At 56.3% G+C, this 113,882-nt stretch carries 108 protein-coding genes, 1 tRNA gene and 1 riboswitch (1 of these 110 running past the window's edge); of the genes, 71 read left to right on the forward strand and 38 right to left on the reverse strand.

Translation table 11 applies throughout. The features are described 5' to 3' along the window. The first annotated feature begins 173 nt into the window (after window positions 1–173). Genes OS190_RS06675 through OS190_RS06685 form a run of 3 tightly spaced genes read left to right on the forward strand, consistent with a single transcriptional unit; the run spans window position 174 to window position 3,758 of the window. Window positions 174–1,670 carry a di-heme oxidoreductase family protein gene (locus tag OS190_RS06675; RefSeq protein ID WP_267158315.1) on the forward strand — a complete coding sequence of 499 codons (1,497 nt, stop codon included), beginning with the start codon at window positions 174–176 and terminating at the stop codon, window positions 1,668–1,670. Continuing rightward, window positions 1,667–2,683 (forward strand): imelysin family protein, encoded by a 1,017-nt coding sequence (locus tag OS190_RS06680; RefSeq protein WP_267157883.1) that lies wholly within the window; start codon window positions 1,667–1,669, stop codon window positions 2,681–2,683. The genes OS190_RS06675 and OS190_RS06680 overlap by 4 nt, the downstream gene beginning before the upstream one ends. A gap of 1 nt (window position 2,684) precedes the next feature. After that, window positions 2,685–3,758 carry a DUF1513 domain-containing protein gene (locus tag OS190_RS06685; RefSeq protein ID WP_267157884.1) on the forward strand — a complete coding sequence of 358 codons (1,074 nt, stop codon included), beginning with the start codon at window positions 2,685–2,687 and terminating at the stop codon, window positions 3,756–3,758. A 107-nt stretch (window positions 3,759–3,865) separates the two neighbouring features. On the opposite strand, the gene OS190_RS06690 is transcribed toward OS190_RS06685, so the two are convergent. Further along, the gene (locus OS190_RS06690; RefSeq protein WP_267157885.1) at window positions 3,866–4,792 is read right to left on the reverse strand and encodes a LysR family transcriptional regulator; all 927 of its coding nucleotides are present in this window, start codon (window positions 4,790–4,792) and stop codon (window positions 3,866–3,868) included. 99 nt (window positions 4,793–4,891) lie between these two features. Here OS190_RS06690 and OS190_RS06695 point away from each other — a divergent pair, with 99 nt between their 5' ends. From OS190_RS06695 to OS190_RS06715, 5 genes are all read left to right on the forward strand, one after another. Then, window positions 4,892–6,076 (forward strand): CaiB/BaiF CoA transferase family protein, encoded by a 1,185-nt coding sequence (locus OS190_RS06695; protein ID WP_267157886.1) that lies wholly within the window; start codon window positions 4,892–4,894, stop codon window positions 6,074–6,076. Further along, the gene (locus tag OS190_RS06700) at window positions 6,073–6,996 is read left to right on the forward strand and encodes a hydroxymethylglutaryl-CoA lyase-like TIM-barrel protein (RefSeq protein WP_267157887.1); all 924 of its coding nucleotides are present in this window, start codon (window positions 6,073–6,075) and stop codon (window positions 6,994–6,996) included. Before OS190_RS06695 ends, OS190_RS06700 begins: the two co-directional genes overlap by 4 nt. A gap of 67 nt (window positions 6,997–7,063) precedes the next feature. Then, on the forward strand, window positions 7,064–8,050 hold the full coding sequence (gene dctP, locus OS190_RS06705; RefSeq protein WP_267157888.1) for a TRAP transporter substrate-binding protein DctP: 987 nt from the start codon (window positions 7,064–7,066) through the stop codon (window positions 8,048–8,050). Next, window positions 8,047–8,583 carry a TRAP transporter small permease subunit gene (locus OS190_RS06710; protein WP_267157889.1) on the forward strand — a complete coding sequence of 179 codons (537 nt, stop codon included), beginning with the start codon at window positions 8,047–8,049 and terminating at the stop codon, window positions 8,581–8,583. The genes dctP and OS190_RS06710 overlap by 4 nt, the downstream gene beginning before the upstream one ends. Beyond that, the gene (locus OS190_RS06715; RefSeq protein WP_267157890.1) at window positions 8,580–9,866 is read left to right on the forward strand and encodes a TRAP transporter large permease; all 1,287 of its coding nucleotides are present in this window, start codon (window positions 8,580–8,582) and stop codon (window positions 9,864–9,866) included. Before OS190_RS06710 ends, OS190_RS06715 begins: the two co-directional genes overlap by 4 nt. A gap of 110 nt (window positions 9,867–9,976) precedes the next feature. On the opposite strand, the gene OS190_RS06720 is transcribed toward OS190_RS06715, so the two are convergent. Then, window positions 9,977–10,393, reverse strand: coding sequence for a hypothetical protein (locus OS190_RS06720; protein ID WP_267157891.1), 417 nt, complete (start codon window positions 10,391–10,393; stop codon window positions 9,977–9,979). Continuing rightward, a complete protein-coding gene (locus OS190_RS06725; protein WP_267157892.1) occupies window positions 10,390–10,614 on the reverse strand; it encodes a hypothetical protein in 225 nt (74 codons plus the stop codon). Before OS190_RS06725 ends, OS190_RS06720 begins: the two co-directional genes overlap by 4 nt. Window positions 10,615–10,705: 91 nt before the next feature. On the opposite strand from OS190_RS06725, the gene OS190_RS06730 reads away from it, so the two are divergent. Next, the gene (locus OS190_RS06730) at window positions 10,706–11,053 is read left to right on the forward strand and encodes a hypothetical protein (protein ID WP_267157893.1); all 348 of its coding nucleotides are present in this window, start codon (window positions 10,706–10,708) and stop codon (window positions 11,051–11,053) included. A gap of 279 nt (window positions 11,054–11,332) precedes the next feature. Next, complete coding sequence (locus OS190_RS06735; RefSeq protein WP_267157894.1) at window positions 11,333–11,494, forward strand: DUF1328 domain-containing protein; 162 nt, start codon at window positions 11,333–11,335, stop codon at window positions 11,492–11,494. 129 nt (window positions 11,495–11,623) lie between these two features. Here the strand turns inward: OS190_RS06735 and OS190_RS06740 are convergent, their stop codons facing one another. Further along, on the reverse strand, window positions 11,624–12,433 hold the full coding sequence (locus tag OS190_RS06740) for a response regulator (protein ID WP_267157895.1): 810 nt from the start codon (window positions 12,431–12,433) through the stop codon (window positions 11,624–11,626). Between the two features lie 98 nt (window positions 12,434–12,531). On the opposite strand from OS190_RS06740, the gene OS190_RS06745 reads away from it, so the two are divergent. From OS190_RS06745 to OS190_RS06760, 4 genes are all read left to right on the forward strand, one after another. Beyond that, window positions 12,532–12,696 (forward strand): NepR family anti-sigma factor, encoded by a 165-nt coding sequence (locus OS190_RS06745; RefSeq protein WP_267157896.1) that lies wholly within the window; start codon window positions 12,532–12,534, stop codon window positions 12,694–12,696. Further along, the gene (locus tag OS190_RS06750) at window positions 12,693–13,250 is read left to right on the forward strand and encodes an RNA polymerase sigma factor (RefSeq protein ID WP_267157897.1); all 558 of its coding nucleotides are present in this window, start codon (window positions 12,693–12,695) and stop codon (window positions 13,248–13,250) included. Before OS190_RS06745 ends, OS190_RS06750 begins: the two co-directional genes overlap by 4 nt. Then, window positions 13,247–14,950, forward strand: coding sequence for a sensor histidine kinase (locus tag OS190_RS06755; protein WP_267157898.1), 1,704 nt, complete (start codon window positions 13,247–13,249; stop codon window positions 14,948–14,950). Before OS190_RS06750 ends, OS190_RS06755 begins: the two co-directional genes overlap by 4 nt. 314 nt (window positions 14,951–15,264) lie before the next feature. Beyond that, window positions 15,265–15,618, forward strand: coding sequence for a PRC-barrel domain-containing protein (locus OS190_RS06760; protein ID WP_267157899.1), 354 nt, complete (start codon window positions 15,265–15,267; stop codon window positions 15,616–15,618). A gap of 376 nt (window positions 15,619–15,994) precedes the next feature. Here the strand turns inward: OS190_RS06760 and OS190_RS06765 are convergent, their stop codons facing one another. From OS190_RS06765 to OS190_RS06810, 10 genes are all read right to left on the reverse strand, one after another. Further along, window positions 15,995–16,192: a CsbD family protein gene (locus OS190_RS06765; protein WP_267157900.1), complete on the reverse strand. Its 198-nt coding sequence runs from the start codon at window positions 16,190–16,192 to the stop codon at window positions 15,995–15,997. Between the two features lie 81 nt (window positions 16,193–16,273). After that, window positions 16,274–16,459 carry a PLDc N-terminal domain-containing protein gene (locus tag OS190_RS06770; protein ID WP_267157901.1) on the reverse strand — a complete coding sequence of 62 codons (186 nt, stop codon included), beginning with the start codon at window positions 16,457–16,459 and terminating at the stop codon, window positions 16,274–16,276. 108 nt (window positions 16,460–16,567) lie between these two features. Continuing rightward, window positions 16,568–17,041: a DNA starvation/stationary phase protection protein Dps gene (gene dps / locus OS190_RS06775; protein ID WP_267157902.1), complete on the reverse strand. Its 474-nt coding sequence runs from the start codon at window positions 17,039–17,041 to the stop codon at window positions 16,568–16,570. A gap of 164 nt (window positions 17,042–17,205) precedes the next feature. Beyond that, window positions 17,206–18,060, reverse strand: a complete 855-nt coding sequence (locus tag OS190_RS06780; protein ID WP_267157903.1) for a PRC-barrel domain-containing protein — start codon at window positions 18,058–18,060, stop codon at window positions 17,206–17,208. Between the two features lie 434 nt (window positions 18,061–18,494). Beyond that, a tRNA-Glu gene (locus tag OS190_RS06785) sits at window positions 18,495–18,569 on the reverse strand. Window positions 18,570–18,646: 77 nt separating this feature from the next. Next, entirely contained in the window at window positions 18,647–20,389 is a 1,743-nt protein-coding gene (recJ, locus tag OS190_RS06790) for a single-stranded-DNA-specific exonuclease RecJ (protein ID WP_267157904.1), read from the reverse strand. A 60-nt stretch (window positions 20,390–20,449) separates the two neighbouring features. After that, window positions 20,450–21,418 carry a class II fructose-bisphosphatase gene (gene glpX / locus OS190_RS06795; protein ID WP_267157905.1) on the reverse strand — a complete coding sequence of 323 codons (969 nt, stop codon included), beginning with the start codon at window positions 21,416–21,418 and terminating at the stop codon, window positions 20,450–20,452. An 82-nt stretch (window positions 21,419–21,500) separates the two neighbouring features. Then, window positions 21,501–21,932 carry a YqaA family protein gene (locus OS190_RS06800; RefSeq protein WP_267157906.1) on the reverse strand — a complete coding sequence of 144 codons (432 nt, stop codon included), beginning with the start codon at window positions 21,930–21,932 and terminating at the stop codon, window positions 21,501–21,503. A gap of 24 nt (window positions 21,933–21,956) precedes the next feature. Further along, a complete protein-coding gene (locus OS190_RS06805) occupies window positions 21,957–23,243 on the reverse strand; it encodes a homoserine dehydrogenase (protein WP_267157907.1) in 1,287 nt (428 codons plus the stop codon). Between the two features lie 75 nt (window positions 23,244–23,318). Next, the gene (locus tag OS190_RS06810; protein WP_267157908.1) at window positions 23,319–23,609 is read right to left on the reverse strand and encodes a hypothetical protein; all 291 of its coding nucleotides are present in this window, start codon (window positions 23,607–23,609) and stop codon (window positions 23,319–23,321) included. A 76-nt stretch (window positions 23,610–23,685) separates the two neighbouring features. Here OS190_RS06810 and OS190_RS06815 point away from each other — a divergent pair, with 76 nt between their 5' ends. Continuing rightward, complete coding sequence (locus OS190_RS06815; RefSeq protein ID WP_267157909.1) at window positions 23,686–24,270, forward strand: TetR/AcrR family transcriptional regulator; 585 nt, start codon at window positions 23,686–23,688, stop codon at window positions 24,268–24,270. 28 nt (window positions 24,271–24,298) lie between these two features. Here OS190_RS06815 and OS190_RS06820 read toward each other — a convergent pair whose 3' ends face one another. Next, window positions 24,299–25,054: a hypothetical protein gene (locus tag OS190_RS06820; RefSeq protein WP_267157910.1), complete on the reverse strand. Its 756-nt coding sequence runs from the start codon at window positions 25,052–25,054 to the stop codon at window positions 24,299–24,301. Window positions 25,055–25,351: 297 nt separating this feature from the next. On the opposite strand from OS190_RS06820, the gene OS190_RS06825 reads away from it, so the two are divergent. Continuing rightward, complete coding sequence (locus OS190_RS06825) at window positions 25,352–26,302, forward strand: NAD(P)-dependent oxidoreductase (RefSeq protein WP_267157911.1); 951 nt, start codon at window positions 25,352–25,354, stop codon at window positions 26,300–26,302. A gap of 241 nt (window positions 26,303–26,543) precedes the next feature. Here the strand turns inward: OS190_RS06825 and OS190_RS06830 are convergent, their stop codons facing one another. After that, entirely contained in the window at window positions 26,544–27,917 is a 1,374-nt protein-coding gene (locus tag OS190_RS06830) for an L-serine ammonia-lyase (protein ID WP_267157912.1), read from the reverse strand. 221 nt (window positions 27,918–28,138) lie between these two features. On the opposite strand from OS190_RS06830, the gene rpiA reads away from it, so the two are divergent. From rpiA to OS190_RS06860, 6 genes are all read left to right on the forward strand, one after another. Further along, the gene (gene rpiA / locus OS190_RS06835) at window positions 28,139–28,927 is read left to right on the forward strand and encodes a ribose-5-phosphate isomerase RpiA (protein ID WP_267157913.1); all 789 of its coding nucleotides are present in this window, start codon (window positions 28,139–28,141) and stop codon (window positions 28,925–28,927) included. Between the two features lie 10 nt (window positions 28,928–28,937). Continuing rightward, the gene (gene gor, locus OS190_RS06840) at window positions 28,938–30,302 is read left to right on the forward strand and encodes a glutathione-disulfide reductase (RefSeq protein WP_267157914.1); all 1,365 of its coding nucleotides are present in this window, start codon (window positions 28,938–28,940) and stop codon (window positions 30,300–30,302) included. A gap of 87 nt (window positions 30,303–30,389) precedes the next feature. Further along, on the forward strand, window positions 30,390–31,607 hold the full coding sequence (gene hflK, locus OS190_RS06845) for an FtsH protease activity modulator HflK (protein WP_267157915.1): 1,218 nt from the start codon (window positions 30,390–30,392) through the stop codon (window positions 31,605–31,607). Then, window positions 31,607–32,506, forward strand: a complete 900-nt coding sequence (gene hflC / locus OS190_RS06850; RefSeq protein ID WP_267157916.1) for a protease modulator HflC — start codon at window positions 31,607–31,609, stop codon at window positions 32,504–32,506. Before hflK ends, hflC begins: the two co-directional genes overlap by 1 nt. Further along, a complete protein-coding gene (locus OS190_RS06855) occupies window positions 32,503–32,697 on the forward strand; it encodes a DUF2065 domain-containing protein (protein ID WP_267157917.1) in 195 nt (64 codons plus the stop codon). Before hflC ends, OS190_RS06855 begins: the two co-directional genes overlap by 4 nt. Window positions 32,698–32,994: 297 nt before the next feature. Further along, a complete protein-coding gene (locus OS190_RS06860) occupies window positions 32,995–34,476 on the forward strand; it encodes a DegQ family serine endoprotease (protein ID WP_416237385.1) in 1,482 nt (493 codons plus the stop codon). Between the two features lie 51 nt (window positions 34,477–34,527). On the opposite strand, the gene OS190_RS06865 is transcribed toward OS190_RS06860, so the two are convergent. After that, window positions 34,528–35,091, reverse strand: a complete 564-nt coding sequence (locus OS190_RS06865; protein WP_267157918.1) for a peptidoglycan-binding domain-containing protein — start codon at window positions 35,089–35,091, stop codon at window positions 34,528–34,530. 162 nt (window positions 35,092–35,253) lie between these two features. Between OS190_RS06865 and OS190_RS06870 the strand changes: the two genes are divergently transcribed. Continuing rightward, entirely contained in the window at window positions 35,254–35,577 is a 324-nt protein-coding gene (locus OS190_RS06870) for a 2Fe-2S iron-sulfur cluster-binding protein (RefSeq protein ID WP_267157919.1), read from the forward strand. Further along, window positions 35,577–36,326 carry an FG-GAP repeat domain-containing protein gene (locus OS190_RS06875; RefSeq protein ID WP_267157920.1) on the forward strand — a complete coding sequence of 250 codons (750 nt, stop codon included), beginning with the start codon at window positions 35,577–35,579 and terminating at the stop codon, window positions 36,324–36,326. Before OS190_RS06870 ends, OS190_RS06875 begins: the two co-directional genes overlap by 1 nt. A 163-nt stretch (window positions 36,327–36,489) precedes the next feature. Here the strand turns inward: OS190_RS06875 and purD are convergent, their stop codons facing one another. Continuing rightward, entirely contained in the window at window positions 36,490–37,755 is a 1,266-nt protein-coding gene (gene purD / locus OS190_RS06880) for a phosphoribosylamine--glycine ligase (RefSeq protein WP_267157921.1), read from the reverse strand. A gap of 71 nt (window positions 37,756–37,826) precedes the next feature. On the opposite strand from purD, the gene xseA reads away from it, so the two are divergent. Further along, entirely contained in the window at window positions 37,827–39,386 is a 1,560-nt protein-coding gene (xseA, locus tag OS190_RS06885) for an exodeoxyribonuclease VII large subunit (protein WP_267157922.1), read from the forward strand. A 91-nt stretch (window positions 39,387–39,477) separates the two neighbouring features. Here xseA and OS190_RS06890 read toward each other — a convergent pair whose 3' ends face one another. Together OS190_RS06890 and OS190_RS06895 are read right to left on the reverse strand one after the other, a co-directional pair. Continuing rightward, a complete protein-coding gene (locus tag OS190_RS06890; protein WP_267157923.1) occupies window positions 39,478–39,870 on the reverse strand; it encodes a hypothetical protein in 393 nt (130 codons plus the stop codon). 39 nt (window positions 39,871–39,909) lie between these two features. Beyond that, a complete protein-coding gene (locus OS190_RS06895) occupies window positions 39,910–40,920 on the reverse strand; it encodes an alkane 1-monooxygenase (RefSeq protein WP_267157924.1) in 1,011 nt (336 codons plus the stop codon). A 181-nt stretch (window positions 40,921–41,101) separates the two neighbouring features. Here OS190_RS06895 and OS190_RS06900 point away from each other — a divergent pair, with 181 nt between their 5' ends. Next, window positions 41,102–42,814 carry an NAD(P)H-dependent oxidoreductase subunit E gene (locus OS190_RS06900; protein ID WP_267157925.1) on the forward strand — a complete coding sequence of 571 codons (1,713 nt, stop codon included), beginning with the start codon at window positions 41,102–41,104 and terminating at the stop codon, window positions 42,812–42,814. A 61-nt stretch (window positions 42,815–42,875) separates the two neighbouring features. Here the strand turns inward: OS190_RS06900 and OS190_RS06905 are convergent, their stop codons facing one another. Then, window positions 42,876–43,796: a lytic transglycosylase domain-containing protein gene (locus OS190_RS06905; RefSeq protein ID WP_267157926.1), complete on the reverse strand. Its 921-nt coding sequence runs from the start codon at window positions 43,794–43,796 to the stop codon at window positions 42,876–42,878. An 82-nt stretch (window positions 43,797–43,878) separates the two neighbouring features. On the opposite strand from OS190_RS06905, the gene ftsY reads away from it, so the two are divergent. From ftsY to OS190_RS06925, 4 genes are read left to right on the forward strand one after another with little or no spacing between them, the layout of a single operon-like run. Further along, window positions 43,879–45,465 carry a signal recognition particle-docking protein FtsY gene (gene ftsY, locus OS190_RS06910; RefSeq protein ID WP_267157927.1) on the forward strand — a complete coding sequence of 529 codons (1,587 nt, stop codon included), beginning with the start codon at window positions 43,879–43,881 and terminating at the stop codon, window positions 45,463–45,465. Continuing rightward, entirely contained in the window at window positions 45,462–45,785 is a 324-nt protein-coding gene (locus OS190_RS06915; protein WP_267157928.1) for a hypothetical protein, read from the forward strand. The genes ftsY and OS190_RS06915 overlap by 4 nt, the downstream gene beginning before the upstream one ends. A gap of 15 nt (window positions 45,786–45,800) precedes the next feature. Further along, window positions 45,801–46,703 (forward strand): EamA family transporter, encoded by a 903-nt coding sequence (locus OS190_RS06920; RefSeq protein WP_267157929.1) that lies wholly within the window; start codon window positions 45,801–45,803, stop codon window positions 46,701–46,703. Window positions 46,704–46,712: 9 nt separating this feature from the next. Continuing rightward, window positions 46,713–47,318, forward strand: a complete 606-nt coding sequence (locus OS190_RS06925) for an inner membrane-spanning protein YciB (RefSeq protein WP_267157930.1) — start codon at window positions 46,713–46,715, stop codon at window positions 47,316–47,318. 60 nt (window positions 47,319–47,378) lie between these two features. Here the strand turns inward: OS190_RS06925 and OS190_RS06930 are convergent, their stop codons facing one another. Beyond that, a complete protein-coding gene (locus OS190_RS06930; RefSeq protein ID WP_267157931.1) occupies window positions 47,379–48,080 on the reverse strand; it encodes a glutathione S-transferase N-terminal domain-containing protein in 702 nt (233 codons plus the stop codon). Window positions 48,081–48,159: 79 nt separating this feature from the next. Further along, window positions 48,160–48,236, forward strand: a riboswitch (SAM riboswitch). A 67-nt stretch (window positions 48,237–48,303) separates the two neighbouring features. Between OS190_RS06930 and metZ the strand changes: the two genes are divergently transcribed. The 5 genes from metZ (at window position 48,304) to OS190_RS06955 (ending at window position 54,387) form a co-directional block, all read left to right on the forward strand. Next, a complete protein-coding gene (gene metZ, locus OS190_RS06935; RefSeq protein WP_267157932.1) occupies window positions 48,304–49,482 on the forward strand; it encodes an O-succinylhomoserine sulfhydrylase in 1,179 nt (392 codons plus the stop codon). A 115-nt stretch (window positions 49,483–49,597) separates the two neighbouring features. Further along, window positions 49,598–50,692 (forward strand): GTP cyclohydrolase FolE2, encoded by a 1,095-nt coding sequence (folE2, locus tag OS190_RS06940; RefSeq protein WP_267157933.1) that lies wholly within the window; start codon window positions 49,598–49,600, stop codon window positions 50,690–50,692. 172 nt (window positions 50,693–50,864) lie between these two features. After that, a complete protein-coding gene (locus tag OS190_RS06945) occupies window positions 50,865–51,116 on the forward strand; it encodes a hypothetical protein (protein WP_267157934.1) in 252 nt (83 codons plus the stop codon). 230 nt (window positions 51,117–51,346) lie between these two features. Next, on the forward strand, window positions 51,347–52,795 hold the full coding sequence (locus OS190_RS06950) for a TrkH family potassium uptake protein (protein WP_267157935.1): 1,449 nt from the start codon (window positions 51,347–51,349) through the stop codon (window positions 52,793–52,795). A gap of 41 nt (window positions 52,796–52,836) precedes the next feature. After that, window positions 52,837–54,387, forward strand: a complete 1,551-nt coding sequence (locus tag OS190_RS06955; protein ID WP_416237386.1) for a thiamine pyrophosphate-binding protein — start codon at window positions 52,837–52,839, stop codon at window positions 54,385–54,387. 132 nt (window positions 54,388–54,519) lie between these two features. On the opposite strand, the gene OS190_RS06960 is transcribed toward OS190_RS06955, so the two are convergent. After that, on the reverse strand, window positions 54,520–56,310 hold the full coding sequence (locus OS190_RS06960; RefSeq protein WP_267157937.1) for a serine protease: 1,791 nt from the start codon (window positions 56,308–56,310) through the stop codon (window positions 54,520–54,522). 168 nt (window positions 56,311–56,478) lie between these two features. Here OS190_RS06960 and OS190_RS06965 point away from each other — a divergent pair, with 168 nt between their 5' ends. From OS190_RS06965 to glmM, 9 genes are all read left to right on the forward strand, one after another. Continuing rightward, complete coding sequence (locus OS190_RS06965) at window positions 56,479–57,417, forward strand: glycine--tRNA ligase subunit alpha (protein WP_267157938.1); 939 nt, start codon at window positions 56,479–56,481, stop codon at window positions 57,415–57,417. Window positions 57,418–57,484: 67 nt separating this feature from the next. After that, complete coding sequence (locus tag OS190_RS06970; protein WP_267157939.1) at window positions 57,485–57,772, forward strand: hypothetical protein; 288 nt, start codon at window positions 57,485–57,487, stop codon at window positions 57,770–57,772. After that, window positions 57,769–58,284: a DUF6446 family protein gene (locus OS190_RS06975; RefSeq protein ID WP_267157940.1), complete on the forward strand. Its 516-nt coding sequence runs from the start codon at window positions 57,769–57,771 to the stop codon at window positions 58,282–58,284. The genes OS190_RS06970 and OS190_RS06975 overlap by 4 nt, the downstream gene beginning before the upstream one ends. Window positions 58,285–58,333: 49 nt before the next feature. Then, window positions 58,334–60,631: a glycine--tRNA ligase subunit beta gene (glyS, locus tag OS190_RS06980; protein WP_267157941.1), complete on the forward strand. Its 2,298-nt coding sequence runs from the start codon at window positions 58,334–58,336 to the stop codon at window positions 60,629–60,631. 39 nt (window positions 60,632–60,670) lie between these two features. Continuing rightward, window positions 60,671–63,238: a putative PEP-binding protein gene (locus tag OS190_RS06985; RefSeq protein WP_267157942.1), complete on the forward strand. Its 2,568-nt coding sequence runs from the start codon at window positions 60,671–60,673 to the stop codon at window positions 63,236–63,238. A 129-nt stretch (window positions 63,239–63,367) separates the two neighbouring features. After that, on the forward strand, window positions 63,368–64,009 hold the full coding sequence (locus OS190_RS06990) for a cell wall hydrolase (protein ID WP_267157943.1): 642 nt from the start codon (window positions 63,368–63,370) through the stop codon (window positions 64,007–64,009). A 110-nt stretch (window positions 64,010–64,119) separates the two neighbouring features. Continuing rightward, a complete protein-coding gene (locus OS190_RS06995; RefSeq protein ID WP_267157944.1) occupies window positions 64,120–65,046 on the forward strand; it encodes a dihydroneopterin aldolase in 927 nt (308 codons plus the stop codon). Beyond that, window positions 65,043–66,068, forward strand: a complete 1,026-nt coding sequence (gene folP / locus OS190_RS07000; protein ID WP_267157945.1) for a dihydropteroate synthase — start codon at window positions 65,043–65,045, stop codon at window positions 66,066–66,068. The genes OS190_RS06995 and folP overlap by 4 nt, the downstream gene beginning before the upstream one ends. Next, on the forward strand, window positions 66,065–67,408 hold the full coding sequence (glmM, locus tag OS190_RS07005) for a phosphoglucosamine mutase (RefSeq protein WP_267157946.1): 1,344 nt from the start codon (window positions 66,065–66,067) through the stop codon (window positions 67,406–67,408). The genes folP and glmM overlap by 4 nt, the downstream gene beginning before the upstream one ends. 154 nt (window positions 67,409–67,562) lie before the next feature. Here glmM and OS190_RS07010 read toward each other — a convergent pair whose 3' ends face one another. Together OS190_RS07010 and ilvC are read right to left on the reverse strand one after the other, a co-directional pair. After that, window positions 67,563–68,501, reverse strand: coding sequence for a DMT family transporter (locus OS190_RS07010; protein WP_267157947.1), 939 nt, complete (start codon window positions 68,499–68,501; stop codon window positions 67,563–67,565). A gap of 123 nt (window positions 68,502–68,624) precedes the next feature. Further along, a complete protein-coding gene (gene ilvC / locus OS190_RS07015; RefSeq protein ID WP_267157948.1) occupies window positions 68,625–69,647 on the reverse strand; it encodes a ketol-acid reductoisomerase in 1,023 nt (340 codons plus the stop codon). A 134-nt stretch (window positions 69,648–69,781) separates the two neighbouring features. On the opposite strand from ilvC, the gene OS190_RS07020 reads away from it, so the two are divergent. The 3 genes from OS190_RS07020 to OS190_RS07030 all read left to right on the forward strand — a co-directional run bounded on the left by OS190_RS07020 (window position 69,782) and on the right by OS190_RS07030 (window position 72,011). After that, on the forward strand, window positions 69,782–70,237 hold the full coding sequence (locus tag OS190_RS07020; RefSeq protein WP_267157949.1) for an Lrp/AsnC family transcriptional regulator: 456 nt from the start codon (window positions 69,782–69,784) through the stop codon (window positions 70,235–70,237). Beyond that, window positions 70,234–70,689, forward strand: coding sequence for an Lrp/AsnC family transcriptional regulator (locus tag OS190_RS07025; RefSeq protein ID WP_267157950.1), 456 nt, complete (start codon window positions 70,234–70,236; stop codon window positions 70,687–70,689). The genes OS190_RS07020 and OS190_RS07025 overlap by 4 nt, the downstream gene beginning before the upstream one ends. A gap of 197 nt (window positions 70,690–70,886) precedes the next feature. Further along, entirely contained in the window at window positions 70,887–72,011 is a 1,125-nt protein-coding gene (locus OS190_RS07030; protein ID WP_267157951.1) for an aminotransferase class V-fold PLP-dependent enzyme, read from the forward strand. 127 nt (window positions 72,012–72,138) lie between these two features. Here the strand turns inward: OS190_RS07030 and OS190_RS07035 are convergent, their stop codons facing one another. Together OS190_RS07035 and OS190_RS07040 are read right to left on the reverse strand one after the other, a co-directional pair. Beyond that, on the reverse strand, window positions 72,139–73,335 hold the full coding sequence (locus OS190_RS07035; protein ID WP_267157952.1) for a UbiH/UbiF family hydroxylase: 1,197 nt from the start codon (window positions 73,333–73,335) through the stop codon (window positions 72,139–72,141). Between the two features lie 9 nt (window positions 73,336–73,344). After that, window positions 73,345–73,992, reverse strand: coding sequence for a pyrimidine 5'-nucleotidase (locus tag OS190_RS07040; protein WP_267157953.1), 648 nt, complete (start codon window positions 73,990–73,992; stop codon window positions 73,345–73,347). 110 nt (window positions 73,993–74,102) lie between these two features. Between OS190_RS07040 and OS190_RS07045 the strand changes: the two genes are divergently transcribed. After that, a complete protein-coding gene (locus tag OS190_RS07045; protein WP_267157954.1) occupies window positions 74,103–74,756 on the forward strand; it encodes a GntR family transcriptional regulator in 654 nt (217 codons plus the stop codon). Between the two features lie 73 nt (window positions 74,757–74,829). Here OS190_RS07045 and OS190_RS07050 read toward each other — a convergent pair whose 3' ends face one another. Both OS190_RS07050 and carA read right to left on the reverse strand, forming a co-directional pair. Beyond that, window positions 74,830–76,872, reverse strand: a complete 2,043-nt coding sequence (locus tag OS190_RS07050) for a glycosyltransferase (protein ID WP_267157955.1) — start codon at window positions 76,870–76,872, stop codon at window positions 74,830–74,832. Between the two features lie 83 nt (window positions 76,873–76,955). Next, the gene (gene carA / locus OS190_RS07055; RefSeq protein ID WP_267157956.1) at window positions 76,956–78,131 is read right to left on the reverse strand and encodes a glutamine-hydrolyzing carbamoyl-phosphate synthase small subunit; all 1,176 of its coding nucleotides are present in this window, start codon (window positions 78,129–78,131) and stop codon (window positions 76,956–76,958) included. A 194-nt stretch (window positions 78,132–78,325) separates the two neighbouring features. Here carA and OS190_RS07060 point away from each other — a divergent pair, with 194 nt between their 5' ends. Further along, entirely contained in the window at window positions 78,326–78,784 is a 459-nt protein-coding gene (locus tag OS190_RS07060; RefSeq protein ID WP_267158317.1) for a GatB/YqeY domain-containing protein, read from the forward strand. A 219-nt stretch (window positions 78,785–79,003) separates the two neighbouring features. On the opposite strand, the gene OS190_RS07065 is transcribed toward OS190_RS07060, so the two are convergent. Further along, window positions 79,004–79,486: a DUF2244 domain-containing protein gene (locus tag OS190_RS07065; protein ID WP_267157957.1), complete on the reverse strand. Its 483-nt coding sequence runs from the start codon at window positions 79,484–79,486 to the stop codon at window positions 79,004–79,006. 230 nt (window positions 79,487–79,716) lie between these two features. Here OS190_RS07065 and OS190_RS07070 point away from each other — a divergent pair, with 230 nt between their 5' ends. Beyond that, window positions 79,717–80,805, forward strand: coding sequence for a hypothetical protein (locus tag OS190_RS07070; protein WP_267157958.1), 1,089 nt, complete (start codon window positions 79,717–79,719; stop codon window positions 80,803–80,805). 71 nt (window positions 80,806–80,876) lie between these two features. Here OS190_RS07070 and OS190_RS07075 read toward each other — a convergent pair whose 3' ends face one another. Further along, window positions 80,877–84,317, reverse strand: a complete 3,441-nt coding sequence (locus OS190_RS07075; RefSeq protein WP_267157959.1) for a pyruvate carboxylase — start codon at window positions 84,315–84,317, stop codon at window positions 80,877–80,879. A 102-nt stretch (window positions 84,318–84,419) separates the two neighbouring features. Then, a complete protein-coding gene (locus OS190_RS07080) occupies window positions 84,420–85,559 on the reverse strand; it encodes an alpha-hydroxy acid oxidase (RefSeq protein ID WP_267158318.1) in 1,140 nt (379 codons plus the stop codon). 174 nt (window positions 85,560–85,733) lie between these two features. On the opposite strand from OS190_RS07080, the gene OS190_RS07085 reads away from it, so the two are divergent. Then, entirely contained in the window at window positions 85,734–88,154 is a 2,421-nt protein-coding gene (locus OS190_RS07085) for an ATP-dependent helicase (RefSeq protein WP_267157960.1), read from the forward strand. A gap of 519 nt (window positions 88,155–88,673) precedes the next feature. Here the strand turns inward: OS190_RS07085 and OS190_RS07090 are convergent. Continuing rightward, window positions 88,674–88,895: a DUF1127 domain-containing protein gene (locus tag OS190_RS07090; protein ID WP_267157961.1), complete on the reverse strand. Its 222-nt coding sequence runs from the start codon at window positions 88,893–88,895 to the stop codon at window positions 88,674–88,676. Window positions 88,896–88,904: 9 nt separating this feature from the next. Then, window positions 88,905–89,399: a hypothetical protein gene (locus OS190_RS07095; protein WP_267157962.1), complete on the reverse strand. Its 495-nt coding sequence runs from the start codon at window positions 89,397–89,399 to the stop codon at window positions 88,905–88,907. An 11-nt stretch (window positions 89,400–89,410) separates the two neighbouring features. Here OS190_RS07095 and OS190_RS07100 point away from each other — a divergent pair, with 11 nt between their 5' ends. Continuing rightward, a complete protein-coding gene (locus tag OS190_RS07100) occupies window positions 89,411–90,484 on the forward strand; it encodes an Mrp/NBP35 family ATP-binding protein (RefSeq protein ID WP_267158319.1) in 1,074 nt (357 codons plus the stop codon). A 15-nt stretch (window positions 90,485–90,499) separates the two neighbouring features. Here the strand turns inward: OS190_RS07100 and OS190_RS07105 are convergent, their stop codons facing one another. After that, entirely contained in the window at window positions 90,500–91,285 is a 786-nt protein-coding gene (locus tag OS190_RS07105) for a hypothetical protein (protein ID WP_267157963.1), read from the reverse strand. A gap of 767 nt (window positions 91,286–92,052) precedes the next feature. On the opposite strand from OS190_RS07105, the gene mraZ reads away from it, so the two are divergent. The 7 genes from mraZ to mraY are packed head-to-tail and all read left to right on the forward strand — an operon-like array spanning window position 92,053 to window position 99,745. Then, window positions 92,053–92,556, forward strand: a complete 504-nt coding sequence (gene mraZ, locus OS190_RS07110) for a division/cell wall cluster transcriptional repressor MraZ (RefSeq protein WP_267157964.1) — start codon at window positions 92,053–92,055, stop codon at window positions 92,554–92,556. A 5-nt stretch (window positions 92,557–92,561) separates the two neighbouring features. Continuing rightward, window positions 92,562–93,554, forward strand: a complete 993-nt coding sequence (gene rsmH / locus OS190_RS07115; RefSeq protein ID WP_267157965.1) for a 16S rRNA (cytosine(1402)-N(4))-methyltransferase RsmH — start codon at window positions 92,562–92,564, stop codon at window positions 93,552–93,554. Window positions 93,555–93,556: 2 nt separating this feature from the next. Then, window positions 93,557–93,910: a cell division protein FtsL gene (gene ftsL / locus OS190_RS07120; protein ID WP_267157966.1), complete on the forward strand. Its 354-nt coding sequence runs from the start codon at window positions 93,557–93,559 to the stop codon at window positions 93,908–93,910. Next, window positions 93,907–95,697, forward strand: coding sequence for a peptidoglycan D,D-transpeptidase FtsI family protein (locus OS190_RS07125; RefSeq protein WP_267157967.1), 1,791 nt, complete (start codon window positions 93,907–93,909; stop codon window positions 95,695–95,697). Before ftsL ends, OS190_RS07125 begins: the two co-directional genes overlap by 4 nt. Window positions 95,698–95,714: 17 nt before the next feature. Further along, window positions 95,715–97,196 (forward strand): UDP-N-acetylmuramoyl-L-alanyl-D-glutamate--2,6-diaminopimelate ligase, encoded by a 1,482-nt coding sequence (locus OS190_RS07130; RefSeq protein WP_267157968.1) that lies wholly within the window; start codon window positions 95,715–95,717, stop codon window positions 97,194–97,196. After that, window positions 97,193–98,620: a UDP-N-acetylmuramoyl-tripeptide--D-alanyl-D-alanine ligase gene (locus tag OS190_RS07135; protein ID WP_267157969.1), complete on the forward strand. Its 1,428-nt coding sequence runs from the start codon at window positions 97,193–97,195 to the stop codon at window positions 98,618–98,620. The genes OS190_RS07130 and OS190_RS07135 overlap by 4 nt, the downstream gene beginning before the upstream one ends. 42 nt (window positions 98,621–98,662) lie before the next feature. Next, the gene (gene mraY, locus OS190_RS07140) at window positions 98,663–99,745 is read left to right on the forward strand and encodes a phospho-N-acetylmuramoyl-pentapeptide-transferase (RefSeq protein WP_267157970.1); all 1,083 of its coding nucleotides are present in this window, start codon (window positions 98,663–98,665) and stop codon (window positions 99,743–99,745) included. Window positions 99,746–99,842: 97 nt separating this feature from the next. Here the strand turns inward: mraY and OS190_RS07145 are convergent, their stop codons facing one another. Then, entirely contained in the window at window positions 99,843–100,754 is a 912-nt protein-coding gene (locus OS190_RS07145; protein ID WP_267158320.1) for a glutaminase, read from the reverse strand. A gap of 73 nt (window positions 100,755–100,827) precedes the next feature. Here OS190_RS07145 and murD point away from each other — a divergent pair, with 73 nt between their 5' ends. Then, a complete protein-coding gene (murD, locus tag OS190_RS07150) occupies window positions 100,828–102,228 on the forward strand; it encodes a UDP-N-acetylmuramoyl-L-alanine--D-glutamate ligase (RefSeq protein ID WP_267157971.1) in 1,401 nt (466 codons plus the stop codon). On the opposite strand, the gene OS190_RS07155 is transcribed toward murD, so the two are convergent. Continuing rightward, on the reverse strand, window positions 102,215–103,393 hold the full coding sequence (locus tag OS190_RS07155) for a BaiN/RdsA family NAD(P)/FAD-dependent oxidoreductase (RefSeq protein WP_267157972.1): 1,179 nt from the start codon (window positions 103,391–103,393) through the stop codon (window positions 102,215–102,217). The genes murD and OS190_RS07155 overlap by 14 nt on opposite strands. A 176-nt stretch (window positions 103,394–103,569) precedes the next feature. On the opposite strand from OS190_RS07155, the gene ftsW reads away from it, so the two are divergent. From ftsW to ftsA, 10 genes are all read left to right on the forward strand, one after another. Beyond that, window positions 103,570–104,739: a putative lipid II flippase FtsW gene (ftsW, locus tag OS190_RS07160; protein ID WP_267157973.1), complete on the forward strand. Its 1,170-nt coding sequence runs from the start codon at window positions 103,570–103,572 to the stop codon at window positions 104,737–104,739. Next, window positions 104,736–105,836 (forward strand): UDP-N-acetylglucosamine--N-acetylmuramyl-(pentapeptide) pyrophosphoryl-undecaprenol N-acetylglucosamine transferase, encoded by a 1,101-nt coding sequence (locus OS190_RS07165; protein WP_267157974.1) that lies wholly within the window; start codon window positions 104,736–104,738, stop codon window positions 105,834–105,836. The genes ftsW and OS190_RS07165 overlap by 4 nt, the downstream gene beginning before the upstream one ends. After that, window positions 105,833–107,254 (forward strand): UDP-N-acetylmuramate--L-alanine ligase, encoded by a 1,422-nt coding sequence (gene murC, locus OS190_RS07170; RefSeq protein WP_267157975.1) that lies wholly within the window; start codon window positions 105,833–105,835, stop codon window positions 107,252–107,254. Before OS190_RS07165 ends, murC begins: the two co-directional genes overlap by 4 nt. Window positions 107,255–107,323: 69 nt before the next feature. Next, a complete protein-coding gene (locus OS190_RS07175; RefSeq protein ID WP_267157976.1) occupies window positions 107,324–107,575 on the forward strand; it encodes a DUF2484 family protein in 252 nt (83 codons plus the stop codon). After that, window positions 107,572–107,838, forward strand: coding sequence for a DUF2484 family protein (locus tag OS190_RS07180; RefSeq protein WP_267157977.1), 267 nt, complete (start codon window positions 107,572–107,574; stop codon window positions 107,836–107,838). The genes OS190_RS07175 and OS190_RS07180 overlap by 4 nt, the downstream gene beginning before the upstream one ends. After that, window positions 107,835–108,125, forward strand: coding sequence for a hypothetical protein (locus OS190_RS07185; RefSeq protein WP_267157978.1), 291 nt, complete (start codon window positions 107,835–107,837; stop codon window positions 108,123–108,125). Before OS190_RS07180 ends, OS190_RS07185 begins: the two co-directional genes overlap by 4 nt. Window positions 108,126–108,238: 113 nt before the next feature. Then, on the forward strand, window positions 108,239–109,210 hold the full coding sequence (murB, locus tag OS190_RS07190) for a UDP-N-acetylmuramate dehydrogenase (RefSeq protein WP_267157979.1): 972 nt from the start codon (window positions 108,239–108,241) through the stop codon (window positions 109,208–109,210). Between the two features lie 108 nt (window positions 109,211–109,318). Then, window positions 109,319–110,200, forward strand: coding sequence for a D-alanine--D-alanine ligase (locus OS190_RS07195; protein ID WP_267158321.1), 882 nt, complete (start codon window positions 109,319–109,321; stop codon window positions 110,198–110,200). Next, window positions 110,188–111,057: a cell division protein FtsQ/DivIB gene (locus OS190_RS07200; protein WP_267157980.1), complete on the forward strand. Its 870-nt coding sequence runs from the start codon at window positions 110,188–110,190 to the stop codon at window positions 111,055–111,057. The genes OS190_RS07195 and OS190_RS07200 overlap by 13 nt, the downstream gene beginning before the upstream one ends. Before the next feature lie 38 nt (window positions 111,058–111,095). After that, on the forward strand, window positions 111,096–112,430 hold the full coding sequence (gene ftsA, locus OS190_RS07205) for a cell division protein FtsA (RefSeq protein WP_267158322.1): 1,335 nt from the start codon (window positions 111,096–111,098) through the stop codon (window positions 112,428–112,430). Window positions 112,431–112,492: 62 nt separating this feature from the next. Here the strand turns inward: ftsA and OS190_RS07210 are convergent, their stop codons facing one another. Beyond that, window positions 112,493–112,933 carry an Rv1443c family protein gene (locus OS190_RS07210; protein WP_267157981.1) on the reverse strand — a complete coding sequence of 147 codons (441 nt, stop codon included), beginning with the start codon at window positions 112,931–112,933 and terminating at the stop codon, window positions 112,493–112,495. Window positions 112,934–113,355: 422 nt separating this feature from the next. On the opposite strand from OS190_RS07210, the gene ftsZ reads away from it, so the two are divergent. Then, window positions 113,356–113,882: the 5' portion of a cell division protein FtsZ gene (ftsZ, locus tag OS190_RS07215; RefSeq protein ID WP_267157982.1), read on the forward strand. It continues 1,123 nt past the right edge of the window; the window shows 527 of its 1,650 coding nt (coding positions 1–527); the start codon lies at window positions 113,356–113,358; the stop codon falls past the right edge of the window.

A 113,882-nucleotide genomic window follows, 5' to 3' on the forward strand; every position in this document is an offset into this window, starting at 1 on the left:
TTGCGACCGGATCTGTATTGATGGCAATTGGGGGTTCTGGCTGACACAGCAGTTCGTTAAACGGAATTGAAGCTACCGATCAGATCAGCAGCAATATCGGGGAATTGGAAATGGCCTGTGTGACACTTCAAGAAGGGATCAGATCAACCGTCTTGGCATTGGTTGCAGTGGCCATGGCGTCAAGTGCCGCGGCTGAAGACCTTGCAAGGTCACTGGCCTTGGATGATTCACATTTGAACGTGATCCCCAGAACGGCGGATGAGGCGGCAAGAATTGCAAAGGTTACGGCGTTAGCCACCGGTTTTGCAGCGCCACAGCGGTTTGAGGAACGTCCCGGCGGTGCGGCGACCGTGCGGGCGCGCACAGACGCGGATGCCTTTTCCGAGCCATCGGGCAACATCAGCTTTGAAAAGGAACTGGATTTCAAGCTGGGCAACGGCTTGTTTCGCAAACTCTGGGTGTCGTCGCCTTCGTCCACCTTGGCCTCCGATGGGCTGGGTCCGCTTTACAATGCACGCTCCTGCCAGCGCTGCCACATCAAGGACGGGCGTGGCCATCCCCCCGAAAATCCGCAGGACAATGCCATATCAATGTTCTTGCGCGTGTCGATTCCCGGTCAACCGGAGGATGCCATCGCTGAAATAGACGGCTACCTGGCAACCCTGCCTGATCCTACATATGGGACACAGTTGCAGGATTTTGCCATTCAGGGCCATAAATCCGAATACCGGCTTGGCATTACCTATAGCGAAGAAATCATCACCCTGTCCGATGGTGCAGAGGTGTCATTACGCCACCCGGTTTATAGCGCTACAAATCTGGGCTATGGGCCATTGCATGAAAAGGCGATGTTGAGCCCGCGGGTTGCGCCCCAGATGATAGGTCTTGGACTGCTGGAGGCAATTCCCGCTGCTGATATTCTGGCCGCCGCGGATCCAGAGGATGCAGATAAGGATGGTATTTCGGGCCGCGCCAATATCGTCTGGTCCAAAGTACTTGATCGGCCAATGTTAGGACGTTTCGGTCATAAGGCGGGCAATCCGTCCATTCTGGAACAATCGGCCTCTGCCTTTGTCGGTGACATCGGCATTTCAAACCCGATTTTCACTGCAGGGGCGGGCGAATGCACCGATCTGCAAGCCGACTGCCAGGCGGCCCTTCATGGGGACGGCGATGACCGTATTTTCGAAATTGACGCCGAGGGGTTGGATTTGGTGACGTTTTACAGCCGCAATCTGGGTGTTCCTGCACGGCGCGGTGTCAATACCCCGCAGGTGCTGGCTGGCAAGGAAGTGTTCTACAAGACCCGCTGTACGGCATGTCATACCCCCAATTTTGTGACCAACAGGCTTCAGGATCAGCCCGAACAAAGCTTTCAGTTGATCTGGCCTTTTACGGACATGCTTTTGCACGACATGGGGCCTGGCCTTGCCGATCATCGCCCGGAGGCACGGGCAACAGGCACGGAATGGCGCACGCCGCCGCTGTGGGGAATAGGCCTGACCAAACTGGTCAGTGGCCATAGTTATTATCTTCATGACGGGCGGGCGCGGTCGATCCTTGAGGCGATCTTGTGGCACGGAGGGGAGGCGGCAGCGCAGCGCGACGCCGTTATTGCCATGCCGAAGGTAGATCGGGATGCGCTCATCACTTATTTGGAAAGCCTATGAAACAGTTTCTTTTGACTGCAATGCTTTTGCTGGTGCCGCTTTTTGCAACAGCACAAACTGATAACAAAATAATTGTCGAAAGCGTCGAGGGGCATATCCTGCCAAGAATTGATGCTTTGGCAGACAACACCGCACAGTTGGAGATCGCCGCCCGCGACGATTGCATGCCAAACTCTGCTCCACTTCGATCTGCGTATGGACGGGCCTTTGATGCCTGGGTTTCGGCAAGCCATCTGCGGTTCGGCCCCAGTGAAGTGGACGACCGTGCCTTTGCACTGGCTTTCTGGCCGGATAGCCGGGGCGTAACGCCAAGGGCGCTGGCCCAGCTGATTGCGGATCAAGATCCCATCGCGGCAACGCCTGAAGCCTATGCGCAGATGTCCATTGCTGCGCGTGGTTTTTATGCGCTGGAGTTTCTTTTGTACGACGCGGATCTGATACGAGAGGGCGATGCAGATTACCATTGTACCTTGGTTCAGACCGTTGCTGGCGACATCGCAAGGACCAGCTCGGCAATCGCCACGGACTGGCACACAAATTATGCTGCGCAAATGCTGGCCCCTCAGGAGAAAGCCAAATACCGCAGGGCGGATGAAGTCCTGCGTGAGCTGTTCAAGGCCCTGACCACAGGTTTGCAATTCACCTCTGAAACGCGACTGGGGCGCCCCCTTGGCACCTATGACCGTCCGCGTCCCATGCGTGCCGAAAACTGGCGATCGGGACGGTCTGCGCGACACGTCAGTCTAAGCCTTGCATCGCTGCAGGATCTGGCGGCGCGGCTGGCCAATTCTGATCCCGATCTGGCTATGCGGTTGGCCGAGGTATTCGCGCAAGCGCAGGCCAGACTTGATGCGTTGGATGATCCGGTTTTCGCCCGCATTACCGACCCGCAGCGACGATTGAAACTGGAAGTCGTGCAGCAATCCGTGGATAGTATTCGTGAGGTTGTGCGCAACGAACTGGGGCCGAGCCTTGGTGTGGCGGCAGGATTCAATTCTCTGGATGGAGATTGAGATGAACACAAATCGACGTCATTTCCTCGGCGGTTTATTTGCTGCCGGAGTAATTCCAAGCCCGACCTGGGCGGATGTCGGGGCACCGGCCTATCTGTCGGCGGCAGCCAAACCTGAAGGAACATACGCCCTATGTGGCATTGACCAGTCTCTGAATATAGTTTTTGAAATTCCGTTGCCAGCCCGCGGGCATGCGGCGGCAGCACATCCTCTCCGTCCCGAAGCAGTGGCATTTGCCCGTCGGCCGGGCACGTTTGCTATGGTGATCAACTGTTTGACCGGCAAACCCAAGGTCACCATCGAAGCCCCGAGCGGGCGGCACTTCTATGGGCATGGTGCGTTTTCTGCAAGCGGGGACTGGTTATACACAACCGAGAACGACTATGAAATCGGTCGCGGCTGTGTCGGTGTCTGGGATGTGGCGCGAGGCTATGTACGTGTTGCAGAATTCGACAGTGGCGGCATTGGCCCGCACGACGTCAAACGCCTCGCACATTCTGACGTTCTGGTGATCGCAAATGGCGGGATCGACACGCATCCAGAAACAGGGCGCACGAAATTAAATATCCCGACGATGCAATCCAATCTGGCATATATCGAAGGAGGCGTGGTTGTTGACTCATACGCGCTGCCACCCGAGATGCAAAAGAACTCCATTCGCCATCTGGCAGTGGGCACAACAGGTACAGTCGCCTTTGGCATGCAGTGGCAGGCGGACGGCCCTGTCGCTGCTTTGGTAGGGAGACATAGACGTGGTGACGCGCTGGAATTGATGCATGCAACCAGTGACGCAGTGCGTACATTGGAAGGCTATGTCGGCAGTATTGCTTATTCAGCGGATGGACGAACCATCGCGGCCACATCCCCACGCGGCGGTGTCCTGCATCTCTATGACACCAAGGGGATGACACTTGAACGCATCTTGCCGATCACAGATGTCTGTGGCGTTGCCCCCTCGGCGGCAGGACTGTTTGCCACTGCAGGCACAGGTGAGATCCTCGGCGTGTCAAAACGGCAGACCGTCGTCCGGACCACAAGAGGATATAAATGGGACAACCATCTGGTCTCTGTGTGATGCGATCTTTGACAATGTCGACGTTTCCAAGCGGCCGATGACGTTGTTTCCACTGCGGCGAACAAACAAAGTGGATACCCAAGTGAAATAGGCATCAGGTGCCATTTTCATGCGACCAGCCTCGCTTCCCAGCGCTTCTCACGGACACTTTCTTCAAGAAGTGAGATAATCATCGCTTGCATATGCTCCAGCGCGAATGTTTGCGCGCGCGCAGTGCTCTCGATTACGCAAAGCGTTCGGTCCAATGCCGGGCGCATGATCGGGCGGGCGTTGAGGGCGCCGGTCGCGATTTCCCCGGCAAAAATCAGCCGTGTTCCGATCGTCGCGCCTAAGCCCGCGCATAGGCTTTCGCTGATGGTGGTGATCGAATTTACCTGCAATCGGGCACTGGCCTCGATACGCTTCAAGAGGCGCGTATCGCGGGTCAGCGCCCGGGCAGACAATCCCTGTTGCAACAAGATCAGGGGAAGGCGCAGAATATCCTCAAAAGCAATTGGTTCCACGCTTTCACCAATAATTCTTGACTGGCCAACCAGTACAAGATCCTCATCCAGCACAGGTGTGATCCGAATGCCGGGACCGGGGGTGGGATTGAAGGCGACCGCAAGATCAGCCCGGCCATGATGAAGTTCGTCCAGTGCTGCGCCCGAAAGGCTTTCAGTGAGGGTCAAACGCAAGTCAGGGTATTCTTGACTGACCCGCTCGACAAGTTTGAATCCGATTGCGCGATTGGCAGAGCCGGCCATCACCAATGTCACCGATCCTGTCACCCGGTTGGTAGCGGCCTGCATATCCTGCCTGGCGTTTGTCATTGCCGTAAGAATGCCGCGCACATGGCCATAAAACCGCTCTCCTGCCGCTGTTGGCTCCATCCCGCGACGATGCCTGCGAAACAACGTGACGCCCAGTTGCGCTTCGAGGTTGTTCAAATGCAGGCTGAGGGACGAGATCGGCAAACGCAATCTTTCAGCAGCACCAGTCATTGAGCCTTCGTCATAGATCGCTGCAAAACAGGAGAGATGCCGGTCATTCACAGTTTCATCTTTCTATTATTTAGAAAGTTACTGAATATTCTTTGTCATTTTCTGATAGCATTTTCCCGCTTAGTGTAAACCCACTGAAAGGGAGCATTGATGTCCGAACCTGAGTTTCGTCCGCTGGATGGCATTCGTGTCATAGAACTAAGCCACATGATTATGGGACCGGCCTGTGGCATGTTCCTGGCCTTGCTTGGAGCCGAAGTCATTAAGATCGAACCACCTGGTGGCGACAAGACGCGCTATCTTCAGGGGATGGGTCGGCCGATGCATCCACTGTTCAATCGCGGCAAGAAATCGGTTTGTCTGGACACCACGACATCTGCGGGGCAGGCGGCTTTGCACCGGTTGTTGGAGGGCGCTGATGTGCTGGTGGAGAATTTTCGCGATACATCGTTGACCAAGATGGGGCTGGATCTGGACGCATTGCGAGAGCTCTATCCTCGTCTTATTATCAGCGGCTGCAAAGGCTTTCTAAGCGGCCCTTATCAAGATCGCACTGCCTTGGACGAAGTGGTGCAGATGATGACAGGGCTGGCCTATATGACCGGCCCGCCGGGACAGCCCCTGCGGGTGGGGTCTTCTGCGAATGACATCATGGGCGGGCTTTTCGGTGCGTACTCTGTTCTTGCTGCCTTGCTGGAACGTGGGCAGACCGGTGAGGGGCGCAGCATTCGGGTTGGACTGTTCGAAAACTGCCTTTTGCTGGTCGCACAACATATGGTTCAATTCGAGCTCGACGGGGTGAATCCGCCACCAATGCCTGCGCGTGATTTTTCGTGGCCGGTTTACGATGTGTTCCAGACTGCCTCGGGCCAGCAAATGTTCGTTTCCGCAGTGACCGATGGTCAATGGCACACGATCACTGGCTTGCTGGGGCTGGAGCAACTGCGTGACGATCCGCGCCTTCAGGGACGTGAAGCACAGATTGCGGCACGTTCCTGGACCATTCCTATTTTTGCAGAAGCGATTGCCGCTCGCGAGATTGACACATTGGCGACAGAGTTCGAAGCGCAGGGCATTCCGTTTTCGCCCATTTCTCGCCCGGGCGATATGTTTGACGATCCGCATGTGACACGTTCTGGCGGTCTTGACACGTCACGCACCGGATCCGGCGCGGTCTTTAGGGCACCTTCCCTGCCATTCGAAGTAAGGGGAGTCTCAAACAGCCCCGCAGGCGACGTGGCGGATGTAGGGCAGCATACCAAAGCGGTTCTCAGTAGCATCGGGTTGTCGGCTGACGAGATCGCGATCTGTCAGAACACGGTGAACGCCGAATGAGGTGCGCCACAGACATATACCCCCAAGATCGATTGGTGTTGAGAGAGGTCGGGCTGCGCGATGGGTTGCAGATGGTCGAGGTCTGGCCGGATACTGCCGCCAAAATCGACTGGCTCCAACGCGAGCATCACGCAGGGCTGCGCCATTTCGAAGTTGGATCGTTTCTGCCCAAACACAAATTCGCACAGTTTGCGGATGTGGCGAAGGTTGCACAGACTGCGGGTGCTTTGCCGGATTGCCATACGATCGCGCTGGTATTGAATGAACGTGGCCTGATGGATGCCTTGTCCGCAGGCGTACATGAGATTGCCCTGGTGGTTTCCGCGACCGAGGCCCATTCACAGGCCAATCAACGGCGTAGTCAGAGCGCGGCCATTGATCTGGTGCGCACGGCTGTTGGTGCCAGAGGGGGTGGCGGTCCGTTGATCTCTGTCGGAATCGCAATGGCATTCGGATGTTCGATTACGGGTTTGGTCGAACCGGCAGCGGTTCTCGCCTTGATCGAAAGTTGCTTGAAGGCAGGGGCGGATGTGATCGGTCTGGCGGATACCGTTGGATTTGCAGGGCCCCGAGCCGTTGGCGCGTTAACCGCAAAAGCGCAGGCGTTATGCGCGACCGTGCCGCTTTGTATCCACCTGCATGACACGCGGGGCATGGGGATTGCCAATGCATCTGCCGCACTGGATGAGGGATGCCGCATTCTGGACGGATCGTTGGGCGGATTGGGGGGATGTCCCTTTGCACCGGGCGCGACGGGCAATGTGGTGATCGAAGACCTGGTATTTCTGGCGCATGCCAAGGGCTTCGAGACAGGAATCGATCTTGAAAAGCTCGTCGCTGTGCGCAGTGTATTGCAACAGGCAATGCCGCGCGAAACCCTGCATGGTGGCGTGGCGCGTGCAGGACCGCTGCCGATGTAAAGTAAAATACAAAACCAAAACCCGGAGCGACCGGGGCACGAATCCAAAACTCAAATGGGAGGAAACTATGAAACATCTAATTTATGGCGCGGTGTTGGCCGCAGGAATGGCCGCACCAGTTGCCGCAGCAGAAGAAATGCGGTGCAGCCACCAATTGCCTCCGGGGCATCACATTGCAAAGGTCATTGATCAGTGGGCCGCCGAGATTGAATCCCAGTCCAATGGTGAGATTGATGTACAGGTTTTCGGTGCAAACAGCCTTGTCGGTCCGCGTGAAAACATCGTCTCGGTGGCCAAGGGCAACATTGAATGTGCCTTTTCGATCAACCCGCAATGGGGCAAGACATTGCCTCTGATGAACGTGACGCTAAAGCCCTATGCGGTCACCGACCTGGAGACGCTCGCCGCCTGGCCAAGCAGTGACGCTGCGAATTTCCTAAACGAAAAGCTGTTGGAAAAAGGGGTTCATAACGCCGTTTGGCTCTTTACGACACGAATGACCGCGATCACCTCAAACGACAAGCCGCTGATCAATCCGGCAGATTTCAAAGGCGTGAAAATTCGCGGTCTGAACCCTGTTTCGGATGCTTTTCTCGTGGCAATGGGGGCTGCCCCTTCTGCCATGTCGGGATCAAAGGTATATGAGGCACTGTCCACCGGTGTAATTGACGCGGGCATGACCGATGTGGCAGCGGCTTATTCACGGAAATATTACGAAGTACAGGACCAAGCCAATGTAATGCCGTTGTTCAGCGTGTTCTTTCACGGCTACCTCAATCCGGCCTGGTACAATGGACTGAGTGACAGCCAGAAAGCGGCCATTGACACAGCGGGTGCAAAAGCTGCGGAATGGGCGGTTGCTGCATCAGAAGAAGCATCAAGTGCTGCGCCAGATCAACTGGTCGAGAAAGGCATGGCGGTGCATATGCAAACCGCAGAGGAACAGGCTGAATGGCAAGCGATCATGGGGCCTGCTTTTGACAAATCCTTTGGCGAGGCGACAGGCGAAGACGGGGTCAAGTTGATTGAACTTGTGAACGGTATCGCCGGGTGAACGTTAATCTCGCTTCTAACAATGCCACCTCCGGGACACGCCATGTCTCGGGGGTGGAACAGGCAGTGCGCTGGGTGACCGGTGCCGGTGCGGCCATTGCGACGTTGCTGGTGCTGATCGTTTTCGCGGTGGTCAGCTATAGCGTTTTTATGCGCTATGTATTGGGAACACCTGTCACGATCACGGATGAGCTGAACGGTTTTCTTGTGGTTGCGATGGTTTCGCTTGGTGCGGGAGAGGTGCTTTTGCGGGATGAACATTTTGGTGTCGACCTGCTGACGGGGCGTGCGCGAGGCCGCGCAGGAAAATGGATTGAAATCTGGGGCATGATTGCCGTCATCTGCGTTGCCCTGGCCATTGTCTACAGTGCCGTTCTCATGACACGGTTTTCTTATGATTTCGGTATCTATTCAAACGGTTACTTGGGGGTCGCAATGTGGATACCGCAGGTGTTCCTGCTGATTGGAATGGTAATACTGATCCTTGCGGCAATTGTGCGCATCATCAGTTTTTTGACTGACCCTTCGACATGATGACCGTATTGATTCTGGCAGGTTTGATTGCCATCCTGTTGACAGGCGTGCCCATCTTTGCCGGCCTCGGACTGGCGTCGCTCATTCTGATGCTGCTCACCGAGGGCAACGTCAACAGCGCTGCTGATACGGTTTTTGCCAAACTCAACAACGGGCTTTTGACAGCAATTCCGATGTTTGCATTCATGGCGCATGTCATGATCCGCGCGAAGGTTGTCGAGGATCTGTATAATGCCGCCAACGCCATGGTTGGTCATCTGCGCGGCGGGTTGGGGATTGCGACGATCCTATCCTGTACAATCTTTGCAGCCATTTCTGGCTCATCCGTGGCCACTGCCCTGACCATCGGATCAACTGCCATACCGCAAATGGAGCGTTTCAATTACAAGCCCAGCTATTCCTATGGGGTCATCGCAGCGGGTGGTACATTGGGTATTCTAATCCCGCCATCTGGGCCGTTGATCCTATATGCAATTGTGACCGAGGCATCAATTGGTGCCTTGTTTCTTGCTGGTCTCGTGCCGGGAGTGATGATGGCGTTGATTTTTGCTGTGTGGGCCTCGGTCAGTGCGGATTTCGGCGCTACAGTCGCACGCAAACCCTGGGAGGGGATGGCGGCCGTCTGGGCGCGTGCACGACAGTCGATCTGGGCGTTACTGATGCCACCTGTCGTTTTGGGAGGGATTTATCTGGGTATTTTCACGGCGACTGAGGCCGCCTCCATCGGGTGCCTTTATGCCCTGGTGATTGCCGTCGTCGTTTATCGGAACTTTGGCCTGCGGGATCTGTGGATCACGGCGCTGGAAACGGTTCGCACCACCTCGATGTTGTTCATGATTTTGGCCGCGGCGGCGCTGTTTGGGCATGCTGTCACCATCATCCGTTTGCCGATTGAGATCGTGGAAGGGGTAGCCGCCATGGGCATGACCCCCACGTACTTCGTGCTGGCGGTGATGGCATTGATCCTGATCCTGGGCATGTTTCTGGAAACCATTTCCATCATTCTGATCACCACACCGATTGTCTTTCCGGTAATGATAACCCTGGGTATTGATCCGATTTGGTATGGGATCCTGTTGATGATCAATCTGGAAATGGCGTTGATTACACCGCCGGTTGGCATGAATCTTTTTGTGATCAAGGGTATCGCCAAAGCGCCGCTTTCCCAAGTCATTAGAGGCTCCGCACCCTATGCCGCATTGATGCTGATCGGTCTTTTGATTGTCTTTGTGTTTCCACCGATTGCAACATGGCTGCCAGAATATGCAGGTTTTGGTCGCTAAGGGCGTGCCGCGCGAAACCGGTTAAGCGGCATCCTGAACGTGAACGAGGGCACCCAAGAGTGCCCTCGCATTATTATCTGCATAACTGGTGAGCTATGCGGAAGTAAACCTTAGCGTGTTCCGTCAAGACCTGCGGCAGCTTCGCTGACCAGGGTATCCAGATTTCGCTCACACTGAAGGTTGAACGCTTCGAGAGCGCTCTCGCTCATGGACGTTTCAGTGGTGTCATCTTCGTTACCGTCGGCCTTGGCACCGGATGTGGTGTTACCTTCGGTTGCTTCGGCAGCAGTGGTTGTGCCTTCGGAATCTTCGGTTGCCTTTGGCTCGCCGTCGCCACCTTCGCTGTTCATGCCATCATCTACGCTGGCAATGGCCATTGTTGCGACCTTCATCTGATCTTCAGGGCTCAGATCCTGGTATTGAGCGCAGGTCATCGTCGTCATGTCGAGATGTGCGGCCGCAAACGCTGGGGCGGATGCTGTGCTCAAAAGGGCGACTGCTGCGGCGGTTTTAAATAGGTTGGTCATTTATTGCTCCATTCATATTTGAGGTTTGGACCTCTCAGGTAAACAACCCAGCGCGCTGCAGATTGGTTCCACACTTTCTGCAACGATGTGGTTTTCTTTTTTTCCGATTCTGGACCAAGGCTGATTGGGCGAACGGATGCAGGCGGCTGAACCCACCATTGATTTGCATCATCCACACCGACAAGAAAACCAACTGGCGTCAGATATTGCGCTTTGATCAACGCATAGCCGCAGGGACGCTAAACCCGATAAACAGCATCAGCTATGTCATAAACTTAAGCTGACTGGGCACTGCCGCGCTAATCGGTCTGTATGACATTTAATCCTGAACCATCTTCTCGACTGTTTATTGTGATCCAACCGGATCCGGTTGTCGGCATGGACCTCGTTGAAATGCTGGAACTGGCATTTCCTCAAAGCACTGTGGTACTTTTTGAGCATCTTGAAAAAGCTTCGGTCTGTATCGAAGCCTCGCAAGCTTCGGCCTGCATCTTGATCGATAGCAGCCTTGTTTCGGATGTAACCTCGGCCGATTTCGAAAGATACGCTGCGGCTGGCGCAAGGATGGTGGTGATCGGTGTCGGCAATGGCGTGAGTTTCGCTGCCGATGTCGTCAACAAACCATTTACAACGGAAATGATATTGAACGCTTTGATCTGAACGAACGGCCTGTCCGAATGCTTGCCAGTACTTTTATATAAAAGGGACATGCGCTGCATGCCTTCATCGCGGCCTTGAAAAGTTGACCTGATCGAAGCGTAACTTTTGCGCAGATCAACTGAAATGGGTTTTCAAATTCTCACCCGGTCACTCTTGCTGCTATCCGGTTCGATCCTTTCGGATTCTGATAAAACCTTTGGAACCAGACCCTGTTCTTTGGTGTTGGTAGGTAAGCGGGCAGGGAAGTCATTGTCCACAAAATCAGTCAGGAGTATCATTATGCTGTATTATACAGTTATCTTCTTAATAGTGGCAGTCATCGCAGCAATCTTTGGCTTTGGCGGCATAGCGTCTGCTTCGGCGGGGATCGCCCAAATTCTGTTCTTTGTCTTTCTAGTATTGTTTTTAGGCACCTTGGTGCTGCGTGTTCTGCGCAATTAGTCAGCTGGACAGGGTGAACCGGTCGGCGAGGTTTGCGTCGAATTCGGTTGCATCACCGATCAGTCCCTGTGCTGCAAAACCCCCGACCTGCATGGTCGCCCAAGCGACCAATGCAACGTCGGTGACCGATCAGGACTTGAGCGTATCGGTCGAGGCGAAAAACATCGCCTGACTCACCGCCGATTGAACCTGGGCCTCTTGAAACGGTTTGGAGATGAGGAAAGCAGGTTCAGGACGGTCCCCCGTAAGGAGCCGTTCGGGAAATGCCGTGATAAAGATCACCGGTACATCCATCATCTCCAAAAGATCGTTTACTGCATCGATACCAGAAGAATTATCTGCCAATTGGATGTCTGCCAATATCAAGTCAGCGTTTAGTTCAGCGCCAAGTGCAAGCGCCTCCTTGTGCGTGCGTGCAATCCCGGTGACCTGATGGCCCAAGGCGCTTACAATCTCTGACAGATCGGCCGCAATGATTGGTTCATCCTCGATGATCATGATCCGGCCTTTAAAGCTGTCTGCCAGCTCCTTGTTTGCGACAGCAATCAGCGCACGGACATCTTCAACATCCGTTTGCATGATTTCAGCAATGTTGGTCAGACTGAATTCCTCGACTGTGCGCAGCAACAGCGCCTCACGGGAATTGGCGGTCAGGTTGGCAAGCAGGCCATGGGCGCGGCTTCGCAAATCTGTCTCCGGATCTGCAAACCGTTGCCCTGATGTCGACCAGACGGCATGAAAACACTTGAAAAGGTTCACCTTGACCGAAAATTCGTTCTCGAAAGGTGAGCGGTCCTTGAGAATGGTTTCAAGAGTTGCAACCGTATAGTTGTCGCCGCGAGATTGCGATCCTGTCAGAGCGCGGGTGTATCGCCGTAAATATGGAAGCTCTGCTGCAATGAGGTCTGAGAAGCTCGTCTCGTCCTGGGTACTATTCATTTTTGACCTTTTGTTCCATTGTTGTTGGAACCAAACGCGGGGTGCCGCAGTTGGTTCCATGTGCAGTCCGTTTTTTAGCATTGAGGCAACGAACCAGAATGACAAGTAACGATGATCAGAAGAGTGCAAAGATAGCAAAATATATCGACGAGAATCTCAAACAGGTCTTTTCGGACCTGGAGCGAGATGAATTGCCCGACCGGATTACCGATCTGCTGTCAGTTCTGCGTGCGCAAGACGATGCCAAGAAGGACGAAAAATGAGCACCCTGGAGCCGAAAGATGAGCTGCTGACACATTTGCCAGCACTTCGGGCCTTTGCGTTGAGCCTCACGCGCAATCGTGCGACGGCTGATGATATGATGCAGGATACCGTGCTCAAGGCATGGACAAACATGGACAAGTACAAAGCGGGCACGAACATGCGAGCGTGGCTGTTTACGATACTGCGCAACAATTTCTATTCCAGCCGCCGCAAGTTGAACCGTGAGGTCGCGGATGTGGATAATATTTTTTCCGATACCTTGTCGGTCAAGCCGGATCATGATGGTCGCCTCCAGATGACGGACTTCAAACAAGCCTTCGACAAATTGCCTGATGAACAACGTGAAGCACTGATACTGGTCGGTGCCTCCGGCTTTAGCTACGAAGAGGCGGGCGAAATGTGCGGCGTAGCGACCGGTACCATCAAGAGCCGGGTCAACCGGGGGCGTATCAAGCTGACTGAACTCTTGCGTCTTGATGATGACGAGGCTCTGGAACTTACAGATCGCGCAACGATGGCTGTGGTGGGAAATTTCGGGGGACCGTCAAAATGACGCCAAAATGGCTGAACGGTTTGCGCGTGCAAATCGTGCTGCTGTTGTCGCTGGCACTTTTTCCATTAGGCGCGGTCGCTGTATATCAAACCAGTCGCGTTGAGAACGAGTCGGCCCGCAATGCTGAAATGTCCCTTTTGGCACTGACACGCAGTGCCGCGAAAGAAGAGGAATTGTTCATTCAGCGCGCATTGGGCGTAGCGCGTTTTTTTGGCACGGTGGCATCGGATTTCATCGAAGACCCGGACACCTGTGTTCGGGATTTGCGCCGGTTTGTTGCGCGCAACCAGAACTATAGTTTTATCGGTGTGCTACCGCCGTCCGGCATCATGACCTGTACCTCAGCTGGAGGTGCCTTTGATGCGAAAACGGGGCAGGACTTTACCGAATTGATGCAAACGAAACGGCGCACGATAACCGCCAATCCGCGCGGTCCGATAAGTCGCGAGTCGATATTCAATATATCGGAACCTTTTGAAATTAATGATGAATTTGCCGGATTCATCACAATTTCCATTCCACATCGCGGCATGCCTCAGGCAACCAAAGACCTGGAAGAACTGGGTTTGATCGAGTTGCTAACGTTCAATTCGAAAGACCAGATATTGAGTGCCCGAAATGATCTGGACAATGCGGATCAGGAGTTGCCGTTGGATCGCTCCTTGGGGAGCCTCAACCATTTCCCGGGCCTTACCTTTGTGGACAAGAATCAACGCGGAGAGAGCAGAACCTACACTGTTGTGCCTATCGAAGGCAGTTCTGCTACAGTTCTGGGTGTCTGGTCGATCGAGGATAACCCGGTCGGGTTGATAAGTACCTACATGAGCCCAGCAGTTTTCCCGATATTGATGTGGGTTGCCAGCGTCGCAGTCGCGATGCTTTCAATCCATACTTTGGTTTTGCGTCACATAATACACTTGCGTCGCAATATGGATAATTTCGCCGAAACTCGTGTTATCGAAAATTCGGTATCCCATTTTGGAATGCCGAACGAATTGCAAGCACTTGCGAATAACTTTGACCGGATGACAGACGACATCATGCGCGAAGAAGCCGAACTTGAAGACATGGTGCGCGAAAAGAATGTGCTGATCAAAGAGGTGCATCACCGCGTCAAAAATAATCTTCAACTGATCTCGTCAATCATGAACATGAAAATTCGTGAGGCGAAACATGATGAAACTAAATCCGTCCTGATGCGTCTTCAGGATCGTGTTCTTAGCCTCGCTTCAATTCATAGAGACCTGTATCAATCTCAGAATGGGGGCAGGGCAAACGCAGGTGGATTGGTCGCGGATATCGTTGAAAGCTCGGTTGAAATAGCTATCTCGAAAACCAACGCCATTGAAGTCGAGACTGATTTTGATCCGGTATTGCTTTATCCTGATCAGGCGGTGCCTCTGGCATTGCTTGTCGCCGAAGGTATGACAAATGCCCTGAAATATCTCGGCAGCGCCAACAAAGCCAAGCCTTTCATCCGAGTATCTTTGAAACAGGTCGGGACCGAGTGTGTCCTGACAATGGAGAATTCAGTGGGTGACACGTCATTTGCCGATGGCACCGGCCTCGGTGCAAAATTGATCAACGCCTTTTCGGTTCAATTGGGCGGCGAAATAAATTTTGAAAAGGGCGATGAAGTCTATTCATTGACTTTGCGATTTGAAATTGAGGATTTCACGCCCGAGGGTCGTGATTTTTGAATGAGCAACTGAATTTACAATGGCTTTGATAGAAATGAATAATGCCATTTTCCAGCACCCTTTTCCCTGATGGAGTATTGGAAGGTTCGCAGTGCTGCGGGTAGATGTTGAAAAACCGAGACCAAATTCAATTCCATGCAGAGTGCCGGGTGTAAAATCAGATAAGAGAGTTTACAGAATTTCTCTCCGCGAAAAAACCAACCATCTCTCTTGAATGACCTTTTCCCCCGGCCCTGAACGGTGGTTTCATTGCATTTTGGAACCAATCACCGGTTTGTTCGTTTGTCTAGAGAACGACAAAGGAGGACCAAACTATGGAAAACGTATCAAAAAGCGCACTCGTTTCTTCGAGTGATGTAAACGGAACAGTGGTCTACGGAAGCGATGGCTCAAATATCGGTTCAATCGACCATCTGATGATCGACAAACAATCGGGTAACGTAGCATATGCCGTCATGGGCTTTGGTGGGTTTCTTGGATTGGGCGAAGAACATCATCCGATCCCCTGGAGCAAACTGACATACGACACACACAAACATGGGTTTGTGACAGATCTGACCGAACAGGAAGTCAAGGGCGCACCAAAACGGAATGACAATTGGCAGGCGGACCGCGACTGGGAACGCAGGGCGCATGATCACTACGGCGTACCACTTTACTGGATGTAAAATCAGCTAGTTACAATAATAGTGGCCTCCCTGAAAAGGGGGGCCTTCTGTGTCTGGGTGAAGCCATCGATGAACCACCTGGGATGGTTCCAGTGTCATCAGAGAAGGGTCCATTGCCGGTTTTTTTCAGCGTTGCGCATCACCGGTTTACCAGGGCCGTCGGTGTTGGCGATTGGCCGATAACAAGTTGCCAGGATCGTTTCTATCAGTATTGCGCTCGTTTCACCTTAGGTGGTCGCTACCCGCTTTGTCGGGGTATTGGAATAATCCCTACTTTTGCCAACACGGGAAGTGGCATTGGACCTTTCAGACAGGCAAACGTGAAAGGCCAGCCAACGTACTTGGCTGGCCTTCGCAGGAAAAATTCAATTGATTTTTAGTGCTTGCTGAGGAATTCGTCGACCTCTGCCTTGGCCTCTTCCTTGGACTTTCCGTATTTTGCTTGGATCTTACCCTCAAGTTTTTCACGGTTACCATTGATTTCGGCCATTTCATCGTCCGTAAGATCGCCCCATTTCGCCTTGACAGAGCCGGACATTTCTTTCCATTTACCTTCGATTTGATCCCAATTCATAGTGATCGCCTTTCCATTTTGAGTGTTTTACAGAAACCGGCCAATCCGGTTCTGTATTTTGTTTGCAGTTCCGTAACCCGTCTATATCGTCGATGTCTTTCCGCGTGGTCCCGCGAAAAACCAGATGACAAAACCAATGACGGGAAGAATGAGAACAAGTAGGGTCCAGAGCAATTTCGCACCGATGGAAACCCTACTTGAAATGATGTTGATGATTGCATAAACATCTGCAACCAGGACCAAGAGTCCGACAATACCATATTCCATGATATAGCTCCTATTTCATATTTTGTTCAGTTATATTGAATTAACTGTTGGACTGCCAAATAGTTCCATCGTAACGCGATCTATCTGACCCTGTTTTGCGATGCATGGTCAGGCATTAGCACCGATGAACCAGGCGTCTTTGTCCAGCGCGCGGCTCACTCCGGTGAGCAGGTCCGCTGTGTCTTCATCACCCGCCTCTGCGGCCTCAACGATTCCTTTACGAACCTCAGCACCCACAAACTTGAAACGCTGTTTCAGGGCATCGATATGTGCCGCGATATCGGCTTCTTCGACGGGATAGGCGTCGATCTCCGACCGTTCGGCGACAACTTCCAAAGTGCCTTCGGCAAAGCCACCAAGGATCACAGCGCGTTCTGCCATCAGGTCAGCGCCTTCGCGTAGACGGTCAGCAACTTCGTCCAGCAGTTCATGCACGCCGATGAACCCGCGTCCTTTCAGGTTCCAATGGGCCTGTTTCACCGCGAGTGTCAGTGCGATCGCGTTGGATAGGTTGGCATTCAGTAATTTGACCATTGCGCTTCTTGTGCCTTGGTCAAGTTCCTCTACGAAGTGTTCGGGCATTTTCATCTCCTAAACGTTTGATTCATTTCTGTCTCTGTCTCTGTCTCTGTCTCTGTCGATTGGATTGCCGGATCGACGTTGACATGGAAATCCGCCCGCACAAGGCGCGGGCAGATGAAAAGTTGAGCCTGGAAAGAACCGGGGTTTCCCCCGGTTCGATGATTTTACCCCTGGTACTCGGGCTGTTGCTCCAGTGTTTCCTGAGTACTGTCGATGTAGACCCGAAGATCGCTGCCATCTTCCATGCGTACGATCTGCAATTCTTCAAAGGTCACGGCGACATGGTGTTCACCCATACCGAGAAAACCACCTACGTCGATCACAACCCGATCCATCTTGCCGTCGTCAGTCAACAGCAGTTCACCAATCTCACCGACGTCTTCGTCGTTGGGGCCATAAACCCGCGCGCCGGTCAGATCTTCGGCAGTCAGGTCATCCACCTTCGCAGTGATATAGCCGTCACGCTCGATCGCCGGCGGTGTCAGCATCGCCCGGTCGTCCTGCGCCTTCATCGGGGCGTCACCATCGGCCGTCATGGTTGTTTCCGTATCCATGGCTGTGCCGGATTTCATGCTGGTCTCCGACTGTCCCAGATATTTGTATTCCGGCGCTTCCTTTACGCCTGCAAGACTTGCGTTTACGACAAGGAAAAAGTCATCCGCATCGCCTTCTTCTTGCACAAATTTCAACTGGGACATGGAAATGGCGACGTCTCGCTCACCGACACCGATGAAACCGCCAACGCCAACAATCACCGATTGTACCTCACCATTCCGTGTCAGTACGATTTCGTTGATTTCACCAATATCGTCCCATTCCTTTTCGCCATCAGCGGTGATCATGGTTTCGTTATTGATGTCGGATTCGGTTGCGTAGACCCGCATGCCAATAAGTTCGGATGCATTCAGATTGACGGATTCGTCAAAGGCCAGATCAGTAAAAGCTGCTGTATGGCCGTCTGCATATGCAGTCGTTCCCAAAACCAATGCGGTTGCGGCTGTTGCTAGAAAGTTTTTCATTTTTCGCTCCTGTCAATTTTGCGCCTCATCTGGGGCGCCATTGGTAAAAGAACGAAACTGCAATTGATTGGTTCCATGATAAATCCGAAAATAGAAAACTAAATTCGGATTGAGCCGGTTCACGAATTTCCCGGCGAGGAAATACAATCGTTCTGCGCAATCAGGCTATTCAGGGCAGGTCGTGTCGGCCTGTGCGGTTCTTGCTAATTCCCTGATCCAGATCCCGGATCAACAGGGCGCATTTCGCTTTACAAACGCATTTGTTGGCTGCCTGGGCTGCCTGTCACTCGTGCGTTTTCCAACCTTTATGCCTCTCACAAGGGGGGGGGGTGCGGACCTGGTGACGGGGCGGCGACCTTTGTCGCAGGTCAAGGACAGAAAAACGCCCCGATAACCTAACACCAGATAGAACGGTCACAAGTTGTGAAGGAAAGTGGCAGCCCGTAGGGGAATCGAACCCCTCTTTCCAGGTTGAAAACCTGGCGTCCTAACCGATAGACGAACGGGCCACTATCTCGTGAGCGGTTCTCTACGGAATGACGGCGCAACGCGCAAGGGCAAATTTACCTGCAAACGTGAAAAATATTCATCGGGCCGGGGCGGCATCTTCAAGCCGGAGTTGAACCGTGCGCCGGCCACGCCAGTCATTGATGTCAAGCCGCCCGGCGAGGTGAAAACGATTGCCGTTATGCTTTTCCAGTGCGGCACCCATCGGGCCATCATAAGCTCCAAAGGCGATCCCTTCAATTCGGGTGCCAAGCCCGTCACCAAAGCTGATTTTGAGGTGGCTGTCGCCGACCCGTTTGGCAAAAAGGATCTTCATATCCGCAAAGACATAACGTGGGGCAGGAGCCGCGGCACCGAAGGGACCGGCCTTTTCGATCATCTCGGCCAGTTCGACCGTGGCAGCGGCAGGCATCAATATACCTGTCACGTTAAGGTCTGCAGGCCCGCCCAAATGTGCCCCCTGTTTTTCCAAGAGGGCACTGAGCCGGTCCATCGCCATCTCGATCTTGTCTTGCGCGACGGTAAGGCCAGCGGCCATCTTGTGACCTCCCCCTTTCAGCAGCAGTCCCTCCGCGACCAGACGTTGGATGGGCGCGCCCAGGTCGATGCCGCTCACGGAACGCCCCGACCCCTTGCCGATGCCTTCTTCAACTCCAATGACAATGGAGGGACGGTTTGCTGCGTCTTTCAAGCGCGAGGCGACAATTCCGACCACACCGGGATGCCAACCGGGGCCGGCTGCCCAAACCAGCGGGGCGTCATAGCCGCGCTCCTCTGCCTGGACCAGCGCGGCCGCCCGTACTGCTGCTTCGACATCCCGACGTTCTGAGTTCAACCTGTCGAGCCGTTCGGCAAGCGCGGCAGCCTCATGTGGATCGTCTGATGCAAGCAGCCGGGCGCCCAGATCGGCTTGCCCGATGCGCCCGCCCGCATTGATACGTGGGCCAAGCAGAAAACCGAGGTGATAGGCCGTGGGCGCGGTTTCCATCCGCGCCACATCAGCCAGTGCGGTCAGCCCGACCCGCGCCCGACGTGACATCACGTGCAGGCCTTGACGTACAAAGGCCCGATTGACACCTGTCAGCGGTGCCACGTCCGCGACAGTGGCCAGGGCGACCAGATCAAGCATGGTCAACAGGTCAGGCCCCCTCGCACCGCCTTCACGCAATTGACGGCCCGCTTCAACCAACATCAGGAAGACCACACCAGCGGCGCAGAGATGCCCGCAAAGACCGTCTTCATCCTGACGGTTCGGATTCACCACGGCCAATGCATCGGGCAGGGTTTCACCACCCAGATGGTGATCCAGGACGATCACATCCGCGTCCCTGGCGGCGGCAATGGGGCCATGAGACAGGGTTCCGCAATCGACACAGATGATCAGATCATGATCCGACGCCAATTGCGTCATGGCCTCATCGTTAGGGCCATAGCCCTCGTCGATCCTGTCCGGAACATATAGGGTGGCTCCACAGCCCATATCGCGCAGCCAGACCAGCAAAAGTGCCGCAGAGCTGCCACCATCGACATCGTAATCGGCAAAGACGGCGATCTTCTGGCGGTTCTTGACCGCGGCCAGAAACCGTGTCGCGGCAAGTTCCATGTCCTTGAGAGAGCGCGGATCCGGCAAAAGGTCACGCAAGGAAGGGGCCAGAAAAGCTTCGGCGGCCTCGGGTGTCACGCCACGGCGCGCCAGTACCTGGCAGACGGCCTGCGGCAATACGCAGCGTTGTGCCAGCAATTCTGTGGCACGTTCCATCTCGACACCGGGCCCGACCCAGCGCCGCCCGGTCAGCGATGTCTCAACCTCAAGAAATGCCACAGTGGCTCCCGCTTCATCTTGCCCTTAAACTCAATCACAACAGCGCAACTGGTGGGCGGATCAATTGTTGTCGACGGGGGTGCGGTAATTGATCCGGCGCACAGAGCCGGTTTTGGAACGCATGATGATTGTCTCGGTGGTGAGCCAGCCCAACTCGCGCTTGACCCCCGGCAGCAGCGCGCCGTCGGTGACGCCGGTGGCGGCAAAGATCACATCCTCGGTGACCATGTCATCACGGGTATAGATGCGGTCAAAATCGGTGATTCCCGCTTTCGTGGCACGGTTGCGTTCATCATCGTTGCGAAACAGCAAACGGGTATACATCTGCCCGCCCATACATTTGAGTGCCGCTGCGGCCAATACGCCTTCCGGGGCTCCGCCTGCGCCCATGTACATGTCAATACCAGTGTCCGGGTCGGCGCAATGCATCACACCGGCCACATCGCCATCGGTGATCAGACGGATCGCCGCCCCCTTGGCACGGACTTCGGCAATCATCTCTTCATGACGCGGGCGTTCGAGGATACAGACGGTAATATCCGATGGCGCACATCCCTTGGCCTTGGCCAAGGCCTCGACGCGTTCGCCGGGTGTCATGTCAAGCGTTACCACATCAGGCGCAAAGCCCGGACCGATGGCCAGCTTGTCCATATAGGTGTCTGGTGCATGCAGCATGGACCCGCGTGGTCCCATCGCAATCACGGTCAGCGCATTGGGCATGTCCTTGGCGGTGAGTGTGGTGCCCTCCAGCGGGTCCAGCGCGATGTCCACGCCTGGTCCTTTTCCCGTCCCGACCTCTTCGCCGATGAACAACATCGGGGCTTCGTCCCGTTCACCTTCGCCGATCACCACGACACCTGCTATATCCAGCATGTTCAACTGCTCGCGCATTGCATTCACAGCCGCTTGATCGGCCGCCTTTTCGTCGCCCTTGCCGACCAGCTTGGCAGATGCAAGTGCTGCGGCCTCGGAAACGCGGGCAAGGCCCAGTGACAACATACGGTCTTGAAAATCGGCGGAAGTGGGCATGGGGCAGGGGTCCTTGATGATGTTTGGTTGTCTTCGTCTAGCGTCCGGCGTGCTTTTGCACAAGAAGGCGCAGGTTTTACCTTTATTGCAGCCAGGACAGAGTGATCATTGCCAGAAACAGATACCGGGCACCCTTGGCCAATGTGACTATCAGGACAAAGAACAACAGTGGTTCGCGCATCAATCCCGCAACAACCGTCAGGGGATCACCGACGATCGGCAACCAGGCCCCAAGAAGCGACCAGCGGCCATAGTGATGATACCAGTTTTCTGCGCGACGCAGCTGCGTCTTTGATGCGGGGAACCAGGGCCGGTCCCTGAAGCCAAGGAGGAAGCGTCCCATGAACCAGTTGATGACTGACCCCAGGACGTTGCCAAAAGTAGCGATTGCCAATAGCGACAGCGGTGCATGATTGCCTTGTACCAGCAGCGTAACCAGAACTGCTTCGGATTGCATCGGCAAAAGCGTTGCGGCAACAAGCGCTGACACAAAGAGACCAAGATAAGCTGTCATGCCATGGCCACAGGCCGGACCGGCTTAGACTTCTTCAATCCGCAGCGCGACCGGTACACCGGCCATCACACGGGTATTTTCCATATTCGCCAGCGCCGCATCCAGTGAGCTTTGCGTGGTCTTGTGCGTGACAATCAACACGGGGGCCGCGGTGTTCTCATGAGCGTATTGGCGCATGCGGTCAATGCTGACGCCTGCCTCGCCCAGAACGGTTGCAATCTTGGCCAGGGCACCGGGTTTATCGACAAGCTCCATACGCAGATAGTAAGAGGCAGGCAGTTGTGTCAGGGCAGCTTTTGCGCGCACGAGGGTGGTTGCGGGCTGGCCGAATACAGGGCCACGGATCCCGCGCGCAATATCGCAAACATCTGCCATCACCGCGCTTGCGGTCGGGCCTTCTCCGGCACCGGCCCCGCGCAGAACGATTTGACCCACTGCGTCGCCTTCCAGCACAACCATGTTGGTGCCACCATCCAGTTGAGCCAACGGCGATGTATCGGGCACGAGACAAGGCTGCATGCGTTGTTCCAGACCGCGACCGGTCCGTTGTGCGACACCCAGCAACTTGATCTTGTAGCCCATGTCGGCCGCGGCGCGTATGTCTTCTATGCTGATCCGCTCGATCCCCTCGAGCTGAATGCCATCGAAATCGACCTTGGTGCCAAAGGCGATCGAGGACAGGATCGCCAGTTTATGCGCCGCGTCGATCCCGCCCACATCAAGTTGTGGGTCGGCTTCCAGATAGCCCAGACCATCGGCTTCGGCAAAAATCTCCTGATATGTTTTACCGGCGTTTTCCATGCGGGTCAGGATATAATTGCAGGAACCGTTCATGACACCCATCACGCGGGTGATTTCATTTCCCGCCAATCCTTCCATCAGCGTCTTGATCACCGGAATGCCACCTGCGACCGCGGCTTCATAACGGATCGCTCGGCCTTTGCTTTCGGCCAGTTCCGCCAGAACCTGCCCATTGATCGCAAGCATTGCCTTGTTGGCGGTCACGACATCCTTGCCAGCTTTCAAGGCGGCTTCGGTTGCGGCTTTTGCGGGGCCATCTTCGCCGCCCATAAGTTCGACAAAGACATCTACATCATCACGTTGTGCGACCGCGACTGGATCGTCTTCCCACTGGTAATCACTCAGATTGACGCCGCGATCTTTGCCTTGGGATCGAGCGGATACGGCTGAAATACTGATAGGCCGTCCAGTGCGCGCCTCAAGCAATGCGGCCTGCTGGCGGATGATACGCACAACGCCGACACCAACAGTGCCCAAACCTGCAATTCCAAGGCGAAGGGGATCAGACATGGACACGGTCCTTTTTTGTTTGTGGTCAGGCGCGATGTAGCTGGTTCAGGCAGGCCTTGCAACGGAGGCTATCGGTTAATGCAACCCTTGTTGCAGGCGTTGCTTTTCGGGCCCTGTCAACACCGAACCCCGCATCATGTCAGCCCGTTGACGCAGGCCTGCGATGCGGCGGAATAATTCGGCCTGCTCCCCTGCTGGATCTGCGCCGGGGGTAGCGGCACGTGCCAGCAATGGGTCGAGTGGAACAAGTGCAGGATATTCAGCCTGTGCCACCGGGCCATTCTGTGTGTGCTCCAGTTCAGGGAATTGGGTGCAGCCCGCAGGGGGCAGGGCCAATAAGGTACAAAGGAAGGTGGTGCGCATCATGCCACTTGTCTGCACCAGAGGCGGGGTTCACGCAAGCGGGCTTTGCTTTTGAACAGATGTTCATTAAATTGCACCCATGGCACGTACCACAGGTTCACATGCGGGTATTACAGGTCCGCGGATACGGCAGGCGGCGCTGCAGCTTTTTGCGCAGCGCGGCTATGCTGCCGTGTCGATGCGGGTCATCGCGGCAGAGGTCGGCGTGCAGGTCGGCGCGCTTTATAATTACACGCCGGACAAACAGACATTGCTGTTTGACCTGATGCGCGACCATCTGGAAGCCCTGTTGGCTGCGGCACCGGACCCCAAAGGGGACGCCATGGCGCGGCTGGAACAGTTCGTGGCCTTTCACATCCGCTTTCATGCGGATCGCCCTGACGAGGTGTTCATCGCCTATATGGAACTGCGTAACCTTGGGCCGGAAAACTTTGCGCAAATCGAAGCTTTGCGGCGGCGCTATGAAGATCGCCTTGAAAAGATATTGCGTGATGGTGCCAGCACGGGGGTATTCCAGGTGGCTGACAGCAAAATTGTCACTTTGGCCATCATCGCAATGCTGACGGGGGTCAATACCTGGTTTCGGGACGGCGGGCGGCTGTCGTTGGATGAAGTGGTTGCACAATATTGGGATATGGTCCGCAAGGCCGTCGGTGGGGGTTAGGCTGCCCCTGAAACCAATTCTGCCCTGGCTAGAAATGTCCACGCCGCAAGATCTGACGCATTGGATCTGACAGATGGAACAACGGTTGATTGTTGCCGGTCCGACCAAGCCTAAACGACACGCCCGCGCGCAGGGTCGTGTCAGCAGTTGATGCATCGCGTCCGTTGAGCCAATCTCTGGAGGCTTCGGCAAACAGGGAGGCAGGGCCATCGCCCAAACGGGTCCGCAGGCCAAAGGTGACTTCTTGGGCAATGGCTCCAAAGGATTCTTCGTCGAATTCCGTGATGTCGTAATGTGCGTAGAACCGGGTTGCGTCACCGGCTTGCCAATGCAGACCGGCACCTGCCGTGACCCAGTCCATGTCATTGTCCGCAGAAACGCCTACAGCAACGCGCAGTGCCAGATTGGTGCGCTCTCCAATGGCAAAAATGCCTGCTGCCCCGAATTGGCCATAGGTCGCAGAGACGTCATTTTTGTCAGCTACCATCATGCTCAGCCCGTATTTCTGACCCTCCCGCGGTGTCATGTATAAAAATCCGCCCAGTCGTCCGACGCCACCGGTGCTGCGTTCTTCGTATTGCAGGTCAAGCTGGAGACCGTGATAATCAGTGATTTTCACATCCACCGATACTCCGGCGTAACCGCCTTCTTGCTTGTGATCTGAAGACCCGAGATGGAAAACGGCGCCGATGATGCCCAAATCGTTCTGAGCCTGCGCTGGACAGGCCGTCAGCAAGGCCAATGTGGCGGCTCTAAAAAGTGTTTTTGGCAGGGTTTTGAACATGGGGACCATCCGTTGCAATTGTCGATGCTGCACCGGCCCCCGTCGGTTCATGAAACAGATTTGCAAGTTCTGACTTTGATGAAAAGTTTAATTTAAACAATTGGTTAAATGGTAAACCGGTTAACGGCGCAGGTTCGCGCGTTTCGGACGGATCGGCAAGATCCGGCCTGCATTGAGAGGGCAACAGGGCCTTGCGGCAATTGATCCTGCGGGGGACGACAGCTGCAAGGTCGTTTCCTGGCGCGACATGTCGGTAACAGCCAAGGCTCATGAAGGTGAATGCAAAAGGAGATTGGAATGAAAGTCGGGTTTGTGGGGCTGGGGAATGTTGGGGGGAAACTGGCAGGATCGCTGTTGCGTAACGGCGTTGAATTGGCGGTTTTCGATCTGGATACAGGGTTGGTTGCGGATTTTGTGGCGCGCGGGGCGCAGGACGGCGGATCGGCGGCAGGATTGATGCAAAAATGCGATATGGTCATTACCTGTTTGCCCAGTCCGGCGGCCTGTGCTGCGGTCGTGGCCGAGATGTTGCCGCATGTCGGTGTTGGTAAGATCTGGATGGAAATGTCGACAACTCAGGCCGCACAAATAGTGGCGCATGGTAAGATGATTGTCGCCAGGGGCGGGGCGGCGGTGGACTGCCCGGTATCGGGTGGGTGTCACCGAGCGGATACTGGCAATATCTCGATCTATGCAGGGTGTCCCCGTGCGACCTTTGACAGGGTGTTGCCGGTGTTGACCTATATGGGAAGGCGCATCTTGCATGTTGGCGAAGTAGGTGTGGCCAGCACTTTAAAGGTGATGACCAACTATCTGGCAACAATTAATCTTTTGTCGCTTTGCGAGGCGTTGACGGTGATGAAGGCCGCGGGGATGGATCTGGGCGTGACCTATGAAGCGATTGCCTGCTCATCAGGCAATAGCTTTGTGCATGAGACCGAAAGCCAATTGATCCTGTCAGGGTCACGAGATGTGAATTTTACACTTGATCTTGTGCAGAAAGATGTAGGCCTTTTCCAGGCGTTGGCAGATGAACATCAGGTACCACTTGAGCTGTCTCCGTTGATGATCGATATACTGGCAGACGGGCAGAAACGTTACGGGGAACGCGCGCAATCGGACCGGATGATCGAACGTCTGGAGGAAGCAACAGGCCTGAGCATCACTGCACCGGGATTTCCTGAGGAACTGGTGGATGATGAACCTGAAGAGCGCGGATATGAAGTGCCGGTACGCGGGCGGGGGTGATCCAACGGACGCGGCTGAAGCCGCGATTATATTTTTGGTGTTTGTGGCGGCGTTCTCGCAGAAATTTGTCAGTGTTTCTGTTGAAGGGTATACCCGTTTTGCTGAGAGGTGCTTGAGGGATCGGAATGATCCTCAAGTCACCTGTGCAAGGGTGGGTGCGATTCGTCACGTCCTCAAGGACAAGCCGCGCAAGCGCGGTGCTGCGCATCCTTGACCCCGTGAAGAATCACGGATTTGACGGTCAGCAGTTGGGGACGTTCACGGCGAGGCCACCGAGCGAGGTTTCCTTGTATTTCTCGGACATGTCAGCACCGGTTTGCCGCATGGTTTCGATACAGGCATCCAGTGGCACCAGGTGCGTACCATCGCCACGCAGTGCAAGGGAGGCGGCGGCAACCGCTTTGATCGCACCGAGGCCGTTGCGTTCGATACAGGGGACCTGGACCAATCCCTTGACGGGATCGCAGGTCATGCCGAGGTGGTGCTCAAGTGCGATTTCCGCAGCGTTTTCAACCTGTTCAGGAGTTCCCCCCAGCACGGCGCAAAGGCCAGCAGCAGACATGGCGGCGGCAGAACCGACTTCGGCCTGGCAACCTGCTTCGGCACCTGAAATGGAGGCGTTGAATTTGACAAGGCCACCGATCGCGGCAGCGGTCAGCAGGAAATCTTCGATATGGGATTCGGATGCTCCCGGCACATGATCGAGGTAATAGCGCAATGTCGCCGGCAACACGCCGGCGGCGCCGTTGGTGGGGGCGGTGACAACTTGCCCCCCGGCGGCGTTTTCTTCATTCACGGCCATTGCATAGGTGCTCATCCAGTCGTTGATCGTATGAGGCGCCGATTGGTTCTGCCCACGTTCGGCGACCAGCGCGTCATGGATGCCTTTGGCGCGGCGTTTGACGTTGAGCCCTCCGGGCAGGACACCCTCTGTCTCGATCCCGCGGTTGATACAGTCGTTCATCACCTGCCACAGGCGCTTGGCCCCGGCCTTGAGGTGGATTTCACCATTGCGTGACACTTCGTTTGCCCGCTTCATGGCGGCGATTGATTTGCCGCTGGCCTGGGCCATTTGCAACATTTCGGAAGCGGATTTGAATGGAAAGGGCACTGGTGCCCCTTCATCGGTGTCTTTGCCGGCAGCCAGCTCGCTTTCTGTCATCACGAAGCCGCCACCGATGGAATAATAGGCTTCACGCAGAACTACATCCCCCTGGGCATCGGTCGCCATGAGCATCATGCCGTTGGCATGACCGTCAAGTTTGGTGTCGTAGTCGAAAATCAGGTCGGTCTTCGGGTTGAACGAAAGGGGTGCGAACCCTTCCACCAAAATTCTGTTGTCCGTATTGATTGCTTGCAAAACCGCTTCGGCATGATCTGCGTCATACCTTTCCGGTGTGAACCCGGCGAGACCGAGAATCGTTGCGCGATCCGTAGCGTGTCCGACGCCCGTAAAGGCGAGTGATCCATGTAGCGAGGCGCGCACGCCCGCAAACTGGAAGGGAGAGGCGCGCATAAGGTCAAGGAAACGTGAGGCGGCGACCATCGGTCCCATCGTGTGGGAGGAAGAGGGCCCAATGCCTACTTTGAACATGTCGAAGACGGAGAGAAACATCGTTTGCGCTGCCTTTTGGTTCAATATGGTCAGGGTTGTCTCTGCCCAAGGCAGACCTGCTTTGCAAGGGGGCTGCATGCGCGAATGCGACCTGTTAGGTTTCAATTCGGGCAAGGGATCGACATGGGTAGAAAAAAGCCGCTGTCTGCCCTCGCACCCTCAGGGGAATCTGCTTATAACGCCAGAACGAATAGCATGCCCATCTTCTCAGGAGTTGCCACATGGCTGGAGAACTATCCCCCATCGACAAGGCGAAATTTGTCGCGGCAAAACGCGCTGCGCAATATGTTGAGGACGGGATGCGTGTCGGGCTGGGCACCGGGTCGACTGCGGCGTGGCTTGTGCGGTGCCTGGGAGAAATGGTGCGCGATGACGGTTTGCGCATCAAAGGTGTGCCGACGTCGACACGTACCGCGGAACTGGCGCGGGGCGTCGGGATCGATGTGATTTCGCTGGATGAGGCAAAATGGCTCGACCTGACAATCGACGGTGCGGATGAATTTGACGGTGATTTGAACCTGATCAAAGGGGGGGGCGGCGCGTTACTGCAGGAAAAGATTGTTGCCACGGCCTCTGACCAGATGGTGGTGATTGCGGATGTAGGCAAAGAGGTCGAGAGCCTGGGCGCATTCCCTTTGCCCATCGAGGTTATTCCGTTTGGTTGGCAGACCACGCAGGCGCTGGTTGAGGAAACATTGATTTCGATGGATGTCCTTGGGCGCACTTCGACACTGAGGATGAATGGAGAGGTGCCGTTTATTACCGATGAGGGGAATCACATCCTGGATCTGCATTTGAATCGTATCGGTAATGCGCGGCAATTGGCGCTGGTGATCAACCAGATGCCTGGTGTCGTGGAAAACGGTTTGTTTATCGATATTTGTGACGCGGTTGTGATCGGTTACGGAGATGGCAGGGTCGAGGTACGTGACATAAACGAAGGTACGGTTGCAACCGAGCGACTGGATTTTGTCGAAACGGACAATCTCTTCTCTGACCTCTCTGATTAAGGAATACCCCATGGCGGATGCTTTCGACTTTGACCTTTTTGTTATCGGCGGCGGATCAGGCGGCGTACGTGCAGCACGGGTCGCGGCGGGAGAATATGGCGTAAAGGTCGGCTTGGCCGAGGATGACCGATATGGCGGCACCTGTGTGATCCGGGGCTGCGTGCCGAAGAAGTTGATGGTGTTTGCATCGGAATATGCAGGCATGCCCGCCGAAGCCGCATCCTATGGTTGGGACGTACAGGGGGGGGCGTTCGATTGGAACCGCTTTCGGGGCAAGTTGCAGGCGGAACTGGACCGCCTCGAAGGGGTGTATCGCAATCTATTGGCGGGGTCGGGGGTCGAGACATTTGATCTGCGGGCGACTGTCAAGGATGCGCATACCGTGGCGCTGGCAGATGGCACAACGAAGACGGCCAAACATATATTGATCGCGACAGGTGGCTATCCGGTACGGCCGGACATGCAAAATGCCGAGTTGGGGATCGTATCGGATGATATTTTCCATCTCGAAGAACTGCCCAAATCCATTCTGATCATCGGAGGCGGTTATATCGCTTGCGAATTTGCCTGTATCCTCAATGGTTTGGGTGTTGAGGTGACGCAATACTATCGTGGGGCACAGATTTTGCGCGGCTTTGACGACGAGGCACGGGGTCTGGTTTCGGAGAGCATGAGCCAGAGTGGTGTTGACCTGCATCTGGGGACCAACATTATTGAATTATCTCAAGGCGAGAATGGCATAAATGTCAAATCCACAAATGGAAACGAGCGTTCTTTTGATCAGGTGATGTTTGCCACCGGGCGCGATCCCGCGTCCAGAAACATGGGTCTGGAAGATGTCGGCGTGCGCTTGGGCCGCAAGGGACAGATCGAGGTGAACGAATACAGCCAGACTGAGGTTCCGTCGATCTATGCAATTGGCGATGTGACAGATCGCGTGAACTTGACCCCCGTGGCAATACGCGAGGGTATGGCCTTTGTAGAAACCGTCTTTGGCGGTAGGCCGACTCCGGTGGATCATGACCTGATCGCCAGCGCGGTGTTTACGCAACCGGAGATGGGCACGGTTGGGCTAAGTGAAGAAGAGGCCAGCGAGAAAGAAGAGGTCGAAATCTATGCAACCTCGTTCAAGCCGATGCAGACATCGTTTGCGGAAAAGCCGGACCGGGTCCTGATGAAACTGGTCGTATCCAAGGCGACGCGCAAGGTTCTGGGTTGTCACATCGTCGCACCCAATGCGGGTGAATTGATCCAGATGGTTGGTATCGCGGTCAAGGCGGGTCTGACGAAAGAACAGTTCGATGCGACATGTGCTGTGCATCCAACCATGTCCGAAGAACTGGTAACCATGCGCAAATCAGTGCGAAGCGCTTGATTTTGGCAGGTCTGTGCACACATGGCGTTGTAGAGATTTAAGAACGAATGCCGCAAACTGACGGCATCAAGAGGGGAACAAGACAAGATGGCTGGTAACAATGGCGGCCCGTGGGGCGGCGGTGGCGGTGGACGGGATGATAACCCCGGCGAGCGCGGAAACAAAAATGGCGGTGGGCATAATGGCGGCGGCGGGCGTGGCCCCGGTGATCAAAAGCCGCAGATTCCCGAAATCGACGAACTGGTCAAAAAGGGCCAGGAACAGCTTCGTGTCCTGATGGGCGGCGGCGGTGGTGGTGGACGCAACAATGGCACCGGCGGTGCAGGCGGCGGCGGTCCGGTGCTGACACGCGGCACGATCGGTGTAGGCCTGCTGGCGGCTGTGATCGCTTGGGGGGTTGCCAGTTTCTATACGGTGCGCCCGGAACAACAGTCGATCGAACTCTTTCTGGGGGAATTCAGCCAGGTTGGTACAGAGGGATTGAACTTTGCACCCTGGCCGCTGGTCAAAGCCGAAGTGTTTGACGTGACCACCAACCGCACCGAAGAACTGGGTGTTCGGCGTGGATCGGGTGGTAATGACGGGCTGATGCTGACCACGGATGAAAATATCGTCGACATTGATTTTCAGGTGGTGTGGAACATCAAGAATGCTCAACACTTCAAATTCTCGCTACGCGATCCTGAAGCCTCGGTCAAAGCGATCAGTGAGTCCGCGATGCGCGAAGTCATTGCCCAATCCGAACTTGCGCCGATTCTCAGCCGGGACCGAGGCGCGGTTGCCGACCAGGTAAAAGAGTTGATCCAGACCACACTGGACAACCGCGAAACCGGGATCAACATCCTGCGTGTGAACCTCAACAAGGTCGACCCACCGAGCCAGAACGTGATTGTCACCAACACCGACGGCACGACGTCACAAGGCTCGGTTGTGGATGCCTTTCGTGATGTGCAAGCTGCGGAACAGGAACGCGACCGGGTCGAACGACAGGCGGATGCCTATGCCAACCGTAAAACTGCCGAGGCGCGTGGTGAATCAGCGCAGCTTCTGGAAGCTGCCGAAGGGTACCGTGCGCGTGTAGTGAACGATGCCGTTGGTGAGGCGAGCCGCTTTGAAGCGGTTTTGACCGAATATTCGGCGGCACCCGAAGTAACCCGCAAACGTTTATATATTGAAACCATGGAAAAGGTACTGGGCGGGGTCGACAAGATCATCCTTGAAAACGGGTCCGATGGTTCAGGAGGGCAGGGTGTCGTGCCCTATCTGCCCCTCAATGAACTGCGTCGCAGTGGAGGATCGAACTGATGCGTAAGATGGGATTTTTGCTGCCGATAGTGGTGGTTGCGATTGTTGCTGTACTCTCTGCTATTTTTGTGGTGGATGAGCGCGAAAAGGCTTTGGTTCTGCGGTTCGGTCAGATCAAGCAAGTGGTTGTTGATCCTGGCATCGGATTTAAGGTGCCGATCCTGGATGAAATAGTACGCTTTGAGGATCGTATTCTGTCCTTTGAGACGGAACTGATCGAGGTTACCCCAGCCGATGATCGACGCCTTGAGATTGATGCCTTTGTTCTTTACCGGATTGACGACATTGTACAGTATCGTCAGGCCATTGGTGCCGGTGGGGAACGACAGGCGGTCAATGATCTGAGCGGTATCATGGAATCGCAGATCCGTGCGGTTCTGGGCTCGCAAGGGGTGACGTCGAACACCATTCTATCGCCGGAGCGTTCGGATCTGATGGAGCAAATCCGCGTAAGGTCGGATGCCCGTGCCGATGCGCTTGGGCTTGCGGTTGTGGATGTGCGCCTGCGCCAGACCAACCTGCCGGAACAGAACTTTGCCGCAACATTGCAGCGGATGATTGCCGAACGTGACCGTGAAGCGACGGATGAACGCGCCCGTGGCCGGGAAGCCGCACAGCGCGTCATCGCCCTGGCGGATCGTACCTATGAAGAAATCCTGTCAGAGGCCCGTCGTGATGCCCGCATCATCGAAGGTGAAGCGGATGCCGAGCGCAACAAGATCTTTGCAGAGGCCTATGGCAAGAATCAGGAGTTCTTTGAATTCTACCGTTCCTTGACCGCCTATGAGGAAGCCCTGAAGGGCAGTAATTCCACAATGGTATTGTCGCCAAACAGTGAATTCTTCAACTACCTGCGTTCGGATCAGGGCAGCCGCTCTGACGAGGGAGAGCGCAATTGAAATTGATCCTGCTGGCCGTCGGGTTGGTAATGGTTTTCGAGGGGCTGGTCTATGCGCTGGCCCCTTCGTTTTTGGAACGTATGCTGGAAACACTGCGCAAGCTGCCACCGGATGCGGTGCGCCAGATCGGTGCCCTGATTGTGGTGACGGGTCTGGTCCTGATTTGGGGGGCCTTTCAGATCCGGCCCTGACCCAAGCATCGCATGGGCGCCACGACATGCTCAAGGGGCTCTGCCCCGTCGATCAAAGATCGACTCCCCGCGGTATTTAAGGCCAAAAAGAAGCTTAGACCAGGGCAGACAGTGATCAAAAGAAGGGGGTGCCCTGTTGAAAACCCCGTGAACGGGTACATCTTTGATATTGCGGCAGGGAGATTGGCGATGCACTCTGTCACCAGCATAATCCGGCCTCAGGCCCCAGAAGAACAAAGCAGGAGAACAGCCATGCAATCACAGGTCAATGCCGGGCACGGCAATCTGCGGCAGAACATGCCCGTCAAGGCGAAGGTCGGAGCCCAGCGCTTTGTGCAGAGTACCGTGTTCAAGGCATTCATGCTGGGAATTTTGGCCCTGGCTTTGGTGATGGCGCAGGCGTTGGCGGTCTTTGCCAAACCCGAGAGTCTTGCGCCGCTCGCCGAGAAAATCAGCCCCTCGGTGGTGAATATCACGACCTCGACAATGGTTGAAGGGCGCACCGGGCCACGCGGGATCGTGCCGGAAGGCTCCCCTTTTGAGGATTTCTTTCGTGAGTTTCAAGACCGTAACAACGGCGGCGATGGCACGGGGCCACGCCCACGGCGGTCTTCCGCGCTTGGTTCAGGATTCGTGATTTCCGAAGACGGTTATGTGGTGACCAACAATCACGTCATCGAAGGGGCGGACGAGATAACGATCGAATTCTTTTCGGGTGAGGAGCTGAAGGCTACGGTGATCGGTACCGATCCAAATACCGACATTGCATTGTTGAAAGTGGAAGCGAAGTCACCTTTGCCCTTTGTAACCTTTGGTGACAGCAATGCGGCACGTGTCGGAGACTGGGTGATTGCCATGGGCAACCCGCTGGGGCAGGGTTTTTCGGTTTCGGCAGGCATCGTGTCGGCGCGCAACCGCGCGCTATCGGGCACCTATGACGATTACATTCAGACAGATGCGGCCATCAACCGAGGCAATTCCGGAGGGCCGTTGTTCAACATGGATGGGGATGTGATTGGTGTGAACACGGCAATCCTGTCACCGAATGGCGGGTCGATCGGGATCGGATTCTCGATGGCGTCGAATGTGGTTACGCGTGTGGTGGATCAGTTGAAAGAATTCGGCGAAACGCGGCGCGGCTGGTTGGGTGTGCGCATTCAGGACGTGACGGAGGATGTGGCTGATGCCATGGGTTTGGCCAAGGCAACCGGCGCATTGATCACAGATGTTCCTGAAGGGCCGGCGAAAGAGGCCGGACTGGAGACAGGTGATGTGATCATGTCCTTTGACGGCGTTGAGGTTGCGGATACACGTGCCCTGGTAAAACAGGTCGGGAACAGCGCGGTTGGTGCCACTGTACGTGTCACCGTGATGCGGGAAGGCAAAAGCCAGACGATAAAGGTAGTGTTGGGCCGTCGCGAGGATGCCGCTGACGCGGAACCGGAAGCCAGTGATCCCGAAAGCAATACCGCGCCTGAAAGCAAGGATTTGCTGGGCTTGACGCTGTCGCCTTTGACGGATGCGCTGCGTTCCGAACTGGGCATTGACGCAGATATGGCCGGATTGGTTGTGACCGGCGTTGACGAAGCATCGGAGGCTTTTGAAAAGGGGCTGCGTGAGGGCGACATCATTACCGAAGCCGGACAGCAAAAGGTTGCGAGCATTGGCGATCTGGAGGCCCGGGTAGAGTCTGCCAAGGAAGGCGGGCGCAAGTCGCTTCTGTTGCTGGTGCGTCGTGCCGGGGATCCGAGGTTTGTTGCGTTGACCCTGTCTGATTGAGACCGCTTATCCCAGGGATTACGGGGCACCCTTCGGGGTGCCCTTTTTTGTTTATCCGGCCGGGACTCGGGGGACAGCGATCAAGCCCAACATGCGGGCTGTGCTTATCGCCAATACTGCGCTGTCCAGGCCTTCGTTGCGTTGCAAGCGTTGTATTGCACTTCGGGTTTTTGCGTCCAGGCTGCCAGAGATTTTGCCGGTGTAGTTGCCGCGGGCCTGAAGGGCGCGTTGCAGCGACGAGACGAATTCGGGTGTCAGGACATCGGGACAGGGGGTTTCAAACCAATTGTCGCGACGCGGGGTTACGATGACCTGCCGTTCTTCTGTGCGATATACCGGTAAACTAGCGATGGTGCCGTCGCTGTTGACTTTGGCGGCTTTGATCTGGACCTGTTCTGTAACGCGTTCGACAACAGCAGGGCTGACGGTCTTGCCCCAGCAGCTGCCTTCGGGTGCATCGGCTGGACCGTCGCGCGTGGCCGCCATTACACCTGGTTCGGGCGGTGCGGTCGTTGGATCAGGAGAATCGGCATCGCAGGCACCAAGTCCGAAAACAACCACCAGTAACAGCGGAAAACGAGCGGGTTGCGTTTTTAAAGAAAATGCCTGTGTCATGCCCGATGCCTCTGGGTCTGGTTTTGCATTACCCTAGCTGTTTTGAAAGGCGCTGCCTAGCAGTGCTGAGCCTCAGGCGGTTCTTCGGCATAAAAGGGGCTGGCAGAGCCTTGCCCGCCCCGATAGAAAACATCGAACAACAAAGAAACAAAGGACGGATACATGGCGAAAATCACCTACGTTGAACATGGCGGCAAAGAGCATGTGGTCGAAGTGGCGAATGGCATGACGGTCATGGAAGGTGCACGTGATAATAACATCCCAGGAATCGAAGCCGACTGTGGCGGGGCCTGTGCCTGTTCCACTTGTCACGTCTATGTGGATCCCGCATGGGTCGAGAAGCTTCCTGTCAAGGATGATATGGAAGAGGATATGCTTGATTTCGCCTTTGAACCGGATCCGTCACGTTCGCGTTTGACTTGTCAGATCAAAGTTACGGATGCGCTTGATGGTTTGCGCGTCCAGATGCCGGAAAAGCAGATCTGATGCGATGGCTCGTTGCCTGGCTGATGTGGTGGTCGGCGGGCCCCCTTTTTGCCCAGACAATCACAGAGGCCGCATATAACGAACCTACACAACGTTACGCACATGGTGTGCTGGGGGACAATGTCGAATGGGGCAATCTGTCCGTGACAGTGCACCGTGAAACCGGCAGCAAGGATGGTCTGTTGCGAACCTGGCGGGATCAGACATATCATCTGCGCCAACCGGAGGATCGGGTGTTCGAAGACACCGCCCCGCGTCTTGTGGATCTGGACGGCGATGACAAGCCTGAGATCATTGTGGTCGAAAGCCATTCTGATTACGGGGCCCGTCTGGCTGTCTATGGGTTGAACGTCGATGGGATACCTGAATTGCAAGCTTGGACCAGGTTTATCGGACGGAAACACCGCTGGGTTGCCCCTGTTGGGGCGGCTGATTTTAACGGCGATGGCGTGATGGAGATTGCCTTTGTCGACCGGCCGCATCTGGTCCAGAAGTTAAGGGTCTTTTCCTATGCCAAGGGTGAGGCCGGCGCTTTCGAGGAGCTTGATGCTCTTACAAACCATCGGATCGGGGATGATTATATCTCGGGTGGCATACGTAAATGTGCAGACAAGCCCGAGATGGTTCTGCTGTCGCCGGATTGGCGGGACCTGGTTCTGGTCCACTGGCAGGAAGACGGGTTTGTAAAGCAGAGGATCGGCGCAAACAACGGACCTGAAAGCATCGCTGCAGCGCTTGCATGCAGTTAGACGCAGTGCCCTGAAATCATGGTCTGTCCCATTGTCAGGGGGCACCTGCGCCAAAATCTGATTACGCCGAAACTCGGGTAAATTCAGATCGGTACAGCGCAAATTGCGGGCGAAGATCATCGGGCTGTAGTGCAGGGAAGATCACTTTCAAACTGCTTTGCGACTAATCTAGCGCGCGCCAACCGATGTCACGCCGACAGAAGCCTTCGGGCCAATTGATCTGATCGACCATGGCATAGGCGCGGTCTTTTGCCTCCATCAGACTATTTCCCCTTGCCGTGACGTTCAGGACCCGCCCGCCGGTGGCGATGAATGTCCCGTCGCTGACAGAAGTGCCCGCATGAAAGGTCATATTCTTGCTGTCTTCAGGAAGGGTGTCTAACCCCCTGATCTCAGAGCCTTTTTGATAGGTGCCAGGATAGCCTTTGGCGGCCATGACGACCGTGACCGCATGGTCCTCGGCCCAGTTGACGCGCATGTCTGACAGGCGGCCCTCAGCCGTTGCATGCATCAGATCAAAAGCCTGGGCACCAAGTCGCATCATCAACACCTGACATTCCGGGTCGCCAAATCGGGCATTGAATTCAACCAGACGTGGTTGCCCGTCCTTGATCATGAGACCGGCGTAAAGCACACCCTGGTAGGGTGTGCCGCGTTTTGTCATTTCCGCCATGGTCGGCCGAATAATTTCGTTCAGGGCCTTTTGCGCAATTTCTTCGGTCAGGATGGGTGCAGGCGAATAGGCTCCCATGCCGCCGGTGTTTGGTCCGGTGTCGCCGTCACCTACGCGTTTGTGGTCCTGTGCTGTGCCGATGGGTAGGATGTTTTCGCCGTCGCATAATACGAAAAACGAGGCTTCCTCGCCTTCCATGAACTCTTCGATCACAACTTCCGCACCTGCGGCTCCGAAAGCGCCGTCAAACATCTCGTCCACGGCTGCCGAGGCCTCTTCATCGGTCATGGCGATGATCACACCCTTGCCAGCGGCCAGGCCGTCCGCTTTGATCACCAGGGGGGCAGGGTGGGTTGTGACATAGGCACAGGCGTCCTCGTGATTTGTGAAATGGGCGTAACCCGCAGTTGGTGCATTGCAGGCGTCGCAGATTTCCTTTGTAAATGCTTTTGAGGCCTCCAGTTGTGCCGCCGCAGCCGAGGGGCCGAAAACAAGAAAGCCCGCGCCACGCAAGTCGTCTGCAACACCGGCTGCCAAGGGCGCTTCTGGTCCGACGATGATGAAATCTATGCTGTTTTCCTCACAAAAGGCGATGATTTCTGCGCCGTTCATGATGTCCAGATCCGCGCAATCGGCGATCTTGGCGATGCCCGCATTGCCCGGTGCAACGATCAGCTTGTCACACTTTGGATTCTGTAAGGTGGCCCAAGCAAGACTGTGCTCGCGTCCGCCGCTGCCGAGAATTAGGATGTTCATGCTACAGCGCTCCCTTGGGTTTTGCTGCTGGGCGTTCTAAGCTGTGGCGCGGATAGGGGCAAGGTGACCTGATGGATATGTTTGATGACGGGGCCAACGGGCCGACAGACGGGAACAACAGCCCGGAATTTTCGGTCACGGAGTTATCTGGCGCAATCAAACGCATCATTGAAGGTGAGTTTTCTCATGTGCGCATCAAGGGTGAGGTGGGCCGCGTCAGCCGTCCCCGGTCGGGGCATATCTATCTGGATCTGAAAGACGATAAATCCGTCATAAACGGGGTGATCTGGAAAGGTGTTTCCGCCCGGCTTGAGACGCAGCCCGAAGAGGGCATGGAGGTGGTTGCAACCGGGCGCATCACGACCTTTGGCGGACAGTCGAAATACCAGATCATTATCGAAGACATCAAACCCGCCGGCATGGGGGCCTTGATGGCATTGCTGGAAAAGCGCAAGAAAATGCTGGCGGCAGAGGGGCTGTTTGACGCTTCGCGTAAGCGACCACTGCCTTATTTGCCAGAGATCATCGGCGTTGTGACCTCCCCCTCTGGTGCCGTGATCCGTGACATATTGCATCGATTGCGCGACCGGTTTCCGCGCAAGGTCTTGATCTGGCCGGTAGCGGTGCAGGGTGCCAAATCAGCACCGGAAGTCGCCCGCGCGATCGAAGGGTTCAACGCCCTGACTCCCGGGGGCAGCATGCCGCGCCCCGATCTGTTGATCGTTGCACGCGGTGGGGGATCGGTCGAGGATCTGTGGGGGTTTAACGAGGAAATCGTGGCGCGGGCGGTGGCGGCGGGAACGATCCCGTTGATTTCGGCCGTGGGGCACGAGACAGACACGACCCTGATTGATTTTGTTTCTGACAAGCGGGCACCAACGCCAACGGCGGCCGCCGAATTGGCGGTGCCGGTGCGTCACGAATTGCTGGCGTGGCTGGAGGGGCAATCGGCACGCATGGGCCAGTTGTTGAGCAATGGATTGACGGCGCGGGCGCAACGGTTGCGCGACATGAGCCGCGCCTTGCCACGCGCAGAAACTTTGCTGGATGGTCCACGACAGCGGCTGGATCGTGCGGGAGAGCAACTGGGGCCTGCACTGATTGCCGGTGTGCAACGGCGGCGTGTGCGTTTGGCGGATGTGTCAGGATCGCTGCGCCCGGCGACCCTGCGCCAGCGCGTGGCGAATGACCATCGGCGGCTGGAGGAACGAGCGGGGCGACTTGGACCTGCTTTGGGGCGGGGTGTGGCGGAAAAACGCGATCGCTTTGAAAGCCGTGCCAAAGCCTTTCGGCCAGCAGCGCTTGCGCGCGAACATACCGCGAAGGCCGAAGCCTTTGGCAAACTGGTACTTCGACTGTCCGAGGCCGGCATGCGCCAGACCCAAGGATGGCGTCAAAAACTGACGGCGCTGGAACGGTTGCGCAATACATTGGGATACGAGGCGACATTGGAACGCGGCTATGCCGTTGTGCGTGGCGACGGGGCTGTGGTGACAGATACCAGGACGGCCCAAAAAGCGGCCGTGCTGGAGATACAATTCGCGGACGGGCGGATGCTCGTTGGGAGTAAACCTGCGGCCAACCGCAAGAAGGCCGCGCCGGAAACGCCCGAACAGGGGTCCTTGTTGTAGCAGGTTAATTTACCCCGCTGCGGAGAGCGCGGCGCCTACGGACGGTAAACAAGACCAAAAGAGAGGCGGCCAGGGTGCCCGGCCTGAACTGTCAGACCCCGACCTTTGGTCCAAGGCAGAGCATTTTTTCATCGCGGTCCCGTGCTTCGTAGAGTTCGGTTGTATTGGGGCGATTTTCAAAGCGGGCAATGAGACCAGTGGTGCCGCGTCTGAAACTCCAGCATTGAGGATCGGGATTGTTCTCATAGATGAAACAGATCAACCCATTGGCCTCGTACCATTCACCCTGTTTGCAATCCCCATCCAGAAAAGACCATTCGACGCGGCGGTTTTCGTGATATATTTCCGCGCCATAAGCTTGGCCGTTCTGACCGAAGAACAGGGTTTTTCCACGGGTATAGTCGTCAAATTCCTTGGCAGTCATGAGGTCTTGCGCCGCGAGGGGCGCTGCAAGGAGGCTAAGCAGGAGGGCAAGCTGTTTCATCCTGCAACATTGCCAGAATTCGGCACGGCTTGCTAGCGGTCAGGCCGGTTTTTGCCACCTGGCAACACGATGATCCATAATCCGCCGCCAAACGGGGGGCAGCAGCGCAAGGACTGCCATTACCGGAAGGGAATGTGGCAGGATGGGCATGGTGTCCGGGGTGACTTGCAAGGCCGGAAAGGCGCGGGCAGGGCGCAGATGATGATCGGAGTGTTTTGGCGCATTCAGCATCATCGCGCTGGAATACCATTTCGGCGCGTTCCAACTGTGTTGTGGGCCAATCGGTTCGGGCTTGCCATTGGCCAGTGTGGCGCGGCGCAGACCGTAATGTTGCACATAGTCCGATAACAGCAGTTGTAACTGGGCATAAAACGCAATGGCGAGATAGATGATGGTGCCCTTGTGACCGGCAATCATATAGGCGCTGACTAAAGCGACGCCTGCACCGCCGATATAGGCGACATAAGGATGGCTCAAAGGCGGAGAATTATGCGCGCGGGCCCGACGCGATGTTTCGGCGCGCCAGCCCGCGATGAATTCGCCACTGAGGGCACGCAGGGCGTAGGCCCAGAACCCTTCGCCCTTACGGGCGGAATTGGGGTCGGTCCTTGTTGCGGCATAGATGTGATGCACGTGAAGATGCGCTGAGACATGATGCCCGTGCAACAGCGAGATATAAAGGGCGGCACCGACACGGCGAGGAAACCGGGCAGTCGCATGTATCAACTCATGTGCGTTCGAGTTGGAGACCTGTCCGAAGTAAAGCCCAAGACCCGTGAAAAGCAATATCCTGTCGATAAGTGACAAAGACCCTGGCGTGGCAAGTGCCCAGATTCCCAATGCCAAAAGCGGGAAATGCACAGCTGCGAGGGCCATGCTGAGGCTGCGCCCGTTGTTGCCTGTGTCAGGTAGCGCATGTGCGATTTTGTCCATGAAGAATACAAAAACAGTGATCGACAGCACACCCGAAGGCGCAAAGTGACCGCCGAACAGGCATCCCAGGGCCAGCAGCGCGGCGGGAGTGAGGCTGGCGACGGCGTACCAGAACATATAAGCGATCTCTTGTTTGTTTCGGCTCTGTCTCTATAGATGAAATTTGAACCCTCAAAGTAAATATCGTGGCACTGTCGTGTCTTGTGCCGCGCAAAGAGCAAGGGAATTGTCGTTTTTGATCATGTGACCTTTGTGGTACTTGATAGGAATACCTTGATACAGACTGAAGGGATATTTCATGGCGCTGGACAATGATGGCAAGACGGCGGGCAGGGGTCCGCGAAAGGGCGTCTGGAAATCCGGCAAGGGGAAAGGACGTCACCATACCAAGGGACGTCAATTGCTGGACGGTCCATGGGGTGAAGTGCGCGCGTTGTTGGGGGACAGACCACGCGATGCTGATCTGTTGATCGAGTTTCTGCATTTGATACAGGACGCCTATGGCTGCCTCTCTGCGGCACATCTGCGTGCGCTGGCAGAGGAAATGCGGATGTCGATGGCAGAAGTCTATGAGGTTGCGACCTTTTATGCACATTTCGATGTGGTCAAAGAGGGAGAGCTGCCACCACCCGCCCTGACGATCCGAGTGTGCGATTCACTTTCGTGTGAATTGGCCGGGGCGCAGGCACTGAAGGCCGCTTTGGAGGATGGTCTGGATGCTTCTCAAGTAAGGGTCTTGCGGGCTCCTTGCATGGGGCGCTGTGATACGGCACCGGTTCTGGAAATCGGGCACAATCACATCGATCTTGCCACGCCGGAAAAGGTTCATGCAGCGATTGCTGCAGGGGATACCCATGCCCGTATCCCAGCCTATCAGACCTATGCCGATTATGCCGCCGATGGGGGCTATGCAACATTGACGGCGCTGCGTGAAGACGGCGATTGGGAATCTGTTCAGGACAAGGTGCTGGCCTCGGGTCTGCGCGGATTGGGGGGCGCCGGGTTCCCTTCCGGTAAAAAGTGGGGCTTTGTCAGAGCAAACACAGGCCCACGCTATATGGCTGTGAACGGGGACGAGGGGGAGCCGGGAACATTCAAGGATCGCTATTACCTAGAGCGGGTGCCGCATCTTTTCCTTGAAGGCATGTTGATTGCAGCATGGGCTGTCGAAGCCGAAAAGGTTTTCATCTACATGCGCGATGAGTATCCGGCAGTGCTGGGGATTCTGGCAACTGAAATCAAGGCACTGGAAAGTGCAGGTATCGTTCAGCCAGGCTTTATCGACCTGCGACGGGGCGCGGGTGCCTATATCTGTGGCGAAGAATCCGCGATGATCGAAAGCATCGAAGGCAAACGCGGTATGCCGCGCCACCGTCCACCGTTTGTGGCGCAGGTGGGCCTTTTTGGTCAGCCGACCTTGGTGCATAATGTCGAGACATTGCATTGGGTTGCCCGTGTTTGCCGTGAGGGACCCGAGGTGCTTTCGGGGGTTGAGAAGAATGGGCGCAAGGGGCTGCGGTCCTATTCTGTATCGGGCCGCGTTGCGCGTCCGGGGATGTATCTGTTGCCAGCGGGGTCAACGATAAGCGATGTGATCGAGGCCGCCGGGGGTATGGCCGAAGGCCAGGTATTCAAAGCCTACCAGCCCGGCGGGCCGTCATCGGGGCTGTTGCCAGCCTCAATGAACGACATCCCGCTCGATTTTGATACCTTGCAACCGCATGGCACCTTTATTGGGTCGGCGGCAGTGGTCGTTTTGTCCGAGGATGATTCGGCGCGGGCAGCGGCACTGAACATGCTCAGGTTCTTCGAAGATGAAAGCTGCGGGCAATGCACGCCCTGCCGCGTCGGCTGTGAAAAGGCCGTAAAGTTGATGCAGGCAGAGCGGTGGGACACCGCGCTGTTGGAGGAACTGTCCAGCGCGATGGTGGATGCTTCGATTTGTGGGCTGGGGCAGGCGGCACCAAATCCGATCCGCATGGTGATGAAGCATTTTGCAGATGAGGTTTGACGCAATCGGTGCAAGAGCGTCACGAGTCGGGGCGATCAAAGCAGGTTCCGCATCCTAACTGTCAATTCTGCATGACGCGACAATTACATCCTTGCCTGCGCATGGCATCGCAGAGCTGTTTTGCGCTGTCGCGGCTATTGCGGCCATATCGCGCAAAATAGTATCCCTTTTTGCGCGCTACCTTGTGAGGTTTGTAAATCAGTTCTACCGGTTCCTTGCCAATGACACTGCGGCAGGATGCCGTCTGTCTGCGTGCGCCTGAGCGGGCTGCCTTTTTGGATTGGGCAAAGCCGACTTGCACGCCCCAAGGCTTGATCTTGGGGGCAGGTGGTTTGGGGCGAACCAGTGGCGTGATCCGGCGATTTTGCGCCATTGAATAGCAGGCGGTCAGAAAATCCTCGGTTTGGGACAATCGCATGTCATGTTGTTTGGGTTTTGCATCGCGCCAGTCCTCGGCATCCAATCCCGTGATGATCGGTACATAGTTCATTGTTTCCGGTGCCAACCCCTTGCCCAGCAAGAATCCTTCGGCCCGTCGTTCCCCGCCGTTGTAACCAATCGCTGCCAATCCCTCGTTGCCATATCGTTTTACCATCTCGGCCAGATATTGCGCGGAATGTTCCAGGGCATCGGCGGGGTTGTAGGGGTCTTTCAACCCGCGACGCCTGGCGGTTGAGGGAATGAACTGTGCGATGCCACGTGCATTCGCATGGCTCAGGGCATTGGGATCAAAGCGGCTTTCTTGCCAGATCAGACGGGCAAAGAACCCAGTGTTCAGCCCGTGACGTTGGGATAAATTCAGGATCGCATTGCAGGTGTCATAAACAAAGTGACTGGGGCGGATGCAATGCGCATGCCCCCATTTCTGTGTCGTGCACATGCGACCAGGTTCAGCCCGTGTCGCGACAGGCATGCTACTGACGAAAAGTACAAAAACGAAGACAAACAGACGGTACATGGGCTGTTGGTGCGGTGTTCGCATCCTTATGTCAATTCCAAGAGGCGCACTTCCATCCTGTGAAAAGAGGGGGTAAGCCTGATCCAAACTGGTGCGGAGGCCTTCCTTGGCGTTTTTCAAGAAACTCAAAGACAAATTGTTCAAGTCGTCGTCGAAAATCGACGAGGGATTGGAAGCGATTGTCAGTGACGGTGGCGAAGTCGAGACTACGGTTGACGATAGCGTTGACACCGTTAACGCTGTTGCGGCTCAAGCCGGAGAGCAGTCAGCCGCACAGCGCGCCGAAGATGCAGAACACCAGGTCCAAGAAGATGCCCGCCTCGTAAAAGAGCAAGCAGCGCGTGAAGCGGCAGGGCAGGCGGTTCGCGAAGAAGCAGAGCGTCTGGCAGCAGCAAAAGCAGCGCAAGAAAAGCGCGAAGCCGAAAATGAGCAAGCCCGTGCCGCCAGTGCAAAAGCCGTTCAGGAAGCCGCGGACGAGGCGGCACGTCGCGCAGCGGTAGAAGCAGCGCAGGAGGCTGAAACTGCACGGATGGCCGAGGCTGAGGCCGCTGCCGAAGAGGCCCGCCTGGCTGAGGAGGACCGCATCGCGCAAGAAGCTCGTCGCGCCGAAGAAGCCGCAGAGGCCGCTGCTGCGGAATCAGCAAAAGCCGCCCGTCAGGCCGAAGAAGAGCAAGCCGCTGCCAAAGCTGGCGAGCGTGCCGCCGAGGAAAAAGCCGCTCAGGACGCCGCCGCAAAAGCAGAGCCCTTGCGCAGCACCTTAACACCCGTGACACCGGAACTGATTAAATCCACTGAAATGGCTCCAAAGCCGGGGCTACTGGGCCGTCTAATGGGACGCAGTGCGCCCAAGACCGTTGTGCGCCGGGTTCTCGATGATGACATGCTGGAACAACTCGAAGAGTTGTTGATCACAGCAGATATGGGGGTGGATACCGCGCTAAGGGTTACTGCCAATATGGCTGAAGGTCGCTTTGGCAAGAGACTGTCGGTGGCAGAAATCAAGGAACTGATGGCAAATGAAATTGCCCGTATCATGGATCCTGTTGCACGCCCCTTGCCGCTGTATCCCAAGACACCACAGGTGGTGTTGGTGGTTGGGGTCAACGGGTCGGGCAAGACCACGACAATCGGCAAACTCGCCAGTCAGTTCAAGGCAGCAGGTAAATCTGTGGTGATTGCTGCGGGTGACACCTTTCGTGCTGCGGCGGTTGAGCAACTACAGGTCTGGGGAGACCGGGCCGGCGTGCCAGTGCTCACCGCTGCACAGGGGTCCGATCCGGCCAGCCTGGCATTTGATGCCATGACCCGTGCCGAAGCCGACGGCGCGGATCTTTTGCTGATCGACACCGCAGGGCGATTGCAAAACCGTAGCGACCTGATGGAGGAATTGGCCAAGATCGTACGGGTGATACGTAAAAAGGATCCGGATGCACCTCACAATACGCTGTTGGTACTGGATGCCACGACTGGGCAGAACGCATTGAACCAGGTAAAGGTGTTTCAAGACATTTCGGATGTTTCCGGGCTTGTGATGACCAAGCTGGATGGCACAGCCAAGGGGGGGGTCCTGGTGGCGCTGGCGGACAAGTTCGGCCTGCCTATTCACGCGATTGGCGTAGGTGAACAAATTTATGATCTATCCCCCTTTGATCCGCAGGATTTCGCCGACGCCTTGGTAGGCTACGAAAGGTGAAGATCACCGGGCATCCGTTTTCAACAAGCGCGCAGGTGAGAGACGGTATTCCGCTGTCAGTTGGTCCGGTACCAGTTCCCCAATTTGTTGATAATGACGATAGCGCGGTATTTGCTTGCAGTGGCGCGGCACCCTCGTTGCAGGATGTGCATTCTGTATTGATGGGTGCAGGGCGGGCGCAGACCCAGACCGGCTCTGATCAAGTGGCTGTGATGGCGTTCGACCACTGGCAAGACCGGCGTCGCAACCTGTTCGTGCCAAAAGATGTGCAACATATCCGGCGTTTTCCTTTCGCCTGTCGGTCTTGCGATGATGTCTGAACCGGAGGGCAGGTCGTGACTGACTGGCTAGTGTCGATTGAAGGGAGCGAAACTGGACACAGTGTCGCGCTGTTCCTAGCCATCATGGCGGCAATCCTGCATGCGGTTTTCGGTGCCTTGCAAAAGGGCCGCCATGATCCCTGGTTGACACGCGGTGCAATTGATTTTTGCTATTGCGTGATGGCGGCCCCTTTTGCGTTGCTTGTCGTACCTTGGCCGGAACCGCATATGTGGCTGATTTTTCTTGGCGCATTTGCCATTCATATCGTTTACAAATGCTTGCAGGCTTGGGCCTATACCAAAGGTGCCTATACCGTCGTTTATCCGGTGGTGCGTGGCACAGGGCCACTGTTTGCCGTCATCGGTGCCTATCTGATCTTTGATGAACGCTTTAGCGGGATACAATGGTTCGGCGTCGGGATATTACTGATGGGTATCTTTGGCCTTGCGATCTACAACATGAAATACCTTGTGTCGGAACGTGACACGTTGAACGCGGCGCTTGCCATTGCGTTGCTGACTGGTCTGTTTGTGGCGCTTTATACCACCTACGATGCTTTCGGTATACGTGCGACGCAGAACCCTTTTACCTTTCTGGCGTGGTTTTTCATGATTGACGGGCTGCTTATGCCATTCATCGCGGCAGGGCGTTGGCTCCGCATGGAGAACGCCCCGGCGCTTGGGCCTTTGATGACGCGTGGATTTTTTGGCGGGATCGTCGCCTTTCTCAGTTTTGGGGCCATCATGATGGCCACACGTCTTGACAAAGTGGGCGAAGCGGCCGTCCTGCGCGAAACATCAACTGTGTTTGCCGCATTGATTGGTGTCGTTTTCCTGAAAGAAACGGTAGGCCCACGACGCGTTGGCTTGATGGCATTGATTGCGCTGGGGGCTGTGATAGTTGAAATGGGTGGATAGGAGAGCACCATGCCTGAGCCAAAGACCATCAACCCGATTCTGAAACAAGTACTCGAACTCGGGCCTCCCTTGCTGTTCTTTGTCATTTACCTGCGTATCCGCGACGATATGTTCAGTTTTGGCGGGACTGAATATTCGGGTTTCATCGTGGCAACGCTTGTTTTTGTGCCAATCCTGTTGGTGTCGATGGCGGTGCTCTGGATGCTGACGGGGCAACTCAGCCGAATGCAGATATTCACGGCGTTCATGGTGATTTTCTTTGGCGGTCTTACTGCATGGTTCAATGACGAGCGGTTCTTTAAAATGAAAACCACCATCGTCTATGCGTTTTTTGCCGCCATTTTGTCGATCGGGCTGTTGCGCGGACAAAGCTATCTGGCCTTTGTCATGTCCGAAATGATCCCTATGAAACACGAAGGCTGGATGTTGTTGACGCGACGGTTGACTGTATTTTTCATCTGTCTGGCGGCGGGTAATGAAATCGTATGGCGTACGATGTCCACAGATGCCTGGGTCAAGATTGAAACCTTTGGTTTTCCGGTCCTGATGTTCCTTTTTCTGTGGAGCCAGATCGTCGCGCTTGAGCGATTTACAGAGACAGACGAAGCTGAATAAAAGCCAAATTTCAAATATCCCGATCGCTTAATTCTGGCGATTACGCGACTTTGGCTATTATCATTTCTTGAACAATTTGGCTTGGGCTTTGCTGTCCCCAGCGAAATCCGCCCGTTTTTCGGCAAAAACTGCGCGTCCCGCAGCGACACCCCTGCGCGCACCCATGACCGCCAGCCAGCGCGCCATATGGGGTTTGTCCTCCAGCGTCTGTTGTTGACCCTCCCACAGTGACGCCCAGCCCCAAATTGAAAAATCCGCGATTGAAACGAAATCGCCTGCAACAAATTCATGTTTTGCCAGTTGGCGGTCCAACACCCCGTACAGCCGTGCCGTTTCTGAGCGGTAACGCTCTTTGGCATAGGGAATATCATGTGGCGGATTCATATGTGGTGCATATTTCAAAAAGTGGTGTGCTTGCCCTGCCATAGGACCCAGTCCGCCCATTTGCCACATCAGCCACTCCTTGACCGCAATTTTTTCGCGCGGGGTCGAGCCGTCGAACTGTCCGGTTTTTTCCGCCAGATATTGTAGGATTGCGCCACTTTCAAATATCGAGACAGCGGCACCGTCAGGTCCGTCGGGATCGATGATCGCGGGTATCCGGTTGTTGGGCGCATTTGTGAGAAAATCCGGTGAAAATTGTTCCCCGGCACCAATGTCGACCAGATGTGTTTGATAGGAAAGCCCCATTTCTTCGAGGGTGATGGAAACTTTCCAGCCGTTCGGCGTAGGCCAGTAGTAGAGATCTATCGGGTCAGTCATCGCGGTCTCCTTTTGCTGCATGATGACGATACGGTAGAGAATGCCAAGGTGTGATTGACGCGGGCCGGCAACAGGCGTAGGTCAATCTTGTGGTGATTTGTTACTGGATTGCGGGCCACGTTAAACAATCTGCTAAAAGGTCAGGATGAAAGCCCCCTTTCGCTTGACTGGCGTCTGGGGTTTTTTATTGCCCGCTGGGGAGCGGGGCGGAAGGATGTATGACATGACAAACGAGTGGCACAAAAGCACCAAAGGCGTGCATGCAGGTACAAAACGCAGCCAGTATGGCGAGGTCTCTGAATCAATCTTTATGACGCAGGGGTTTGTCTATGACACTGCGGCACAGGCGGAAGCGCGGTTCGAAAGCGCGGGACCGGATGAATTCATCTATGCCCGCTACGGCAATCCGACGGTCGCAATGTTTCAGGAACGCATCGCGGCACTTGAAGGGGCAGAGGATGCTTTTGCCACAGCGTCGGGCATGGCTGCGGTCAACGGTGCGTTGATGTCGTTGTTGAAAGCCGGCGATCACGTGGTATCGGCCCGCGCCTTGTTCGGTTCCTGTCTATATATCGCCGAGGAAATTCTGCCCCGTTTTGGCGTTGAGGTTACCTTTGTCGATGGTGGCAACCTAGAGGAATGGGAAGCCGCTATTCGCCCCGGCACACGCGCGGTCTTTTTTGAATCACTTTCCAATCCGACTCTTGAGATCGTGAATATCGAAGCCGTGTCGAAACTCGCCCGTGCCCAGGGCGCACTTGTGGTCTGCGACAATGTCTTTGCCACACCCGTCTATTCCAACGCTATCGCGCAGGGCGTTGATCTTGTGATTTATTCTGCGACCAAGCATATCGACGGACAGGGCCGGGCGTTGGGGGGCGTGATCCTAGGGTCGCGTGAGATGATCCGCAAAACGGTTGAACCCTACATGAAACACACTGGCGGCTCCATGAGCCCCTTTACTGCGTGGATCATGTTGAAAGGACTTGAGACAATGGCCCTGCGCGTGGGCGCGCAAACGGCATCGGCGCTCAAGATTGCACAGCGACTGGAAGGGCACGAGGCACTGAGCAAGGTGATCTATCCCGGTCTGGCCAGTCATCCGCAACATGATCTTGCCACTGCGCAAATGGGCGCTGGCGGGACCATGATTGCAATTGAGGTGAAAGGTGGCAAGGACGGGGCCTACCGCTTTCTTGATGCCTGTAAAATCGGCATTATTTCCAATAATCTCGGCGATGCCAAAACCATCCTGACGCCTCCTGCCTTTACGACCCACCAGCGTCTTCCGCTTGATCAGAAGGCGGCGCTTGGCATCACGCCTGGGCTGGTACGCATTTCGGTCGGGCTTGAGAGTGACGAAGATCTGATTGCTGACTTTCTACAGGCACTCGATAACTAAAACGTTATATTTTACAGCGGTTTATCGGTTGCATAATAAACTCTGAAAGTTCTTTATTGGTAATCTGTGCTAGAATCCTTAGATCTGACAGGTGAAACAGTTGGGGGCCAGGCCTATGAATATAGTCACTGCCGTTGAGAAAAGGCCGGAACGTGCCGACGCAGAAGCAGCACTTGCGACGCTGAAAGCCTGGGCGGCCCATGCCACACAGCAAGAGCTTGGCGTGCTTGACCCAGCATTTTCGCAAGTGCTGAAAGACAGCGAAGCATATCCCGAGTTCAGCCGGACCTATCCGGATGACTTTGCCGTCGGCGATAACTACAAGGCGACATTGCCGGATCTGCAAAACGGACCATCCAGCCTCATTCGCGGTGCTCGGCAGCAGATACAACACGTGGGAATCTCGAATTTCCGTCTGCCGATCGGCTTTCATTCCCGCGATGGCGGCGACCTGCGTTTGGAGACATCGGTCACAGGCTCTGTCAGCCTTGAGGCTGACAAGAAGGGCATCAACATGTCCCGTATCATGCGGAGTTTTTATAAACACGCGGAGCGCACGTTCAGTTTTGAAGTAATCGAAGCGGCACTTGATGACTATAAGACCGATTTGGAAAGTATGGATGCACGCATCCAGATGCGGTTCAGCTTTCCGATGAAGATTGAATCCCTGCGGTCGGGGTTGACCGGCTATCAGTATTACGATGTAGCGCTGGAACTAATTGATAAAGACGGGCTTCGTCAAAAGATGATCCATCTTGATTATGTCTATTCAAGCACCTGTCCCTGTTCGCTGGAACTCTCTGAACACGCCCGTGCCACACGGGGACAATTGGCGACGCCGCATTCGCAGCGCTCGGTTGCGCGGATCTCTGTAGTCATCAACTCTGGTGGTGAATGTCTTTGGTTCGAAGACCTGATCGACGCATGCCGCCGTGCGGTACCGACTGAAACACAGGTCATGGTCAAACGCGAAGACGAACAAGCTTTTGCCGAATTGAACGCGGCCAATCCGATTTTTGTCGAGGATGCCGCACGCCTGTTCTGCGAACAATTGCAGGCAGACCCGCGCGTCGGCGATTTTCGCGTGATTGCGAGCCATCAGGAAAGTTTGCACAGCCACGATGCAATTTCGGTTTTGACTGACGGTCCAACCTTCGAAATGCAAAGCATAGATCCAAAACTGTTCAATACGCTGTTTCACGTCGGCTGATCACGGTTGCAAAGGGGCAGGTGCCGGCGCGATAATCTGCACGATTATCAAAAAATTGCTGCATTGCGGCAAGCGTCTGTCGGCTATGCATTTTTGTTGGTACTCCTCATGGGCAAGGGAGCCTATCTAACGGGTAACGCAATCATACTCAGTGATCCGAAAGGTAGCTCAAATGGCCTATCACAATATCGCAACTCCCGCCGTCATCCTGAACCGCGAAATCGCTTTGACACGCAGGTTCTTTGCCCGCATCAGCGCTTGGTTCTCAAATGCCTTTCAGGCAATGCAGCGGGCATCCTCTGCGCAGCGTCGCTTTGAACGGATGCAAAGCTTGCAGGCGAAATCAGACGCCGAACTGGCAGCACTGAACATCAAACGCGACGATATAGTTCATCACGTTTTTGGTGATTTGTACTACGTCTGAACCAGATTGGTCCTGGCAGTCGAAATTCCATCTGATCAGAGGTTTCCAGCCTGTGATCAGATGTTGCCAAGGACTGTACGTGCCAGTGTCACATGCGTTTCGATCTGCCATTCGGACCCATGCGAAATGACAACTTTTGCCCTGCTGAAAAAGCGCAGGCAGGGTTGTTTTCGTGTGATTCCTCTGCAGATTGCTTGACACCGCGAAGGCTCCGCGCCAACGCTGCAGCCATGTTGGATTTACGCCCCGTAGGATATGTTGTCGGCCTGTTGGTAGCCGTTCTGGGTGTGGCCATGATCCTGCCAATGTTGGTGGATGTCGCCGAGGGACGGGGGCATTGGCGAGTCTTTGCTGAATCCAGTTTGATGACCACCTTGATGGGGGGGCTGATTGCGCTGGCCTGCGCCAACGGTGTGCGCGAAGGCCTAACGATCCAGCAGACCTTCCTGTTGACCACCGGCGTCTGGTTGATGTTGCCGCTTTTCGGTGCCTTGCCTTTTATTCTGGGGGCGACGGAAACCAACTTTACCGATGCGTTTTTCGAGGCAATGTCAGGGATGACAACTACTGGTGCAACGGTGTTGAGCGGTCTCGAAGCCTTGCCAAAAGGTTTGTTGTTATGGCGCGGAATTCTGCAATGGCTGGGTGGTATCGGTATCATTGTTGTCGCCATGGTGTTCCTTCCCGAACTGAAGGTAGGGGGCATGCAAATTTTCAAGTCTGAAAGCTTTGATACCTTTGGAAAAATTCTTCCGCGCGCCGGTCAGATCGCCACGCAAATTTCCGTCATTTATCTCTGGCTGACCTTGGCATGTGTGGCAAGCTATGTTGCCGTCGGCATGAGCATATTTGACGCCACGGTGCATGCGCTCACCACGATCTCAACGGGTGGTTTCGCCAATTATGATGCATCTTTCGGCACGTTTTCGGGGCCGGCGGAATATGTCGCTTCGGTTTTCATGGTCTTGGCGGCGCTGCCATTCGTTAGATATGTCCAACTTGTGAACGGCAATCCACTGGCGCTGCATCGCGACCCGCAAGTGCGCGGATTTCTATTGACGATCCTGGTGCTTGTGCTGGTTGTATTCATCCTGTTGCAGCGCGTATTTCCGAATTCGGAAGAACGTATTTTTCGCGAAGCGCTTTTCAACATCACCTCCATCATTTCAGGCACGGGTTATGCTTCGGTTGACTACATGCATTGGGGCGCCTTTGCCGTCACATTGTTTTTTTTCATCGGGCTGATCGGAGGCTGCGCGGGTTCTACCGCCTGTTCAATCAAGATTTTCCGCTATCAGCTATTATTCGCGTCGATACGGGCCCAATTGCACCGCATCCGTTCCCCCCATGGTATTTTTACTCCGCGCTATGATGGACGACCTGTGGGGCCAGATGTCCTGTCATCTGTGATGTCGTTTTTCATGTTCTTTATCGTGACCTTGGGGCTGGTAGCGGTTGCGCTCAGTCTGACGGGTCTTGACTTCATCACATCGGTTTCAGGCGCGGCGGCGGCATTGGCCAATATTGGTCCCGGTCTCGGGCCGATCATCGGCCCCGCCGGCAATTTCAGCAGCCTCAACGATACTGCCAAATGGATATTGACCGCTGCGATGTTTATCGGACGACTGGAACTTTTAGCCGTCTACGTTATCTTAACTGTTAAATTCTGGAGAGCCTGATGGATCATCAAACACGCCCCCTTGGTGCGCAAATTTCGCATATGCTCAAGGATCGCGGGGTTGATGTCATTTTTGGTATTCCCGGCGTACACAATCAGGAAATGTATCGCGGCATCGAAGAGGCCGGGATAACTCATGTGCTGGCGCGTCACGAACAGGGCGCGGGGTTCATGGCGGATGGCTATGCCCGCGCGTCCGGCAAGCCGGGAGTCGCCTATGTCATCACCGGACCGGGGGTGTGCAACATCATGACCCCGATGGGGCAGGCCTATTCCGATAGCGTACCGATGTTGGTGATTTCGTCTTGTCTGGACGAAGTTGCGGCAAAGCGTGGCCAGTTACATCAGATGAAAGACCAACAGACCGCGGCAGCCACGGTGTGTGACTGGTCCGAAGAAGCGCGGACAGCAGATGCGGCCTATCAATTGATTGATCGCGCTTTTGCCGAGTTCAGGGGCAAAACCCCGTCGCCAAAGCACATTCAGGTGCCAATCGCGCAACTGGAGGGAGAGGCAGCGGCAGCACCCGCACCACCACCACAAATGGCTTTGTGCACTGCGGATCCAAGGCAGATCGCACTGGCTGTTGAAGTGATAACAAAGGCATCCAGACCTCTGTTTGTATTTGGCGGGGGAGCCGCCCGGGCGCATCCCGCGGCACGGGCTGTCCTGAAAGCAGTGGGCGCGGCCTCCTTTACCAGTTACGCAGGGCGCGGCATTGTTGCACCGGGAGATCCGTTATCGTTTGGTGCAACCCTTGCACGACCGGCAAGCGCAGAGATTGCAGAGCAGGCAGATTTGGTTGTTCTCATTGGCACCGATCTGGCAGAAGTTGACTTATGGCGTGATACTCTGGGACATGAGTGTCAGGCGATTGTGGTGAACCTGGATCCGGAAGTTCTGGCCAAAGCAGATTCTGGTGACATGGTGCACTGCTGCGACGCGGCTGATTGGCTACAACAGCTTTTCAATGCACTTGAAGGGCATGTTGCGGATACGCAATGGCTGGCGCAGGACGTGGCAAAGACCCGTGCCCTCTGGCGGGCGGAAACCGATGCGGAACGTCCCGGAATCGTGCCGATTTGTGATGCGCTGCGTGACGCAGTGCCAGCGGATACGATGATCTATTCCGACATGACCCAATTTGCCTATGCCGCCAAGGAAGTCTGGGAAATGGAGTGCCCGGGTCACTGGCATCATCCCTACGGCTTTGGCACGCTTGGCTATGCGACGCCAGCGGCGATCGGGGGGGCGGTGGCGCGGCGCGGTAAACCGACAATGGCGATCATCGGGGATTATGGATTCCATTATACGATGCAGGAACTGGGTGTTGCTGTTGAACTGGGTCTCAGCCTGCCGATCATCCTCTGGGACAATGGCAAACTGGGTGAGATCGAGGACAGCATGGTGCGCGCCCAGATAGCGCCCAACGCCGTTGTGGCGCATAATCCCGATTTTGTGAAACTGGCCGAAGCTTTTGGCGCGTTCGCGGTGACACCCGCAAGTGTGCCGGACCTGCAGGCTGCGGTAAAAAGCGCATTTGATGCATCTGGCCCGACACTGATTTATCTTACGCCTGCCGTTCTGGGTTAGCTGGCTTGTTTCAAGGCCGTCGGGTCGGACAATTGAAACGATCGCTTTGACGCAAGGGGCGGGTTCGTCCTGTACCAAACCGGGCCCTGTTCGGGACAGGACAGCAACGGCGCAGGACCCTTCGGCCCTATCTTAATCCCAGCAACTGACCAGCACGGTCATGCCCTGCGCAGCCAGCCGCAAATCACGTGGGGCGACATTGCCGGTGCGGTCAGCAGCGGTCAGTTGCACACCAGCTTGTGCGGCCAGATCAGCGATCGACGTGCTGTCGACAGCAAAGCTCACATCCTTAGGCAATTGTTGGTCCTTTGTCGTATTGGGCAACAACATGCCCACGACATTGCCGCTGGCATTGAACACCGGGCCACCGGAATCCCCGGCCTGAGCCTTAAGAGACAGCCGGCTGAGGTGTTCTTCGCCTGCCAAGCCACGGATGTCTTCGACCTTGCCAAAGGTCAGGGTTGCGGCTGATAAGACGCCTTCATAGGAGTATCCCGCAACGGATACTTCGGTCTGCAGGCGCGGCGTGCCCAGATCAAATGCCGCTACCGCCAGCGGTGCCAGCGGGCTGCTTGGTTTCAACAAGGCCAATCCGTTGATTGGATCCTGCGCCACAACTTCTGCCTCGGTGTCACCATCGACTGTCAAGCGCCCGCAGGCCTCGACCGCCTGCGTCGTTGTCAAAACAACACCACTGCGATCGACAAAGAAGCCGGAACGCGAGATTTTCGGCTGACGAACCGACAGGCCGGAAACCAGATCAATCGCTTGTTCGGCATCCCCCCCGGCTGCCGGATCCAGAACGCCGGGCAAAAGCGTAAAGCTCTTGAGCATTTCATCCATGACACGGGTCCGCCGCTCTTCGTCGCCGGCAGGCCAGATCAGGGTAAAGCCTTTGACCTGTCCGTCTTCCAGTGACACGCGGGTTTCGCTGATGATCCGGCTGTTTTCACCGACCAGCGTGAAAGACGCGTTCTTGCGCTCACGAGGTCCGTTGAGTGGCACGATTTCAAGTGTCTGCATGATGTCGTAAAGACCGAACAAGGTATTCTGATCGCCTGCTTGCGAAATCAGCAGCACACGCGCGCCGATGTCACCTGTCGCATTGTAATGCGCGAAAGGGGCTTCGTATTTCGCAAAGGCTACTTCAGCCGTGGGCATGATCATCTCGATGCCTGCCTGTGTGTCGCGGACCAGTTGCAAGCCCAGACCATCCAAGACTGCGTTGTACTGGCGCAACAGGGCGGCACGTTGCATGGTCGTCAAGACGCCTGTGGTCTCGTAATTATTTGCCTCTTGCCAGGCGGCCATCGAATTGCGGGTGCCGCGCCCGTATGATCCGTCAATTGCAGCGTCATAAAACCCGGCCCATTTCAACGCGATCTGCAGATCCTTGCGATCCTGCGCCGTCAGGCTGCGTTCGCTGCGTCGCGCCTCAGCCAGTGTTTCGTCTGCGGGTTCCAGCAGGGGTGTTTCCGGTTCGCTGATGGGTGCCTGAACATCAGGTGTGACATCAGGTGTGGTTGTCACGGTCTCAACCGCAGAGGGTGCTTCCAGCACACCGCGATTCAGCACATTTGCACCGATGGGCCAGAATTGCTGGCGAAAACTGGACGAAAACTGGATAAAACTGTCGCGGGGCACGATCCGGGTACGCACATACTGGCGCAAGACCTGTTCTGCATCCGCACGTCGGTAAGGGCCCACGGCAATAGCATACCAGCCGCCGCCCAAGGCAAAGCCGTTCACATCTTCGATCTGACCTGCATATTCCCGCGCCCGCGCTGTCGCCTCCGACAGGCTGGGCTGTGCTTCGATCTGGACCCAGACGACATCGTCAGGGGATTGGGCCAGGGCGGCGGACCCGATAAAGGTCGCCAAGGTAAATACCACAGCCAGAAATGCCGAAACAATACGCGTCATAGGGGAAGTTTCTCATGTGAATCAACAGAACGCGCACATAAGCAGGAAACCGGCTGAAATGCCATGGCCAGCGCATCAAATTTGCAAGGCCATTTTGTCGGTGTGATGCAATTGACGCCATAGGGTCCGGTGCGTAGGTAGAGCGCGTCGCCAACCAGAGGCAAGCCTATGTCCCAGACCCCAACAAAACCCCGTTCGTTCCAATCAATCATATTGGCTTTGCAGAATTACTGGGCGGCTCAGGGCTGTGCCATGCTGCAGCCCTACGATATGGAAGTGGGGGCGGGAACGTTCCATCCGGCAACGACTTTGCGCTCGCTTGGGACCCAACCCTGGGCTGCCGCATATGTGCAGCCCTCGCGCCGCCCGACCGACGGTCGTTATGGTGAAAACCCCAACCGCTTGCAACACTATTACCAGTATCAGGTATTGATCAAACCCAGTCCGCCGAACCTACAGGAACTCTATCTCGGTTCCCTTGCTGCCATTGGGATCGAAATGGAGTTGCACGACATCCGCTTTGTCGAGGATGACTGGGAAAGCCCGACTCTTGGTGCCTGGGGGCTGGGCTGGGAAGTCTGGTGTGACGGCATGGAAGTTAGCCAGTTCACCTATTTCCAACAGGTCGGCGGGCAGGATTGCCATCCGGTCAGTGGCGAGTTGACATATGGACTGGAGCGCCTGGCCATGTATGTCCTCGGAGTGGATCATGTCATGGACATGCCCTTCAACGACCCCGACGCGCTGATTCCCCTGACATATCGCGATGTGTTCAAACAAACCGAAGAAGAATACGCGCGCTGGAATTTCGATACCGCCAATACCGAAGTATTGTTGCGCCAGTTCGAAGAGGCCGAGGCCCATTGCAAAATGATCCTTGAGCAGCCCCATCTTGATCCCAAGACCGGCAAACGCATCATCATGGTGCATCCGGCCTATGATCAATGCATCAAGGCCAGCCACATCTTCAATCTTCTTGATGCGCGCGGCGTGATTTCTGTCACCGAACGCCAAGCATACATCGGACGGGTGCGCAGCCTATCAAAACTCTGTGCCGATGCCTTTGTGCAGACCGATGCCGGTGGCTGGTCCGAGGATGCGGCGTGAACTGTCGCAACGCCACTCCTGGTTGCGGAGCTCTGACCATCAGCGCGCCAAGATGGTGGATATGAACATGAAGGATTTTGAGGTCATCAACGACACGGGCGTTTCAGGCACCGACTTTGGCATTTCCAGTGCTGGAACTGAGACAAACCTCATGCATGTCCTGGACATTGGGCACGGCAGTTTTCATTCTGATGATTTGCCCGCGCTGAATATGCATCTGACGGCCAATTCCCGCAGCTTCGAAGGCCCCAACGCCACCTTTTACAACATGCGCGAAATCGAGGGAACGGACATTGATGGCAACCTGCAGCACTTTGGTAGAACACTGTCAAATGCAGAAGGATTGCTACTATGAACGGCAGAATAATGGGGATTACCATTTTGTTAGCATCCATCATCGCAGGCGCAGGCATGTATTACCTGCAGGTTTACGGGTTTTATGACGCAGTATACAGCGAAGAGGTGCAACTGGTGTCGCTCGCGACCGAGCAGCCGGAAACCATTGTCTTTGACAATTTTCAGGCGATCGACGCAGACAGTTCACCGATCCGCTATCGCGCTTGTTTCACGACACCGCAAAGCCTTGCTTTCTTCACGGAATCCTACGTGCTTGCCCCCAACATCGACCCGCGCAATGCGCCCAAATGGTTTGACTGTTTTGACGCTGCTGCCATCGGCGCGGAACTTGAGGCCGGCACCGCGTTGACCTTTATGGGAACCAAGAATATCGAATTTGGTGTTGATCGTATTGTCGCCATCACCGAAGACGGACGCGGCTATGTCTGGCATGAACTCAACGATTGTGGCGACAAGGCCTATGACGGCACCATTATCGGCGAGGAATGCCCAGGACGCCCGACAGAATAGCCTAACCATTGCTCAACCCGACCCACACCACACCCCGTAAGGAAATCCCGTGTCTGACCTGCTGATTGAACTCTTCTCCGAAGAAATCCCCGCCCGCATGCAAGCCCGTGCCGCGCAGGATCTGCAAAAGCTGGTGACAAACGGTCTGGTCGAGGCGGGCCTGACCTATGCTTCTGCCGCTGCATTTTCCACTCCGCGACGGCTGGCGCTGACGGTTGAGGGGATGCTGGATGCCTCGCCTGCCGTGGTCGAGGAACGCAAAGGCCCCAAGGCGGATGCGCCTGAAAAAGCGATTGAGGGGTTTCTGCGTGGCGCGGGGTTGACCCGCGACCAGTTGGAGGAACGTGACACGCCCAAGGGCAAGATCCTGTTTGCCAAAATCAACAAACCGGGCCGTCCGGCGGCAGAGATCGTGGCCGAAGTTCTGGAAACAACAATCCGCAATTTCCCCTGGCCCAAATCCATGCGCTGGGGATCGGGGAGCCTGAAATGGGTGCGGCCTTTGCACTCCATCGTTTGTATTCTGACTGGCGAGGATGGCGCAGAGATTGTCCCGATGGAAATCGACGGTATCCAGTCGGGTGACATCACCTATGGCCACCGCTTTCTTGCGCCCGATGTGATCAAGGTCACAGGGTTTGAGGATTATGAGGCCAAACTCGCCCGCGCCAAAGTCGTGCTGCGCGCCGATGCGCGGGCTGAAACCATTCTGAATGATGCCAACAATCTGGCCTTTGCGTCAGGCATGGAAGTGGTCGAGGATGCGGGCCTCTTGGCCGAGGTTGCGGGGCTGGTGGAATGGCCTGTTGTGCTGATGGGCAATATTGCCGATGACTTCCTTGGCCTGCCGCCAGAGGTTCTGCAAACCTCGATGAAAGAGCATCAGAAATTCTTTTCCGTGCGCAACCCCAAGACGGGGCGCATCGAGCGGTTCATCACCGTCGCCAACCGCACCACCGCCGATGAGGGTGCGACGATTTTGGCAGGCAATGAAAAGGTGCTCTCGGCGCGGCTGGCGGATGCGAAGTTCTTTTGGGAGAACGATCTGCGCGTTGCAACGTCAAAGGATGGCATGGCCACTTGGGTCAAGGCGCTGGAAAACGTCACCTTTCACAACAAGCTGGGCACGCAGGCCGAGTTGATTGAGCGCATGGCCGTTCTGGCAGGTGAGCTTGCGCCGATGGTTGGTGCTAAGAAGGAAGAGGCCATGGAGGCGGCGCGGGTGGCCAAGGCCGATCTGTCCTCCGAGATGGTCTATGAATTCCCCGAATTGCAGGGCTTGATGGGGCGGTACTATGCCTCCGCTGCGGGCATGTCCGATGCCATTGCTGCCGCTGCACAAGAACACTACGCGCCTTTGGGGCCGTCCGATGATGTGCCTACCGCGCCCGTGTCCGTCGCCGTGGCGCTGGCCGAGAAGATCGACAAGCTGACCGGCTTCTGGGCGATTGACGAGAAGCCGACGGGGAGTAAAGACCCCTTTGCTTTGAGAAGGGCTGCGCTGGGGGTTATTCGGATATTGGTTGAGAATGAGTTGGTTTTTTCATTTTCGGCAGTAGTTCACACTTCCTATGCGAAGATTATTAATTCGGTTGTGAACACGATCGCGGTATTCAAGGAACATAAAATTGGTAGCGGCGACACAGCTTACGAGACTTATTCTTTGGTTGGCGGCTTAGATGAACTTGACGGAGGTCTTGTCGACGAGATCTTATTCACTGAATTTAAGGGTCGCCAAGAGGGTGTAGGTCACCACGAAGGAACTTGGGTGGGCGACGACAAGGCGACGCTGCGACAGCTGGATTCAGTTGAGAAGATTAAAGCCGATCTCCTCTCCTTCCTCCACGACCGCCTCAAAGTCTATCTCAAGGACCAAGGCATCCGCCACGACATCATCGACGCTTGCATCGCTATGGAAGGCAACGACGATCTGACCCTGCTGGTCAAACGCGCCAGGGCGTTGAGCGAAACCTTGAAAACCGACGACGGCGAAAACCTGATCCAGGGGTTCAAACGCGCCAACAACATCTTGACCCAAGCGGAAGAGGCCGACGGCGTCGAATACTCCTACGGCGCGGATGTGAAATTCGCTGAAACCGACGAGGAGCGCGCGCTTTTCAAGGCACTGGATGACGCAGAGGCGGTGATCACCCCCGCGATGGAAAAACAGGATTTCACCACTGCCATGTCCGCCATGGCCGATTTGCGCGGTCCTGTTGACGCTTTCTTTGATGCTGTACAGGTAAATTCAGACAATCCAACTGTGCGGCGCAACCGTCTGAACCTGCTTAGCCGGATTAGAAGCATCTGTAGCTCGGTTGCCGATCTGACATTGATTACTGGCTGACAAGGCCGGCGGCCCCTTGCCAGACCCTGCATAACCCCTATGCTGCACCTGAAACCGAAAGGTGCTGCAGTGCAGAATAATCCAGATACGACGCTGGTAACAGCGACCGGACCGATCACAAACGAGACCCACGGCGGGCGCGCCAAGTGCCTGCAACGTCTTGTGCGCCTTGATTTGCCGGTACCGCGCACCGTTGCGATTTCCTTTGGCGCTGTTCAGAAGATCGCCAAAGGCCAGATGCCAGATGTGGCCGCAGTAGTGGCCCAGATGCCCGAGGGGGCGCTGATGTGTGTACGCCCCTCCAGTGAAGATCCCGATTGGGGCGGGCCGGGCGCTGTATTGAACATCGGGATCAACAACAGCCGTTTTGACGAACTTTGCGCCAGTATTGGCGAAGACGCGGCAGCAGCGCTTTATACCCGATTTGTGCAGAGCTATGCGATCAATGTCGCCCGTCTTGACCCGGATATGTTCGACGATGTCGCGGGGCAAGGGCGGGCAGCACTTGAACAATCGCTCAAGGCCTACGAAAGGGAGACCGAAGAAGAGTTTCCTCAGGACCCGACCGTGCAGTTGTCCGCTGTCCTGCGTTCGATGGCGCGGGCTTGGGATGGAACGTCGGCGCGGTTGTTGCGACAGGCCAAAGGCGCGCCGGCTGATGCGGGCCTCGGGCTGGTGGTGCAACAGATGGCATTTGGTGTCGGCATCGGCGAATGCGGGTCCGGGATACTGCAACTTGTCGATAGCGACACAGGCGAACCCCAGATCAAGGGTCGCTATCTCAGCCAATCGCAAGGGCGCGACGCGATGGAAGGGGACGCCGCAGCCTTGTATCTGACCCGTGATCCGCGTGGTCCCTCGCTCGAAGAACTGGCACCAGAGGCGTTCAAGGAACTATTGGCGCATACGGCATTGATGCGCAGGCGGCTCCGGGCGGAAATGTTGGTTGAGTTTGTCATCGACGCGGGCAAATTGCACATTCTGGATGGTATGCGCGTGGCGCGGTCGTCCCGTGCGGCGGTGCGCATTGCTGTGGCACTTGCCGATGAAGGCATCATCTCGCGCGAGGAAGCGTTGATGCGGGTCGAACCGCGTACCCTGACCGAATTGTTGCACCGCCAGGTTGATCCGCGTTCAAAGCGCGATGTGATTGGCCGCGGGATTGCAGCCAGCCCCGGTGCCGCGACCGGTAAGATCGTGTTTTCCGCCAATGAGGCACAATCCAGTGCCGCCCGTGACGAGCCCTGCATTCTGATCCGTCGTGAAACCGCGCCAGAGGACATTCGCGGCATGCATGCCGCCGTCGCAGTCATGACGGAAAGAGGTGGTGCCACCAGCCATGCCGCAGTCATTGGGCGCGGGCTCGGCTTGCCCTGTGTCGTGGGCGTGTCAAAGATCAAATTCAATCTGATCCAGAAGCAATTGGTCACAGCCGATGGCCGCATCTTTAGTGAGGGTGACGTGATCACCGTGGACGGTAGCAGCGGGCAGGTTCTGGCAGGCTCTGCCGATATGATCGAGGCCGCACTGGATGAGAATTTCACACGTTTGATGTCATGGGCAGAGGACGCTGCCGACATTGACATTCGCGCCAATGCCGACACGCCGGCCGATGCCCAGACTGCGCGCAATTTCAATGCCCATGGCATCGGATTATGTCGCACAGAACACATGTTTTTCGAGGCTGGTCGCCTCACGGTCATGCGCGAAATGATCTTTGCGGAAACAGGTGAGGACCGGCGCGCCGTGCTGGAACGTCTGTTGCCCATGCAGCGCGAAGACTTCAAGGAATTGTTTCGCATCATGCAGGGGCAGCCGGTATGTATCCGGTTGTTCGACCCGCCGTTGCACGAATTCCTACCGATGAACAAGGCAGGGCAGCGCGAATTGGCAGATGCCTTGAACCTGCCGCTGTCTGATGTCACGCGGCGGATCGAGGCAATGTCAGAGCATAACCCGATGCTTGGGCTGCGTGGGGTGCGTCTTGGCGTGACGGTGCCGGAAATCTACGAAATGCAAGCGCGTGCCATCTTTGAGGCGACCGTCGCAGCAAGCCGCGATGGCGATCCTGTGGTGCCAGAGATCATGATCCCCTTGGTATCGACACGGCGCGAAGTAGAAATGGTCAAAACCGCGATTGACGCGATTGCGGCTGCCGTGCGGACCGAACAGGACGCAAGTTTTGAATACCGTCTGGGGATCATGGTCGAAACCCCCCGAGCGGCGTTGCGGGCTGGTGAAATCGCGCCTCACTGTGCCTTTCTCAGCTTTGGAACAAACGACCTGACACAAATGACCTATGGCTTGTCCCGTGATGACGCGGGGCGGTTCATGTCGGATTACGTACAGCAAGGTGTCTTTGCCGAAGACCCTTTTCACATGCTTGATGTTGAGGGTGTGGGCGAGTTGCTGACCCTGGGTGCAGCACGGGGGCGGGCGGCGCAACCGGGCATTACCGTATCGCTTTGTGGTGAACATGGAGGGAATCCCGAATCGATTGCATTTTGTCGGGATGCCGGATTTGATTATGTTTCATGCTCGCCATTTCGCGTTCCGGTAGCAAGACTGGCTGCAGCGCAACTCGCGATCAAACACAAAATCGGGTAGGTCAGCACCGCTGTCGTGCTAAGGAATGTAGCACGAGGCTGCTTTCTGCCGAGCATTTTGGCAAGACCTTTACCAATTGGATAAATTTGGGTAGCGCTGGCGCGATTTTAACGATCTTTGAGTTTCTCCATGCTGTTACTTCGCCATTCAATTCTCGCCCTGGTTATGGGCGCTCTTTCGGTTTTGCCTATGGGAGCCTCTGCATCGTCAGCAAAGGCAAAAGATCTGGCGCGGATTGAGAAAAACGGGTTGAAGTCGGTAGGCCAGAAACAACTTGAAGCGCTGGCAGCCCAAACGGTAGCCGCCAAGGGGAACGTTCAATATTCTCGCAAATGGATCGATAGTCGACCCAAGGCAACCGGTTCCGCTCAGTGGCGATGCTTGGCCGAAGCTCTTTATTTCGAAGCGCGGGGCGAAACGGTCAAAGGACAGTTTGCCGTGGCAGAGGTGATTATGAACCGTGTGAAAAGCGCACGCTTTCCAGGATCCCTATGCGCCGTGATCAATCAGGGCACAGGCAAGAAATATCAATGTCAGTTCACCTATACCTGCGATGGTCGCGCCGAGGTGATCTCGGAACCACTTGCCTTTGCCCGTGTCGGCAAAATCGCGCGGTTGATGATTGACGGTCAGGTGCCCAAATTGACCGAAGGGGCCACTCACTATCATACCACTGCCGTAAATCCGCGCTGGGCCAGGGTCTATACCCGCACGGCCAAGATTGGCGTGCATTTGTTTTATCGCCACACTTGGCGCACTGCCTCCAACTGACGGTTTCAAATGCTGGCTTGCCGGAAAACGGACTGTTAAGTATGGGGTGCATCGTTAGACCGATGACACCGGTCGAAGAGAAAGGCCGATCCAATTCAAGGGGATGCCACATGTCTAACGAAATCCGTCTTGCCTTTGCTCACCCATCCGAACGCGCCGATGCCATGTCGGGGGGCGATCCGCCTGACCGAATTTCCTTGCGTGATCATATAGTAGACGTCGAGATTGGTGCGTTCCAGACCGAGCGCGGTGTGAAACAGCGCATCTGCTTTAACGTTGTTGTTGAAGTGCGTCCCCTGCGCGGACCAATTGACGACGACGTTGACCGCATCCTGAGTTATGACCGCGTCACCGAAGCCATTGCTGCCGAACTCTCCACCGAACGCCTTGCATTGCTGGAGACATTGGCCGAAAGGGTGGCAGAGCGCATCCTGCTTGAACCACAGGCGTTGCGGGCTTTTGTGCGTATCGAAAAACTGGATCGCGGGCCCGGTGCTCTTGGTGTCGAGATCGTGCGCACCCGTGTGGCGGAACCGGCGACAGATCTGGTTCCCGAAGACTCCCCACAACCCGAATTGGTGTTCCTCAGTAATGCTGCGATTGCATCCCCCTATCTGACTGGCTGGCTTGATCAATGGCATGCCCTTGAGACGCCTTTGATTTTATGTGTAGGAGCTTCTGACGCGCCAGCGCCGCAGGTGCCGCATAAGATGGCGCAGCGCCGCATTGATCTTCTGGCGATTGAACAAAATGCCTGGGTGCTGGCGGCGAAAGATGATCGCTGCGTGGTCGTAGAAACCCGGACCGAACTGGATTGGGCCATGAAAAACGGCCAGACAAGCGTCTGGGCACCCTCTAAAATCGTGCTCGACAGCGTTGATACGCCGTCGGTGCAGGCCTGTGATGCAGTGGCGCTCGCGGCGTGGTTTGCCGCAACCCTGGATGCCACCGAGATGGTGGTCATGGGCGCGGAGCTCCCGCAAAAGGCAGAGGTGCCATTGCGTGCACTGGATGTTGAAACACAGGTCATCGCGTGAGCGAAACAAGCGATTACTTCCGCCCCATTGTGCAGGTGGGGCCTGCCCGTCCGGCCGGGGCCATCGGTTTGGCAGGCGGCTGGGGATGGTTCACCCATCTTGAAGTCCTGGCACGCGGACGCATGCCGAAGGTGATCCCCCTGACACAAGCACCCGCTGATGTGTTGGACATATTGACCACCACCCGCAGTGATATTGGCGGGCTTGCAATGTCGCGTCCGCGCGCCATGGGCATCCTGAATGCCACGCCCGACAGTTTCTCCGACGGTGGGCTGCATGCCAGCGCCCAGGATGCGATCACTGCTGGACTGGCGATGCGCGATGCGGGTGTCGACCTGCTTGACGTCGGCGGCGAATCCACCCGTCCCGGGGCCGAAACGGTAACAGCTGACGCTGAAATAGGCCGTGTCGTTCCGGTGATAAGTGGCCTACGTGCAGCAGGAGTAGAAACCTTGATCTCGGTGGATACGCGCAAGGCAAATGTGGCTGCGGCAGCCTTGGATGCCGGGGCCGGCCTGATCAATGATGTATCTGGATTCACCTATGACGACGGTCTTGCCGGTCTTGCTGCCAGCTATGCAGTGCCCGTCTGTGTGATGCACGCATTGGGTGATCCCGCGACGATGCAGAACAATCCGCAATATGATGATGTCTTGTTGGACGTCTATGATTTTCTCTCTGCTCAGGTGGCGTTTCTTGAGCAGGTAGGCGTGGCGCGGGACCGGATCATTGTCGATCCCGGAATCGGGTTTGGCAAGACGCTTGAACACAACTTGACGCTGCTGGCGCGACTTAGCCTGTTTCACGGAATTGGTGTGCCGGTTCTGCTGGGTGCATCAAGAAAGCGGTTCATTGGTACGATTTCTCAGACGGAAGCGGCACATACCCGCCTGGCGGGAAGTTTGGGGGTTGCTTTGGCGGCACTTTCCCATGGTGTTCAGATCTTGCGGGTGCATGATGTCGCCGAAACCATTCAAGCAATTGCATTGTGGCAAGCGGCCATGGCAGGAAGACAGATATGAGCAAACTCTTTGGTACTGATGGCGTGCGTGGCACGGCAAACATACATCCGATGACGCCTGAAATGGCGCTGCGTATCGGCGCAGCCGTAGGGCGGTATTTTCGTCGTGATGGCAGTGCTGTGCATCGTGTGGTGATCGGCAAGGATACGCGACTTTCGGGATATATGTTTGAAAACGCATTGACCGCAGGGCTGACCAGTACCGGGATGAGCGTTTTATTGCTGGGGCCGGTCCCGACGCCAGCAGTCGGCCTTTTGACCCGTTCCATGCGGGCAGATCTGGGTGTGATGATCTCGGCCAGCCATAACCCCGCTCATGATAATGGGATCAAGTTCTTTGGCCCTGATGGTTTCAAACTGTCAGATCAGGTGGAGTCCGAGATCGAAGCATTGGTGGAAAGCGGTGTAGAGCCCGCGCCTGCCGCCGAAATAGGCCGGGCCAAACGCATTGACGATGGTCGTTATCGCTATGTTGAACGGGTCAAATCGTCCTTTCCGCGCCAGATGCGTCTGGATGGCCTTAAGGTAGTGATCGATTGCGCGAATGGTGCGGCGCATCGGGTGGCTCCTGAAACCCTGTGGGAACTCGGGGCGGATGTGGTTGCGATGGGTACCGCTCCGGATGGACATAATATCAACAAGGGCTGTGGGTCCACACAACCTCAGGCGGCGGCGGAAATGGTCGTCGCACATGGAGCGGATGTTGGAATTTGCCTGGATGGCGATGCTGATCGCGTTATTCTGATTGATCAAAACGGGCAGGTCGGTGACGGGGACCAGTTCATGGCATTGATGGCGGCCCGCTGGGCGGCGGAAAACAAATTGAACGGAAAAGCCCTGGTTGCGACTGTGATGAGCAATCTGGGACTGGAACATTTTCTGCAATCGCGGGGCCTGCGGCTGGAACGCACCAACGTCGGGGATCGCTACGTCGTCGAACGCATGCGTGAAGGCGGCTATAACCTTGGCGGCGAACAGTCAGGCCATATCGTGATGACGGATCACGCCACGACAGGTGACGGTTTGATGGCGGGGTTGCAGTTCCTGGCCGAGATGGTTCGGTCGTCCCAACCGGCATCAGGGCTGTTGCACCAGTTTGATACAGTGCCGCAATTGCTCAAAAACGTGCGCTTTGAGGCAGGACAATTGCCCTTGGAAGACAAAACGGTCGTTGCCGCAATCAAACAGGCGGAGGCAGATTTGTCTGGGCAGGGCCGATTGTTGATCCGTAAATCCGGAACCGAACCTCTGGTGCGTGTGATGGCAGAACACGAGGACGCGACCCTGATGGAACAGGTTGTCGAAGGTGTTGTCGCGGCGGTGGAACAAGCCGTTTCCTAAGTAACCGACCCATGGGTCCTGGGCCAATTGCTATCAAACCTGATTGATAACGCTCTGCGCCTGAACCGGCAATTCAGTGCCAGTTTCAAACGATGCATCTCATCGAGATGAAGCGATATGCGCAGGGGTGGTTCAGGCCTGATATGATCAGCGCCTAGGCGTTTTTGCCTTGGTGCCTTTTGCCGAACAAGCGGCGCAATGCACCATATTGGCTCAGGGCTAGCCCCGCGAGGATCAGCGCCATCGCATATAGCAATGAGGGCGGCAGGGGTTCAGACAAGATTAACGCCCCCAGCACCACAGACCAGACCGGCACTTGATAGTTGACCAGTGACATAAAGACCGGTCCGGCACTGCGCACCACCAGAACCCGCAGGAAATTTGCCGCTGCTGTCGGCACCAGCCCGAGGAAAACCAGAACCAGCAAGATTTGCGGCGTAGGCATTTGGGGCGGGCCTTCAAGGATCAGGGCGAGAGGGATGCTGAAGGCCGATCCAAGCACCAATAGAATTGTGGACAGCCCGATCGCGTCGACGGCGGGCAAACGGCGCATCAGGATTGAACTGAGGGCATAACAGCCTGCCGCACCGATACAGGCCATACGCCCGAGGGTTTCCAGATTTCCGCCAGTGCTTGCAAAGGCCTGACCGCCGATCAATATCGCAACGCCGCAAAACCCGATGAGGAATCCCAAAATCCGCCGCCAGGTCATCCGCTCACCGGGCACCAGAAAATGCGCCAACGGCAGGATGATCAATGCAGTTGAAGCCATCGACACACCTGCGAAACCTGATGTTACATGCAGTTGGCCCCATGCCAGCAACGCAAAGGGGAGGGCACCGCTCAACCCACTGACGACAACCAGCGTGACCCGTGCCGGGCCAGAAGGCGGCGTGTGAAACAGGACAAGGCCGCGCGCCGCCCAGATCACCAGCATCACGACGGCCGCAAACCCGATGCGGGCTGCGGCCAGCCAGAAGGGTGTCATGCCTGTCAGAGCCACCTCGGTCACCATGAATGTCCCGCCCCAGACAAAGGCAAGAGTGACAATCATCAACCAGCTTTTATACGTGATTTCCGGGGTTTGCTTCATCAAGCAGAGGTACGGGGGGGAAGAAGCCGGGTCAATGGGCAAAGCGTGATTGCGCAACCTGCGGGGCGGCACGAAAAAAGGGTGGTCCGCAGACCACCCTCGCCAGACTCGATTCTTGCGCGCTTAGTTCTTGGCTTTGTCGACCATCTTGCCCGCTGAGATCCAAGGCATCATGTCGCGCAGCTTGCCGCCGACCACTTCGATCTGATGTTCGTCGTTTGCTCGGCGCGAGGATTTGATCGTTGGTTGACCTACTGCATTTTCCAACATGAAATCGCGCACGAATTTGCCCGATTGGATGTCGCTCAGAACGGCTTTCATCCGGGCCTTTGTCTCGTCATAGGGCAGGATACGCGGACCGGAGACATACTGACCATATTCCGCGGTGTTGGAAATCGAATAGTCCATGTTGGCAATCCCGCCTTCATAGATAAGATCGACAATCAGCTTGGTTTCGTGGAGACATTCGAAATAGGCCATTTCCGGCTCGTATCCGGCCTCGACCAGTGTTTCAAAGCCCATACGGATCAATTCGACGATACCACCACAGAGAACTGCCTGCTCGCCAAAGAGGTCGGTTTCGCATTCTTCACGGAAATCGGTTTCGATGATTCCGGACCGGCCACCGCCGATGGCGGAGCAATAGGAGAGACCGATTTCCAGGGCCTTGCCGGATGCATTTTTGTCAACGGCAACAAGGCAGGGCACACCGCCACCTTTGGTGTATTCACCGCGCACCGTGTGACCAGGGCCTTTGGGCGCCATCATGATCACGTCGATGCCTTCTTTGGGCTCGATCAGGCCAAAGTGAACGTTCAGACCGTGGGCAAAGGCGATGGCCGCTCCTTCACGAATGTTGTCGTGTACGTATTTTTTGTAGGTGTCCGCCTGCAGTTCGTCGGGCATGGTGAACATGATCAGATCGGCCCATGCTGCGGCTTCAGCGATTTCCATAACCTTGAGGCCTTCGCCTTCGGCCTTTGCCTTGGAAGCCGATCCGTCACGCAGGGCAACCACGAGGTTCTTGGCTCCTGAATCGCGTAGGTTCAACGCATGTGCGTGTCCCTGTGAGCCATAGCCGAGGATGGCGACCTTTTTGTCCTTGATCAGGTTAACGTCACAGTCTCGATCATAATATACGCGCATTGGCTTGTCCTTTGATTGGATTTGTTCTGAGCGGGACTATAGAGACACCGGCGCGAGTGGCCATGGTGGAATAATGAGTTTATTTGGCAAGATGAAGATGGTAATGCGCGATAAGTTTAAAAAATGGAAAAATCATGCTTGATGATGTGGATCGCCGTTTGTTGCGGTATTGGCAGGCGGAGCCGAGCCTGAGTCCGGGTGATCTGGCCGACCGATGTGGCATGTCAGCGGGCAAGGCTGCGCGCCGCCTTGCGCGGATGGAAGAGAATGGCGTGGTGCAGGGAGTCGGTGTGGTGATCAACTGGGCGGCTCTGGGGTATGCGGTAGAAGTGTCTTTACGGGTGACGCTGGACAAGACGCAGGGCAATGCATTTGACCTCTTTATTGTGGCAGCCCGCAAGGTTCCCGGGGTGATCGAGATACAGACCTTTTTGGGGCGCGTTGATCTGCGTTTATCGATCATTGCCCGCGATATGGCGCATTACCAACAGATTTACCGGCGCGATATTTTGTCCTTGCCGCATATCGCTGACATCGAAGCGTTGATGCATGTGGCCCGGATCAAGACAGATGAGACATTGCCGTTGTGATTGTGTTGGACGCCATTGATCACGGATTGCTTACGGCTTTGGCGCGTGATGCCCGTCACTCTGCCAGTGCCCTTGGCAAGGTCTTTGGCTTGTCCCAACCTGCCACTTGGCGCCGGATCAAACGGTTGGAACAGGCCGGTGTGATCGGGGGGAGACGGCTGCGGCTGGATGCGGAAAAGCTGGGGTTCGGCGTGACGGTGTTTCTGGGCATCAAGCTGGCTACCAAGGGGCGCGTGTCGCTGGAAGATTTCGAACGCGCGGTTTCGGCGATTCCAGAAGTGCAGACCGTTGAGCATGTTTTGGGGCGATACGATTACCGTTTACGGGTCGTGGCGCGGGATCTGCCGGATTTTGAACGGGTCCTGCGCCGCAGGATCATGACGTTGCCCGGTGCAGGCGAAGTCGAGGCGAATGTCTTGCTGAGCGAGGAGCGGCTTGCCGGCCCGCTATAGGGCTGGTCCCTTGTCAGCGGAGGCTCGTTCCTGCCAGTTTCACCGAGCAAGCCGAGAAGGGGACTGCGGTATTCGCCAGGTTGCGCTTTCAAGGGGATGCGCAACATCTGTAGGTGGTCACCATTGCACAGATACACTTTGCCAATGACCACGCGGCTTTGTATCTACAGGGCAAAGCACCAGCAAAGGAAATGATCATGGCATTGCTAGATACGGTAGATCCCACAGGGCTTGACGAGTTTTCGGTGGTCTTTACCGATCGCTCGCTCAATTCGATGAGTGCCGCATTTCAACAGGTGATGCGCGATATGTCGCAGATGCTGAAAGAGGTCTATCAGGCCGATGCTGTCGCAGTGGTCCCGGGTGGTGGTACATATGCGATGGAAGCGGTGGCGAGGCAATTTGCACGCGGGGCAGAGGTATTGGTGGTGCGCAATGGCTGGTTCTCCTACCGCTGGTCCCAGATCATCGAAACCGGTGGCTTGACTGCAGGGGCGACGGTAATGAAAGCGCGCCAACAGGGAAATGCACCCGCATCGCCCTATGCTCCGGCTGCAATCGAAGATGTCGTGGCGTCGATCCACGACGAAAGGCCACAGGTGGTTTTCGCACCACATGTTGAAACCAGTGCGGGGGTGATCCTGCCTGATGACTACATCGCTGAAATGGCGAAAGCCGCCCATGACGTCGGGGCGTTGATGGTGCTGGATTGCATTGCGTCGGGCTGTGCCTGGATTGACATGCGCAAGTTGGGCGTGGATGTGTTGATTTCAGCGCCGCAAAAGGGCTGGTCATCCTCTCCTTCTGCGGGACTTGTGATGCTGTCAAAGCGGGGCGAGGCGCGGCTGGCCGAGACTGTTTCGGACAGTTTTTCCATTGATCTGGGGAAATGGCGGGCGATCATGAAAGCCTATGAAGATGGGGGCCATGCCTATCACGCGACCATGCCGACAGACGCGCTGCGGATGTTTCGCGACACGATGCTCGAGACCAAGGAATACGGTTTCGAGCGGTTGAAAGAAGCTCAGTGGAAACTCGGTGACGGCGTGCGCAAGATGTTGGAGGCCAAGGGGATTGTCTTTGTCGCTGCAGATGGCTTTGGCGCGCCGGGGGTGGTGGTGAGCTATACCAATGACCCTGACGTGAAATCCGGTAGGGCCTTCGCCGAAAAAGGCATGCAAATCGCGGCGGGTGTGCCGCTGCAAGTGGGAGAGCCGGAGGGGTTCAGCACCTTCCGGCTTGGTCTGTTCGGTCTGGACAAGCTATATGATGTTGATGCGACCCTCGGTCGCCTTGCAGCGGTGGTGGACGAGGTTTTGTAGCCCGCTCAGGCATGACTCAAGCCATGAGTTACGGGAAGAGGTGGCGAAACAGGCATGCCTTTCCCTCTATTGTCGCCACTTACCCTTGGGTAAAGGGGCGTCATGCACTGCCGGAGGGGGTGTTCAATTACCTTGCGCCGAGCCCCATCTGCATCAGCAGGTTGCGTAGCGGTTTCTTGGCATAAAGCGCGTCCAGCCCCTTGGCACGAAGATCACGGGCTGCCGGATGGCTTGCCTGGGAGACACGGTTCAACAGATCGATGCCTTTGATGCGCATGCGGATGTCACCGAAGCGCGCCTTGTGATAGGCCGTGAGCATCTGCGCATTGCCCAGGGTCTCGCGATCGGCCAAGGCGAGTTGCAGCAGGCTCGCGACATCCTGAAGGGACATGTTCAACCCCTGGGCGCCGATGGGCGGCATCACATGAGCGGCTTCCGCGATCAGGGCAAGGCGCTCTCCTGAGAGGCGGGCAGCGTGCTGACTGATGATTGGCCAGACGTTGCGCGGACTGGCCAGGGTCAGGGGGCCAAGAATGTGACAGGAACGTTCCGTCATAACCGCCTCAAAGGCTGCCACATCCATTTCAGCGCGGGACAGAATGCGATCGCCATCGTCCATCCAGACAACAGCCGAAGAGGGTATTCCGTTGTGGTCGGGGAGGGGAACCAGGGTAAAAGGTCCGCCGGTACGGTGGATTTCAGTTGAAACATTTTGATGTGGCGCGGGGTGGGTGACTGCAAAAGCCAGTGCCTTTTGTCCGTAGCGTCGCGTGCTAACGTCGATGCCCGCAGCCTGTCGCATCGGACTGTCACGGCCATCGGCCGCAATGACCAGTCTTGTCATTACCTGGGTGGCATCACTCAGGCTGACTTTGGCACCGGCGGTGCGTGTGAACAGGGCTGTCGTTCCGGTTCCGGGTCGGAAATCTACATTTTCCAGCTGCTTAAGTCGCGCCACCAATTCGCGGCGCAACAGCCAGTTTGGAAAATTCCAGCCGAATGGCTGATCCGAAATCTCTGCCGCGTCAAAATCGCGTGTCACACGAGGCTCCGCGATGAGTCCACCTGCATCAATCAGCCGCATGATCTGTAATGGGGCCGCATGCGGGGCAAGAGCCTCCCATAGGCCTGCTTCTGTCAGTACCTTGCGTGCAGGTTGCAACATCGCGGTTGAACGCATGTCCGCCCCTTCGGCATCGCGCGCGGTTATCGGCGGGGCGGGATCAACGCAAATGACATCAAAACCAGCGGTGCCAAAAGCGGCGGCCGCCGTCAATCCGGCAATGCCCCCACCGGAAATCAAGATGTCACAATCATATTTCATGTGCCCAGCTTACTCCGTCAAGCGATCAAGGAAGTGAGACAAATCGTCCGTATGATACTCAATATGTGCAGCGGCAAACGGATCTGGGGCAACATGCACGGTCTTCATCCCCATTTCAAAAGGCGCGGCAAGGTTGCGCGGATCATCTTCGAACATCGCGGCCCGTTCAGGTGTCAGACCATCGGTGGCAAATACCCGGTCAAAGGCACTGCGTTCGGGTTTGGGCAGAAAACCGGCGTGTTCTACACCATAGACCGCATCGAAGACCCCCGACAGGCCACGTGCAGCCAGCACGCGTTCGGCATAGGGCGCACAGCCATTTGTATAAACGATGCGCCGACCGGGCAGGGCCTTGATCCGTGCAGCAAGGTCTGGGTCGGGAATCAGGCTGTCCATGGGAATGTCATGCACATCCTCAAGATAGGGTGCGGGATCAACGTCATGTTCGCGCATCAGGCCCGCCAGGGTCGTGCCATGGGTATGCCAATAATGAACCCGCAGACGGTTTGCTTCGTCCTTGTCTACCTTGAGGGTTGCCATGACCCAAGCGGTCATGCGCACCTCGATATGATCAAACAACCGGGCCGAGGGCGGATAAAGCGTATTGTCGAGGTCAAATACCCAAGTGTCGACATGGGAAAAAGAAGTCTGTGGCATGAGTGCATCGTTAGGCGCTTGGCGCGGGCGGCGCAAGAGCGAGCTGGCCACGGATGCTTGCGCATGCAGGCGGGCTGGGTAGGATGCCGGCATCAATGAGGAAATTGAATATGCCTGCGCTCAAATCAGGGTCAACCGACGCCTATTCGATGATACTCGAGGCGATTGACGGGGGGACCTACCGGCCCGGTGACCGGCTGGTGGAAAGTGAACTAGCCGATCGGTTCAATGTGTCGCGCACCCCTATTCGCGAGGCCTTGCAACGGCTTGAGACACAATCTTTGCTGGCCCGAGAGGGCCGCAGCCTGATTGTGGCGTCACTCGATCACAACCAAACCGCAGAACTCTATGTGGTGAGAACCGAACTGGAAGGACTGGCCGCACGTCTTGCGGCGCGCCACGCAACCCCGGAAGAGGTGCGGGTATTGCGCGAAATGGTCGAAGCGGATGATGCCCTGATCGATCAGCCGCAGGCTCTGGCACGCAGCAACAGGCGGTTTCACAAACAACTGCATCTTGCCTCGCACAACCGTTACCTGGTGCAACAACTGGATCTGGTCTATCGGTCCATGGCCTTGATGGCCGAAACATCATTGGCGGCTGAGGGTCGCGGGGAAATTGCCCAGGCCGAACACGGCAAGATCGTTTCGATGATCGAAGCCCATGACGAAGAGGGCGCAGATGCCGCATTGCGGGCGCATATTTCGGTGGCTTTTGTCACCCGTCTCAAACAGGTAGCGGACCGGCCCGAACGCGACGGTTAGGATTGGCACGAGGTTGATTTCTGGCGGGTTCCGCTCTTGTGGGTTTTACCGGTTCCTTCAATTGCGAACCGGTTCATTTGGCACCGACGGCACCCTGCGGAAACTGTTGTTTCACTGGCGACCTTTGTTCGAGGTGCGGAAGAGAATCACAAACCTCGATCCCAGGCGTTTCCAGTTCTGACATCCGTGGAGAAACCGGGGCAATTTGCGGTCCCTCAACAATCAGGTTTTGAGGATACTCCGTGGCCGATGTCACACCATGTTCCGTCTTGTCCCAGAAGAATGGGCTGGCGACAAATTCCTGCAATCCCTTGAACGCAGCCAAAGCCCCGAGAGGATAGTAAAAGGGAGTGGTGAAAACCCACCACATGAGATGCCTGTGTTCCTTACCGGAAACCGCCATCAGCGACATGCCAAGGTTCAAGGTGTACGAGAGTATGAAGACCGACACCATCGACCACATGGCCACATTGCCTAGGGTTTGCGGTACCGGATGCGGCAGGCCAAACATCGCGATCCAGAAGGACCATAACAATGGCGCGCAAAAGAACTGTGCTACCGTTGCCAAAAGCATCGTCTGAATGCCAATAAACCGACACCATCCCAAGTCTCGAAGCAATTGCCGCGGGTCGCGCATGTGCACACACCATGTAATCAGGAACCCTTTGAGCCAACGGGAACGTTGCCGGATCCAGGGCCACAAACGACAATTTGCTTCTTCATATGTTACTGTGGGCAGCAATTCTGTGACATATCCGGCCCGTGCCAGTCTTACGCCCAAATCCGCGTCTTCGGTGACATTATGTGCATCCCAACCAGAGAGCTTTTCCAGGATGTTACGGCGAAAAAACAAGGTTGTCCCCCCCAAGGGAATGACCAACCCCATCCGCGCAACCCCGGGCAGCAAGACCCGCCACCACGTTGCATATTCAATTGTAAAACAACGTGACAGCCAGTTGGCCCGAGGGTTGTAATAATCCAGGATTCCCTGCAGGCAGGCGACGTTTTCTGGTGCCTTGCGAAATCGATCCACCACGCGTTCCAGTTGATCCGGCTCTGGCGCATCTTCTGCATCCCAGATCCCGATGATACTGCCTTTGCAAAAATCCAGTGCATAGTTCAAGGCGCGGGGTTTGGTCGTCAGGCTGTTGGCCGCAGGGACGGTGATCACGCTGACCCACGACGGTAATGCCGTACGGGCAAGCGTCGTCCTTGTGATGGCATCGCTTTCTTCCAGCACCAGAACGACATCCAACAAGGCCTTGGGATAAGTCAGCTTGGTCAGGCGGGCAATCAACGCGCTGGCGATCTCCCTTTCCTTGAGCAATGGTACCATGATTGACACCCGTGGCAGGCGGAAATTCAGGGAATGGTTGGCCGTGAAGGGCACCGGGGCATCCGGCACCTTGTGGGTGATTTGTGACCAAAGTGCCGCGGCCTTGAGGGTTGAGGTCATCAGCAGCGTGATAAAAGCAAACAAGGCCGCGACGGTGAAGCTCCACAGGGGGGCGATGATCACACAGGCGAGGATGAAACTCATGATTGCCAGGGCCCATAATGTGCGAATGCGGCTTGTCACATCCCATGTGCGGCAACTGAATATGGCTGGGACGCGCGTGGCCGCCTTGTGCGCGAGCTCTAGCCCATAAGTATTTGTGATCGCGTCTTGAATCTGCTGTTCCGAAGCAACAATCGGCAGGATCGTTGGCGCATGTTCACCGAGGGCCTGCCGAAGCTTGTCAAACAATTCCGGCCTGCTGGTCGCGACGAGTAACACCCCACCCATATCCATCCATGCGACAGCACGGTATTCCAGACAGAGTTTGGGGGGCAGATGAAGGTCAAGACCCGGTTGCGGAGGATCGTCACGCAGATCGACCAGTTGGGTATTGTGCTGAGCGGCAAGGCATTCCAACACATCGCGCGATGAAGCGAGCCCTTCTGCAATCAGGATTTCTCCCAGCGGTGCGTCAACATGTTGTTGTAAATCAAGCGCGTGCACCAGATCCTTGTTTCGGATCGCACCTGTTTCAACCAGATGCCGGCCAAGCGGCATTGGCGGATGAAGCGGTCGCGCAAGTTGCGGATCAGCGAGATGTAGCCGTAGTTTGCTCATGAATAGCCCGACAGAGTTAATGAAGGGCCAAATTTGCAGTGATCGGTTAACAAGTAGTTAACGCAGGAACGGTGGGAACCCGATCAGGTCAGTACCTTCTCGATGTTGTTTTCCTGCATCGCTTGCGCGAAGCGTTCGAACAGATAATAGCTATCCTGCGGTCCTGGTGAGGCCTCGGGATGGTGCTGCACCGACCAGACAGGACGTCCTTCGAGTCGAATACCGCAATTGGACCCGTCAAACAGTGAAACATGGGTTTCGCGTACACCTGTGGGCAGGGTTTGCGCATCGACGGCAAAACCATGATTCATTGACGTGATTTCGACTTTGCCAGTGTCCATGTCCTTGACAGGATGGTTCGCCCCATGGTGGCCGTGGCTCATCTTGGTTGTTTTGGCACCAAGGGCCAGCGCCAACATCTGGTGACCAAGACAGATACCGAAAAGCGGTAGATCGGTCTTGTCCAACACTTCGCGGATCATAGGAACCGCATATTCACCCGTCGCTGCCGGATCACCGGGACCATTGGACAGGAACAGCCCGTCAGGATCATGCGCCATGATGTCATCAAATGTTGCCGAAGCTGGCAATACGGTGACATCACAGCCCGCAGAGGCAAGACAGCGCAAGATATTGCGTTTTGCGCCATAGTCGACAGCGATCACTTTATGTTTTGGGTCAAGTTGTTGGGGGTAGCCATCCGGCCATGCCCACCGCATTTCGTTCCAACGGTAGGATTGCGCACAGGTAACATCCTTGGCCAGATCCATGCCTTCAAGCCCGGCAAAGCCGCGGGCGGCGTTAACAAGCGCCGCAATGTCGAAATTTCCGTCTGGATCATGGGCTAATGCGGCATGAGGGGCACCCTGATGTCGGATGGCGCGGGTCAACCGCCGGGTGTCGATGCCACCAACGGCAATGCGGCCACGCGCTGCAAGCCATGCGGAAAGCGACTGGGTATTGCGCCAGTTGGACGGGTCGGTTGGCATCCATTTCACAATCATGCCTGCTGCTACCGGATCGGTGGTTTCGTCGTCTTCGACGTTGGTGCCGGTATTGCCGATGTGGGGAAAGGTAAAGGTGACCAACTGCCCCGCATAGGAAGGGTCGGTCATGATTTCCTGATACCCCGTCATCGCTGTGTTAAAACACAACTCCGCCACGGTCTGGCCAGTGGCACCAAAGCCCATGCCGTAAAAAATAGAACCGTCCGCAAGGGCAAGACAAGCGGTCGGGCGTGTGGGTGCAGGCGCGGACATGAGCAGTCTCCGGCAGATGTGGATGGGGTAAACGATGCTGTGGATACCGCCCGGTGACGGCAGGGTCAAGGGTGCAGCGTAAATGAGATATTGCTTAAAAACAGTCACTTAACCTCGGGGTAGGGGCATTGCTTTGACGGTTTGCTTTGGGTATGGTCGCAATCTTGAGATTTCTTTGGATGGGACGGTTCCACATGGGTTTGCGCAAACGCATCACCGAGGCCTTGAAGCAGGCCATGAAAGACAAGGATGCTGCACGGCTATCGACACTGCGCCTGATCAATGCAGCGATCAAGGACAAGGATATTGCGGCCCGTGCGACCGGGACGGATGAAGGGGTGGCAGATTCCGAGGTTCTTGCGATCCTGGGAAAAATGACCAAGCAGCGGATGGAATCTGCCCGTGCCTACGAAGAGGGCGGGCGTCTGGATCTTGCCGAACGCGAAATGTCCGAAATCAAGATCATAGAAGAATATCTGCCCCGTCAATTGAATGACGCAGAAACCACTGCGGCGGTGGAAAAGGCAATTGCCGAAATCGGCGCCGAAAGCATTCGCGACATGGGCAAGGTAATAGGGGCGCTCAAGGCGCAATACACCGGTCAGATGGATTTCGGCAAAGTCGGCCCGATGGTTAAGGATCTATTGAGCTAAGGCCGGTGAAGCAGGTTCAGGCACCTGTTATGGGTCATGCCAGCGTAGTTTCAGGTCTCTGCTGTTTGGGTTAAAAAACAAAGCACTGAACCTAAAACATAATGCAGTGCTTTAACTTTTGACGGGGGCAGAGAAGCATCGTTGCACTCATGTGCGCCTTTTCTGAAAAACTGGGGCAATGCCAGAGTCGGCGAAAGCAACTGATGTTTCACAAGCTGCCTAACGGCTCAGGGTGCGTTGCAGGTCTTTGAACAGTTCGACACGTTCTTCTTCGCTCAGAAAGGCTCCGATTTCGACCTCGCGGCCCTCACCACGCAGCGTCACGTAGTTCGGAACGGGTCCGTCCCTGTCGTATTTGGTGACCTTGGTCCAATAACGGTTGCACTGCCATTCTTTTACCTCGCCCTTGGGTGTCGTATGGACAAGACGCGCCTGGTCCGGACTGATGGTCAGGATTTCATTGATCTGGCGCGACCTGTGGTTTGATTGCAGCGCAAAATAGATCCCTGCAACCGCCATCAATGCAAAGGGCAGGATACCCCAAAGCAGAACTGTGCCGAGCAGGGCAAACGAGGGGATGAGAATCATGGTGAAGGTGGCCAGAACAAAGGCCGCGAATCCACGGGCCGGTAGGGATTGATGCGGCCAGAGGCGCATTTCCTGAAGCGCCGCCTGTGGCGGGGTTTTCCATTCGTAGGGCATTGAATTGATCCGTATTCTGATGATTGAAAGATAGCGGATCAAATTCCGTGAGCAATGCGACAGGTTGCTCAGGTGTCATGATTGTGCCTGAGAGCTGCGTTTCATCTTTTTGAGCAGCGGAGAGATGGGAATAGATCAGTGACTTTTGAGCGAATAGCTGCTTCATTTTACCGTGACGTGATTGTTGAGCAGGAACAGACAGAAAACTGTTTCAAATTAAGGGAAAAACGATGAAAGCCGTACGCCGTCCGTTGTTCTGGTATAATCTTGTCATGTGGTTGGTGTCAGTGGTGTTCGCGTCGCTGCTGATCCAGCTAGGTTCTTTGATCATGTCGGATGTACCGACAGCAGGCAAAAGAATTTCACGGGAAGATTTTCTGGATCAGCAACAGATGGATGTCGTGGATGCGCGGATTGATCAGGCGCAATCACGCCTGCAGCAGCTGGAGGACGAGTTTGAAGATGCGAGATTCGTGTTGGAGTCCCGGACGCTTGACTATCAGAACCAGAGGGCGAGCTTTGAAAACTGGATAAAAACGCGCTCTGCGACACAGTCTGAGAGCCAGAACGCAGAAGTGGTGGACCGGGTCAGGGCGGTTGAGTTGCTCAAGCTGGAAGAGCGCACCGCCCAGCGCAGGGTGAATGGACTGGGTCAGGATATTGTGCAGGCCAAACGCGATTTGGCGAAAGTAAAGAATGAACGTGGGCAAATTGTGGAAAATGCGGTTGAGCCCTATGAAAAGGCGCGAACCTTCGAGGTTCTCAAGGTATTTTTGCTGCGCTTGGCATTGACCTTGCCGCTGCTTTTGATCGCCGCATGGTTGATCTTTAAGAAGCGTCAGTCGACCTATTGGCCGATCTACCGTGGTTTTGTAATCTTTTCGTTGTTCGCCTTTTTTGTCGAACTGGTGCCCTATCTGCCGTCTTATGGCGGTTATGTGCGGTATAGTGTTGGGATTGTACTGGCACTGCTCTTCGCGCATTTCGCCACCAAAGGCATGGCGCATTATCTGCAAAAGAAGAAAAGCGAAGAGAGCAGACCAGAAAGCGAAAAGCGCAAGTTGATTGCCTATGAAACGGCAGTAAAGAAGATTTCAAATGGTGTCTGCCCCAGTTGCGACCGCCAGTTTGCCGCAGCCAGGAAGCTGCGCAAAGGAGAAGATAAGGACGAAATCAAAGTGGATTTCTGTGTGCACTGCGGATTTTGTTTGTTCAGCGCCTGTCGTAACTGCGGACAGCGCGAGAATTCTTTCTACAAGTATTGCGGAGCCTGCGGCGTCGCGTCAGAGGATGCTCCGGTCGTCGCGCAGGAATCTTGAAGCACCGGAAAATGTCAGCCAAGGCAAGGTTGCAAACAGGGTGGCAGGCGGGGTTTCCCCCGCTTGTCAGATTATTCCAATTCGACCAGCAAATCCTTGGCGTCGATCTGTCCACCGGCAGCGACATGGACAGACTTTACCACCGCATCCCTTTCGGCATGGATGCCGGTTTCCATTTTCATGGCCTCGATGGTCAGCAACAGGTCACCTTCGTGAACCTGCTGACCAACCACCGCCCCGACAGAGGCGACGACACCGGGCATGGGCGCACCGATATGTTTGTCGTTGCCCGCTTCGGCCTTGGGGCGTTGAATAGTGGTTGCCTTGACCAGACGGTTGGGCACGCGGATCACGCGGGGTTGACCGTTTAGTTCGAAGAAGACTTTTACTTCACCGTCTTCACTGGTTTCGCCCACCGCCTGTAGCCGGATCTCAAGCGTCTTGCCCGGATCGATCTCGGCACTGACTTCTTCGCCCGGCTCCATTCCGAAAAAGAACGTCGGTGTCGGCATTGTGCGCACGGGGCCGTATTCCCGGTGGCGGCCCATGTAGTCAAGAAAAACCTTCGGATACATCAGGTATCCGGCAAGGTCTTCATCATCGATCGCCATCCCCTCCAGTTGTTTGGAAAGGTCTGCACGCGTGGCCTCGATGTCGACGGGGGCAAGGTGGGCACCGGGGCGGGCAAGGTTGGGCATGTCACCTTTCAGCGCTTTGTTTACGATTGTCGCAGGGAAGCCGCCGGGCGGTTGTCCGAGGTTGCCGCGCATCATGTCGATGACTGATTCGGGAAAGGCGACCTCGGTGCTTGGGTCTTCGACTTCGGCGCGGGTCAACCCTTGTGAAACCATCATTAGTGCCATGTCGCCGACAACTTTAGAACTGGGCGTTACCTTGACGATATCGCCGAACATCTGATTGACCTCGGCATAGGTGCGCGCCACTTCCGGCCAGCGGTCATCAAGACCAAGACTTGCTGCCTGTGCCTTGAGGTTGGTGAACTGGCCTCCGGGCATTTCATGCAGGTAAACCTCCGAACTTGGTGCCTGCATGCCGGTTTCAAATGCACTGTACTGGTGACGCACGTCTTCCCAGTAATCCGAAATCTCGCGGATGGCCTGCATCGAAAGCCCGGTGTCGCGGTCGGTATGTTGCAGTGCAGAGACCACAGAGCCAAGCGTGGCCTGGGAGGTGTTGCCGGAAAAAGCGTCCATGGCACAATCGACGGCGTCGACGCCCGCCTCGCTTGCCGCAAGGATCGTGGCGCAGGCAATACCAGCAGTGTCATGGGTGTGGAAGTGGATCGGCAGGCCGACCTCGGATTTCAGGGCTTTGACCAGGACACGTGCCTGGGCCGGTTTCAGCAGGCCGGCCATGTCCTTGAGGCCAAGGACATGTGCACCGGCGGCTTTCAATTCCTTACCCATCGCAACATAGTATTTCAGGTCGTATTTTGCGCGATTCGGATCAAAGATGTCACCGGTGTAACAGATCGTGCCTTCGCAGACCTTGCCTGCGTCGATCACCGCATCCATGGCGACGCGCATGTTTTCGACCCAGTTCAGACTGTCGAAGACGCGAAAGACATCGACGCCGGATTTTGCGGCCTGGGCGACAAAGAACTGCACGACATTGTCCGGATAGTTGGTGTAACCCACGCCATTTGAAGCACGCAACAACATTTGCGTCATGACGTTGGGCATGGCTTCGCGCAGATCGCGCAAGCGCTGCCACGGACATTCCTGCAGGAAACGGTAGGCAACGTCAAAGGTGGCACCACCCCAGCATTCTACCGAAAAGAGCGAGGGCAGATTGGCCGCATAGGCCGGCGCAACCTTGATCATGTCATGAGACCGCATCCGCGTAGCGAGCAAGCTCTGGTGTCCGTCGCGCATGGTGGTGTCCGTGATCAGCAATTGACGTTGCTGTGACATCCAGTCCGCGACGGCCTGCGGGCCTTTTTGTTCCAACAGGTTGCGGGTACCCATCTGTGGTTCTGCCCGGTTTGCGGGCGGTTTGGGCGCACGTAGCTGCGAGCCGGGGCGGGCGTGATCCTTGGTCTCTGGATGGCCGTTCACGGTGATGTCAGCGATGTAAACCAGCACCTTGGTGGCGCGGTCACGGCGTTTTTTGAAGCTAAAGAGGTCCGGTGTCTCATCGATGAATTTCGTGTGGTAGGTATTGTCTAGGAACGTCGGGTGTTTCAGCAGGTTCTCGACAAAGGCAATGTTGGTGGCGACGCCGCGGATGCGGAATTCGCGCAGGGCGCGGTCCATGCGGGCGATGGCGGCTTCGGGCGTTTGTGCCTTGGCCGTGACTTTCATCAGCAGGGAATCATAGTAACGCGTGATCACGCCACCGGAATAGGCCGTGCCGCCGTCAAGACGGATGCCCATACCTGTGGCTTCGCGAAACGCGGTGATGCGGCCGTAATCAGGTATGAAATTATTCAGTGGGTCTTCGGTCGTGATACGGGTTTGCAACGCGTGACCAGTGAGGACAATGTCATCCTGGCTGGCTTTGCCAGTGGCCTCGGCGATGGTCTTGCCCTCAGCGATCAGGATCTGGGCCTGAACAATGTCGATGCCAGTGACTTCTTCGGTGACAGTGTGTTCAACCTGGACACGCGGGTTCACTTCGATGAAGTAGAATTTCCCGTCCGCCATATCCATCAGGAATTCAACAGTTCCGGCGCATTCGTATCCGACATGGGCGCAGATTTTGCGGCCCAAAGCGCAGATTTCAGCGCGTTGGTCATCACTTAGATAGGGGGCGGGGGCGCGTTCGACGACCTTCTGGTTGCGCCGCTGGACAGAGCAGTCACGTTCAAACAGGTGATAGATCTCGCCATGTTTGTCGCCGAGGATCTGCACCTCGACGTGGCGGGCCTTGAGAATCATTTTTTCCAGATAGCCTTCGCCGTTACCAAAGGCAGCTTCGGCCTCTCGGCGCCCTTCGAGAACTTTCTCTTCGAGTTCACTCTCTTCATAGATCGGACGCATGCCACGTCCGCCGCCGCCCCATGAGGCCTTTAGCATGAAAGGATAGCCGACTTTCTTGGCCTCCTTGCGGATGGCTTCCATATCGTCACCCAGCACCTCGGTGGCGGGAATGACAGGTACGCCTGCTTCTATCGCGACACGGCGGGCGGAGGCTTTGTCGCCCAGGGCGCGCATGGTTTCGGCACGCGGGCCGATGAAGGTAATTCCATTGTTTTCGCAGGCGTCGACAAAATCCGGGTTTTCCGACAATAGGCCGTAACCGGGATGAATTGCATCTGCGCCAGAGGCTTTTGCGACGCGGATTATTTCATCGATGCTTAGATAGGCCGCGACAGGGCCAAGACCCTCGCCAATCCGATAGGCTTCATCCGCCTTGAAACGGTGCAGACCGAGTTTGTCCTCTTCGGCGTAGACCGCGACAGTTTTCTTGCCCATTTCGTTGGCAGCTCGCATGATACGAATGGCAATTTCGCCGCGGTTGGCGATGAGGATCTTTGAGAATTCGGGCATGGAAGCCTCCGGCAGCTAAAATTTTCGGCAGTTTAGTGTTGCTGCGTTGCGGCGCAATACCGGAAGGCAGAAAGTTGCAACATTTCTGTAACGATTGAAAAATCAGGCAAGTTGCAGCGGTGGGGGTAGGGATTTGAGATCAGCAGCGCCGAGTTGGCCCATGTTGGCAATCATGTCTTTGGTGAGAATGTCGATCAAGTGATCCGGGCCCTTTGCGCCCAGAGCCCCAAGGGCAAAGTGAAACGCACGGCCCAGCATCACAAAATCCGCTCCCAAAGCAAGGGCGCGCAGAATGTCGAGGCCGTTTTCAACACCGCTGTCAAAAATAACTGGCAGTTTGGTGGCCGCCCGGATCGCGGGGAGCGCTTCGACACTGGCAGGGGTGCCGTCGAATTGACGGCCCGCATGATTGGAGACCCAGATCGCATCAACACCAGTTTTTTCCAGTGCGGCTGCATCGTCCGGGTGCATCACGCCTTTAATGATAAAGGGTCCCTGCCAGGCATCGCGTAACCATTTGACATAATCCCAATCGGGGGAGGTGCGCAGAAGATAACCCATATGAGCAGTTGGCGACATGCCTTTGGTCGAGGCATTGATATATTTGTCAATGCCACGCATGCGCGGCATGCCGCGTTTTGCGGTTCTGAACGCCCATGTGGGACAGGTCATGATCTGGGCAAGGATGCGGGGTGTGATGGTAGGGGGGTTGGTCAGGCCAGAGCGCACCTGACGTTCCCGGCGCGACGATTCGGGCACATCCACGGTGAGCACAAGCGCGTTGAAGCCTGCAGTTCTGGCGCGGGTCAGCATGTCTGTGCGGATGGTGGGGTCCCGCGGAGGATAAAGTTGAAACCAGGCGTTTTCGCCAAGATGGGGCGCGATGTCTTCGGGGCTTTGAGTGGCAACCGTAGAGATACAATATGGGATGTTGTGGCTTTTGCTCGTTGCTGCGAGGTGCGGTTCTGCTCCGGGCCATATCAGTCCGGACATGCCAATCGGTGCGATGCCGAAGGGAAGGGGCAAATCGCGACCGAAAAGACTGGTGCGCAGGTCGGGTTTGAGTTCGCCGTGTAGAATTGACGGCAAAAAACCAATCCTGTCGAGTTCCTGACGGTTACGCGCCTTGGCTGCCTCTGCGCCTGTACCGCTGTCGAGATAATCCCAGACGAATTTTGGGATTCGTTTGTGTGCGGCACTGCGCAGATCGGTGAGCGCGGGATATTTGCGGTGCAGATCCATGGGGTATTTGCGCCCAAGGCCGCTGGATTGTCCAGCCGCGAAGATCGGCAGTATGCCTGCGGTGATGTCTGACCTGTGGCCAGTGTCGCGCAGTGGCATTCAATGTCAAAAGAGAAGGGGAACATGTGTAGAACACGGGTTTTCCTTTGGCCGTTCATTGGCTAGTCTGGGAACATGAGCAGTTTTGATGAAATGGACGCCTTTGAAGGCGCATCGCTGTCCGCACGTGCCATGGCCGCGCGGCCTCAGCCCTATTTGGACGGATTGAACCCTGCGCAGCGGGCGGCGGTTGAACAGATGGACGGGCCAGTCTTGATGTTGGCCGGTGCCGGTACGGGAAAGACCAAGGCGCTGACGGCACGGATTGTCCATTTGATGAATACCGGGCGGGCGCGTCCCAATGAAATTCTGGCGGTGACCTTTACCAACAAGGCCGCACGGGAGATGAAAAACCGTGTCGGTTCGATGTTGGGTCAGCAGATCGAGGGGATGCCCTGGCTGGGCACTTTTCATGCGATATGTGTGAAATTGTTACGGCGGCATGCGGAATTGGTGGGGTTGAAGTCAAACTTTACGATTCTGGATTCCGACGACCAGTTGAGATTGCTCAAGCAGTTGATCCGCGCCGAGAATATTGATGACAAACGCTGGCCTGCGCGGATGCTGGCGGGGATAATTGACGGCTGGAAGAACCGGGCATTGACACCGGACAAGGTGCCGGCGTCGGATGCAGGGTTGTACAATCATCGCGGCTCCGAGATCTATGCTGCCTATCAGGCGCGTCTGCTGGAACTGAATGCGACCGATTTCGGCGATCTTCTGCTGCATATGGTGACGATTTTCCAGAAACATGCGGATGTGCTCGAGCAGTACCAGCGTTGGTTCAAATATATACTTGTGGATGAATATCAGGATACCAACGTAGCACAGTATCTATGGCTGCGCTTGTTGGCACAGGGGCACAGGAACATTTGCTGCGTCGGGGATGACGATCAGTCGATCTATGGCTGGCGCGGGGCCGAGGTGGGCAACATCCTGCGGTTCGAGACGGATTTCCCCGGCGCGCATGTGGTCAAGCTGGAGCAGAATTATCGCTCGACGCCGCATATTCTGGCGGCAGCCTCAGGCGTGATCGCAGGCAATGAGGGGCGCCTGGGCAAGACGTTGTGGACCGATCGTGAGGAAGGCGAGAAGGTCCGTCTGATCGGCCATTGGGACGGCGAGGAAGAGGCACGTTGGATTGGTGATGAAGTTGAGGCCATGCAACGTGGCACGCGGGGAATGGAGGCCGTCAGTCTCGATCATATGGCGATTTTGGTGCGGGCGTCGCACCAGATGCGCGCCTTTGAAGACCGGTTTCTGACGATTGGGTTACCTTACCGGGTGATCGGCGGACCACGGTTTTACGAGCGGATGGAGATCCGCGATGCGATGGCCTATTTCCGCATTGTGACCAGCCCCGATGATGATCTGGCGTTTGAGCGGATTGTAAATACGCCTAAACGCGGACTGGGCGACAAGGCACAGCAGAAAATCCAGATGACAGCGCGGGAACACGGCGTGAACCTTGTCGATGGCGCGCGGATTTTGCTGGCCAATGACGGGTTGGGCGGCAAGGGCGGCGCGCAGTTGCGTCAGCTGATTGACGGGATCGAGCGGTGGAACGGCAAGCTGCGCGGGCCGGTGATGCAGGCGCCACCTGACGATAGCGTGCTCGATGATGGCGGTATTGAAGTTGCGCGGGTTGAATACGGCCCACCCGTGATGTCGCATATGGAGCTGGCAGAGATTATTCTGGACGAATCCGGCTATACCGGCATGTGGCAGAACGACAAGACGCCCGAAGCGCCGGGACGTCTTGAGAACCTCAAGGAATTGGTCAAGGCGTTGGAGCAGTTCGAGAACCTGCAAGGGTTTCTGGAACACGTCAGCCTGATCATGGACAATGAAAGCGACGAGGGCGGCGCGAAAGTGTCAATCATGACGCTGCATGCGTCCAAGGGCTTGGAGTTTCCGGTGGTGTTTTTACCCGGATGGGAGGACGGGTTGTTCCCGTCACAACGCTCGATGGATGAAAGCGGTATCAAAGGCCTGGAAGAAGAGCGGCGGCTGGCCTATGTGGGGATCACGCGGGCAGAAGCGCTTTGCACGATCAGTTTTGCGGCGAACCGCCGGGTATTTGGACAGTGGCAAAGTGCGATGCCATCACGATTCATTGACGAACTGCCGGCGGATCACGTCGACGTCCTGACACCGCCGGGATTATATGGTGGCGGATTTGGTGTGGCCATGCCGACCAGTAACCTGCATGAGAAAGCAGCAGAGGCAAACGTTTATAATTCGCCAGGCTGGAGACGGTTGCAGGCGCGTTCTGGTGAACGCGGAATGTCGCAGCCGTCGGAGGCCAGAAATGTCACGATTGATATGAAGGCGGTCAGCAGCTTTGTGATGGGGGAACGGGTGTTCCACCAGAAGTTCGGATATGGTGCGATTATCGACATCGAAGGTGACAAGCTGGAGGTCGACTTTGAAAAGGCGGGTCGGAAAAAAGTTGTCTCCCGCTTTGTCACAGGTTGTGACGATGTGCCGTTCTAAACTGGAACCTGCCCGTTTTCTGCAAATAATTTCGACAGGATATGGGGCGATCGATGGGCATTAGGCCCGACAGTTCGACTTGGTCACTGTAATAGAGTGAGCCGTTGATCTAGGATTTTCAGAAATATGCAGAGGGATTCCTTGCATTGCACTTGCAATCGGGGAAGGCACTTGCGCTGGATTTTTCCAGGCCGCGCAGACAATGGGTTTTGCGTACCAGGTTCCTGTCTTTAGCCATAAAAGCGGTAAGGTCCAGGTCGAAAGAAAATCCCTTGTATGGCTGGGCTATGGCTTGTCTCGGACTTTCGCCGAGAGCGGTTACCAAAACAGTTCAACCAGAGAATGGAACAGAAAACAGCCGCACCTTGGGAGGAAGGTACGGCTGTTTCTTTGTCAGCCCGAAGCATCTGGGAGGATCGGCTTCGAGTCAGTGCTGCGCGGGCGGCCATTTCAGGGGAGGAAGGGCAGGCCGCAGCAGCTCAGACACATCGCGGGGAGGCGCGTTGTGTCCGATTCAAATTAAATGTCGGCTTTGGCCGCTGATTCCAGTGCAACATGATGCAGTTCGGAACGGTGCAGCCCCAGGTCAGCCAATTCACGTTGGGTCAGCGCGTTCAACCCGTCAAAGGTTGCGCGGTACAGGCGGTGACGTTTGTAGCGGGTGATCAATGGGGTGATCAGGCGCGATACACGCATGCCAAGGGTTTCAATATTGGCGGATGATACATTCGAATATGCCATTGGGGCACCTCAACTTTTTACTGTGTCTGTGTTTCTGTTGAGCTGTACATACGCCTTTTGATTCAGCAAACAACGCCCGTTCAGGCAAAGCCGGTATGCGGTTTCTGCATAGGGAACATCGCGGCAACCAACTGTTAATAAAAGGGAAACAATCTCCTGGAGGAGGCACCGGAGCGTGAAGGCATAGGGGAAGGCGAGAAAAGGGGCAGCGATATCTGGGAGGAGATACCGCTGCCAAAATACAGACTTGCTCGGGAGGAGGATAAGCTTGTCTGGTCTTTCTGTTGAAGCGGCTTGCGCTGCTTCGATAGGTAAATAATTGAATATTTGCTGCGGATGCACAATGATTGTCTTTGCAATGCTGCTATGCGGCAATCGCATGGATGCGGCGTTGCGGCATCGTTGGCTGCGGGCCGACACCTGCGCAAATGGCCGCGCCCCCTTGCGTCCCTTGTGGAAACTGCGATGTCTTTCGGAACCATCTGTTGTAAGGAGCCGCGCCAATGTCCACGCCTATATCCCCGACCAAAGCCGAGATCCAAGCCGCACTTGAGCGTGTCAGCCTGCCAGACGGGCAGAGTTTGATGGCGCATGACCTGGTGCGGGCGCTCTCCATTGAGGGTTCTATTGTGCGCTTTGTTGTCGAAGCTCCGAATGCGGAAGTCGCCCGCCAGATGGGCCCGCTGCGGGATGCCGCGGAAAAAGCGGTGCTGGCGGTGCCGGGTGTCACGCAGGCCCAGGTGGCTTTGACTGCGCATGGCCCCGCTGCCAAACCTTCCGCGCCGCCCAGCCTGAAAGTCGGCGGGCATCCCAAGCCGCAGGATGGGCCGCGAAAACCAAGCGGCGTACAACGTATTCTGGCAATCGGGTCAGGTAAGGGGGGCGTGGGCAAATCGACCATCAGCACAAACCTCGCAGTCGCCCTGGCGCGGGCCGGTCGCAAGGTGGGTTTGCTGGATGCGGATATTTATGGCCCCAGCATTCCACGTATGATGGGGGTCAACAAGAAGCCCGCCAGCCCTGATGGCAAGACGATCATCCCCTTGCATGCGCATGGTGTGACGCTGATGTCGATTGGATTCATGATGGAAGAGGGCAAGGCAGTTGTCTGGCGTGGGCCGATGTTGATGGGTGCCTTGCAACAGATGTTGGGACAGGTGGAATGGGGCGAACTGGATGTGTTGATCGTCGATCTGCCACCGGGGACAGGCGATGTGCAACTCACACTTTGTACCAAATCCGAGCTGACAGGGGCGATTGTGGTGAGCACCCCGCAGGATGTTGCGCTGATTGATGCCCGCAAGGCACTTGATATGTTCGCGACGCTCAAGACACCTGTGCTGGGTTTGATCGAGAACATGTCGCTGTTTGTCTGTCCCGATTGCGGTGCCGAACATGAGATATTCGGCTCTGGCGGGGTGAAGGCCGAGGCCGAAAAGATGTCGGTCCCGTTGTTGGGCGCATTGCCGATTGATCTTGAGACACGGCTGGCGGGCGATGGCGGCACACCGATTGCCGCCGGTGAAGGGCCGATGGCGCAGGCCTATGCGCGGATTGCCAAGGGGTTGATTGAGGGCGGGATGGCCTGAAGCTGTCCTGAGGGGCTATTGCCCCAATGATCGCCCCTCGACCATATAGCCGTAAAGCGTGGTCAGCACCGAAATAAAGACCAAACCTTCCAAAATGAAAACCAGTGTTTGCGCGATGACGGCGATGATACCTACATCGGGCAGCACGGCATTCGTCACTATATAGACGCAGACGTTCAGCCCCGAGAGCAACAAACCAACCCCCCAGAGTTGGGCAGAAAGCGGTTTCGTGATCTGCCAGCTTTCACCAAGGGTCATGGTATAGCCGATGGCCGCGGCGGGGAGGGCCAGGCTGAGACGCAGGGCGATCCAGATAAAGGCCAGCCCGCCCAGAAAACCGATCAACATGGTTGCCATGCCGTCGGGATTGTCCCGTATCAGAAGCAACCCCAGTCCCCCCATGGCCAAACTGATCGGGATCGCTGCCAGTACTTGCGCGCATCCGACCACAACAGCCCGCCAGACATAACCCAGAAAGATGCTGAGGTTCGGGCGCAGGTTTTCGCGCTGTTCGGCACCATTCAACAAAACGTGCCGATGCCACAATACGGCCATCAGCGCATAACCCAAAAGGCCGACCAACCCGAAAAACACCATGTTCAACAGATCATCAGGGCGCAGGGTTTTGCCTGTATCCTGGGTGTCTTGCATAAAGGCCACCAGATCGGGAGAGAGCAGGGCCACGCCGATGCTACAGCCTATTACCAGCACCACGGCCGGCATGATCACCCGCAACGTGGCCGCTGTTTCAAAGATCAGCATGCGCAGGGCGTGGGCAAGAATTGCCAATGCGGTGTTCATGTAAGGCTCCGTTGCTTAATGGGGGTCTTGTGGCGGCTTGGACCAAAAGAAGCAAGATGCAGCGATGTAACCGGTTTCCGAGGCTTCGCGTCGGACATGGCTGGGAATGCATGGGTCACCGTACGGGAAAACGTGGGACTAAAGCATGAATCCGCCGCAGCATTGCGCTGAAATCCGCTGAAACCGAATCAATTTCGTGAGACAGGGCTTGATTCGGGGCAAGAAATACAGTCAGCCTTGAGAACAAGCGTGGAACATTGCCTGTGGATAAAACTGTGTGTGAAGTTTTTTGGGAATTCATGGGAGATTTTGGGGCTTCGCCTGATGGCACAATATATTGTGGTATTCTAAGTTAATATAGCAAATTAAGCTAAAAATTCGAATTGTCGGAACGCTATATCTTGTTTTGGACCCCTGTGGGAAACCATATTTAGGGGATAAATTGCAAATTAATTGTAGACGCCCATGAATTCCCATGGCATCCCTAGTGCATCGGATGAGAACGGGAACACGGGGCACCAAACGACCCCACATAAAAACAAAACCTAGCAGGTTTCATACAGGCACCTCGCTTTCATCAGACCAAGAGATCCGGCGCGCGAGCGAGCAGACATCCCCCCAGGTGGCGCGCGCAGTCGGACTTCCCCGCAAAGCGGGACAGAGGCGGCGGGTTGATCAGTGGCAGCAGATCAAGCCCGCCGTTTCTACATCTAACACAGGGTTTTCCGGTGGGACGGACGACCTGGCGCAGGCAGGAACATAGTACAGTGAGCCGAAGGTTCAGAGGCGAAAGCCACCACAAGGTCGATGCGAAGGGGCGGGTGTCTATCCCAGCCTCTTTTCGGCGTGTGCTGGAGGCAGGCGACCCGAACTGGAAATCCGGCGAAAACCCTGAACTGGTAATTGTCTACGGCGATCACCGCCGTTCCTATCTTGAATGTTATACCATGAACGCGATTGACGAGGTGGACGCAAAGATCGACGCTTTGCCGCGTGGCTCGATGGAGCGCAAGATGTTGCAGCGTCTGTTCCACGGCCAGTCCTTTCCAACAACCGTTGATGAGACCGGACGCTTGGTACTGCCTGCCAAACTGCGTCAGAAAATCGACCTCGAGAACGAAGCGTTCTTTATTGCCGCAGGTGATACCTTCCAGATCTGGAAGACCGAGACCTATGACACCGTCGAACGCGCGAAAGAACAGGAATGGCTGGACGATCTACCTGAGGATTTTGATCCGATGGCGTTCCTCGACGGTCCTTCGGGGGAATAAAGACAATGGCTGCTGCGGCCCCCGAAAATACAGATCCTGCCCCACATATTCCGGTTTTGCTACGTCCTATTCTGGATGCGGTTGCACCTGTTGAAGGTGTTTGGCTCGACGGTACATTCGGGGCGGGCGGCTATACCCGTGGTTTCCTTGACGCTGGTGCGTCACGGGTGATCGCGGTCGATCGTGACCCATTGGCATTCGAGATGGCGGCGGTATGGGCGGGCGATTATGGTGACCGGCTGGTGATGCAGCAGGGTGTATTTTCCCGGATGGATGAATATGCGCAGGATCTGGACGGCGTCGTGCTGGACCTTGGCGTGTCATCAATGCAGTTGGACCTCGCCGAGCGTGGATTTTCCTTCATGCGCGACGGGCCGCTGGATATGCGGATGTCACAGGAAGGACCATCCGCAGCAGACATCGTCAACGAGGCCGAAGAAGAACTTATTGCCAACATCCTGTTCCAATACGGGGAGGAACGTGCGTCGCGCAGGATTGCCGCAGCGATTGTACGGGCACGAAACGAGGCACCGATTACCTCAACGCTGAAACTCGCGAAGCTGGTCGAGGGCTGCTTGCCACGTTCCAAACCGGGGCAAAGCCATCCTGCAACACGTAGCTTTCAGGGACTTAGGATCGCTGTAAATAATGAATATGGTGAGTTGTTTCAGGGTCTTATGGCTGCAGAACGGGCGTTAAAGCCCGGCGGACAATTGGCCGTTGTGACCTTTCATTCCGTCGAGGACCGCATGGTCAAACGCTTTCTGACGGCGCGCTCCGGCGGGGGGGGCAATGCAAATCGATTTGCGCCTGAAACCAACCGCGACACACCGCGGTTTGACGTGAAAAAGCGCAAGGCGATCGGGCCGGATGATCAAGAGTTGGAAGACAATCCGCGTGCGCGTTCGGCAAAATTGCGTGTGGCGGTCAGGACAGATGCGCCTGCGGGTGAAATTGATGCAAAGATCCTCGGCATGCCGATGGTCAGGGGGCTGTAACGATGCGGGCAATCCTTCATATATTGACAACTATTGCGGTGATCGCCTTGGCTTTCTGGGCTTACCGCGAGAATTACGCAACCCAACAGGCGCTGTCCGAAGCGGACAAGCTGCATGCCAATATCCGCGACGCACATTCACGGCTTGCCGTGCTGAAAGCAGAATGGGCTTATCAAAATCGTCCCGATCGCCTGCGCGATCTGGCTGAGATAAACTTTGAACGTCTGGGGTTGCTCCCTCTGCACCCTGATCAATTCGGTCAGGTGGACGAGGTCGCCTATCCGCCGGCACCATTGTTGCCGATCACCAATCCGGTTGATGTGTCAAGCGCCGCCGCCCCGGAGGACCCGCTATGATCCGCACCCCCCTGCGCCCACTGGCACGTATCCTTGAGGCGCGTCAAAAAGGCGAAAATCCAGACGCGATCGAAAATGAGAACAAGCGCATCCGGCATGAACAGATGCGCGATGGGGCGCGGTTGCGTGCAGAAGGCCGGTTGCTGGTCTTGGGTGCGTTTTTCTTTTGCGCCTTCGCGGTTGTAGGTGCGCGAATGGGGATGCTGGCCAGCACGGACCCGGTTGAGCCACGTACCCACGCACCGGGTGCAGTCATTTCGGCCAGTCGTGCGGATATTGTGGATCGCAATGGCAATCTGTTGGCCACAAATTTTGACACACATGCGTTATACGCCCAACCCAAACACATGGTTGACCCCGTGATGGCGGCAAAGGGGCTGGTCAAGATATTTCCGGATCTGGATGAAGCCAGGCTGATCAAGGATTTTACCGGCAAGCGGAAATTCCTGTGGATCAAGAAGAAGATTTCGCCAGAACAAAAACAGGCGGTGCATGACATCGGTGATCCGGGCCTGTTGTTTGCTCCGCGTGATATGCGCTTGTATCCAAATGGTACGCTTGCGGCTCATGTCATGGGTGGCGCCTCCTATGGCAAAGAGGGCGTGCATGCCGCAGAGGTCATCGGAGTAGCCGGTGTCGAAAAGTATTTTGACGATTATCTGCGCGATCCGGCAAATGCAGGCAAACCCCTGCAATTGTCCCTCGACCTTACGGTGCAGGCGGCGTCCGAACGGGTGCTTTACGGTGGCATGAAACTGATGAATGCCAAGGGCGCGACCAGCGTATTGATGGATGTGAAGACGGGCGAGGTGATCAGCGTGGTCTCCTTGCCGACATTCGACCCCAATAACCGACCGCGTCCCGCAGTTGACGGCGATGCCTCGGACTCACCTTTGTTCAACCGCGCGGTACAGGGTGTTTATGAACTTGGCTCGGTTTTCAAGATTTTCGCAGCAACTCAGGCGATTGAACTGGGATTGGTCAATGTGAACACGGTGATCGATACCAAAGGCCCGATGAAGGTGGGCGGATTCAAAATTGGTGAGTTCCACGGCAAAAACTATGGCGCACTCTCGGTCGCGGATATTATCGTGAAATCGTCAAACCGAGGTACCGGACGGATGGCGTTGCAGATTGGCGCGAAACGGCAAAAAGAATTCCTCAAAAGTCTCGGCTTTTTCGACATCACCCCGTTCGAGATCGTCGAGGCCTCTGGCGGAAAGCCCTTGCTGCCCAAGCGATGGACGGATCTTTCTTCTGTGACGATTTCATATGGGCATGGCATGTCTACCTCGCCGATGCATTTGGCCGCCGGATATGCAGCCATTGCAAATGGTGGGTATAAAGTGACACCGACCTTGATCAAACAGGATAAGGCCGTGCGCGGTCCGCGAGTGATGTCGGAACAGACAGCGCGTGACGGACGTATGATGCTGCGCAAGGTCGTGTCCGATGGCACTGCCAGTTTTGCACGCGTACCGGGCTATTTTGTCGGTGGCAAGACCGGCACGGCAGACAAGCCCAAACCGCGAGGCGGGTATTACAAAAGCAAAACACTGGCGACATTTGCCTCGATTTTCCCCGCTCATGATCCCAAATATGTGTTGATTGTGACCTTGGACGAACCTTCGGAAAATTCGGGCGAAAAGCCACGACGCACCGCGGGATGGACTGCGGTGCCTGTGGCCGCAGAGATGATCCGGCGCGTTGCACCGTTGCTTGGTTTGAGACCGACTGTTGAACCTTCAAAGCCCGCTATGGTAACGCTGACCAGCAGCAGCAACTGATAAAAAGTCCACACCCCATGAGCAGCCCCACCGTTCCGCTATCTTCACTTGGTCTAACGGGGCGAGGTGGCGACAATCCCGACATTGCTGGTATTGCTGTGGACAGTCGTTTGGTGCGTGACGGCTTCCTTTTTGCCGCGATGCCCGGGGCTGTCGTACATGGTGCTGAATTCATTCAATACGCAGTGCGTCAAGGTGCTGTTGCGGTTCTGACCGATACTGCAGGTGCGGGGATTGCAGCAGATGTGATGGCAGAGGCCGGTGTCACCGTGGTTGTCACCGATACCCCCCGCGAAGCTTTGTCGCGCACCGCCGCACTTTGGTTCGGGGCCCAGCCCGGAACAATGGTGGCAGTCACGGGAACCAACGGCAAGACATCGGTGTCCACCTTTGTGCGCCAGATCTGGATCGAAATGGGTCTGTCGGCCGTAAATCTTGGCACAACAGGGGTAGAAGGAGCATGGACCGCGCCTTTGGCTCATACGACGCCGGAACCGATTACCTTGCACAAAGCACTTGCGGAGGCCGCAGCAAACGGGATCACCCATGGCGCGATGGAGGCATCATCGCATGGTTTGGACCAGCGGCGACTGGACGGCGTGACCCTCAAGGCTGCGGGTTTCACGAATTTCACGCAGGATCATCTGGATTATCACGAGACCTTTGAGGCTTATTTCGACGCCAAGGCGGGTCTGTTCGCGCGAGTCTTGCCGGAGGAGGGGACCGCCGTGATCAACATCGATGACCGCAAGGGGATCGAGATGGCGGCGATTGCCAAGGCGCGGGGCTGTGAGGTTATCACAGTAGGTCGCGACGGTGGTGATCTGCATTTGACGGGCCAGCGGTTTGACGCGACAGGACAGGATCTGCGGTTTTCTTGGCAGGGAAAAGACTATCAGAAGCGTCTGAACCTGATTGGTGGGTTTCAGGCCGAAAATGTTCTGCTGGCCTGCGGCCTCGTCATCGCCTGTGGTGCGGATGCGTCGGAGGTCTTCGACGTCCTGCCGCACCTGACGACGGTGCGCGGTCGGATGCAACTGGCGGCAACCCGCGACAATGGTGCGGCGGTGTTTGTGGATTACGCCCATACACCGGATGCGATTGCCACGGCATTGCAGGCGATGCGACCGCATGTGATGGGCCGTTTGGTGGCGATCGTTGGGGCGGGAGGCGACCGTGATGCAAGCAAGCGACCCTTGATGGGGGCGGCCGCGGCGGCCCATGCGGATCTGGTGATTGTCACCGATGACAATCCGCGTTCCGAGGATCCGGCCGTGATCAGGACTGCTGTGATGCTGGGGGCACCGGAAGCGACCGAAGTTGGCGATCGTGCCGAAGCGATTTTGCGCGGGGTGGATGCGATTGGGCCGGGGGATGCCTTGTTGGTGGCTGGAAAGGGACATGAAACAGGTCAGACTGTTGGTGACGACGTGCTGCCCTTTGATGATGTGGAGCAGGCGAGTGTGGCGGTCGCCGCGCTTGACGGGAGATTGGCATGAGCCTTTGGACAAGTGCGGAAGCAGCAGCGGCCACCGGAGGCCGGGCTGTTGGAGAATGGGTCTGTGACGGGGTCTCGATCGATACGCGAACCCTGCAGCAGGGCGATTTGTTCGTGGCATTGAAGGACCTGCGCGACGGGCATGATTTTGTGGCCCAGGCCTTGGAAAAGGGGGCGGCGGCTGCCCTGGTGTCCCACGTTCCGGACGGGGTTGCGGCGGATGCCCCCTTGCTGATTGTGGAAGATGTGCTTGCCGGGCTTGAAGCAATGGGAATTGCCGCGCGGGCACGGACCTCTGCTCGGGTTGCAGCAGTTACGGGAAGCGTCGGCAAAACCTCGACCAAGGAAATGCTGCGCGCAATGCTTGCCGATCAGGGGCGCACCCATGCATCCGTGGCCAGCTATAACAACCATTGGGGCGTGCCGCTGACGCTGGCACGGATGCCGCGTGAGACAGAATTTGCCGTGATCGAAATTGGAATGAACCACCCCGGCGAGATTGCACCCCTGGCCAAAATGGCCCGGCCTGATGTCGCCATGGTGACAACAGTGGCTGCTGCGCACCTGGAAGCTTTTGAGAATGTCGCCGCGATTGCGGTTGAAAAAGCCGCGATATTCGAAGGCGTTGCCGCAGGCGGTATTGCGGTGATCAATGCCGACATCGAACACGCCGCGATCCTTATGGCAAAGGCAGTAGACTGTCAGCTTCGTGAGATCGAATTCGGTCTGCACGGGTTCCAGTTCAAGTTGAAAGACGTCAACGTGCAGGCGCAGGCAACGGTAGTGCAGGCCGATGCCGATGGCATGCCCCTGTTGTTCAAGATTGCTACACCGGGACGGCATTTTGCGATGAATGCCCTGGGAGCGCTGGCCGTGGTAAAGGCACTTGGCGCGGATCTTGCCTTGGCGGTGCAGTCACTGGGCCGCTGGACTCCCTATCGCGGACGAGGCGGGCGCGAAACCATCGTGCTCGACCCGGTTGAAACGCAAATGACGCTGGATCTGATTGATGACAGCTACAATGCCAATCCGACCTCCATGGCAGCGGCGCTTGAGGTGCTGGCAGCCTCGGAGGTGACCCATGACATCGGTCGGGTCAGCAAGGGACGCAGGATTGCCTTTCTGGGAGATATGAAAGAGTTGGGTTCGGATGCCGTTGCACTTCACGCGGGCCTTGCCCATCTGGAAACGACAAAAACCCTGGATGTGGTGCATTGCGTAGGACCATTGATGCGCGCGCTTTATGAACTCCTGCCTGAACACCAGCGCGGCGACTGGACCGAAACCGCGTCGGAAATGCTGACCGGCTTGCGCCAGAAACTGGATTCCGGGGATGTGGTGCTGGTCAAGGGATCATTGTCGATGAATTTGGGCGCAGTCGTTGACGCCATTCGCAAAATGGGCCATCGGAAAGATCATGTGTAAATAGGGCGGATGCCCACAAGATAAAGTTGAGGGGCGCGTTGCATGCTCTATTGGTTGACCCTGCTGTCTGATGGTGGTGATTTTTATAACCTGTTTCGGTATATTACCTTTCGGGCGGGTGGTGCCTTTCTGACGGCGCTGGTTTTCGGTTTTCTGTTTGGCAGGCCACTGATTGCCGTTCTGCGCAAGAAACAGGGCAAGGGCCAACCCATCCGCGATGACGGCCCCGAAGGGCATTTCGTCAAGGCAGGGACGCCAACCATGGGTGGTTTGCTGATTGTCGGCGCCTTGTTGACCTCGACCATTCTCTGGGCACGTTGGGATACGCCTTTTGTCTGGATCGTGTTGTTTGTGACAATCAGTTTTGCGGCCATCGGCTTTGCGGATGATTATGCCAAGGTCAGCAAGCAGGACACCGCCGGCGTTTCCGGCAGGGTGCGCATGGGGCTGGGGCTGTTGATTGCGGTGATCGCAGCGGTCTGGGCCGCCTGGTATCACCCTGCAGAACTGCAAAACCAGCTGGCTGTGCCGGTCTTCAAGGATACATTGATCAACCTTGGCCTGTTCTTTGTGCCTTTTGCCGTGGTTGTCATCGTGGGCTCGGCCAATGCGGTGAACTTGACGGACGGGCTTGATGGGCTGGCAATCATGCCGGTGATGATCGCGGCCGGAACGCTGGGGATCATTGCCTATGTCGTTGGGCGGGTCGATTGGGCCGCTGATCTGGGTCTGCATTATGTGCCGGGTACCGGCGAGATTCTGGTCTTTGCCGCAGCGGTATTCGGCGGCGGTTTGGGGTTTTTGTGGTATAATGCCCCACCTGCTGCCGTGTTTATGGGCGATACCGGATCGCTGGCCCTGGGCGGTGCCTTGGGCGCGATTGCCGTCAGCACCAAACATGAGATCGTGCTGGCAATTGTCGGCGGGCTGTTCGTTCTCGAAGCGATGTCGGTGATCATCCAGGTGCTATATTTCAAGCGCACGGGTAAACGGGTGTTCCTGATGGCCCCGATTCACCACCACTACGAAAAAAAGGGCTGGTCAGAGCCACAGATTGTGATCCGGTTCTGGATTGTGGCGCTTATTTTGGCGATGATTGGTCTGGCGACGCTGAAGGTGCGCTAACGGGGAGGCCCCATGGGGCCTATGAGGGCTCTGCCCTCAAACTCCCGCGGGATATAAGGCCAAAAAGAGAAAGGGGTCGGCTGCTTGCCTTCGCGTGTCAGAAGATCGACCAGTTCATTTTGCGGGCCAGCAGGGCCAGGGCTTCAGTCCCCTTGTTGCTATTGCCATAGGTGTTGAGGCCGGGTGACCAGACGGCAACGGAGGCCTTGCCCGGCACGATGGCAAGGATGCCCCCGCCAACGCCGGATTTGCCCGGTATCCCGACGCGATAGGCAAAATCACCCGAGCCGTCATAATGGCCGCAGGTCAGCATCAGAGCATTGAGGCGGCGCACACGCGCCATTGAAACCAGACGCGACATCTTGGGAACGCCCATCAGAAACCGCCCCGCATGGGCCAGTTGCGTGGTGGTCATTTCCACGGCGCAGTGGTGGAAATAAGTTCCAAGCGTCATTTCCGGTGTGCTTTTTAGATTGTTGAAAGACGCCAGAAAATGCGCGAGAGCAAAATTGCGGTGGCCATGTTCGGTCTCTGATGCGGCGACGGCCTCGTTGATATGAATCTCGTTCGAGCCTGCGGCGGAACGGATGAATTGAATGATTTCGGCCAAGGCATCGCGTGGGGCGCGGCCATCCAGCACTTCGTCGGTGGTGACAATTGCGCCTGCGTTGATAAAGGGATTGCGCGGGCGGCCCTCTTCGCGTTCCAGTTGTACGATGGAGTTGAACGCCCGCCCTGAAGGTTCGCGGCCCACACGTTTCCACAATTGATCGCCGGACCGGCCAAGCGCGATGGCGAGGGTAAAAACCTTGGTGATGGATTGCACTGAAAACAGGGTGTCGGTGTCGCCCGCGCTGAACACCTTGCCGTCCGCTGTGACCACAGTGATACCAAATTGCGCCGGGTCGACGCGCGCCAGTTCGGGGATGTAATTCGCCGGCTCGCCCCAATTGCCGTCCTCGCGCATTTGGGCGTCAAGATCACGTAGAAGGGAATTGAGATTGGCGATGGTGCAGGCTCCGGCTTGTGAAGAGCACCTGATGGCATCATGGTGCTCCGACAGTGCTAACAGGGGAAATGGGATGATTCCAGTACAGGGATTGCAGGATGCGAAAGTCGCGGTATTGGGCTTGGGGCGGTCGGGGTTGTCAGCGGCACGTGCCTTGCGCGAGGGAGGGGCCAAAGCGATCTGTTGGGACGACAATCCGGCAGCACGTGAGGCGGCGGAGGGTGAAGGGTTTACCTGTCAGCCGTTCAAATCTGCGCAGGCATTCGAAGGAATTGCGCGGTTGATCGTTTCACCCGGCATTGCGCATCTCTATCCTGCGCCCAATCCTGTTGTCGGGTTCGCGCTGGAGGCTGGCGTGCCCGTCGATAACGATATTGGACTTTTCTTTCAAAGCTTTGCGACCGGTCAGTGGGATAATTTCGAAACCCTGCCGCGTGTTGTGGCAGTCACGGGATCAAACGGAAAATCAACCACTTCGGCCCTGATCCACCATATTCTGGAACATGTACAGCGTCCCTGCCAGTTGGCGGGCAACATCGGGCGTGGGGTCCTGGATATTGAGCCTGCGGTGGATGGCGAGGTCGTTGTGTTGGAGTTGTCGTCTTACCAGACCGACCTTGCACGCAACCTGACGCCGGATGTGGCAGTGTTTACCAACCTGTCGCCTGATCATCTGGACCGGCATCACGGGATGGGCGGGTATTTCGCAGCCAAGCGGCGATTGTTTGCCGAAGGCGGGCCGGATCGTGCGGTGATTGGTGTGGATGAGGATGAAGGGCGGTTTCTGGCAGGGCAGTTGAGCCAGGGGCCAACGGATGATCGGGTGATCCGTGTGTCGGTTGAGCGCAAGCTGACAGGGCCGGGATGGCAGGTCTTTGCGCGCAAAGGTTTTTTGTCGGAGTATCGCAAGGGCAAGCAGGTGGCCTCGATTGATCTGCGCCTGGTTGCGGGACTGCCGGGTTCGCATAATCATCAGAATGCCTGTGCGGCTTATGCGGCCTGTCGGACGTTGGGCTTGGCGCCGAAAGTGATCGAGGCAGCGTTTCATTCCTTTGGCGGATTGCCGCATCGCTCACAAACCATTGGTGAACATAATGGCGTACGCTTTGTGAATGACAGCAAGGCGACGAATGTAGATTCGGCGGTTAAGGCCTTGGCCGCGTTCAAGAATATTCGCTGGATTTGCGGCGGGCTTGAGAAGGAAGGTGGGCTTGCAGGGCTGTCCGAGGCCGTAGGGTCGGTGAAAAAGGCCTATGTGATCGGGCGCGAGGCGGCGTCCTTTGCGATGCAGTTGAACGTCGAGGCAGAAGTCTGCGGGACGATGGAGGTGGCAGTGGCGCGGGCCGCAGCGGAGGCCGAAGAGGGTGACGTCGTGCTGCTGGCTCCGGCCGCGGCAAGTTTTGATCAATATGACAGTTTCGAACGGCGCGGCGAGGATTTTATCGCGCAGGTCCAGGCGGTTACTGGCCACTGATCGCCTGGGCGGCGGCCATGCCCGAGGACCACGCCCATTGAAAGTTGAACCCGCCGAGCCAGCCTGTGACATCCACCGCTTCGCCGATGAAATAGAGGCCGTCGACCTGTTTGCTCATCATCGTGGTTGAGGACAGCGCGTTGGTGTCGATACCGCCGAGCGTGACTTCGGCAGTGCGGTAACCTTCGGTGCCATTGGGGAACAATTCCCATGCGGCGAGGGTGTCGGTGAGGGCGGTGAGGCGCGTGTCGGACCAATCCGCAAGGTTGCCGGTGAGATCCATTTGCGTGGCAAGGTGATCCACAAGGCGCGTCGGCAGGTGGCGGGCGAGTTCGGTCGTCAGATTCTTGCGGCCTGCGGTCTGGCGTTGGCTGCGCAGCTTTTCCAACAAGTCATGCGCAGGAGTGAGGTTGACCGTGACGGGGTCGCCGTCCTGCCAATAAGATGACGCTTGCAGGATCGCGGGGCCGGAAAGGCCGCGATGGGTAAAGAGAAGAGCCTCTTCAAAGGTGGCGGTGCCAGCCGTGACTTTGGAGGGCAGGGCCACGCCGGAGATGTCGGCAAAGCGGCCACCGGCAAAGGTGAAGGGGACCAATGCGGCGCGGGTCTCAGTCACGGGGATGTCGAATTGGCGGGCGATGTCATAGGCGAAGCCGGTTGCGCCCATCTTGGGGATGGATTTGCCTCCGGTGGCAATGATGAGATTTCTTGTCTCTATTTCAATTTTGTTTTCAATAAATTGAAGGTCGATCTTAAAGTTATGATTTAGCTTTGAAATGTTGCTGACGCTGGTGTTGAGGCGCAGATCAACCGATGCCTCGTCCATCATCTGACGCAGCATCGCGATAATCTCTTTGGCGGAAGTGTCGCAGAATAACTGGCCAAGGGTCTTTTCATGCCAGGCGATGCCGTGGGCTTCGATCAGCGCGATGAAATCCCATTGCGTATAACGGGCCAATGCAGATTTGGCGAAATGGGGGTTCTGGCTGATAAAATTTTCGGGGCCGCAATACATATTGGTGAAATTACAGCGCCCGCCCCCTGAAATCCGGATTTTTTCACCAGGGGCCTTGGCGTGATCCACCACCAGAACACGCCCACCCGCATGGGCGGCGGCCATCATGCCGGCCGCGCCGGCACCTATGATCACGGTATCGTATTGCATCTTTGGGGCATGCACGGAACCGATGGAACGGTCAAGGCGGCGAGGCGTGGAACTGTCGTTGGGGCAGGCGCGGAAAAGCCCTAGCCTGTTGCGTCATTTGGGGCTATGATGCGCCGATAGACCCCAAAAATGGGGCTTGCCCCCGGGGCATTCGAGGCAGTGTAAGGCAGACAGTCATGACAGCGATGGCGCATGGCACCGTTCATGTACAGGACGGTGAACCGATATTACCAAAATGGTGGCGAACCGTTGATCGTTGGGCGTTGTCCTGCGTGTTGATGTTATTTGCCGTCGGCCTTTTGCTGGGTTTGGCAGCCTCGGTGCCACTGGCCGAACGGAATGGCTTTCAGCCTTTTCATTATGTGCAACGACAGGCGGTTTTTGGCAGTCTTGCGATCATGGCGATGCTGCTGACGTCAATGATGTCTCCGCTGATCGTGCGGCGTTTGGCCGTGATCGGGTTTCTGTTTGCCTTTGTGGCGCTGGCCTTGTTGCCGTTTTTTGGCACGGATTTCGGCAAGGGTGCGATGCGTTGGTATTCGCTGGGGTTTGCGTCCTTCCAGCCGTCAGAGTTTTTGAAACCTGGTTTCGTGGTTGCGGCAGCCTGGATGATGGCCGCTTCGCTAGAGATTAACGGCCCTCCGGGAAAAGCGTGGTCTTTTGCCTTGTGTATCGCAATTGTGCTGATGTTGGCCTTGCAGCCGGATTTCGGGCAGGCCTGTCTGGTGCTTTTCGGTTGGGGTGTGATGTATTTCGTTGCCGGTGCGCCGATGATATTGCTTGTCGGTATGGCGGCAATGGTGGTGATTGCCGGAACCGTGGCCTATGCGCATTCCGAACACTTTGCACGCCGGATTGACGGTTTCCTCAGCCCGGATGTCGATCCCACGACCCAGCTAGGCTATGCGACGAATGCGATCCGCGAGGGGGGATTGTTTGGTGTCGGTGTCGGTGAGGGCGAAGTGAAATGGTCACTGCCAGATGCCCATACAGATTTTATCATTGCTGTCGCAGCCGAGGAATATGGTCTGGTGTTGGTGATGTTCATCATTGCCGTCTATACCGTAGTTGTGGTTCGGTCCTTGTTGCGCCTGGTGCGTGAGCGGGATCCCTTTATTCGTCTTGCGGGGACGGGGCTGGCCTGCATGTTCGGTGTCCAGGCGATGATCAATATGGGGGTTGCGGTGCGTTTGCTGCCAGCCAAGGGAATGACCTTGCCCTTCGTCAGCTACGGGGGGTCGTCGGTGATTGCCTCGGGCATTGCGGTCGGTATGTTGCTGGCGTTCACGCGGACACGTCCGCAGGGTGAGATTTCCGATATTCTGGGTCGGGGGCGGGGACGATGAAACCGCCCTTGCTGGTTATTGCGGCGGGCGGGACCGGCGGGCACATGTTCCCGGCGCAGGCCCTGGCCGAAGTCATGCTTGCGCGCGGGTGGCGGGTACGTCTGTCCACGGATGAGCGCGGCGCACGCTATACGGGCGGCTTCCCCGATGCCGTCGAGATCATGCAGGTCAATTCCGCGACTTTCGCCCGGGGTGGGGTCCTGGCCAAGGCTGTTGTACCCTTCAGAATCCTGTCCGGAACCTTGGGTGCTGCATGGCGAATGCTGCGCGATCGGCCCAGTGTTGTCGTCGGCTTTGGCGGATACCCGTCTATACCGGCATTAGGCGCGGCGACTTTGCTTCGACTGCCTCGGATGATCCATGAGCAGAACGGCGTTCTGGGTCGCGTGAACGAGTTATTTGCCAAAAGGGTCGACAGGGTGGCCTGCGGCACATGGCCGACAGAGTTGCCAGAAGGCGTTGAAGCTGTGCATGTAGGTAACCCGGTGCGGGCCTCGGTACTGGAGCGGGCGGGCGCGGGGTATATTCCTCCGGGTGATTACCCGATGGAATTGCTTGTGATGGGCGGCTCGCAGGGGGCACGGATCCTTAGTGAAGTTGTACCGCCTGCGATTGCTGCCTTGCCGATGGAAATGCTGAAGAACATCCGTGTCAGTCATCAGGCGCGGGACGAAGACGGACAACGGGTTGCGACTTTTTATGCCGAGAACGGAATCAGCGCGGATGTGCAGCCCTTTTTCGAAGATGTGCCGCGACGGATGTCAGAAGCGCAACTTGTGATCAGCCGCGCCGGTGCGTCAAGCGTTGCGGATATTTCGGTGATCGGACGCCCCTCTGTCCTGGTGCCATTGGCCGCGGCGATCCGAAATGAACAAACCGCCAATGGGCGTGGATTGGTCGAGGCGGGCGCGGCTGTCATGTTGACAGAGCAGGAAGCGACCCCGGAAACGCTGACTGAGCAGATTGAAACCATCCTCAACATGCCGCAAGTTGCCTTGCAGATGGCTAATGCCGCATTGTCAGTGGGCAAGCCGGAAGCCGCGGAGGCGCTGGCGGCAATGGTCGAGACCCTCGCAGATCAAGGAAGAAAAACATGAATGCTGCCGCTGCAACCAAATTGCCCACTGATGTCGGGCCTATTCATTTCGTTGGCATCGGCGGCATTGGTATGTCCGGGATTGCCGAGGTTCTGTTGAACCACGGGTACCGTGTGCAGGGCTCTGATCTGAAAGCCTCCAAAATCACCGACCGTCTGGCGGAACTTGGCGCGACGATATTTGTCGGGCAAGAGGCGGCGAATATTGCCGGTGCTGAGGTCATCGTGATCTCCTCAGCGATCAAGACGGGCAATGCTGAACTGGATGCGGCACGTAATGCCGGTCTTCCGATTGTGCGCCGGGCGGAAATGCTGGCCGAATTGATGCGGCTCAAGTCCAACATCGCCGTGGCGGGGACTCATGGCAAGACGACAACGACAACCCTGGTGGCGGAACTATTGGTGGCCGGGGGTATTGATCCGACGGTGGTAAACGGCGGAATCATTCATGCCTATGGTTCGAATGCCCGTATGGGGCAGGGCGAATGGATGGTCGTCGAGGCGGATGAGAGCGACGGCACCTTCAACCGCTTGCCCGCTACAATCGCGATTGTGACCAACATTGACCCCGAACATATGGAACACTGGGGTGATTTCGATACGCTGCGACAGGGGTTTCTGGATTTCGTCAGTAACATTCCGTTCTACGGGTTGGCCGTCTGCTGCACCGATCACGACGAAGTGCAAAAGCTGGTGGGCAAGATCACCGACCGGCGCGTGATGACCTATGGCTTCAACGCGCAGGCCGATGTGCGGGCGCGAAATCTGCACTACAAAAACGGTGTGGCGCATTTTGACATCCACTTGCAGGCCGAGGATATGGTGATCGAAGGCTGTGCCCTGCCCATGCCCGGCGATCATAACGTGTCGAATGCTTTGGCCGCTGTGACAGTAGCGCGGCATCTGGGCATGAAACTGGATGAAATTCGCAAGGCTTTGGCAGCCTTTGGCGGCGTTAACCGGCGCTTTACGAAAGTCGGTGAAGTTGACGGCGTGACGATCATTGATGATTACGGCCACCATCCGGTTGAGATTGCCGCGGTTTTGAAAGCCGCACGGCAGGCGACCGACGGTCGCGTCATTGCCGTGCACCAACCGCACCGCTATTCGCGGCTTAGCCATCACTTTGATGAATTCTGCGCCTGTTTCAATGATGCGGATGTGGTCGGCATTGCCGAGGTGTTTTCCGCCGGAGAAGACCCGATCGAGGGCGCGACCCGTGATGATCTGGTGGCGGGGCTGATCCGCCACGGGCATCGTCACGCACGGTCGGTCACAGGCGAGGATGATCTGGCGCGGCTGGTGCGTGAACAGGCGGGGCCGGGGGATATGGTCGTCTGTCTGGGCGCGGGCACGATCAGCGCCTGGGCCAATGGTTTGCCACAGAAACTGGCGGGGCTGAAAGGGGCGGCGGCGTGAACAATGCCTACAGCACTCCAGTGCGTGGATTTTCGGGGTTTCGGATGTGGACAATGAAAGAGCGGTGAGATGACGTTGATTTGGCTTTGTATTCTGTGGGTTTTCGCCTCTGCTGGCGTCGCGATGCTACCCATGCGGCAACAGTATGTTCCGGGGGTTATTTTGCTATTGGCCGCTCCGGTCCTGATTGTGATGATTGCCATTCAGGTGGGATGGTTCATGGCCTTGCTGGGCTTGGCTGCCTTCGTGTCGATGTTCCGTAATCCGCTGATGTTCCTATGGGCAAAACTGCGCGGGCAGAACCCGCAGGTGCCACAATGAGCCTGTCCCTCACGCTTGCCTGCCTTTGGGCGGTTTTTGCCAATGTTCTGGCCATGACACCAAGTAAGGATCAGCATTGGCGCAACGCTTATTTTCTGATTGCTGTGGGCGTTCCCATGGTGGGTTATGTGACGATGCAGCACGGCCCCTGGGTCGGTTTGCTGGTCCTTGCTGCGGGCTGTTCGATCCTGCGCTGGCCGGTGATCTATTTCGGCCGCTGGCTACGGCGACAGTTTGCCGGGCTGAGCGGGCGCGTTGAATGAACGGTATGATTGGCACCATTGTCGGGCTATTCGCATTCTGGATGGCGGCCTGTTGCTTTTGTGGTTTCAAGAAGCGCTTTGTCGCGTTTCTGGCCGTAGGATTTACCGGATTGGCAGCCAATATGGCCTGGATGGTGTTTGGCCTGAAGGCCGATCCCCTTGAAGACAACCTGTTGATTGCCCAGACTGCGGCAGCGATATATGCCCTCAGTGCCTTTGGGATTGGTTTGTTTCTGGCGCGGGTGCGCCGCCTCTGGAGCGAGAGCCGCATTACATCCAAGGATTGATCGCTAGCCTCAGTTGTGCCTTGCGCCGATCGCCCGCTTGCGCATTGCCTGCATCCTTGCCGGGGGCGTTTCGCGGCGGTAAAGGTCGGAATTCCTAACTGAAAGCGGACAATATGAACCAGAAACGCAGGGTGCCGCAGGCCGACATGCCAATACCACGCGGCAGGTTGACGCCAGATCGCCCGCTGAACGATCTGACCTGGTTGCGTGTGGGGGGCACGGCGGATTATCTGTTTCAACCCAGCGATCTGGGTGATTTACGCGATTTCCTGCGGAATTTGCCAGATGAGGTTACCGTTTTCCCTATGGGTGTGGGCAGCAATCTGATCGTGCGCGACGGTGGTTTGCGGGCTGTGGTGATCCGACTGGGCCGCGGATTCAATCAAATCGAGATCGAGGGCGGGCATGTCACTGCTGGCGCAGCAGCACTGGACGCGCATGTGGCCCGCAAGGCGGCGGATGCGGGCCTGGACCTCACGTTTTTACGTACAATTCCCGGCAGCATTGGCGGGGCTTTGCGGATGAATGCGGGATGCTATGGCAGCTATACGGCGGATTGTTTTGTCTCGGCCCAGGTGGTTTTGCGCGATGGGTCACTGGTGACCGTCACTGGCGATGATCTGGATTTCGCCTATCGTCAAAGCAACTTGGCAGATCAGGCCGTGATCGTTTCGGCCACCTTTGCACCCCCGCCGGGGGAGGCATCCGAGTTGCATGCGCGCATGCAGGACCAGTTGCGCAAACGCGATGAGACTCAGCCGACCAAAGACCGCAGCGCAGGCAGCACCTTTCGCAATCCTGCCGGATTTTCCTCAACGGGCAAGGCCGATGATGTGCATGATCTCAAGGCCTGGAAGGTCATCGACAATGCCGGTATGCGCGGCGCGACCCGAGGTGGGGCACAGATGTCGCCGAAACATTCCAATTTCCTGATCAACACGGGTGGCGCAAGTGCCGCGGATCTCGAAGGATTGGGAGAAGAGGTGCGAAAAAAGGTTTACGATTCCAGTGGGATCAGGCTAGAGTGGGAAATCATGCGCGTCGGTGAATATGGCGATGTCGAAGGTGATGATCCAAAGACGTAAACAAGACCGATAAACGGTCAAGATCAAGAATAAGGGCCGCAAAAGGTCCGGGTAAAGGCAGTAATAGTGGGTAAGTCGAGCAGGCAAACCCCGACAGTAGCGGTGTTAATGGGCGGTCCCTCGGCTGAGCGCGAGGTGTCGTTGAGTTCAGGTAGGGCCTGTGCAGCCGCGCTGCGGGAAAAAGGCGGGTATAAAGTGGTCGAGGTCGACGCAGGCCCCGACCTTTGTGCCGTTTTAACGGAATTGAAACCGGATGCCGTCCTGAACTGCCTGCATGGTCGTTGGGGCGAAGATGGCTGTGTGCAGGGTTTGCTTGAGTGGATGCGCATTCCCTACAGTCACTCCGGTGTGCTGGCTTCGGCGCTGGCCATGGACAAACAACGCACCAAAGAAGTCTATCGTGCGCATGGTTTGCCCGTTGTTGACAGTGTTATCGCTGCAGCATCGGATGTGCGGGCAGGGCATGTGATGCCGCCACCCTATGTGGTCAAGCCGAGCAACGAAGGATCCTCAGTCGGTGTCTATTTGGTGAACGAAGTCGCCAACGGGCCACCGCAATTGGAGGACAGCATGCCCGATGAAGTCATGGTCGAGGCTTTTGTACCAGGGCGCGAATTGACCGCATCCGTGATGGGCGACCGTGCCCTGACTGTAACGGACATCATTACCACCGGCTGGTATGATTATGACGCAAAGTACAAAGAAGGTGGGTCTGCGCACGTTTTACCCGCCGATATTCCCCGGGAATTGTTCGATTTGTGCATGAAGTACGCATTGACCGCGCATCGTGCATTGGGCTGCCGCGGCATCAGCCGTACAGATTTCCGTTGGGATGAAACGCGCGGCGCGGCTGGTCTGTTCCTGCTGGAGACCAATACCCAGCCGGGCATGACGGCGACGTCGCTTTCGCCGGAACAAGGTCAGTTCTGTGGCGTATCCTTCCCGGATCTCTGTGCCTGGATGGTAGAGGATGCCTCATGCGATCGTTGATCATGCGCAAAAAGCCGATGAAGTCCGACCCGGCACCTTCACGCTGGGCCTGGCGGATGCAACGGTTGATGCTGACACCTGGTTTCCGTCTTGCCTTGCGGGCAGGGGTGCCGTTTTGTCTGACCCTCATGGCAGGGACGATTTACCTGTCGGATGAAGGGCGGCGCAACGCAATCACTCAGGCTGTTGCCGATGCACGTGCAAGCATCGAGGAACGACCGGAATTTATGGTCAAGTTGATGGCGATCGACGGTGCCGAGGGGGCCTTGGCCGCAGAAATCCGCAATGTTCTGCCGCTGGAGTTTCCACAAAGCTCCTTCGATCTGGATCTTTCCGAGTTGCGCAGCAAGATCACGGCCTTGTCCGGTGTGCGCACTGCCAATGTACGCATCAAGCCCGGTGGCATCCTGCATGTGGACGTTGTGCGGCGGATTCCCGTGGCCATATGGCGCAATGACGACGGGTTGGTGCTGCTTGATGCGGGCGGCGCCTATGTCGCTGATGTAAATGCCCGTGCCGATTTTCCAGACTTGCCGTTGATTGCAGGAGAGGGGGCCGCACGTCACGTCCCCGAGGCGCTGACCTTGATACATGCGGCGGATGCTCTGGGTGATCGGGTGCGTGGTGTCGTACGCATGGGGGACAGACGGTGGGATGTCGTGTTGGACCGCGAACAGCGGATCCTGCTCCCCGAGGATCAACCCTTGCCCGCCCTTGAGCGGGTCATCGCCCTCGAGCGCGCCCAGGAGGTGCTGAGCCGCGATGTGATCATGGTGGATATGCGGCATAGCCAGCGTCCAACGATCCGGATGAACCCGGAAGCGAATGAAGCCTGGTGGCAGGTCAAAATAAAATAAAGGCTGGTAAACAGCCGGGCAGTGAAGGCAAAGCGATGATGAACGATCTATACCAAAGCCAGCGATCAATGCGTCATATGCGCAAGGTCGCCATGCAACGCGGAGTCGTGGCGATTCTGGATGTGGGCAGTTCCAAGATTGCCTGTCTGGTATTGCGCTTTGATGGCGGAGATTTGACAGGCGAAGAAGGCACGATAGGATCCTTGGCCGGTCAGTCGGGTTTTCGGGTGATCGGGGCGGCGACAACCCGTTCGCGTGGGGTGAGATACGGCGAGATCAACGCCATGGGGGAAACGGAACGGGCGATCCGCACTGCGTTGCAGGCCGCACAGAAAATGGCCGGGATCCGAGTGGATCAGGTGATTGCATGTTTCTCAGGAGCGGAACCGCGCAGTTATGGGCTGGATGCCCATATCGACCTGGATGGCGAAACCGTGACCGAGGATGACGTGGCCCGTGTGCTTGCTGAATGTGATGTGCCCGAATACGGCGAAGGACGCGAAGTACTGCATGCCCAGCCGGTGAACTTTGCACTGGATCACCGTTCGGGTCTGTCAGACCCGCGCGGGCAGATGGGACAATCCTTGTCGGTTGACATGCACATGCTGACCGTTGATGCCCCCGCCGTGCAGCATCTCGCCCATTGTATCAAGCGCTGCGACCTGGAACTGGCGGGCATTGCATCCTCCGCTTATGCCTCCGGCATTTCCTCGCTGGTCGAGGATGAACAGGAGTTGGGTGCCGCCTGTATCGACATGGGGGGCGGAACGACGGGCGTTTCGATCTTTATCAAGAAACACATGATCTATGCGGACACGGTGCGCATGGGCGGTGATCATGTGACACAGGACATTTCGCTGGGACTGCAAGTGCCGACCGCGAATGCAGAGCGGATCAAGACCTTCTATGGGGGTGTGCATGCGACGGGCATGGACGATCGCGAAATGATCGAGATTGGTCGCGATACCGGAGACTACGAACACGACCGACGCACCGCCAGCCGCGCGGAACTGATCGGCATCATGCGGCCCCGGGTCGAAGAGATTTTGGAAGAAGTCCGCGTGCGTCTGGATGCAGCGGGCTTTGATCATTTGCCAAGCCAGCAAATCGTTCTGACAGGGGGGGGCAGCCAGATCCCCGGTTTGGATGGTCTGGCCAGCAAGATTCTGGGCCAGCAGGTGCGCCTGGGGCGCCCCTTGCGCGTGCATGGCTTGCCGCAAGCAGCGACAGGGCCAAGCTTTGCCTCCGCCGTGGGTCTGTCCCTGTTCGCAGCGCATCCGCAGGACGAATGGTGGGACTTTGATATTCCAGCCGACAAATATCCGTCGCGGTCACTGAAGCGGGCGGTGAAGTGGTTCAAGGATAACTGGTAATCCGCCTCACCCTGTTTGCAACCCGGCGGCGGGGACGCCAGGTCTTTGCCGTATCTTGTGCTTTAGTATTGCCAGGATTGCAGGAGTTTTTCCCGCGGCTTGTGGCGCGCTTGGTAGAGGTATCTCGCCCATAGAACGAATACAGGGGTGAGCAGCCCCGCTTCGATCTGGATATGATCGCTTAATCGGCTGCCGGTAGCAGTTTCTGTTACCGACAGGGTATGATGCCAACTTTTGACACCTGCGCCCTGTTCAGACGCCTGCATGACCCTCCGGTCATCGTCGCATTCCAATATTTCTATGACATAGGGCTGAGCGGGCAATCTGCCGAACAAGGAGACCATGATTTCCAGTTTCTGACCGGTTCTGGCTCTGCCTGACGGCAATCCCTGGAAGACAGTGAGCCCTTGCATGATTTCGGCAAGGGCATCGTAACTCGTCGCAACCGCCCATAGGCGTTCGGGAGCCACGGCATAATCATTTTCTATGTGAACGGTTCTCATGGGGTTGCTTGTTCCGAATGGTCTCAGGGTTCATCTTTGAACTGTGTGAATACATACTGGATCATATGGCAATTCTGCGTGACAGCACGTGTAGATTGTCGTATCTTTCCTGCAATCGCTACGGTCACCATAAGGCCAATCAAACAAGCGGGCGCGGGTCGAGCAGGCCACGTTAAATTACTGAGTCGTTTCTGCGCCGCCTTGCGGCGTCCGATGCTGTTCGTCTTGTGGTCAACTGTCGAGGTTGCCCTAGATTTATACCTCTAGGCGAAATATCGCGTGAATTGGGTGTAGAAATCGCCATATTTGGTGTCAAAATAGTGTTTTTAGGGTGACGTTGTGGTTCTGTGCCGTTAATGTCACGTAAATATATGACGTAAAGTGCCCGTGGGACGTGGGCTAAATCAACAGGCGGACAGCACATGACACTTAATCTTTCGATGCCCGGTCAAGAAGACCTAAAGCCACGGATCACCGTTTTTGGTGTTGGTGGTGCCGGTGGTAATGCGGTCAATAATATGATCGAAAAACAACTGGATGGCGTTGATTTTGTTGTCGCCAATACCGATGCACAGGCGCTGCAACAAGCCAAATCGGAAAACCGCGTCCAATTGGGCATCAAGGTTACCGAGGGTCTGGGCGCGGGGGCGCGAGCCTCGGTTGGGGCCGCTGCTGCCGAAGAATCAATTGAACAGATCGTCGATCACCTGGCAGGTGCACATATGTGCTTTATCACTGCTGGCATGGGTGGGGGCACCGGTACAGGTGCCGCGCCAATCATTGCGCAGGCCGCTCGCGAGTTGGGTGTGCTGACCGTTGGTGTCGTGACCAAACCCTTCCAGTTCGAAGGTGCCAAACGCATGCGTCAGGCCGAAGAGGGTGTCGAAGCGCTGCAAAAGGTTGTCGATACGCTGATCATCATTCCGAACCAGAATCTGTTCCGTCTGGC

It is taken from the genome of Sulfitobacter sp. F26204 (assembly GCF_026410305.1).
Lineage (GTDB): Bacteria > Pseudomonadota > Alphaproteobacteria > Rhodobacterales > Rhodobacteraceae > Sulfitobacter.

Excerpts from the sequence above, each read along its gene's own strand:
- OS190_RS06675 (WP_267158315.1), top strand. The coding sequence starts at position 174 with ATGGCGTCAAGTGCCGCGGCTGAAGACCTTGCAAGGTCACTGGCCTTG.
- OS190_RS06680 (WP_267157883.1), top strand. The coding sequence starts at position 1,667 with ATGAAACAGTTTCTTTTGACTGCAATGCTTTTGCTGGTGCCGCTTTTT.
- OS190_RS06685 (WP_267157884.1), top strand. The coding sequence starts at position 2,685 with ATGAACACAAATCGACGTCATTTCCTCGGCGGTTTATTTGCTGCCGGA.
- OS190_RS06695 (WP_267157886.1), top strand. The coding sequence starts at position 4,892 with ATGTCCGAACCTGAGTTTCGTCCGCTGGATGGCATTCGTGTCATAGAA.
- OS190_RS06700 (WP_267157887.1), top strand. The coding sequence starts at position 6,073 with ATGAGGTGCGCCACAGACATATACCCCCAAGATCGATTGGTGTTGAGA.
- dctP (WP_267157888.1), top strand. The coding sequence starts at position 7,064 with ATGAAACATCTAATTTATGGCGCGGTGTTGGCCGCAGGAATGGCCGCA.
- OS190_RS06715 (WP_267157890.1), top strand. The coding sequence starts at position 8,580 with ATGATGACCGTATTGATTCTGGCAGGTTTGATTGCCATCCTGTTGACA.
- OS190_RS06720 (WP_267157891.1), bottom strand. The coding sequence starts at position 10,393 with ATGACCAACCTATTTAAAACCGCCGCAGCAGTCGCCCTTTTGAGCACA.
- OS190_RS06730 (WP_267157893.1), top strand. The coding sequence starts at position 10,706 with ATGACATTTAATCCTGAACCATCTTCTCGACTGTTTATTGTGATCCAA.
- OS190_RS06735 (WP_267157894.1), top strand. The coding sequence starts at position 11,333 with ATGCTGTATTATACAGTTATCTTCTTAATAGTGGCAGTCATCGCAGCA.
- OS190_RS06740 (WP_267157895.1), bottom strand. The coding sequence starts at position 12,433 with ATGAATAGTACCCAGGACGAGACGAGCTTCTCAGACCTCATTGCAGCA.
- OS190_RS06745 (WP_267157896.1), top strand. The coding sequence starts at position 12,532 with ATGACAAGTAACGATGATCAGAAGAGTGCAAAGATAGCAAAATATATC.
- OS190_RS06750 (WP_267157897.1), top strand. The coding sequence starts at position 12,693 with ATGAGCACCCTGGAGCCGAAAGATGAGCTGCTGACACATTTGCCAGCA.
- OS190_RS06755 (WP_267157898.1), top strand. The coding sequence starts at position 13,247 with ATGACGCCAAAATGGCTGAACGGTTTGCGCGTGCAAATCGTGCTGCTG.
- OS190_RS06760 (WP_267157899.1), top strand. The coding sequence starts at position 15,265 with ATGGAAAACGTATCAAAAAGCGCACTCGTTTCTTCGAGTGATGTAAAC.
- OS190_RS06765 (WP_267157900.1), bottom strand. The coding sequence starts at position 16,192 with ATGAATTGGGATCAAATCGAAGGTAAATGGAAAGAAATGTCCGGCTCT.
- OS190_RS06770 (WP_267157901.1), bottom strand. The coding sequence starts at position 16,459 with ATGGAATATGGTATTGTCGGACTCTTGGTCCTGGTTGCAGATGTTTAT.
- dps (WP_267157902.1), bottom strand. The coding sequence starts at position 17,041 with ATGCCCGAACACTTCGTAGAGGAACTTGACCAAGGCACAAGAAGCGCA.
- OS190_RS06780 (WP_267157903.1), bottom strand. The coding sequence starts at position 18,060 with ATGAAAAACTTTCTAGCAACAGCCGCAACCGCATTGGTTTTGGGAACG.
- glpX (WP_267157905.1), bottom strand. The coding sequence starts at position 21,418 with ATGCCCACTTCCGCCGATTTTCAAGACCGTATGTTGTCACTGGGCCTT.
- OS190_RS06800 (WP_267157906.1), bottom strand. The coding sequence starts at position 21,932 with ATGACAGCTTATCTTGGTCTCTTTGTGTCAGCGCTTGTTGCCGCAACG.
- OS190_RS06805 (WP_267157907.1), bottom strand. The coding sequence starts at position 23,243 with ATGTCTGATCCCCTTCGCCTTGGAATTGCAGGTTTGGGCACTGTTGGT.
- OS190_RS06810 (WP_267157908.1), bottom strand. The coding sequence starts at position 23,609 with ATGATGCGCACCACCTTCCTTTGTACCTTATTGGCCCTGCCCCCTGCG.
- OS190_RS06815 (WP_267157909.1), top strand. The coding sequence starts at position 23,686 with ATGGCACGTACCACAGGTTCACATGCGGGTATTACAGGTCCGCGGATA.
- OS190_RS06820 (WP_267157910.1), bottom strand. The coding sequence starts at position 25,054 with ATGTTCAAAACCCTGCCAAAAACACTTTTTAGAGCCGCCACATTGGCC.
- OS190_RS06825 (WP_267157911.1), top strand. The coding sequence starts at position 25,352 with ATGAAAGTCGGGTTTGTGGGGCTGGGGAATGTTGGGGGGAAACTGGCA.
- OS190_RS06830 (WP_267157912.1), bottom strand. The coding sequence starts at position 27,917 with ATGTTTCTCTCCGTCTTCGACATGTTCAAAGTAGGCATTGGGCCCTCT.
- rpiA (WP_267157913.1), top strand. The coding sequence starts at position 28,139 with ATGGCTGGAGAACTATCCCCCATCGACAAGGCGAAATTTGTCGCGGCA.
- gor (WP_267157914.1), top strand. The coding sequence starts at position 28,938 with ATGGCGGATGCTTTCGACTTTGACCTTTTTGTTATCGGCGGCGGATCA.
- hflK (WP_267157915.1), top strand. The coding sequence starts at position 30,390 with ATGGCTGGTAACAATGGCGGCCCGTGGGGCGGCGGTGGCGGTGGACGG.
- hflC (WP_267157916.1), top strand. The coding sequence starts at position 31,607 with ATGCGTAAGATGGGATTTTTGCTGCCGATAGTGGTGGTTGCGATTGTT.
- OS190_RS06860 (WP_416237385.1), top strand. The coding sequence starts at position 32,995 with ATGCCCGTCAAGGCGAAGGTCGGAGCCCAGCGCTTTGTGCAGAGTACC.
- OS190_RS06865 (WP_267157918.1), bottom strand. The coding sequence starts at position 35,091 with ATGACACAGGCATTTTCTTTAAAAACGCAACCCGCTCGTTTTCCGCTG.
- OS190_RS06870 (WP_267157919.1), top strand. The coding sequence starts at position 35,254 with ATGGCGAAAATCACCTACGTTGAACATGGCGGCAAAGAGCATGTGGTC.
- OS190_RS06875 (WP_267157920.1), top strand. The coding sequence starts at position 35,577 with ATGCGATGGCTCGTTGCCTGGCTGATGTGGTGGTCGGCGGGCCCCCTT.
- purD (WP_267157921.1), bottom strand. The coding sequence starts at position 37,755 with ATGAACATCCTAATTCTCGGCAGCGGCGGACGCGAGCACAGTCTTGCT.
- xseA (WP_267157922.1), top strand. The coding sequence starts at position 37,827 with ATGGATATGTTTGATGACGGGGCCAACGGGCCGACAGACGGGAACAAC.
- OS190_RS06890 (WP_267157923.1), bottom strand. The coding sequence starts at position 39,870 with ATGAAACAGCTTGCCCTCCTGCTTAGCCTCCTTGCAGCGCCCCTCGCG.
- OS190_RS06895 (WP_267157924.1), bottom strand. The coding sequence starts at position 40,920 with ATGTTCTGGTACGCCGTCGCCAGCCTCACTCCCGCCGCGCTGCTGGCC.
- OS190_RS06900 (WP_267157925.1), top strand. The coding sequence starts at position 41,102 with ATGGCGCTGGACAATGATGGCAAGACGGCGGGCAGGGGTCCGCGAAAG.
- OS190_RS06905 (WP_267157926.1), bottom strand. The coding sequence starts at position 43,796 with ATGCGAACACCGCACCAACAGCCCATGTACCGTCTGTTTGTCTTCGTT.
- OS190_RS06925 (WP_267157930.1), top strand. The coding sequence starts at position 46,713 with ATGCCTGAGCCAAAGACCATCAACCCGATTCTGAAACAAGTACTCGAA.
- OS190_RS06930 (WP_267157931.1), bottom strand. The coding sequence starts at position 48,080 with ATGACTGACCCGATAGATCTCTACTACTGGCCTACGCCGAACGGCTGG.
- metZ (WP_267157932.1), top strand. The coding sequence starts at position 48,304 with ATGACAAACGAGTGGCACAAAAGCACCAAAGGCGTGCATGCAGGTACA.
- folE2 (WP_267157933.1), top strand. The coding sequence starts at position 49,598 with ATGAATATAGTCACTGCCGTTGAGAAAAGGCCGGAACGTGCCGACGCA.
- OS190_RS06945 (WP_267157934.1), top strand. The coding sequence starts at position 50,865 with ATGGCCTATCACAATATCGCAACTCCCGCCGTCATCCTGAACCGCGAA.
- OS190_RS06950 (WP_267157935.1), top strand. The coding sequence starts at position 51,347 with ATGTTGGATTTACGCCCCGTAGGATATGTTGTCGGCCTGTTGGTAGCC.
- OS190_RS06955 (WP_416237386.1), top strand. The coding sequence starts at position 52,837 with ATGCTCAAGGATCGCGGGGTTGATGTCATTTTTGGTATTCCCGGCGTA.
- OS190_RS06960 (WP_267157937.1), bottom strand. The coding sequence starts at position 56,310 with ATGACGCGTATTGTTTCGGCATTTCTGGCTGTGGTATTTACCTTGGCG.
- OS190_RS06965 (WP_267157938.1), top strand. The coding sequence starts at position 56,479 with ATGTCCCAGACCCCAACAAAACCCCGTTCGTTCCAATCAATCATATTG.
- OS190_RS06970 (WP_267157939.1), top strand. The coding sequence starts at position 57,485 with ATGAAGGATTTTGAGGTCATCAACGACACGGGCGTTTCAGGCACCGAC.
- OS190_RS06975 (WP_267157940.1), top strand. The coding sequence starts at position 57,769 with ATGAACGGCAGAATAATGGGGATTACCATTTTGTTAGCATCCATCATC.
- OS190_RS06985 (WP_267157942.1), top strand. The coding sequence starts at position 60,671 with ATGCTGCACCTGAAACCGAAAGGTGCTGCAGTGCAGAATAATCCAGAT.
- OS190_RS06990 (WP_267157943.1), top strand. The coding sequence starts at position 63,368 with ATGCTGTTACTTCGCCATTCAATTCTCGCCCTGGTTATGGGCGCTCTT.
- OS190_RS06995 (WP_267157944.1), top strand. The coding sequence starts at position 64,120 with ATGTCTAACGAAATCCGTCTTGCCTTTGCTCACCCATCCGAACGCGCC.
- glmM (WP_267157946.1), top strand. The coding sequence starts at position 66,065 with ATGAGCAAACTCTTTGGTACTGATGGCGTGCGTGGCACGGCAAACATA.
- OS190_RS07010 (WP_267157947.1), bottom strand. The coding sequence starts at position 68,501 with ATGAAGCAAACCCCGGAAATCACGTATAAAAGCTGGTTGATGATTGTC.
- ilvC (WP_267157948.1), bottom strand. The coding sequence starts at position 69,647 with ATGCGCGTATATTATGATCGAGACTGTGACGTTAACCTGATCAAGGAC.
- OS190_RS07020 (WP_267157949.1), top strand. The coding sequence starts at position 69,782 with ATGCTTGATGATGTGGATCGCCGTTTGTTGCGGTATTGGCAGGCGGAG.
- OS190_RS07030 (WP_267157951.1), top strand. The coding sequence starts at position 70,887 with ATGGCATTGCTAGATACGGTAGATCCCACAGGGCTTGACGAGTTTTCG.
- OS190_RS07035 (WP_267157952.1), bottom strand. The coding sequence starts at position 73,335 with ATGAAATATGATTGTGACATCTTGATTTCCGGTGGGGGCATTGCCGGA.
- OS190_RS07040 (WP_267157953.1), bottom strand. The coding sequence starts at position 73,992 with ATGCCACAGACTTCTTTTTCCCATGTCGACACTTGGGTATTTGACCTC.
- OS190_RS07045 (WP_267157954.1), top strand. The coding sequence starts at position 74,103 with ATGCCTGCGCTCAAATCAGGGTCAACCGACGCCTATTCGATGATACTC.
- OS190_RS07050 (WP_267157955.1), bottom strand. The coding sequence starts at position 76,872 with ATGAGCAAACTACGGCTACATCTCGCTGATCCGCAACTTGCGCGACCG.
- carA (WP_267157956.1), bottom strand. The coding sequence starts at position 78,131 with ATGTCCGCGCCTGCACCCACACGCCCGACCGCTTGTCTTGCCCTTGCG.
- OS190_RS07060 (WP_267158317.1), top strand. The coding sequence starts at position 78,326 with ATGGGTTTGCGCAAACGCATCACCGAGGCCTTGAAGCAGGCCATGAAA.
- OS190_RS07065 (WP_267157957.1), bottom strand. The coding sequence starts at position 79,486 with ATGCCCTACGAATGGAAAACCCCGCCACAGGCGGCGCTTCAGGAAATG.
- OS190_RS07070 (WP_267157958.1), top strand. The coding sequence starts at position 79,717 with ATGAAAGCCGTACGCCGTCCGTTGTTCTGGTATAATCTTGTCATGTGG.
- OS190_RS07075 (WP_267157959.1), bottom strand. The coding sequence starts at position 84,317 with ATGCCCGAATTCTCAAAGATCCTCATCGCCAACCGCGGCGAAATTGCC.
- OS190_RS07080 (WP_267158318.1), bottom strand. The coding sequence starts at position 85,559 with ATGGATCTGCACCGCAAATATCCCGCGCTCACCGATCTGCGCAGTGCC.
- OS190_RS07085 (WP_267157960.1), top strand. The coding sequence starts at position 85,734 with ATGAGCAGTTTTGATGAAATGGACGCCTTTGAAGGCGCATCGCTGTCC.
- OS190_RS07090 (WP_267157961.1), bottom strand. The coding sequence starts at position 88,895 with ATGGCATATTCGAATGTATCATCCGCCAATATTGAAACCCTTGGCATG.
- OS190_RS07105 (WP_267157963.1), bottom strand. The coding sequence starts at position 91,285 with ATGAACACCGCATTGGCAATTCTTGCCCACGCCCTGCGCATGCTGATC.
- rsmH (WP_267157965.1), top strand. The coding sequence starts at position 92,562 with ATGGCTGCTGCGGCCCCCGAAAATACAGATCCTGCCCCACATATTCCG.
- ftsL (WP_267157966.1), top strand. The coding sequence starts at position 93,557 with ATGCGGGCAATCCTTCATATATTGACAACTATTGCGGTGATCGCCTTG.
- OS190_RS07125 (WP_267157967.1), top strand. The coding sequence starts at position 93,907 with ATGATCCGCACCCCCCTGCGCCCACTGGCACGTATCCTTGAGGCGCGT.
- OS190_RS07130 (WP_267157968.1), top strand. The coding sequence starts at position 95,715 with ATGAGCAGCCCCACCGTTCCGCTATCTTCACTTGGTCTAACGGGGCGA.
- OS190_RS07135 (WP_267157969.1), top strand. The coding sequence starts at position 97,193 with ATGAGCCTTTGGACAAGTGCGGAAGCAGCAGCGGCCACCGGAGGCCGG.
- mraY (WP_267157970.1), top strand. The coding sequence starts at position 98,663 with ATGCTCTATTGGTTGACCCTGCTGTCTGATGGTGGTGATTTTTATAAC.
- murD (WP_267157971.1), top strand. The coding sequence starts at position 100,828 with ATGATTCCAGTACAGGGATTGCAGGATGCGAAAGTCGCGGTATTGGGC.
- OS190_RS07155 (WP_267157972.1), bottom strand. The coding sequence starts at position 103,393 with ATGCAATACGATACCGTGATCATAGGTGCCGGCGCGGCCGGCATGATG.
- ftsW (WP_267157973.1), top strand. The coding sequence starts at position 103,570 with ATGACAGCGATGGCGCATGGCACCGTTCATGTACAGGACGGTGAACCG.
- OS190_RS07165 (WP_267157974.1), top strand. The coding sequence starts at position 104,736 with ATGAAACCGCCCTTGCTGGTTATTGCGGCGGGCGGGACCGGCGGGCAC.
- murC (WP_267157975.1), top strand. The coding sequence starts at position 105,833 with ATGAATGCTGCCGCTGCAACCAAATTGCCCACTGATGTCGGGCCTATT.
- OS190_RS07175 (WP_267157976.1), top strand. The coding sequence starts at position 107,324 with ATGACGTTGATTTGGCTTTGTATTCTGTGGGTTTTCGCCTCTGCTGGC.
- OS190_RS07180 (WP_267157977.1), top strand. The coding sequence starts at position 107,572 with ATGAGCCTGTCCCTCACGCTTGCCTGCCTTTGGGCGGTTTTTGCCAAT.
- OS190_RS07185 (WP_267157978.1), top strand. The coding sequence starts at position 107,835 with ATGAACGGTATGATTGGCACCATTGTCGGGCTATTCGCATTCTGGATG.
- murB (WP_267157979.1), top strand. The coding sequence starts at position 108,239 with ATGAACCAGAAACGCAGGGTGCCGCAGGCCGACATGCCAATACCACGC.
- OS190_RS07195 (WP_267158321.1), top strand. The coding sequence starts at position 109,319 with ATGGGCGGTCCCTCGGCTGAGCGCGAGGTGTCGTTGAGTTCAGGTAGG.
- OS190_RS07200 (WP_267157980.1), top strand. The coding sequence starts at position 110,188 with ATGCGATCGTTGATCATGCGCAAAAAGCCGATGAAGTCCGACCCGGCA.
- ftsA (WP_267158322.1), top strand. The coding sequence starts at position 111,096 with ATGAACGATCTATACCAAAGCCAGCGATCAATGCGTCATATGCGCAAG.
- OS190_RS07210 (WP_267157981.1), bottom strand. The coding sequence starts at position 112,933 with ATGAGAACCGTTCACATAGAAAATGATTATGCCGTGGCTCCCGAACGC.